This is a genomic window from Acidobacteriota bacterium (assembly GCA_016208495.1).
GTDB lineage: Bacteria > Acidobacteriota > Blastocatellia > Chloracidobacteriales > Chloracidobacteriaceae > JACQXX01.
The window spans coordinates 1-115,343 of record JACQXX010000019.1 but is presented as its reverse complement, the minus strand read 5'-3'; the positions used below and the strand labels follow the sequence as shown (position 1 = coordinate 115,343).

The window sequence follows — 115,343 nt, the reverse complement described above, 5'->3', positions numbered from 1 at the left end:
GGCAAAGTCGTCGAAGCCGGGAACGGAAATAGTTTCGTCAAACGTCACGTCAGCCAGGGCGATTATCAGCAAACGACCGGCAAACACAGCCAGAAACAGATTCCAACCGGCAAGCTGTTTGGGTTGCGCAAGTTCGATTTGATTCATACTGTGAAAGGAATTGGGTTTGTCACCGGCAAGCGGAGTACTGGATATTTTGCTCTGGGGGCGATTGACGGGACTCGGCTGACCGACAGTGTCAACATCAAAACCAATTGTGTGCGGTTGACGGCGAGAACCACAACCTTAATTCAAAGCAGGAGCGGCGTTTCCTCCCGACCCAGCAAGGACCGGGTCTCCACGCCGAAAATAGGATGAACCTGAGAGAGAAATACGAACCTGTCATTGGGCTTGAAATCCATGCCCAGTTGAAGACCAATTCAAAGATTTTTTGCGGCTGTGCCACCCACTTCGACGCACTGCCAAATGCCAATACCTGCCCGGTTTGCCTTGGTCTGCCTGGAGCCCTCCCGGTCCTCAATCACGAAGTGGTTGAAAAAGCAGCCCGCGCCGCCCGGGCCCTCAACTTACAGATTACCCAGACATCCATTTTCGCCCGGAAGAATTACTTCTACCCGGACTTACCCAAGGGCTACCAGATCTCACAGTATGATCGCCCGTTTTCAATCAGCGGATTTGTCGAAATCCCAACTACTGAGCGCGATCATCATGGTCGCCCGATTGAATGGCGATTAAAACGGTTTCGGATTCAACGCCTCCATCTCGAAGAAGATGCCGGCAAAAGTCTGCACGAAGGAATGCCTGATTCCGCGCACACCTCCTATGTCAATCTCAATCGAAGCGGTATGCCGCTGGCTGAAATTGTCAGTGAGGCTGATTTTCGAAGTAGTTGGGAAGCCTATGATTACGTGCAGTATCTGCGCCGTAGCCTGCTCTATGTTGATGCCTGTGATGGCAATATGGAGGAAGGAAGTTTGCGCTGTGATGCCAACGTGTCAGTTCGGCTACGGGGAACTGAAGCATTTGGGACACGGACGGAAATCAAGAACCTGAATTCATTCCGATTTATTCAACGGGCGATTGATTATGAAATTGATCGCCAGATGGAGCTTTTAGAAAGTGGCGGGCGCGTGGCACAGGAAACACGGCTCTGGAACGAAAAAGAAGGCCGGACTTACACCATGCGCAGCAAGGAAGAAGCCCACGACTACCGATATTTCCCCGAACCTGATTTGCCACCGCTCCGTCTGCATCCAGAGTGGATTGCCGAAGTTGACAACCGGATGCCTGAATTACCAGAAGCCCGGCGGCGTCGGTTCATCAGTGAATACGCTCTGTCGTTTGACGACAGCATGTTGTTAACCAGCGCCCGTGAAATCGCTGATTTTTATGAAGCCACCGCCAAAGCATCTGGAAATACCCGGGCCGCGGCCAACTGGATCACCAGTGAGTTGCTGGCGCGGATGAAAGCTGACGATTTGCAGAACTCCCCGATTTCACCTGCGGCTTTGGGCGAGATGATCAAGCTGATTGATGACGGCACCATCAGTGGCAAAATGGCGAAAGAAATTTTTGACCAGATGTTTAAGACTGGAAAATCAGCCGCCGCCCTGGTCAAAGAAATGGGAGGGGGACAGATTTCAGATGCCTCGCAACTGGAAACCATCATTGCCGACGCCATTGCGGCAAACCCCAAACAGGCAGCCGATTACCGGGCCGGGAAACAGGCATTGCTGGCCTTCTTTGTTGGTCAAGTGATGAAGGTCACCAAAGGAAAGGCCAATCCGCAACTGGTCAATGATATTTTGAAAGCCAAACTGGCTGAATAATTTGAATCATGAATGATGCAAAGAGTGTCTATTGCAATAACAGAGACACGTCTTTCTCATAATTCATAATTCATTCGGTATTTTTCGTCAAAAGCCACTTGAGACAGGCTTTCTTCTGTCTCAGGTGGCTTTGTGCTTTTCAGAGAGGTTGTTCTGTCAAATCAATTGACAGTAGCTTGATAAACTTTACGGTTAATTCAAAATATTGAAAAAAAAAGAGTTAAATCGCGTGACAAAAAATGTGACTTTGTTTATGTGTAGTAAGTATACATTTTATTTTTCCTGGATGAACCTTCAGGCCGGGTTGGAAATTAAAATAATTGGCGGGTAACTAGATTTTATTTCAATATGTTACGTGATTTTGTGTTGTGGTAAGAAGGAGATTTGGAGTTCTGGCGCGATAATTGCTTAAGGGATTACGTCAGTTTCTTACCTTTCTAATCATTACAACAACTCACAACGCAATCTCTGAGAGAGGGAATTCATCCAATGAAGCGCTACCTTGCCCTATTAAGTCTGGTCCTGTTTGCGGCCAGCGTCCTGTATACCAGCATTGGACGCATGCAATCAGGAAGCACGTTTCAGTCGCCCGCGAACAGCCGTCCAGTGGTGACACAACTTGAAGAAGAACAGCCAATGATATTGCCTGATGGCTATGTCAGCGCCAGCGACCGTCACAAAGTGATGGTTTCCGCTGATGATGCGGCCCTGTATACCGAATTGACCGCCTCAGGTGGCGTTCTGACTGAAGAAAATTACGGAAGTTTCCGTGTCCTGACCGTCAACTCCAAAACTTTGGAAAGCGTTCAAGGCCGGGCTGAAGTTCGCGATGACATGAACGTGATCACGCTGAACGGATACCAGTTAGATACAACCAATCCGGAAGCCACATTGGCCAGTTTGCCTCTTGAGTTTGTCCGCACCAAAGATGCTGAAACAAAAGCTGTTCAAAGCGACAAAGGCAGCCGCACCAAGCTCTTCATCGTCCAGTTCTCAGGTCCGATCCAGGACAACTGGTACAAAAAACTGGTGAAGACCGGTGTTCGGGTTGTGAGCTATGTGGCTAGCAACGGATATGTTGTCGAGGCGACCAATGGGCAAATCGAGAAGCTGGATGCAATGCGTCAGGAAGCCAAAAATGGTGTGCAGTATGTTGGGTTCTATGAACCAGCCTTCCGCACCACTTCAGTGCTCCGCAATGCATACACCAAAGGAATGGCTGGTTCGGTTGATATCACTGTCCAGATTGTGAACAACCACCGCGCTGACGAAACAATTGCGAAGCTGACCGAAATATCCAGCCGCGTGATTCGCGAAGCCCATCCAGTGCTTGAATATCAAAACATCACGCTGACGGTCCCGGTTTCCCAGTTGGCTGAAATCAGCCAGATTGACAACGTGTTTGGCGTTGAACCTTACTACTCACCACGGTTGATGGATGAACGTCAAGGCCAGATTATGGCGGGTAATATTAGTGGTTCGACCGTTAACGGCCCAGGTTATCTGTCCTGGTTGCAGTCAAAAGGCTTTTCTGGAACCGGGCAGTTTGATTTTGTGGTTGACGTGACGGACGACGGGGTTGATCGTGGCTCCACAACGGATGTCAACCAGGAATACAAAGTGGGTGGTTCCTCCTCAGGCGCCAGCCGCCTCGTGTACAACAACAACTACACTGGTGACTCGTCAGCCGATGGTGGCGGCGGTCACGGAAATATCAATGCTTCGATTATTTTTGGCTATAACAGTTCAACCGGGTCGGCGTATGAAGATGCCGCTGGGCACAACTATGGCCTTGGCATTGCGCCGTGGGTGAAAGTTGGAAATTCGAAAGTCTTCAGCAACGGCAGCGCGGCAACCTTTACCCAGTCAGCCACGGTTCGGTTAAAGGCTGCGTACACAGGTGGTGCTCGCATCAGCAACAATAGCTGGGGCTACACCTCGGGGAACTCATACAACACTGACTCACAAGAACATGACCGGATTGTGCGTGATGCTGATTCTGCTGCAACGGGCAACCAGGAAATGACAGTTGTGTTTGCGGCTGGCAACGACGGATCAGGTTCAAACACGGTGCGTCCACCGGCAACCGCCAAAAACATCATTACGGTGGCGGCGTTTGAAAATGACCGCCAGACTGGAACTGATGGATGTGCCACCGATAACACCGGTGCCAATAGCGTCAATGATGTAATTGGTTTTTCAAGCCGTGGTCCATGCTCAGATGGACGTATTAAGCCCGATCTGGGTGCACCTGGAACACACATTCAAGGTGCGGCTTCACGGTCAACTGTTTATTCTGGCAATGGTGTGTGCAACAAGTACTGGCCGACTGGTCAGACACTGTATGCCTGGTCATCTGGAACGTCCCACTCGGCTCCTGGTGTGGCTGGTGCAGCGGCACTGGTTCGCCAATACTTCATCAACCAGGGTTGGGGAATTCCAAGCCCAGCGATGGTCAAAGCGTACCTTGCCAACTCAACCCGCTATATGAACGGCGTTGGTGCCAACGACACCCTGCCGTCAAATAATCAAGGAATGGGCAGCGTCAACCTGGGAACAGGCTTTGATGCTGAGCAGCGCGTGATGCTGGATCAAACCCGCGTGTTGAGCACCACGGGTGAAACCTATTCAACTTCTGGAAACATTGTGAGTGGTTCGAAACCTTTCCGAGTGACCCTGGCCTGGACGGATGCGGCTGGCCCAACGACTGGCAATGCCTGGGTCAACAACCTGGATCTCGAAGTGACGGTGGGCACTGTAACCTACAAAGGCAACGTGTTCTCAGGCGCAAATTCACTCTCAGGTGGCAACGCCGACATTCGCAACAATATGGAATCCGTTTTCCTGCCAGCCGGAACGACCGGGAGCTTTACGGTTCGTGTGGTGGGAACAAATATCGGTGGCGATGGAATCCCAGGCAACGGTGACACCACCGATCAGGATTTTGCCCTTGTGATCTACAATGCAACCACAGGTGGAAACCCAACTCCAGACTATAGTGTTTCAACATCCCCAACCAGTGGCACTGTCACGGCTGGTAGCTCAACCACCTCAACCGTAACCGTGAGCAGCATCAATGGCTTTACCGGTACTGTAAACCTGACGGCTTCGGGCCTGCCGAGCGGCGCCTCAGCTTCTTTCAGCCCAGCTTCAGTCGCTTCCGGTGCTGGCACGTCAACGATGACCATTAGCACAACGTCCGCGACCGTGGCTGGTGCGTATCCCGTGACGATCACCGGCACGAGTGGCTCAACCACCCGCACGGCGAGCTATACATTGAATGTGACCGCGAGTGGTGGCGGCGGCGGAAGCCAAACCGTTACTGGCAGCAATAACACCGCAATTGCCATCCCGGATAACAACACCACTGGCATCACCAGTGTCATCAATATCCCCAATAGCCTGACCATTCAGAGCGTTAGCACGTCAGTTAACATCACGCATACCTGGCGAGGTGATGTGCAAATCGAACTGATCAGCCCGGCTGGGACGACCACCACACTGAAAGCAACCAGTTCAAGTGACAGCGCGGATAATATCGTTGCCACCTATACCCCAACCGCCTTCAACGGGCAGAATTCAGCCGGAAACTGGACGCTTCGGGTGAAAGATCTGGCTTCAGCCGATACTGGAACCTTGAACAGTTGGAGCATCTCCATCACTGGAACGGCGGCGAGTGGCGGCGGCGGATCAACCGGCAACTTTACGATGTCGCTTTCCAGCTCATCTGGCACCTGGCGACGTGGCTACAGCTACACTCGCACGGTGTATGTTACCCGCTCAGGCGGTCACTCATCACCGGTGACGTTGTCATACAGCACCTCAAAAACCGGTTTGTTCTCCAGCGTGACGGCATCGGTCAACCCGATTCCTGCCACCGGAACCAGCAGCGTGATGACCTTTAGAGTGTCAAGCTCCGCACCAACCGGATCGGCAACCGTCACCATTATTGGAAAGGACGGAAATAACCTTCAGCGGAGCACAACGCTGAGCCTGTCAATTACAACCTAGTTTCTGATTGACCCTCACCTCGAAGCAAAGAGCGGGTACCCTGATACAGGTTACCCGCTCTCTTTTTTTATACCAGTCAGTCGCCAGTCGTCGAATGTTGGGACTTTGAAGTATCTGTCAAGTGGATTTGATTCTATTTGAGCCAGTTATAGATTTTCAGAATAAGAAACCACGGAATACACGGAAAATAAAACCAAATTTCTCAATAGTTTCTGAGATTTCCCAAAATAGAAACTCAGGAAATATTTATCTGAAAAGCTATAAGAACAATTCTTTTCAAGAACTCCATGGATTCAACGATCTGGGTTTTATCTACTGACTACTGACTTATCAACCACTGACTACTACTGACTCATTTCTTATGAAACCGAATTTGACCCCGATGGGTCATCAAGTAGATTCGAGCGCTTCCTTGCCGATGAATGCCCGAGAGCTGTTTATTGCCTGGAGCAAAGTTTGTGACTACGAATCCGCCGAGATCAATGTCGGCAGTAAACGCTGTCCCATCAAGTTGAAACGGGGCGGCGGCTGGTACCGTCAAATCAATGAGATTATTAAATGATTGGAATGAATAATTGCCTTTGGGCAGAATTTCCCCATCAAAGAAAATTCGTCCGCTCGTCGAACAGGCGTTGACCTGAGCACACCGCAGATTTTTCAGCGTGATATCGCCATCTGTCGTTTCTGCACTGACCGAGCCAATGGCATCTTGAATTGATATGGCACCATCCAGGCATTTAATTTCCAGGTTACAGGTTGGAGGAACAACCACTTCAAATTTCACCAGACCTGCCCGGTCATCCGCCACTGAAATCTGGACAAAGTTATCAAGTTGCCTGTCAGCAATTTTTACCTGCCCAGTTTGGCTTTCAGCTTTCACTTTGATCTCATCCCTGGCTGCGGTTGTAATGGTAATTGGCCCTTTCATGCCACGCAGGGAAAGACGTGCGGATTGAGGGTCAACCCGATAGGATCGGATCATTAGACCTGACGCCGATCCTTGAATCGGAACGTGCAAGCCAAAGCTAAAAAGGACGATGCACACGCAAAAAAACCACCCCAAAAGGAGTAACCTTGGTTTGAATGAAGTGCGAACCGGTTGACACCCTGCGTGTTTCACAAGCTCTCCACCTTCCCCTCAGTTCAAATTGCCGCAAATTCTTGAAGCAGTCGCAGTTTTTCGCGATACGCCGCAATCAGCATTTCTTCAGCTCCAAAATCATGGGGGTTTGATCGCAATGCCACTTCGCATTCCAAAAGCGATTGGTCAATCAACGCCATGTTTCGTTCAAATACTCGTCTCAATTCTGGGTCCCAATCCATCTTTCGGGTTTCAAGGGCTTTACTCAGTCGGGTGATTGATTCGGTTAACACGACTCGCTCAGCCTGATAATTCCGAGAATGTGAGACCAGGTGATTTGTTGGAACGAAGACGGGACTTGAGGTGCCTGGTGATGCTGGATTCGCAAACACCGGGCGTGGTTCTCCTTGACTCAGAGACGTTGGGTTTTGAAGCGACCAGAACCCAAAAAGAACCAGCCCGCCAACGATCCCAACCACAGCGGAGAATTGTGGAATGGTCAGCTTGATTTCAACATAGCGCTCAAACAGAAGTTCTTTGATTCGTAAGAAGAACCACTGGTTTGGCGACTTTGAGATGGCATCGGAACCCGGTTGAGGGACGCGGTGAGCGCGGATGGTTGGTCCGCTGACTTGAGGGAGCAATAATTCACTGGCGGCCAGGAGTTGACATAATTCAGTATGTACCGCGGCGCATCCAGAGCAAACAGCGAGGTGGGCTTCGACCTCTTTTCTGAGGTGAGGCTCAATCGCATGATCCAAATAGTCGGAGAGCAGGTTCTCACATTCTTGACATTGCATAGACGATGAGAAACTCCAGGCATGAAGAAATTCAAATGACAAGAGTTGAAAGCAGAATATAGCCAAAGGCTGGGTAACGTGAATTGAATAAACAGGTGGTTTTCCGAAGATATTGACAGAAGTGAAGCCGGCGTTGCGATGCCCTTGGTTCCAGAACCGTTGCTCTTTGGAGGGTGACAGGCTTCGGTCACCAGCCACGGAGAATGATAACAAGAATTGTCAGTTATGACGACCAGGAGTTTACATTTCCTGTCATTATCGCAGTGAATCTCTGTATTTTTCATCGAGCTTCCAGTTCTGAGCATATGTGAAATCAACAGATTAGAGGCTTTTTGAGGCGAAGGATTTCAGAGTGGAATGCAACTTGCCTGTCAGAAACAAAATTTTTCAATTCCCTTTTTGTAACCTCCCCTTCACATAATAAACAACTCTGATTTCGTCACATTTGCTATCAGATAGCAGAGAGGCTCGATGGATATGCGTTTTGCAAATGAATCTTTCAGACACCGAAACATCCTGCGACCGATTCGCCCTGCCCGATCAAAGTGCTCACATGGCTTTTCCTTAATTGAGTTATTAATCGTGGTTGCCATTATTGGAATCATTGCCGCGATTGCTGTTCCAAACCTGCAAGCTTCACGCCGGGCGGCGAACCAGGCTTCAGCCGTTTCAACCCTTCGTGCTTACCACACCGCCCAAATGGCATTTCGAAATGGAAATGGATTTCTCGTTGATTTTGTTGAATTGAAAAACCTGACGGCTGGTGCCATTGATGAAGTTTTGGGAAGTCAACCGAACAATGTTCCCAAATCAGGATATTATTTTACGATTGGTCCCGGGATCTTACCTGCCGGGTTGGATCCAGCCCTGGCTGATTCTTTTACGAGTGGCGGGGTAACCGTCTATCGTGGATTTTATATCCAGGCTGATCCTATTCAGTCGAGTGGACTATCGGCAACTGGCCGCAATGGGTATTACATTGATTTATCGGGGGTCATTCGGGTTGAGGTTGGTGGAACTGGCGCTCAATCAACCTCACCCCCACTGGGTGAGCAAAGTGGTTCCTAATCACCCCCATTGAGATTCGTAACGTTTGTGAAAAACCTGGTCGCCTGACCAGGTTTTTTTATGGATGCTTACCAGAGGTACTGCACCAGATTCACCAGCGTTTGGACCGCTCCAATCATGAATCCTACCACCGTTCCAAACTGCATAATCCCTCGGATTTCACGCCCGGCTGATTCGTACATGATCTGTTCAAAAATTTCGTTTGAGAACGTATCAAATCGCCGTTTAATAATTCCTTTAAAATCAAGCCGGCTGGTTAATTGCCCAACTAAATCCTGAACGACCCGTTTTTGGAGTGGATATTCACCTTGAAACACCGCCTCAGGGAGTTGGGCAATGGTTTGCCGCAGAATGGTTCGAATCGTAATGCTATCTGAAAGCCGGGATGTGACATCCTGGATCACAAAATGGATGGTTCGGAACATCAGATCTTCGCTCAATAGGAACCGACTCGCATATCTTACTGCTGGACTATATTCACGCTCGATTTGGCGCTCCAGGAACAAGCGAGCTTCCTGAGCCAGTTGGTGCTGAGCTTCAGCCGAGGTTTTTAACCGGTTCAGTACGCCCATTAATTGAGTGCTGATGACCTGGATCAATGCCTCTGGTTGCGAGCGTTCCGAATAGCGATGACGGGCTAAAACCTCGACTTCTTCTTCAAGCCGTAAAGCATTTAATTCCTGACTAATCACTTCAGCGGTGAGAAGTCGTTCCGCAACGATTCCAGCCAGGGTATCCACAAACCGGTCACGTTCACTCGGCAGCAATCCTGGGGTGAAAGGCAATTTTTTCCCAAAGAGATAGATTGGATGCCGGGGACGAAACAGCATTTTCACGGCCAGCCAGGCAGCCGCATAGCCGTGCAGGGTTGCAATCACCAATGGGCTTAAATCAAGCGCAAGGCGGGTGAGATTCATTGGAATGAAGAATTGAGGATGAAGAATGAAAAAGTGGTTAGCGGTTAGTGGTTAGTGGTTAGAAATCAATACTTTCGAAGAAGAACCAGGAACCAGGTACTAACCACCAACCACTAAGGGGGCGTAAAAAAACAACTTCCCCTTTTCATTTGGGGCACCAGCATTTGGATTGAGCATCCCGGAGGGCTGCCGTTCGGATAGCCGGTCGGTTGGCCGCTTTGGGCCTACCACCGGTCACCAGGGCCACCCTTTGTCGTTCTGCGCTTCGCCCGCGCCCCTGCGGGGGCGCGGGCGAAGCGCAGAGAATGAGGGAGAGATTGATCCTTTTCCGGTGGTAGCTCGCAAAGCCGAGCAACCGACCGGCTATCCGAACGGCAACTCTTCGAGGTGCAAAACCCAAAGCCGAAACGTGAATGGATACTCGTGCTTCCAGGAACTTATTTTTTAACGATCACTAACCACTTTTTTCATTCTTCATTCTTCATTCTAGGCTGTCGTTAAAACTTTGCGCAGAAACCGGCCTGTGTGGGAGTGTGGTAACTGGGCAATCTCTTCAGGTGTGCCGCACCCAACGACGGTTCCTCCAGCATGGCCGCCCTCCGGCCCCAGATCAATGACCCAATCGGCAACTTTGATCACATCCAGGTTGTGCTCGATGATTACCAGCGAAGCCCCCAGATCAAGTAAGCGCCGAAATGCAAACAGCAGCTTATTGATATCATCAAAATGAAGCCCAGTGGTGGGTTCATCAAAGATGTAGAGCATGCGGTTTGTTCCAGTTCGTGACAGAAAAGTGGCCAGCTTGATGCGTTGGGCTTCACCCCCGGAAAGAGTGGTTGCCGATTGTCCCAGCCGTAAATATCCAAGGCCGACTTCATCCAGAACCTTCAGGCGATCACTGATTTTTTTGACATTTGAGAAAAAACTAATTGCTTCGCGGACCGTCAGGTTGAGCACATCGTGAATGCTTTTCCCACGGTACTTGACGGCCAGTACTTCAGGGCGAAAGCGCTGGCCATGACAATCGTCACAGATCAATTCCACGTCCGCCAAAAATTGCATTTCAACCGTGACGGTTCCGTCTCCCTGACAGGTTTCACACCGACCGCCGGGCAGATTGAACGAAAAATGACTGGCCGTCCAGCCCGCGCCCTGGGCTTCGCGCGTGGCGGCAAACAGTTCCCGAATCCCATCATAGACCTTGAGATAGGTCGCCGGGTTTGAGCGTGGGGTTCGACCAATTGGGGATTGATCAACACAAATAACTTCATCAATGAATTGCCTACCCTCAAGTTCAAACGTCGGGATACGTTTTCCATTTTCAGTTTCCCGCTGCAGTCCCCGGTAGAGCACGTCATGAACCAGCGTTGACTTCCCGGAGCCAGAAACACCCGTGACACACACCATCAATCCCAAAGGAATTTCAACCGTGAGGTTCTTCAGGTTATGTTCATTGGCACCGGAAACCGTTAATTTGCGAGTTCCAGGTGTCCGTCGAGTTTGTGGCTTCTTGATGCTGTTTTCTTTCCGCAGGTATTTGGCGGTCAACGATGTTGGGTGTTTTAACAATTCTGGTAATGAACCCTGAAAGATGACTTCGCCACCAAACTCACCCGCTCCAGGTCCAATGTCAATCAAATAATCCGCCGCCAGCATCATGTCAGGATCATGCTCGACGACCAGAACGGTATTCCCAATATCACGCAACCGCTGCAGGACCTGGATCAGCCGCTGACCGTCACGTGAGTGCAGGCCAATGCTTGGCTCATCCAGCACATAAAGCGCTCCAACCAGTGAGGATCCCAAATGGGTCGCCAGTTGAATCCGTTGGGCTTCACCACCAGAAAGGGAAGAGGTGAGCCGGTCAAGCGTCAGGTATTCTAACCCGACGTCTTTCAAAAATCGCAGCCGATGGCGAATTTCGATCAAAACTCGGTCTGCAATTGCCAGTTCTTCTGTTGTCAGGGATAAATTTTCAAAAAAATCGGCTGCCTCTTCAATCGTCATCGCCAGGGTGTCAACAATCGGTTTTCCACCAATTCGAACCGCTCGGGCTTCAGGGCGAAGCCTTCCCCCATGGCAATCCGGGCAACAGGTGTAGCTGCGATACTTGGCCAGGAACACCCGGATGTGCATTTTGTATTTTTGTTGCTCCAGTGAATCAAAAAAGCCGCGAATGCCGCCCCAGCCGTTGGTGCCCTCAAACAAAAGCGTTCGATGTTCCGGGCTGAGCTGATGAAACGCCACTGTCATCGGGATTTTATGGCGCTGGCACACGGTCCGGAGTTCACGCTGGGCAAATTCAAACTGTGATTTAGTCCAGGGTTCAATTGCCCCCTCTTCAAGTGTCAACTTCGGGTTTGGGACCACCAGATCCAGATTCAGGCCGACAATATCGCCAAATCCCTGACAGGTTGGGCAGGCGCCATACGGGTTGTTGAAACTAAACAACCGCGGCTCACGCATCGGGTAGCCAATGTGGCAGGTCTTACACTCGAAATCTTCGCTAAATCGAAACTGCTGTGTGTTTGAACCAACTGTCTGGATCTCAACTTTACCATTTCCTTCGCGATAGGCGGTTTCCAGGGAATCAACCAGTCGTTCGCGCGTATCGGGTCGCACCACCAGGCGGTCAACCAGAACTGAAGTTTCGTGAAAATCAGAAAACGGGAACACATCAGGGGTTGTCAGTTCAAAGATCTCTCCACGGCGGTACAATCGGGTGAACCCACGCTGCATCAGGCTCATGAGATACCCTTTGACCCGGCGCAACTCAGCCTCACCATCTTCAGGGGTGATTGACGCCTCGCGTGAGCGCACCGGTTTGCCTCTTCGTCTCAGACCTCCATCGGGCGTGAGCGATTCATCTATCATCGAGTCGTCGAGGTCATCAAAACTCCCGTCATCTTCACTTCCCACATTTACTTCCGGCATAAAATTCATACCTGAAGCCGCTGGAAACAAAACATAGAACCGGGTGCCTTCAGGCAGTTCAAGCACCGCATCGGCAATTGATTGGGGTGTATCACGTTTGACTTCAATTCCACATTGATAACAAAACGTGCGCCCCACACGGGCATAGAGCAACCGCAGGTAGTCATGAATTTCAGTTTGGGTGGCGACGGTTGACCGTGGGTTGCGAGCCGAATTTTTCTGACGCACGGCAATTGCCGGGCAAATCCCAGTGATTTCATCAACATCCGGTTTATCAATCCGCTCGAGAAACTGTCGCGCATAGGCTGAGAGTGATTCGACATACCGGCGCTGTCCTTCGGCATAAACCGTGTCAAACGCCAGCGAAGATTTCCCGGATCCACTGACCCCGGTAACCACCGTGAGCTGGTTGAACGGAATGGTAACGCTGATATTTTTGAGGTTGTGGACTCTGGCCCGGCGAATGAGGATCGCTTCATCTTCGGCCTGGGCTGATAGTTGTGGAGAGGTCAACGGAGCTGTAGTGGACATTGTATCTTTGTCGTGAATAGCAAAATAGCGAAATAGCGAAATAGCGAAATAGCGAGTAGCGAGTAGTCAGGCTACCTGCTGATGCAGGTGAATTTTTCGAAAACCCGGAACCCTGAGAAGATGGCAAGGTGACAAGATGACAGGGTGACAAGGTAATTCTTTTCATTTCTCATCCTTTATCCCTCATCCTTTCAAAAACCTGGAACCCACTATTCTTCATCGGGATCTGGCCGGTCGGGTCGGTCTTTGGCCAGTTCAATCATGGTTTGAGAAAATTTTTGAATCTCAGGCTGAATCTTTTCCAACATACGCCGTGCCGCAAGGTAGTCAGCCCACGGATGCGTTTCAGCCAGCTTTTTCACCTGCGCTTCGCCAAGGGCGGTTGCCATCAGGGCAATCAGATCACTGGTGGCGTGAACGTATGTCAGGAGATGGTTGATAATGTGATAAGCGTCTTCAGCCGTTGCCCATTCAATGTCTGGCTGTGTGTTGATTGGTGCAGGCATTTCCGAATGCTCAGGGTGCGACATAAAAATCCCCAATGAAAAGAAAAGTGAATGACACGAGATCTCGGGCTGAAGACAGCGGGCTCAGGGCAATCCAGGGATGAGGGATGAGGGATGAGGGATGAGGGATGAAAGAAAACTAATTCTTCAGCCCGAAGTCTTCAGCCCTCAGCCCCAAGCCCTGGTTTTCTCAGCCCGCTGTCTTCAGCCTCAGGCTTTCAGTTCCGCGCTGACTTCCGTGCCGTCATCGTTTTTGATGGTGAGCGTTCCGCCAGCCTGAATGACCGATGAGCGAACATACCCAAGCGCCAAAATAGCACCGCCAAGCCGCGGCGAGCGAATGGCACTGGTGAGCGTACCGACTTCTTTTTCGCCTTTCACAATTCGGCTGCCACGCTGCGGCAAGTCCGCGCCTTCAACGACAAGCTGAGTCAACCTCCGGGCGACCTGGTCGTGTCCGCGCCAGTGGATTTTGGCAACGGTTTCCTGGCCGACATAACATCCCTTATGGTAGCTGACCGCCGAACCCAGGTTGGCTTCGAGGGCAATCACGTTTTCATCCACATCAACGCCATAGCGGGGAAGGCCGGCTTCAACGCGCACCAGTTCCATGGCTTCCCATCCAACTGGACGCAGGTGAAATGCGGTGCCCTGATTGGTGAGCCAGTTCCAGGTTTGAGCCAGTGCTTCGCGACGAATATAGAGATCATATCCGTCAACTGTTCCACGTGCCCGCCGGACCACAAGTGCTTCGGTTTCACCAGGTTGGAGCTTCTTCAGCGGCAATACCGGAATATCTTCCGTGCCGCCGCCAACTTTATCAACTTGATGGGTTATGGGCCATTCACCTGGGTTGCTCCCGGTGATAGCCGCCAGCATGGCGCTGGCTAGCGGGCCCTGCAGGGAAAGCAACCCATAGTTTTTGGCGAGATCCTCGACTTTAAAGTCACCAGCGAAAGTAAAGCGAAATAAGGATTTATAGATTTTTTCAGCCAGAGCGGCGTCCAAATCAATCCAGAAGGTTTCATCCACACCGAAAATATGACACGCGGCAATCACTTTTCCCTGGGCTGTAAGAAAGAGCGCGGGCACCCCAAAGCCGTGCTGCAACGGCTTGATGTAATTGCTGACCAGTCCATTTAGAAACTGAACGCGCTCTTTGCCACTGACCTGGATTCGCCCGTGGGCGCTTAAATCAATCAACCCAACCCCAGTCTGCAAAGTATGGTATTCGGCTTGAACATCACCGTAGTGGGCCGGCACCGATTTGGACGCATATTCAGTCATTGTTGCCTGGAGTGTTTGGTGGATCGTCTCCAGTGAATTCACCACGGCAGTTGTTTCAGAAACGGACATCATAATCCTTTCCGGCGTTCGATCAGCTTTAGACCGGCATTTCAGAACGTGATCTGTTCTTTTCGGTGGACGCTTGCAAAAGGCAAAGAAGTGGGGATTGAACCGCAGCTTGTCGGGTGTGTCAAGACTTTCGCCCAAGTCATTTCCTTACAGTCGGTTAGATTTGATGCCCGGAGCGGGTGATGACTGAAAATGCCGAATAGGCAACTGGCTCATTACGCTGGGCCGCGAGAAAGAATCCAAAAAGTCGAGAGACCCGGCTGGACAAATCTCCAATCCAAAAGTGTGAACATTGACAGGGTCGAGTTGAACTTGGTACGGTCAGGCACACATCTCGATTTTCTTCAATCGGTTGCAATCAAACCACGGGCGGAGGCGGCATTCATCTATGGCTATCAATTCCCAACGGACGTCTGTCTGGCAATTTTCCCAGGCATTGATGTTAACAGCTTGTTTGGTCGGCGCGAGTGGCTGGCTGGTGGTCAACCCCATTTCCATTCAGGCCCAAACCAGTCAGGAATCCCTGCTGGCGAATTTGAAAAATCCAGATCCAGTCGTTCGCCGAAAGGCAGCCAAGGAATTGGGCGAAAAGCGATTTCGCGAAGTCAGTGGAGCGCTGGCTCAGGCGGCGCAAACCGACACGGATCCTGAGGTGCGGGCCAATGCACTTGAATCGCTTGGACGTCTTAAAGACGAAGCGGTGATTCCAGCCATTCTTGATACTTTAAAAGATCTTTCCCCACAGGTGCGTCGGGCTGCGGTGCGGGCCCTCATTTCCTATTACATCGAAAGCGACATCGGATTTGTTTTTGCGGAGCGCAAGGGATTGAATGTCCTCAACCCCTTTCTGGATACCGACGGCCCAACCATTGTTGAGCCCTATGTCCAGGTTGACCCCCGGATGACCGAAGCCCTGGCCCAGATGATGCGTGATGATGCCGAAGTCAGCCTGCGTCGGGCTGCGGTGCGAGCACTTGGTGTTCTCCGGGCTGATTCGCAGGCGCTGGCGTTGATTGGTGCGCTTGATTCGGACCCAAATCTGCGAATTGACATCTTTCGGGTGTTTATCAAATTGGGGCGCACCGAATATGGCGAATATGCCATCCCCTACTTTTCCAACGATGATCGGGAAGTTCGAGCACAGGCAATTGCAACGGCAGGGTTGTTGCGGACCCACAAAGCCGTTGAGCCGCTCAACACGGTATATCGGTTGGGTGAAGATAAGCGGGGTTTCAAAGCCAACATTAACGATTTTTTCAAGCAAGTTCCTGAACGTCAACGAATTACGCTCGAAGCTTTATCCCAAATCGGTGACCCGGCCAGTAAAGATGTTTTTGAAGGAAACCTGCGTCGTGATGAAGACCGCCGCCGATGGGCCAATGAAGGACTGGCGCGGATGGGTGACACCAGCTTTGTGGAGACCATTTCGCGCAATCGTCTCAAAGAGGGCAGTAATAGCGTCAAGCTCGCCCAGGCATTTGCTCTCTACCGACTCGGACGGCCAGAGTATCTGGATGCCATTATCAAGGAACTTGAAGCCATGACGCTCGGTGATCAGGCGACCGGATATCTGTATGAAGTCCTCAGTCCGGCTGATTTACACGGCCCAGTCCGGGTTGCGACCACTGGCGCCACCGTGAAAATTCTCAAAGTCCTCGGTGTCATCGGCACCGGCGAAAGCGTCCCGGTCATTGAACCCCTGTTGCGTGATAATAATGCCCGGGTTGTGAATGCCGCTAACCTGGCGATCCAGCGCATCAAGCTCCGCGAGCAATATCAGCAAGGCCAGTTACCGGTCAAACCACCGCTCCCACAACCTCAATCTCCATCCCGTCCACGGCGTACCAACCCCAAAGATGGCGGCCAGTCATAAGAGCGAGTAGCGAGTAGCGAGTAGCGAGTCGTCAGACACAGTGAATGATCAGCCCAGTATTGGTTCAATGCTGTCTTCCCCGTTGAGCTGTTCCTCATCACTGATTGAAGAACTCTGATTGGCTCAAATGAGAAGAAATTGGTCTCGCTACTCGCTACTCACGACTCGCTTTGTCTGACTATAGCTTTTCAGATAAATATTTCTTGAGTTTCTATTTGAGGAAATTTCAGAAACGATTGAAAAATTTGGATTTATTTTCTGTGTGTTCCGTGTGTTCCGTGGTTTCTTTATCTGAAATTCTATATTCGCTACTCGCTACTCGCTACTCACGACTCGCTTTTGTGCCGTCTTTCGCTCCTTCACTCCCTCCTTATGAGTTCTCCATCCCCAGATCTGTCTTCATCATCTGATTCAGCTTCAAAAACAACCTCGCGATCACACAGTCCTTCGGCCTCAGCTTTTCTGGTGGCGGCTGGAATTCTACTCAGTCGCATCTCCGGATTTGCCCGCGAATGGTTTTTCGCCCGCTATTTTGGCAATTCCGATGTGGCTGGGATTTTTCGTGCCGCGCAATCCATTCCCAACTTTTTGCAGAATTTACTTGGGGAAGGTGTGCTTTCAGCCTCCTTCATCCCGGTCTACTCCCGGTTGTTGGCTGAAGGGAACGAAGTGGATGCCCGCAAAGTCGCAGGTGCCGTGGCCTCACTGCTTGGAGTGATGGTGTCATTTCTGGTGCTCATCGGGATTGTGCTGGCGCCAGTTTTGACGAAATTGATTGTTCCCGGCTTTACCGGCGCGCACTATGACCTGGCCGTTCAACTGGTCCGGATTGTTTTTCCTGGAACAGGCATTTTGGTAATGTCGGCCTGGTGTTTGGGAGTGCTCAACAGTCACCGACAGTTTTTCCTGTCATACAGTGTTCAGGTGGTGATGAATGCCACGGTGATTGTGACGCTGGTGGTGTTTCGCCATCAACCGGGTGAAATGCTGGTGGTCTATACCACCTGGGGCGCAACTATTGGCAGTTTCCTGATTTTTCTGGTGCAACTTCCAAAAGTACTGGGGTTGCTCAAGCGGTTCGAGCCATCCTTTGATGTGCGGTTCGCGCCGGTTTGGAAGGTGATTCAGAATTTTTTGCCGGTTGTGGCTGGGCGAGGTGTGGTTCAGATCAGCGCCTATGTGGACCGGATTCTGGCGAGTTTCATTTCACCCACGGCGCTGGCCGTTCTGGCCAATGCCCAGATTGTCTACATGTTGCCGGTGAGTTTGTTTGGCATGTCGTTTTCAGCCGCTGAACTCCCTGAAATGTCGAGCACGCTCGGCACCAGCGATGAAATTGCCGAGCAAATCCGTCAGCGGCTGATTGCAACGCTACGCCACGTGGCGTTTTACGTCATTCCGTCAGCCGTGGCCTTTTGGGTTCTGGGTGATGTGGTCGTGGGTGCCTTGTTTCAGAATGGGCGCTTTCAACGCGGCGATACCGTGCTTGTCTGGTGTACGCTGGCCGGGCTGACGATTGGGTTGCTGGCGGCGACGATGGGGCGATTGTATTCCTCAACATTTTACGCCCTCCACGAAACCAAAATTCCGTTGAAATGCTCGATTGCCCGGGTGGCGATAACGGCAGTCCTTGGCTATCTCCTGGCGTTGCAAGTCCCTCAATTCCTTGGGCTCAAACCGTTTTGGGGAATCGTCGGATTGACGGTCTCGTCCGGAGTGGCGAGTTGGGTTGAGTATCTGTTGTTGCGCTGGATTCTCAGGCGACGGATTGGCGGCTTTCACTTACCATGGCGGTTTGGGCTGACCCTCTGGGCTATTGCTGGCGGTGCCGCTGGGGTGGGAATCGCACTCAAATCGGTGTTGATGTGGCTTCCACCGTTTGTGCTTGCCGGAGTGGTCTTGGGGATTTACGGGGTGGCGTATTTGGGAGGAACTATCTGGCTGGGAATACCTGAAGCTGACTTTCTGCGGACCAAATTGCTGGGACGGTTCAAACGGTTTTTGAGGTAGTGAAGTAGCGAGACAAAGCGAGTCGTGAGTAGCGAGTCGTGAGTAGCGAGTCGTCAGACAAAGCGAATAGTCAACCCAGTATTGGTTTAAATGCTGTCTTCCCCGGTGAGCTGTTCCTCATCACTGATTGAAGAACTCTGATTGGCTCAAATGAGAAGAAATTGGTCTGACTACTCGCTACTCGCTACTCACTACTCGCTACTCGCTTTTGTCCATTACTGAACCTTAATGTTCACGGTGGCGGTGCGGGTACGCACGCCATCGGTTCCAGAAATGGTGATGACGGCAGCTCCCGTTGGCGCGTTGGCTGCTGTCCGGAAGGTGGCTGAGCTTGAAGTCTTGGTTGCTGTTACCGGGTTCGGGCTAAAGGTCACGTTGGTAAACAGACCAGTTTTATTGGCGGTTTGTGACAGGGTAATTGCAGCATTATGCCCACCCGTCCGAGTTACTTTGACTGTAACCCGGTAGGCCGCATTGCGCCGCCAGGTGCCGCTCTTGGGAGTTGTCGTCAAGCTGAAATCACCCGTTGGCACTGAACCAACCGTCAGGGTGTAGGTGGCGGTATGTGTCAACACGCCATCCGTCCCAGTGATTGTGAGCGTGAAGATTCCGGTTGGCGTTGATGCCGTGGTGTTAATTGTCAGCGTTGAGCTGCCGGAAGTGGTGATTGAGGTTGGCACAAAGTTCGCCGTGGTATTGGCCGGCAACCCTGAAACCGACAGATTGACTGTGCCTGTGTACCCGTTGGTCGGGGCAACGGTTACAGTTGTCGTGGCTGAGCCTCCCTGGGTCACGGAACCTGAGGAAGTCGGGTTGGTGCTGATGGTGAAATCTGGGGTTGGAGCGGCGGTGGTGCCGTTATAGACGACCAGCGCATAATCCTGATCGGTCGTATCGCCATTGTTCCGCACACCGTCGCCGGCAATGTTGGTGGCTTTGACCGTGACGCTAAAGGCTCCGGAAACACCAGCCGGCAGGAACACTGATTCCATGTTGTTTTTGGTGTCAGCCGTGCCACCTGTAATTGAGTTGCGGCCTGAGAACACATTGCCTTTATAGGTTTGTCCACCGACGGTCACTTCCAGATCAAGGTTATTGACCCAGGCATTTCCAGTCGTGGAACCAGCCGCATCAGTCCAGACCAGAGTCACCCGGAATGGTTTGCTATTATCCACCACGGTTCCACTGACGGTCCGGGTTTGTCCAGTGGCACCAAACACTTCGGTCTGATCCACTCTCACCCGTGACACACCATCAAAGCAAGTTGCCAGATGCGCACTGCCCATTCCCTGGCTGTTGGATGGCAGGGTATCGTTGGCACCCGTTCCCGTCATGTAGCGGGTGGCATTGGCCATATAGGCTTTGACCATCGCTGGGCTTGGAATCGTCCAGCTCTGATTGATGAAGTACTGCCGAATCAACGCCGCCACGCCGCAGATGGCCGGCGCCGAGTGCGATGTACCTGATGACCAGGCATAGAGCGTCTGACCGGTTGGCCAGTATTTGTTGCACACACTGGCGCCGTCATAATTGGTTGACCGTGAAGCGGCACCCTGAATGTGCGTTCCAGGTCCACCGAGGTCCGGTTTGACACGCCCATCCGAAGTCGGTCCGCGGCCTGAAAAACCAATCACATCATTGACGTTGTTGGCGCCACTGTTGTCCGTCCCGCAGCCGTCGGTTCCGGTTTGCCGGTCATTTTCAAAGGCGGCGACGCAGATAATATTTTTGGCTGTTCCGGGAGGTGACACGGTGAAGGAGCTGGAACCGCTGTTTCCGGCGGCAAACACAATCGTCAGTTCCTGATTGCCAGTTGCCTGATTGTCAGCATCACGGACGAGTACATCGTGTTCCTGTGAATCCGCGTTGTAATCGTTGGCAAAGCGATACCCCCAGCTATTGTTGCTGATGCGGGCGCCGCCATTATAGGCCGCTCGCAGTCGTATGGTGGCTTCCTGGGTAAACTGAGCGCCAGAGCCATTGCTAAAAACCTTGGTGTTTCCAACTTTCACCCACGGGCAAATGCCCAGACCGTAATTGTGCCCGCCAGCATCTTCAACTGTGCTTCCGGTTGAATTGTTGTATCCAAAAATGATCGAGGCATTGATGCTGCCGTGCCCGCCACCACTATCCGCTTGTGAATCACCCGTATAGTTGTTGTTAAACACCAGGCGGCTGGCGCCGGCGGATTGGCCATTGACCTTAAATTCGTTGTTTACATCGGTGTTGCTGCCCCGGTCAACTCCGTCATCGGTGACATCAACTGTAAAGTCAAACTGCCCGGTGCCACTAAAGCCGCGAGCCTGCAGCCACGCCAGATAGCCGGGGGCGCCGACCGCATTCCCACTGATATTTCCAGCCAGAATCTGACCTTGCCGTTCATCCATCAGCACCGGTGCGGTGTAATAGGCCACGGCAAACACGCTGTCCATCCGGCTGATATCGGCAATCCGGTCGGTCGGAACCGTGAGCGTGATGTTGCGATATTCCAGAACTTTGTTTTCCTGGCGCAGCACTTGAGTCGAAATTTGCCGCAGGGCAGTGAGTGTTTCCGTTGCTCGTGGGCCATCCACCACCTGAATCGTGACATCGGTCAGCGCGCTGGCATTGCGCTGATACATATCGCGCAGGGTGGGCGACACTCGGAACGCCGGCTCATAAAAGCCGATGTACTGGACTGTTTCGCTGTGGTTGGCTTTCCATTTTTCCAGGGCCTGGACTTGACTGGCACTGGCGTCAACAACGTAGGCATTGTTGCCGGTATAAGCCACGATATGGACGCCGGTCTTTGCCAGTTTGGTATACCACTCATCCTGAATCGGGCCAGTAAACTGGACCAGATAGAGACCAGCTTCAGCACCGGTTTGAACCCCTTTGGTCAGATCAGCCTGCCGGCTAAAGGCTGGCGGCAGGGTGGCGAGTGTGGCTTCCGGGTTCGTGGTATCCAGATGAAAGCCGTTGAGGGAGATGACGTTCATGTCATCACGAATTTCAGCCCGACCTTTGAGGCTGTTCACGGTATCGGTTCCAACCGTGACGACGCGAAAACTCTCATAGTCCAGGACCTGCTTGACGCTGCCCGAGGCCATGAGTTCATCAAACAAAGCGGAATCTTCAGCCGAGATCATGACCTTATGCTGGTCGCTCAGGCTGACATAATCACTTGAAAGAAGTTGCGGTTGGACGGCTTCCAGTTGTGAAACCGCAGTTTGGGATGCTGGCGGGGCTTGATAGACCGCGCCCGACTGCATTTTCCCGGTGCCCACGGCCACGACGGTCATGGCAAACAGCACCAGGCTGAGAAGTGTAAGAAAACGCTTCATTCGGCAAACTCTCCCTTAAAATTGCTTTTCCTGTGAGGTGAAAAGGAAACAAAAATCAATACAACAAGAATTGGTCGGCTGCGCCAAGGCAGATATGTTTTGGCGCCCCACACTTAAAAGTAGACGGGCCGGAGCCGTACTTTCTTCCCCTGGAAGTCCAGTTGGAAGAAGAAAAATATGAAGCAATCAAGCAAAACCCTATGCTCCATTCAAGAAATGAATCTCAGATACCTGGGAATTATCAGGGGGAGCGTGTTCCTTCAGATGGAGGCTCTCTTGAACTGATATCTGATTGAGGATGTGTGATTGGGTTATTGGCTACGACTGCCAGACCGGCAGACAGGAAATAAAAATGGGAGGGAAGCTTACCACGGATTGAAAGTGGGTCAAGGCAGGCAGGCGTTGGAAACATCTAAGTAAGTGATAACTTACTTAGAGTGAAGAACTTAAAAATTCAAAAAAATGAAAGAAATTGCTGGAAAAACGTTGGTTAGAGCAAAATCTGGGTGTCAGTCAGGGAAATGGGGTCCGGACAACCACAGAAACTGCTCCTTCAGCCAGCAACACATCCTTTCCTGATATAAGGAATCACTTCCTCATATCGGGAACTGGCAATCAATGAAAGTCGGTTGCATTTTGATTTAGTTCAATGATGAGTTGTATCTGTAAAAACTGTATTCAAATGCTTTATATGAATTGAGGTGAAAACTCCGTAATGTTTGATTGAGGGTTATGGACGCAAGCAGGATTGTGGTCCCCCTTTTGCACAGAGGTACATCTGGAACCATCACACATCATATTCTCAAGTTAAAAACGGAGACTTCCTGCAATGAGCATCCTGAGCCGAGTTACGACCGTTGTAACGGTTACTCTGATCTTTCTGGAAATCGGTGTCTGTCAGGCAGTTCCTCGATTTTCCCCATCTCAACATTCGTCAACGACCAGTTCACGGGACGTTGATAGAATTCTTGACAAACATATTGCCGCCATTGGTGGCCATACGGCCTGGAATTCGATTCAATCAGTTGAGCGATACAGCGAAATCGAGGTCTTTGGAAATATCCAGAAGGTCTATCGCCTCGAAGACCGAAAAAATCATCGCCGATTTGCCCGGATCGAAGGGGCGCAAGGTACACAAGAAACTGGGTTTGACGGAAAACGATCCTGGCGGCGGGCACCATTTTTCAAAGGGTATTTGGAAAACTCCGATCCTCAAGCCGTGGCTGACCGTCAGCCTCAGCCTGAACTGTATGAATATCGGGAAAAGAACCTGAGCTTTACCCGGCAACCAGATGAAACCCTCGATGGGGTGAAATGCCTCGTCCTGACCACCAGCGAAAAAGACCCTTTGGGACACGACATTCCCATCAAATATTATTTTGATGCTGCTACCTACCTGCTGAAACAAATCGTCAGTGGTGATGCCATAAAAAATACCGAACAATTTGATGATTACCGGACAGTTGATGGTCGGGTTCTGGCGTTTTCGACCAAATCCATCAATCCTCATGTGACGATCAAGACCAAAATCACCCAGGTCAAATTTAATGTTCCGGTTGACTCAAAACTGTTTGAATTGGGTGAAGTTTCCTCAACGGGTCCTTCATCAGCCACCGCACCGGCTGTGGCACCGAAAGCCGCGCTTCCCTCGATTGCTCCAGATGCAAAGACCTTGCCTGAACATGTACGGCTTGAGACGTTTGAACTGGTGTGGAAGACCATCAACGAATCCTATTGGGATGCCACGTTTGGCGGGGTGGATTGGAAAGGCATTCACGATCAGTATTTGCCGAAAGTGACGGCTACGGAAGGGAACAAAGAGTTCCACACCCTGCTCAACCAAATGGTCGGTGAACTCAAGCGCTCTCATTTAAGCGTCGTTGAACCGGGGCAGGTTCAGGGCCTTCAAACCCGGTCAACCCAGCCAGCCGTGGGAAATATTGGGCTTGATGTGCGCTGGATGAACAATCAACTCGTGGTCAAAGAAGTCAAACCAGATTCGCCTGCTGCCAAACAGGGCATCCGTCCTGGATATGTGGTGTCAAAAATCGAAAACAAAACTCCAGACACGTTCCTCAAAGAGTTTAAAGCCGAGCGCGGCGGATTTGCCCTCCGCGAAGAAGTCGAGCGAGTTCGAGCCGCCAACAAATTCCTGCAAGGTGGAGTCGGTACCAAAGTGAAAATCGAACTTTTGGATGAACACGATCAGCCGCGTACCTTCGAGGTTGAACGTCAGGCCCAGCCTGCAGGAATGGCTCTCAACTTTGAACACCGCAAGCTGACGCCGCAGATTGGATATATTCGGTTTAACCTGTTCTTTGGGGACTTGCTTGAGCAGTTTCAAAAAGCGTTGGTTGAATTCCAATCAACTTCCGGCTTGATCATTGACTTGCGTGGGAATCGGGGGGGCGCCGCGCAACTGACCAATGCGCTGGCAAGTGTGCTGAGCGCCACCGACGGCACCTTGGGTACGATGACCTTTCGGTATCAATCGCAACCGGCTGCGTTTCAAGGCACGGGAAAAGCTGCCTATCAGGGGAAAGTCGTGATTCTGGTGGATGAATTAACTGGGAGTGCGGCTGAGGTTTTTTCCGCCGGTATGCAGGATATGGGGCGGGCAACCGTGTTTGGCCAAACAACGGCGGGAGCGGTACTTCCAGCGTTGAATCAACTTCTGCCGACGGGCGGTTCGCTGATGTATGTCATTTCAAATTACACGACGCCGAAAGGAATTGTGCTTGAAGGTCGCGGAACGGTTCCACAGGTCAAAGCCGAACTGACCCGTCAGTCATTGCTGGCCGGTCAGGATAATGTGCTCCAGATGGCGATTGATTCATTTTGAAAAAACCAGGGCTGAGGGCCTGGTTTTCTCACTGTTCCTGCCACAACACCGACCGGCCAATATGGCCTCGCAAAAAAGGATTGCTGCGGCGTTCTTCGGCAATGGTCGTGGGCAATCCATGGCCGGGGTAGACTTTGACCTTGTCTCCGAGAGGGAGGATCCGTTGATGGATGGTATCAAGCAGCGTCTGGGTATCTCCGCCGGGCAGGTCCGTTCGACCAATTGAGCCTTGAAACAGACAATCGCCCACCCAGGCATCGGTGGCGTTATAGAGCATGACATGGCCGGGCGAATGACCCGGTACGTGGCGCACCTGGAGTGCCTCGTCGCCAAATTTCAAGACATCGCCATCCTTTAAATAAATATCAATCGGTGGTGGTGTTGGAATCTGAAACCCGAAGAGCAATCCCCATTCGGGCATATTCTGGTAAATTGGCTCGTCATCTGGGTGGAGATAAAACGGAGCGCCGGTTTCTTGCTTCAGCCGACCGACGCTCCAGACATGATCAAGGTGGGCGTGAGTGCCTACCAGATGGGTCACGTTGAGTTGATGGGTGCGAATCATCTGCAGGATTGGTTCGGGATGTTGTCCCGGATCAATCAGCAATGTTTCGCGGGTGCGTTCGCACATCAGAAAAAAGGTGTGCGCCTGAAACGCACCGGTGGTGACGTGAAAAACTTTCATAAACCAATGAAGAATTGAGAATTGAGAATTGAGAATGAAGAATGGATTAAGGGACCCGGAAGAAAATAAAATCCCACTGAAATCGGGTTCAGGGTTCGGGGTTCAGGGTTTCGAATTTATGTCCTTTTCGTCCTTTTCGTCCTTTATGTCTTTTAAACCCTAAACCCTGAACCCTGAACCCTGGTGGTATGATATTTTCCCCCGACTCCCTAAAGTCTCAAAATAGCAACATTTGACTCCAATCCGTTGACCACCACGATAATCTGGTTATCGCCTGATTGCAGCTTCAATTTCGCTGGTTTGCCTTTGACCCGAAGTTGCTGGTCCGTGATGGTCTTGAGGAATTTGGTCGCCAGGACATTGCCATTTACCCGCACGGTGGGGCTTGGCGTCAACCCGACGCCGCTGATGGTCATAAACTTGCCGTCATAGGTCACCGAATTGATCACGGGTCCGGCTGAAGTGACGGTGACTGTAAAAGTAACGGCGCTATTAAGGGCCGGGGTGCCAGCGTCAGTGGCCGTCAAAACGATGCTGTAGGTTTGTTTCGGCGTGTTGATTGGCGGCATGATCTGGATTGTCCCTGTGCCGTTCAAGTTGTCAAACACCTGTACAAACGCTGGTCCAGTCAGGCTAAACCGAATGGTATCACCATTTGGGTCAGTCGCTGAAATCGCGACGCTCAGAGCTTTTCCTTCAACCACAGATTGGTTGGCGACCGGAGTGATGACCGGTGGCTGATTGACTGGCGGTGGCCCGCTTAATTGGGTCAGTGCATACACCACGCCTGCATCAGTTTTTGGCGCCGCGATTTGTCCATCCGAAAACGGACATCCAATGATGAGGTCCCCTTTGCGATCTCCTGAAATATCCCCAATGACCACGGTACTGCCAGTTCGGTTACTCGCTGAGGTTTCAATCGGAGACCCAATTTGATCCTGTGAGCGGGCACCATACACGATCACGCTCGAATTTGACGGTGTTGCCAGATCACGTGGTCCAGCCAGACTTGCATTCCCGAGCACCACATACACATTTCCAGCATCAATCCGGCTGTTGTTTGGCCCGTCGCCACCGTTGGCAACCATCAAAATGTCGCTGATGGTATCGCCATTGATATCACCAACTGCCGTTCCAAATGGAAATCCAAGCCGGTCACCAATGGCGGCGCCAAAAAACGTGGCTTCTGGTCCCTGGCCCTGGATTAACAGATCCCGAATTTGGCCCGGAGCAAATCGTCCGCCAAGCAACATGTAGACTTCCCCAGCCCCACTTCGCTGATTACTGAGGCTAAAGGCACCGGGTGCGCTGGCAATGACATCCGCCAGACTGTCACCTGTAACATCGCCCACCGAGATACTGCTTCCCATCAGATCATTGGTATCAATTCCAAAGCCGACAAATGGGTTTTGCAATTCGCCGTTAAAGAGTACCACCACGGCGCCGCTGTTGAGCCGGGCCCCATTGGCGCCGTCAAAGCGTGGCGCACCGGCAATGATGTCACCCCGGCGGTCTCCGTTGACATCACCGAAGCCAACTGAAAAGCCAAACAACGTATCCGCCGTTTGGAATCCAAACGCGTCGTCCTGGTTTTGGGCAAACTGGGTTAAATCATAGCTGGCCGGGAAGCTGGCGCTTGGGCGGCCATAAATGATGAAAATCGCGCCGCCGAGTGGCGCTCCGTTTACGGTTGAAAACGGTGAGCCGATGATCAGATCAGTGCGTCCGTCGCTGTCAAAATCACCTGCGGTGAGTGCATTCCCTACCCGGTCGCCAGCCGAAATTCCAATAAACTGAACATTCGGCGGTGTTTGAGCATTTGCCAGGTCTCGTGTTTGTGGATTAATTGGGCCAAACAAGACCAGGACTTTTCCACAATCAGATCTCGTGCCGCCAAAGTCGGCATTCGCGGCCTGCATAATCAAATCCGGGCGATTGTCGGCATTGATATCGGCAATTAACAGATTGCTCCCGAGGTTGTCGCCGGTTTGCTGGCCAAAGATGGTGACCGGCGCCTGGCGTTGGGCTAAATCAACCTGGTCGTTGGCTGCAAATGGTGCCAAAAAGACCCGGACCACGCCACAGGCCAGCCGTCCGGTTGGGTCTCCGGCAGGGCCACGTTCACGTGGACTTCCCACCACGACGTCGTTGAGTCCATCGCCATTGAGGTCTCCGACCGCCACACTATTGCCGGTTGCATTATTGGCTGCTGCCCCATAGATACCGAGTTCTGGGATTTTCACGCCCAGATCAATCGTCGTTGGATTTTGGGCATAGAGTGAAGGTGTGAAAAAAATACTGGTGCAAAGCACTGTCAGGGCAAGAAAAAGCCGCTGACGCAATACGCGTGTGAACTTCAGGTGTCCAGGCATACAGTGGAATCCTCCTCAATGATACAAATTATGAATTATGAAAAGCTATCTTGTTGAAGAACAAAGTCTTACCACTCATAATTCATAATTTTATTGCAGTCGTGCGGAGCGCACGTGAGAAAAGTGTGAGAGAACCTGTGGTGCAAGTGATTTTCTGCTTTTTATGTGTGCGGAAGCAATCAAAAACCAACCAGGCCAGCGAATTCAAGTGCAAAGTTTCGAAAACGGGCTTCTGTCTGACGTATGCGCTAAAAATCAGTCTTTTGGCTCATTGTGACTTGGAGAAGACAGGTTCAGGGCGGAAGAAAATAGGCCAGGGCTGAAGAAGCCGGCTGAAGAATACAGAGTACATCCTATCAGCTCGCCTCGTGGTAGCAAGAAAATCTAATTGAATGAGAGATACTGCACCATATTGTGGGATCTTCTGCCCAGGTTGCTTTTCTTACAGAGTAGTAATAAATTAGAAAAAAATATTGGTTTCACCTGTATTATGAATGATTTGAGGTGAATATATTATGCCGCAAGCTTGCTATCGAGAACTCACATCCTACAAATATCAGTTAGTTAAAGACTATGAGATACAAACTGACATTACTCCACCACGGGATTTGATATTTGATTTTGTTGGTTTAACAAGCCAGGGAAGATTGGGGATCAAAAAAAACTATGCCTGGGATGGACCGAGCGGCCCCACGATTGACACCAGGAACTTTATGCGTGGATCGCTGGTTCACGATGCACTGTACCAGCTTATGCGACTTGGAGCACTGGATTATAAAGTATACCGCCAGCGGGCGGATGAACTGCTACGGGATATCTGCCGCGAAGACGGCATGTCGTCATTTCGATCCTGGTATGTGTATCAGGGAGTGCGGTTGTTTGGTGAGCGAAATGCTCACCCAGTCCCAGAACCTGAGGTGAAGATCATTTGCGTTCCCTAGCCAGCATCAAGCAAAACAGCTCTGATTTGATGAGTCTGATACCATTTCGGGCTGAGGGTATTGGGCTAAGGGCTGAGGGAAATACATTCATATCAGCAACTTAGCTTTTCAAAAATGCGATATGTTCATTCCAAATTGGTATGAGTTTCAGTCAAGGAGGAAAACTATGAAATGGTTGGTTTTGCTTGGCCTTTTGGGTGGTTGGTTTTGGTCAGGGTGCCATTGCGCCCTGGCCAGCCCCTTCATGGGTTGGCCACAATCGGTTGAACCTTCTGAAGAACTCAATCAGGAAGCTCAGGCATTTGCTCAACGGGAATTTGAAACCTGCTGGGCAAAAAATGGAGAAAGCTGGTTCACAAAAGAAAAAGAAGGCGGGAAGTACTGGCAAGTCAATGAAATGGTGCTGAAGACAGGCTCTCAGCCAATATCCAAAATTGATCAGTTGAACGGGATTTCCTGGAGAGGGTTTGTTGATTGTTCCTCACAAGCTCAACGGGTTTATTTTCCCGATAAAGGCTGGTCCGAGTGGATTCCCGGAGGTTTTAGTTCTTACCAGCTTGTAAAGAAGCAGGGGCGATGGAAAATAATGTCATCTGCTGGTTCAGTTTTTTCAAGACTCAAACACAACACCGGCTCAATCGAAAAAGATATCGTCAAACCAGGTTTGAGTGAAATACTCCAGGTTCTGAAAGAACCACAATTGAGCGAAGAAGAATCCACCACATTGCTTGCCGTTCTGATGTTTGGCGGCAGTACAGCGCCTGACACGCGACCTCAAATTATCTCTCAATCAAAGCCACGGTACACCGAAGCCGCCCGGCAAAATAAAATTGCTGGAAAAGTGGTGTTATCGGTTGAATTTCGCGCTGATGGAACGATTGGTGAAGTCCAGGTTGTCAAATCACTCGGCTATGGCCTGGATGAATGTGCGGTTGAGGCCGCACGGCATATCCGATTTCGGCCAGCCCAAAAAGGCGGTCGTCCATTCACTTTTCGTTCACGGGTGGAGTATTCCTTTCATTTGACCTGAAGCCATACATTAAAGGGGTGGATACCGCCTTCAAAGCGGTCCCACCCCTCAGTGTTTCTGGTCGTTGCTTTTCTTCTGGTTCTCTTTTTTCCTGGGTCTTCCATGAACTCTCAAATTCTTCATTTGAAAGCTCACTCTGTCAGGTTAATACCCTCCGGATTCTTTCGGGTTGGGGCCATACTGGTTCGAGCCTGGTTTGCCAGCCTGAAACATGAAAAACAGGAGAATCAGCGCGCCGATGCAAGGGACAAAGGCGATGAGGATCCACAAGCCACCGCGATCAGTGTCATGGAGCCGGCGCACCGTTACGGCGATACCTGGGACCAAGACGGCCAGTGAATAGACGCTACTGATCAAACCTATCCCCGTTTCAGTCGCCGTGCCTGCAACTCCGTCAACAACCCCAAGTACAATGCTGATGACGACGTTAAACACCAGGAACATCCAGTATTCCATCCGCCGTGCCCTTCCGCTAAACACGGCATATTTTTTTAACGCTGCAAGATACCAGTTCATGTCATTCTCCTTCACTTGTTGCCCCGATTGAGTGCGATAGGCGACCGCTGGGGTGTTGCCGAACGCCTAAGGGCTAATTTGCGTAGCCACACGGATATTCAGACACGCTTTGCGTGAAAAATGTCGGTTGACCTGAGAGAGTGAAGGTAGTTCCAGTTTCGATCTGATTTTGTTTTTTTGAGGAGCTTTTTTGGAAGGGCTGCCATGTGAATGGCTATTGAGTGATCTTTGAGTTGGATATATACGCTTCTTGAGAATTGTTGGCAAGTTGTTTGTTTTTTCCGGGTTGAGAAAAAGGTTCAAAAGACATTATTGGGATTAACCATTTGCCAAAAGTGGAACTTCCTTGCCGTGGCAACCTATCCGCTCAGGCGGGTGGTACTGACTTGATGCCATCCTTATGTCATAAAAAGTAATTAGGAATGGACACAAAATAACCTGGTCAACTGAAACAAACTCTAAAAAAAATCAAAAACTCACCACAGAGGACACAGAGGAACACAGAGGGTTCGGTTGATTGATTTTCCTCTGTGTCCTCTGTGGTGAAAAAATGATGAAGTTATTTAATTTTCATTCCTTAGTTGATGTCGTTTTTTGTGGCGTTTTCCTGGTCTTCTTCTGTGTCCGGCGATGGTTGGGGAGGCCCTAATGTCACCACATTGCTGAAGGTTTCAATGGCGGTATCCTCAACAAAAACTGGGCCTGATTCCATCACCTTGGTTCGGTTTGAAAAAGCAATGGCTGTGGTTGAGCGGTCCGATTCGATCATCGTGGGGGCGTCATTTTCTTTTGTGGATGGAGCGTTTCCAATAACCGTTTTTCCATCAGTCTCCAGGCGATTGCGTTCCAATCGAGTTACCGAAAGTGCTTCAACGGTTGTGCCCACTGCCGCAGCCAGTTCGCAGGCAAATTCCTGAGCTGTTGGGCGTGTTTCGGGGTTCTTTTCAAGTGCCCGAAGCACGGCCCGGTCCACGGCCTCTGGAATGGATGGATTGATACTGCGCAACGGATCGGGGTTTTTGGTCATATGTTGCAAAATAACCCCGACAAATCCCGAATCCGAATGAAATGGTGGTTTTCCAACCAGCATCTGGTAGGCCATCACGCCGACACTATACACATCCGCCCGTCCATCATAGCTTTTATGGTTCAGGCGTTCTGGAGACATATAGTCCGGCGTCCCAATCAAATTATGCGTGCCGGTCAGGTTTGGCACTTCGATTTCTTCGGTGTCGCCGACAAGCTTGGCAATTCCGAAATCAACCACTTTGACGATTTCGCCATCATCGCCCTGATGGAGAAACACATTGTCCGGCTTGATGTCGCGATGGACAATCCCCAGCGAATGGGCTTTGGTCAAAACATTACAGACTGGAACCACGATTTCAGCACACCGAAGCGGCGACAGCACCCGGTGAGTGGCCAGCACCTGGTGCAGAGATTTACCCTGCAGGAGTTCCATCACCAGATAGGCGATACCGCCTTTGGAAACGCCGGAATCGAGCACTGCCACGGCATTGGGATGGTTGACCCGACAGGTCGAAACCGCCTCTAGTTTGAATCGTTCCAGGCTCTCAGCGGTGGCATTGGCCCCAGCCGGGCGAAAGACCTTGACGGCCACGGGGCGTTTCATCGCCAGATGGGTGCCTTGATAGACGGCGCCAAAACCTCCGGCACCGATTTTTTTGTCGAGGCGGTATTTCTGATCCAGTTCGGTTCCAGGCAGGACATCGGCCAGGGCACTGAAAATTTGTTCGGCTTGCTGGTACGATTTGATCAATTCTTCTTTGGACTGGGCCAGTTCTTCATTTTTTTGCGCCAGTTCGGCCACTTTGTGATCAAGTTGGTCATTCTTTTCCGAAAGTTCCTGAGTGCGGGCGGCTACTTTCTCTTCGAGTTGCAGGTTTTGCCGCTGTAACGTTTTGATTCGCCAGCGCACGCTGCCATACCCAAGCCCAAGCAGCAGAAAGACATAGAGTCCATACGCCCACCACGCCCGCCATGGGGCCGGTTTGATCATAAATGAAAGTTCACGTGGCCCGGTCACATTCCCGTCTGCATCCCGGCCCCACACTCGAAATACATACTGGCCTTCGCCGAGTGCCGGATACTCTTTTTTGGTGTCTGGCGACCATTCCGAAGGTGCGGCATCAATGCCGACCAGTTGCGTCTGGTATCTGGTTTCCGATGGTTTGAAAAAACTCACCAGCCGGTATTCAAAAACGAGGTTGTTTTGGTGATAGGTCAGGCTGACGCCATCAAGCGACTGGTCGCCAAGCCCCAACACTGGCTGAACGGAGAGTGCCCCCAGATTCCCAAATAGCTGCCCATTGAGCCAGGTCTGGCTGATCAGCAGTGGTTTGGGTGTCTGGTCCTTCAGTTTACTGGCCGGGTCAAACCTGGTGATGCCTTTGATGGTTCCAACCCAGATTCGGCCCAGGTGATCCACCATCCCCGCAATGCTATTGCAGGAATTGATCGGTAGGCCGTCTTCGGTGGTAAAGGTCAAAATCGAATGTTCCAGCCCGTTTCCAGAACTGGATTGGCGTTCGGTCAGTTGCGCCACCCCATTGTTGGTCAAAAGGTAGATTCTGTGGGCCGGGTCTTCGAGGATTTCATACACTGTGTTGTCCGGCATGGCCGGGGTTGAGGTGTCGTTGAGGATCAGCCAGGGCGTGTCAGGCTGGGTGAGATCCAATCGGACGACCCCGGCATATGAGGTTCCAACCCACAAAACCTGATGACCTGCAGCAGAAACCGTCTGGTGAAGGCTCATCACAAACCCATTCGGAAGCTTTGAATTCGCCGGGGTAAAGCTGGTCCAGGTGTAGGCTTTTTCCTTTTCAAGTTGAGGGTTGCCGGTTTCTTCCAGTCGGATGAGTCCGCTTCCATAGGTTCCAATCCAGAGCACCGGCGGTGTTGATCCATGGCTGGTTTGGGTGATTGTCATCGGGGAAGTTGGTAGAAATTGGATGGTTTCGGTACGGAAAATCAGCCATTTTCCTTGCTCGTACCGCGCCAATCCGTAATCACAGGCTGCCCAAAGCACAGACTGACCTGAAGCCGTTTTCACTTCGATCAGATCATTGACTGCGCCAGGGATGCCGACCGTTTTCGAATCAAAAATCGTCCAGGAAAAATCCCCTGCCTTGGGACCGCCGGGAGCCGCCCGGAGCGGTTCTTCAAGTAACACGACCTCTCCGTTTTTGGTGCCTATCCACAGGGCAGGCCGCCCGGAAGGTGACGTTGTTTCCACCAGAGCGGTGATTGAAATGCTCGGCAAGGGTGAGTTTTTCGGATCAAAGTTGATCATCTGCCCGGCTTCATAGCGCACCAGGCCGTTTTCGTCAGTTCCCACCCATAAAACCGGGTTTCCGGCTGCCGATCTGGTTTCAAGCAGGCTGTCAATCAAGTTATTTGGCAGCCCTGGATAGTCGGTGTCAAACGTCGTCCACCAGTCTTCGCGATAACAGGCAATACCGCCGCCTCGGGTGGCAATCCAGAGCATGGGGTTTCCAGTTGGTGATGGTGTTTGAAGAACCTGATTGACGCCGTCAATCGGCAATTTCGAATTGTGAACCGTGTAGACATCCCAGATAAATCGGTCAATCCCGGTGGCGCCTGGCTTTTCGGTCAACCGAACCAATCCAAGATCAGTACCAAGCCACACGACTCGTTTCCCAGTGGCTGACCTCGTCTCGGTCACCGACAGGACATCCATACCCGGAAGCAGCATATTTTGAGTTGTAAATACCAGCCAGCGGGTGTCGGTTGGCTCACGGCTGGGCATCATGTGTGCTGGCGATTGAGCTGAAACCGGTTCGATCAGAACCAGTTCAGAATATGTGATAATCCAGAAATTCCACTGTCCATCGGGGGTGATCGTTTCAAGCACTCCGGTGATCCAATCTCCTGGAAGTTTCGAATTTTGAGTCGTGAAATTGGTCCAGCCTGACCTGGTGTCTGATGGAGATGGTGCTGGCTCTATGTCATGAAACTGCTCAACTCGCGAAAGCCCGGTTTCGGTTCCAACCCATAACACGGTCGGTTTGCCGGGCAGTGTGCTTTCATATACACACTGGATGTTATTACCTGCCAGCCCTGAATTTTGAGTTGTGAAAACAGTCCATTGATTGTCCAGAAAACGTGCCAGTCCTTGATCTGTCCCTATCCAGAGGCAGGGTTTTCCATCCGGGGTCAGGCTTTCATATAAGCAACTGACAACCTGGCTCGGAATTCCTGAATTGTTTGGGGTATAGGTGGTCCAAACCCCATTGTGAAGCCGACTCAACCCGTCATCTGACCTGCCAAACCAGAGGCTTCCGTCCCGAGCGGCAAAGATAGTGTAGATTTCGTTTGAAATTGTCCGGTTGGGCATATTGACTGGCGTCCACGTTTGGCCGTCATAAAAGGCCGCTCCGTCGTCAGTTCCAGCCCAGAGATAGCCGTGCTGATCAAAAGTCAGGCAACTGATATAACCTGACCGGAGACCGTCTTCATTGCCGAAAACTTTCAGAAACAACCGACCTTCTGGCCAGCCCGGCGGATTGACCGAGGACCGCATCGGCAACGCTTTTGACTCAGTTGGCGTGGTCACCTGGTTGGAAAGCTGACTGGCCTGGACCTGACTGAACTCAATTCGGTGTCCAATGCTCCATCCAATGCTCATCACAATCAGCCCTGCGACACACCTGCGGCACCACAACCTGAAGCGTTTCATATCACCCTTTAAGTCTCTGAATTGTAAACTATTGATAAATCGAATGTTATGAGGTACGAGAGAATTGACTCAATGAAAACTGCGTGAAGCGGCGTGAAGCTTAGCCGAAAGCGGGGCACCATTAAAACTGTTCCTGGCGTCGAGTGAATTCTCAGGTGCGGTCAGCGGTGTATTCTGTGAATAGGTGTGTCGTTATGTTGACACTTTATCCGTTATCTTGTACAAGGGTTGCTATCGAGACCTGGAATCCCCCTTGTTCAATTCAGGTAATCCTCATCAGTCTCAGATTTTTCCATTTTCTCAAAGACGTGCTCATACCAGTTTGTAGTCAGTAGTCAGTAGTTCACTAAGTTTATTTGATTGAACTATTTGACTGTTTTCTAATACGAGGACTTCATCGCAAATTGGTATCAGACACGAAAAACGTGAGCTTTGGACTGAAATTTCTTCAGAGGATCAGGCAGCCGGATTTCCCATCTCGTCAGGTTGCCGGGCTCGTCAAACATCTCCGCCAAAGGACATGGTATTTATGAAACTCCTCGGTGAACTGATCCTGTTTATGACAATTGTTACATTCCCGCTGGCTGTGCTGGGCCAGGCGGATGCTGCCACCGCGACCATTCGGGGAACTGTGACCGATGAAAGCGGAGCGCCACTGCCGAATGCTTCGATTACCGCCAAAAATAGCGAACGCGGTTTCTCACGTTCGGCACTGACTGGTGAGGCGGGTGAGTATCAGCTTCCGTTCCTGCAACCTGGCACCTATGACCTGGTGATTGAAGCCGAAGGGTTTGGCGGCAAAGCGATTAAAAACATTGAGTTAACCGTCGGGCAAATTACAGTTCAGAACCTGCAGTTGCAGATTGCCACCATGGCCGGTGAAGTAATTGAAATTACCGCCGATGTTCCAGTCATTGATGTGGCGCGTACCCAACAGGCCAATACTATCCAGGGGCGTCAGATTCAGAATCTGCCAAATTTGAGCCGCGAATTCACGTCCTATGTCTACACCTTGCCCGGCGTCTCAGATTCAAATGCACCCCGTGCCCAGTTTGTCGGGTTTGACGTGAGTTTTACCTCATCGGGCTTTTCCATCGGCGGTGGAAACGGGCGTAACAACCTGGTCACGATTGATGGCGGCGAAAACGAATTTGGAACCGGGCAGCTTCGCATCAGAAATCTGAGCCCGGAAGCCGTCCAGGAATTCCAGGTCAATCGGAATGGTTTTGCCGCCGAATTCGGGTTTACCTCGGGTTCAGCGGTGAATGTAGTCACCAAAAGCGGCGCCAACGATTTTCACGGCAGTCTGTATGCCTTCTTCCGGTCGCAAAAAACGGCAGCCCGCAATTATTTTGACTACAACCCACAGAAAGCCTTTGATCAGAAGCTGTATCCCGGCTTGACCCTGAGCGGTCCGATTGCCCGCAACAAACTCTTTTTCTTTACTTCGTTTGAAGCTTTGAAATCCGACACATCGCGATTCCGGCGCTATACCAACGACAGCACCTTCAACCTGACGGCTGGTCAACAGGCATATCTGGGGCGGTTGGAAGCAGCAACCGATCCAGCGATTCGTGCGCTTGGGCAGCGACTTCAAACCGCGTTGAGCACCACGAGTTACCCAAACACGCTCAAGCTGTTACAGGAAAACGAAGGTGCTTTTCCCGCACCGGTTCGCAGCTATAACTGGACGACACGGGTGGATTATCAGGTAAGCGCCAGCGACACCATCACGGCGCGGTTTTCGCTCTCACGCGAAGACCAGGACCAGTTGACACCCAACAACGATCAGGCGCCGAGCGCTGATACGACGGTTCAATTCCGCGATTACACGACGCTGGTTTCCTGGCTACACATCTTCAATTCCAATCTGGTCAATCAGGTACGCGGGCAGATTGTGCCCAATTTTTCGGCCCGGACGCTGGCGAAGTCTCTACAAAGCACCGGGTTGTTGATTGTTGGGGTTGGTTCGTTTGGGCGACCAACGACGGTTGAAACCATTGCCGACCGGTATCAAATCGAAGACATCCTGACCTGGACGGTTAACTCGCATACCTTCAAGTTTGGAGCTTCATACCGGCCAGCCAGTTATCAGGTCGTCAATGGTCAGTTTTTCCCAGGGCAATGGACGTTTGCTTCCGGGGTGATTGGGGTCAATCAGGCACTTTCGGCGGCTGATCAAGCGGCGCTGGCGGCGTTTAATACAGCGAATGGCCTGCCCGCTGGTGGTCCGACGGACGCAAACTTGAATTCGATCCAGTCTTTTAATCTGGGGCGACCGGCGCAGTATGCGCAAGGGTTCAACAATCCGAACTGGAACGCCTGGGCACACGGTCTTGGCGCCTTTGCCCAGGATTCGTGGAAAGTAACCCCGACATTTACCATTGATGCCGGGGTCCGGTATGACTTTGATCATCAACCAGGACCCATTGGTGGAAACAGCTTTGTTTCACCGCGCCTCGGATTTGCCTGGGATGTGTTTGGGAATCAGAAAACGGTGTTGCGCGGCGGCGGCGGCATGTTTGTGGCGCCGATTCCGTTTCAGATTCCGCTCCGAACGACGATCCAGAATGATACCGGGCAGTATGTCAATATCGTGATTCGGGCACTCAGCGATGGTGCCCAGTCGCCGGTGAATTTGTGGCAATACGGTGCCGGGTTAGGTGTGTTGCCGTCCACGGCTTTAAGCGAAGCCCAGGTCAATGCGTTTGGCATTTCCACCGGGCCGAAATCACAGGGACGGCGCATCAACGAACCGAGTCCAGGCTATCGGAACGGCTATTCGCTCCAGGCCAGTTTGGGCATTTCACAGCAACTGGCTTCAAATCTGGCATTGGATGTCGCCTATCAAATGTACCGGGGTGTGCATTTACAGGTGTCACAGAATGTCAACTATCGGGAAACAGACGTCTTTGATCCGATTTACGGCCCGCGACTGGCCCGGATTGATCCGACGATTGCCCAGTTAAATCTGTATAGTTCAATTGGAAACTCGATTTATCACGGGTTGACCGCGTCGCTCACCAAACGCTTGAGCCACAATGTGCAGTTTGAAGCGAATTACACCTACAGCAAAACCATTGACGACGTGATTGATTTCAACGCCACGTTTGCCGCGTTTCTGCCAACGCGACTGTATCTGGAGCGGAGCGTGTCATCCTTTGACGTTCGGCATAATTTTGTGGTCAGTGGCGTGTTTCAGAGTCCATTCAAATCCGGTCCGGGAAAAGGCTGGCTGGGTCATCTGTTTGGAGATATGACCTTGAGTCCGATTGTAAATCTTCGCAGTGGCATTCCATTTACCACACGGGCTGGCCGCGACGTCAACGGAGACACCACCGGCAACTATGACCGTCCATTTTATGCCGGGCGAAACACGGGGCAGGGGGCTGGCTTTGCCAATGTGAACCTCCGAATCAGCAAATTGATTGCCGTCAATCGAGAGGCCGGAATTCAGGCGGAAGTAATCGTCGAAGCGACCAACGTGTTGAATCACACCAATTTCCTGTCGGTCAACGACGTGATCGGCGGTGACCCAAAGCTGGTGCGCGGGCCGTTCAACCTGCGCGGAAGGAAAGACCGCTCTCCAACGGAAGCGCTTGGCTTTAACAGCGCCGGCGACCCGCGTCAGATTCAGTTTGGGTTGAAAGTCTCGTTTTAGAGAGCTAACAAGACAAATGGACAAAAAGGACGAAAAGGACGAAAAGCCGGGAAGGGCGCGGTTGCCGTGAATCGCGCCTTTTTCGAAAAGCCCAAACCCCAAAAAATCACTTTTCCTCAAAATCCAGCACCGTCAACGGCGCGCCGTGGTTGTCTTTACTCAAAACCTTCTCGGTTTTGGTCACCAGAAACGACCGGATGCCTGTTTCGCCATATTTTTCGGGGGTTGCCGTGATTTCATAGCCGTTTCCGTCAGAGGTTAACCGGCTGGTGAACCGGTAGCCTTCAACCGGACCTTTGGTCAACTCTGGAGCCAGCCAGCCAAGAGCAGTCAGTTCGTCAAGGGTGGCATAGCGGCCATTGCCTTTGGTGGCGGCATAGGCTTTCTGGAGATTGGCCATCATTTCCAGAATACCGGTCACGTAACCTTCGGTTGCCTGTATCCGTGGTGCTTGTTTTTGCTGGCGTTCGATAGCGTCAAACACTTCGCCCGCTTCAATCAATCGCCCGTTTTCAAGGTACAGAATACCAAGCACTGGTTTCACGCCCTGTTCAAACTGCTGCCAGTTTTCTTTGACATAATCGGGAACGTCCGGATTGGCATCACCCTGCCGGAGCAACCCGGTCAGATTCTCAAATGCCTGCAGGGCTTTGTGTTTCTCGCCGATTTCCCGATACACATAGCCGGAAACAAACTGTGCCGCCAAATCAGAGGTGATTGATTCGGCTGGTTTCAGCAGGTTAGCTTGTTGGAGCACCTGCTGAAAGGCCGCAAATTCGGTGCGAACCTTCTCAATCGTGGCCAGTGCTTCGGAATGCTGGCCCAGATCATGTTGGACCAGTCCAAGCCCAAGTTGTATGCCCAGTTCCAGCAGTTTGAGTTCCAAATTGGCTGGCGACATCGAATCGGAGGCCGTCTGCCCGGCACTGGTTTTCCACTGGTTGATTCGATTGAGTGCTGCCTGGAAACTGTCGCGAGCTTCGGGAAAAGCTCTGACACTCCGTTGAATTATGCCTTTGTACATCAACATCCCAGGCCCAAATGACCGGCCTTCAAACGCAGTCACCGCTGCCGCTCGATCACAGGTTGCCAGCGCCTGTGGCATCTGATTTTGGGCAAGGTGAAGATTAACCAGTCCAACCAGAAAATCTTGTACCGTCAGCGAAACGGGTTGGGTTGCCAGTAAAAGATCAACCGCCTGGCCAAGGACCACCGTGGCTTTGTCAAGATGTTTTTGTTGTCGGTGGAGTCGTGCCATCTGGTTCAGCACACGCGCCTGTTGTTCCGGCTGGTTCAAGGTTTTACGGAGCGCCGCCGCCGATTCCAAAAGACTGATGGCTTTGGTTTGATCACCAGCTTCTGCCGCATCATCGGCCAGGCGATTGAGCAGATCAGCTTCATGTCCCGCATCTTTTTGGGCATGGGCCAGTTCGACCATGCGACTGAGCGTCGCCGTGGCCTGTGCGGTGTCATTGAGGTAATAGCGGTGGAGATTCTGTATCTCATCAAGCACCTTTATCTGCCGGATATAGTCTTTGAGGTCAGCCCAGAGGTGGAGTGCCTGTTGACTGGATTCAAGTGCCTTCGGGTAGTCCCGAATTGGCGAATTCCGTTGGATTTTGGCAAGCCACTGGAGCGTCAGGGCCTGCTGTGGTCGCTGGTTGAGGAGTTTCCACAGGGCAAGCGCGGATTCCAGATGGCGAATGGCTTTGGCTGGGTCAAGTTCCTGACAGGCGTATCCCAAAATGTAGTGGGCGGTTGCTTCGCCTTCTGGATCTTTCAATTCCTGGAATCCTTTGACGGCGGCTTCAAATTTCTCGGCGGCGCCGTTGCGGTCATGGCGATAGAGCCTCATGCCGCCTTCAGCCAGCCAGGTTTCAGCCTGGAGCCGCTGTTGATCAGCAGGTGTCGGTTTCTTTTTGACTTCAACCGTGATCTGGTATTCACCAGCAGCTTTGTTTTGAGAATCAATTGCCGTCACTGTAATCTGACAATTTCCAGTTGCGGATGTCATCACCGAATAGCATTCTTTCCCAAAAGCATCGGCGGCATCCACCTGAACCATTTCTGCTGTCCCAGGCGGCAGGACCGAGAACTTGAGATCAACGCTGTGTTGCTGAACCACAACCCGCAGCAACTCCCCAGCTTTGACCGCCACGGTGAAACGGTGTTGTTCAGTGCCGTTCAGAGTGCGAGTCACGGGGGTTGAGGGCTTGAGGGCTTGAGGTTTCGGCAGCGTCGCACTGGCCTGAACCGGTTTTTCTGATTGGGGTTCCGCTGTTTGGGCCACCACGTGGAAATGACCCCCCAGGAGAAACCCTGCGAGCAACATCACACAGAACAACCGACGAGTGAGTTTCATAACGCCTCAAAAAATCTTTGGAGTGCTGTGACTTGTCACAGCTTTGGTTTTTACTTGGGTTGTGGATACAGTCAGGGGAGATCATGCTGTTGAGAACAAAGGAATTCTAGGCTCGAACCAGGGGGCTGGCAATCCAATTCTTTGAAAGAGAAACACAAATTTTAAGCGAATTGACGGTGGATTTTCTTCCGCACCTGCAAGAAGATGTGCTGTATACATTTGTGAATCATCAGAAAGGATGGATCGGCTGAAACGCTTATGTCACAAGATCTTACACGTATCAAACACAACTGGTCAGACCAATGGGAGCAGATCTATCAATTTATTCGCACCTGGACTGGTCTCAATTTCAGACCTCAGCGGGATATGAAGCGGCTCCAAAAACTTGAGGCGGAACTTGGAATCACCCTTCCACCCTCGGCTCGCGAATGGTGCTTTTTTGGCTGGTCAGCCTCAGAACTCGATGAATATTTTTCTTTCCGGGATGGTCCACTCTTTGTGCAATCAATCCCAGAACATAACGCCATTGCATTGCTAACCCAGGCTGAAGGTGATGTGTGGTGGGCGATTGAAACTCAGGATTTAGACAAGGATGATCCGCCAATCGTGGTGTATTTCCTGAATTATGAAGGCGACGAAGAATGGTTTGAAAAACGGGGAATGCAGTCGCCAACCGTTTCAGCCTTTGCCTTTGATTACTTTCTGGCGTACATGGACAGCCCTGGCGGTGGATTTGCGGTCGGTACCGACTCTTTTCCGTATGACCGCACAGCACTGGCAGCCGACTTCGGAGAACCCACACAATTTGGTGACACTGAATACTTTCTCCGCGATGAAATCCTCGTGTTTACGTCAAACAACCCAATTTCCTGGCATCACGAGGTTGTCAAAGTGGAATTTCAGCGACGTATTCCAGTTCAACAGCTACCGCCGTCAATTCAAGCTCTGTCCAAAGCTGCTTATGTGAAAAGTGGTGCCTTTATTGATTGGGGTAAGTTCTGAGAAATTACCTCATCACTCAAAAATCGAGTTCGTTGTGAGTCCGCAACACGGGTGGCTCAACTCATATGTACAATTTTGCTTTCTTCTTTGAAGTCATGGATAAAGAGCCGGAATTGATTGAGATATGGCTTTTTTATGCGGCCCTGGCAGTCATTGGTTTTGGGTTGACCCGGTTTCGTTACTGGTTGCTGGCCATTGTTTTTCCAATCAATTTGCTTTTGGGATTGGGCTGGTTAACCGAGCTTCACGATCAACATCTTGGCCCGGCTATTCTTCGGGAAGCCGGGTACGCTTATGTTATCCAGTCTTATATTGCCATCGTGCTTGCTGTGGTGCTTCCCAGCATCGGAGCTTTTTTGAGTTGGAGAAACGCAGCCAAAGGGTACAGGGCTTGAGGAATATTTCAATGCTGGCAGGCGCTATGAATCGGAGTGTCAGCTAGACATTGGCCGAACAATTGGCTACAAGTGATTTCCGTGAGTCCCACCGTCACTGGAGGTATCTGTATGTCTGCTTCTTTCAGGTCAGTGCGTCTCACTGTGCTCGGCTTTCTGGCGGCGATGGTGCCGGCGCTTCTGATTTCTTTTCCTTCACCCACAAGTCTGGCTGGAATCAATCGCCGGGTGCAATTGCCCGGAGATTTCGCCATGTCAATCACACCCAATACACCGCGAACCATTACACCCGGAACGACTTCGCAATATGAAGTCCGCATCGAAGGTGTGTATGGCTTTACCCAGAGCGTCAACTTCAGCGCCAAAATCACACCCGCCACCAGCAACATTTCATTGAATTTTTCGGCTTCGGCAGTGACTCCGGGAAATGGCACCCGGTTGACGGTGACCACCACGGGGAACACGCCGCTCGATGAGTACACACTCAGCGTCACGGGTACGTCAGGAAGTCTGGTTCATTCAGTAGACGTCAAATTCACTGTTGAACAAACCATTGCCCCTGATTTTGCTTTGAACTTCAATCCAGGTGAACGGGCACTGCTCCCCGGTGGGACGGCCAGTTTTTTGGTTCAGGCCAACCCGCAAGCCGGATTTGCCCAACCGGTAAATCTCACCGCAGTCATCACTCCGGCTGATCCCACGATTGGAGTTGCATTGTCTTCAAATCTTGTGAATGCAGGTGATGTGGCGATGTTGACCTTGACCACGACATCAGAAACTCCAGTAGCTGAGTATGCAATCACTTTGACTGGAACTTCCGGACCGCTTGTTCACACTGCCACCGGTACACTCACCGTCACAAACCAGCCTGACACGTCAGCGCCGGTCGTGACCGATGTTGCTTTTTCCAAAAAGAAGGTCAATCGCAAAACTGACCCGCGAGTGGCGATTGTCTGGTATTCGATTGATGATCAGAAGCTGGCCAATCACACGATTGTGTATGCCACTGACGGCGTCAATTTCAACACGACGGTTGTGACTGGACTTTCAGGAGGTACACAGTCTTTTCTCTGGGAAGTCTCCAACGCTTTGCCGAAAACCAAACTCGGCGTGGTGAAAATCATTGCGAGCGATGCCTTCGGCAATGCCGGGGAAGCGGCCTCTGTCGCAAAGCTCAAAATAAAGTAAAACAGGGTTCCGGGTTTTGGAAAAGGGCGCGGCTCAAAGCAGCCATGCCCTTACTTTTGGTCACTCTGTCATTCTCATCACTGGATCTTGGATGGATTCCGGAAGCTACCAATGGCAGTGCCGAGTCCATTCGGGACCCCGACCAGCTTCCATTGTCCAGTTGGGACAAATCGGCCCTGGATGCGATTGTTCATTGTATCACTCACAACCAGCAGGAGATTTCCGGCAAAGGGGCCGGTCAGGAAGAATTTGATCGTGACGCCTTCGGGCCGGTTGACCTGGCCGAGTTGAGACCCGGTCAAAGCCAGTGCCGTGCTGGTGTTGGGGTTGGCATTGGTCCAACGCAACATGCGTGAATTTCCAGTATCGGCAATATAGAGTGTGCCGTTCGGATCAAGTGCGATGCCTTGCGGCTTCATGACCTGATTGAGGGCTGTGCCTTTGGTGGCGATGGAGGTTCCACTTGTTGACCACATGACTGTATGGGCATTGGTGATACGCAAGATCTGGTTGTAGCCTTCATCCGTGACAAAGAGCCGGAATGCTGAATCAATGGCCAGTCCGTGAGGCAGCCCAATACGACCGCTCCCCCTTCCATTCGCTACAATCACCACCGCGTTTCCTGGAACACCATTGTTAAAGCGGAGCACGCGACCATTCCCTGTGTCGGACACATAGAGGTTGCCATTGATATCCAGAGCCAGCCCTTGCGGGAATCTGACCTGACCCAATCCAAAGCCGCTCGCGGCAAAGGTAGCCCAGGTTGTGCCACTGTCGGTTGACCACTGGATGCGACTGTTCCCGAAATCAGCGACATAAATCCGGCCAGCATCATCAAAAGCAACTGCTTCTGGACGGTTGAACTGACCATTTCCGGAGCCGACCGTTCCTGTTCCAATCACAGACCAGGTGTTACCGTCAAAGCGCTGGACGCGGTTATTGATCGTGTCGGCAACCATTAAGATTTGTAATTTTGGACAAGAGTTCACCGTGACAGTGGCATTTCCACTCCCGATAAGAAGGCACCCATCGGCATCAGTCCCCGATTGAACCGTATAGGTTATGGTTGTGAGTGGCGACACCGTGAACGTCAGCGGGCTGTTGCCAGTTTTGGTCCCACCTCCATGGTCGAGCGTCACTGTGTACGGGGGGACTCCCTCGGAAATTGTTACCTTAACCGTTGCCGACTGCCCGATACAAATTGTTCCGCCTCCGGTGACAGTACCCGTAATCGGAGTGGCACCAAATAAAAATACATCCTCAGTCAGATTCAAATCCCCAGCTATCAAATCTGAAGCCATTGATTGAAACGCCACAAACTTTCCATCGGCACTGAGGGAGGGCATCCTGGAGATAGCGTTGCCAGTTGTCGTGGTCGCACCAGCAGCCCGGCTCACCAGTTGCATTGTTTCCGTGACCCGGTCAAAGAGAAACACATCATGATTTTCATTGGTGTCCGTTTGGCCGGTCACCAGATTGGTCGAAATGCTGCGAAATGCAATCCACCGCCCGTTAGCACTGATCTCAGGCTCTTCAGAGAAGCTGGTACCCGTGGTGGCAGTCGTACCGGCAGCCCGACTCACCAGTTGCATCGTTCCTCCAACCCGGTCAAAGACAAACACGTCATCACAGAAATTTGTGTCTGTTTGGCCGATTACGAGGTCGGTCGAAAAGCTACGAACTGCAATCCACTGCCCATCAGCACTGATCTCAGGATTGAAAGAATAGCCATTGCTCGTGGTGAGGCTGGTACCCGCCGCCCGGCTTACCACCTGGATCGTTTCCCCAACCCGATCAAAGGCGAACACATCATTACTTCCATTCGTGTCTATCTGGCCGGTCACCAGGTTGGTTGCTTCGCTCATAAAGGCAATCCACTGCCCGTCGGCACTGATCGCAGGTTCTTGAGAGAAACCGTTGCTCGTGGTGGTGGCGGTGCCGGCAGCCCGGCTTACCAGTTGCACCGTCTGCCCGATCCGGTCAAAAACAAACACATCATTACTTCCATTCGTGTCTATCTGGCCGGTCACCAGGTTGGTTGCTTCACTTCCAAAGGCAATCCACTGCCCGTCGGCACTGATCTCAGGATTGAAAGAGTAACTATTACCTGTGGTGGTGGTGGTGCCGGTAGCCCGGCTCACCAGTTGCACCGTCTGCCCGATCCGGTCAAAAACAAACACATCAAGATTCCCATTCATGTCCGTTTGGCCCGTCACCAGGTTGGTTGCTTCACTTCCAAAGGCAATCCACTGCCCGTCGGCACTAATCACATGGGTCGAAGTGCCCTTATTGCCTGTGGTAGTGGTGGTGCCGGCAACCCGGCTTACTAATTGCATCGTCTCCGTAACCCGGTCAAAGAGAAACACATCGTTGCCAAAAGTCCCATTCGTGTCTGTTTGACCCAACACCAGGTTGGTCGCCACGCTTTCAAATGCAATCCACCGCCCATCGCCGCTGATCATTGGACTAAAAGAAAAGCCATTACCCGTGGTGATACCGGCAGCCCGGCTCACCAATTGCACCGCCTGTGTGACCCGGTCAAAAACAAACACATCATCGGTTTCATTGGCATCTATCTGGCCCGCCGCCAGATTGGTCGCCGTGCTGGTAAACACCACATACCGACCATCATCACTGACGGTGTTGTGTACCTCGATTGAACTCCCTCCATTTCCCGTTTCCAATTGCCCTGCCGCCAGTGACACGCCTTGAACTGTGTACTGGACATTGGGAGCGGCGGTCAAACGAGATTGCTTTTCCTCCTGGCGGCCCTGGATACCACCAGTCCAGTCGGGCTGCCGTCCCACTTCCGAAGAAGGCTTGTCAGCCGCACTTAATTGTTTGGATATGATAGCCTGTGTGTTACTTTCAACAACTGGCGGTTGCTTCAAAAAATTGACTCCAACTACCAGACTCAACACACTCAGCCACACCATGTAGCGAGGTGCTCGCAAATAAAAGTTTTTCATTACAGTTTCTCCCTTCTGATTGAAACGACAGGGGGCACGCTGTAAAGCTCATAACCTGTATTTGGACAACTCACCAGATAAGTCGGCTCAGGAATATGGCTGATCGTTGCATACTCAAAGGCAATTTTTATGCCAGATACACCTGCCCTTCATTCGACTTAACTGACCAAAGTGAAAGGGCTGGCGCTCAACAGATTTTGTGGTGGCAGTTGAACCACATTTGTAATCTATTGATTCAGGTGTAGCTGGTGCTTTGGAAAAAGCACCCGTTTATTTTTTGCAATGGGCATAACCCTTTTATTTTCAAGAAGAGAGTTCCAGAACCACCAAAATCATCAGTGCCGGAAACATGCCTGACTCACGAGAAATTCCTAAAATAACGGAGTTCAACTTCGTCAACCGTAGCGAAGTTTGATTGATCAATTGCGGCTCAAGTTCCCTCTGTTTTTCCAGGACGGCTTTGCTCGGTCTCCTGGTGAGTGAATTTTCGCTATTTCTCTATCTACTCTGCATTTCTCAGACTCAAGATAGTGGGGAATCACCCATTCATTGCTTGCTCCACTTAGATGATGTTCTCAAGGGAATTGGGCATCAGGAAGATTCACGAGTGACAATGACTGATGCGGAAGTGTTGACCGTGCGTTTGCCGCCGCCCGAATGTATGGAGGCAACCTGGAACGAGCGCGGTTGATGCTGAAGGAACTGAGGTTGATCCCGAAGATGCTGAGCCGATCTCGGCTGTGTCGAAGGCTGCACGAGTTGGCGGGATGGCTGGAGGAAGTATTTCATCAACTGGGGTGGGTATTGAAACAAGCCAATTCGAGGATGGAATATCTGATGGACTCATTTCCGGTGGCAATCTGCGACAATATCCGAATCAAACGGTGTCGACTGGTGAGGGACGAAGCCTTTCGAAGCTACAATGCGTCGAAGCGGCGATATTTTTATGGGGTGTGGGTGCAGGTGTTGACGACGGTTGATGGGATTCCAGTCGAAGTCGCGTTTCTGCCTGGTGGACCGCATGATGTCCATGGGCTGGATTTGCTGCCCCTGGATTTGCCACCTGGGAGCGAGGTCTGGCGTGACAGTGCCTATACCGACTATACGGTTGAGGATATCCTGGCCGAACACGAACAAGTCAGGCTGGATCCGATCCTCTCGGAGAGCCGCGCCGGGGTCCCTCCGTTCCTCATCTCCGTTTGCCGATTGGGGCAGGAGTTCACTCCCCGCCGAGGTACTTTCTCAATGCTTCCAGCGCCTCTTGCAAACGACTTCCCTGTCAAGATCAAAGTGACCGGCTTTTACTCCCGCTTTGGCATTTTGATAGTCAGTCGCCACACCAGGGACGATGCTTTCACTTCAACACCAGGAGGGATGGAATTTCACCACCACGAAGATGACGTTATACCATTTTGGAATGGAACCCTCGCATTAGAAAATAGTCAAGTAATTCAATCAAATAGACTTAATGAACTACTGACTACTGACTACTGACTACTGACTACAAACTGGTATCATTCTGTCAGGGTTCCAGATTTTCGAATATCGGTCCTTTTCCCAACCCTGAGCCCAAAATCCTCCAACCCCAATGATATAAACACTTATGGTCTTCCAGAAAATATTTCGAGCCATGGTTGCCTTCTGCATCGTGTTGAGCCTGTTTGTCTGGCATATCGAAGCCGGTGTCTTCGCGGCGGTGCACACTCAAGACGAGCCAACCCAGGTAAAAACGCAAATCACCCGCCTCACTGCTGAGGTTGACGAATTGTTGAAGGTCGGACGCCTGAACGATGCCTTACCGAAAGCCGAAGAAGCGGTCTTGTTGGCGGAAAAACACCTTGGTCCGGAACATCCCGACACCGCCGCCGCCCTTGATGGACTGGGCAGAGTACATCTCGGAAAAGGGAGTTTTGCCGCTGCTGAACCCCTGCTGGTGCGAGCACTTGCCATCCGGGAAAAAACACCGGGGCCGGAGCATCCAGATACTGGGTTTTCATTGCTTCATCTTGGCTGGGTATATCAGGAAAAAGGAGATCTGGCCCGCGCCGAGCCGCTCTTTACCCGTGCTCTGGCCGTCATGGAAAAAACACACGGCCTGGACCACAAGGATGTCGCCACCGTCCTCAATAATTTGGCCTGGGTCTCATACCTGAAGGCCGATTTGGTCCGCTCTGAGACGCTGAACCTGCGGGCGCTGGCCATTCGTGAGAAAATGTCAGGACCTGAGCACGAGGATACCGCCCAATCACTCAACGCTTTGGGGTTGGTGTCCCAGGCTCGCGGAGAGTATGCGCGAGCCGAACCATTTTTTGTGCGTGCCCTCAATATTCGGGAAAAAGCGCTTGGCCCAGAGAACCCCAATACGTCGCAATCATTGAGCAATCTGGCATTGCTGTATCACGTGCAGGGCGAGTATGTGCGTGCGGAACCGCTTTATATGCGGTCACTGGCCAGCTACGAAAAGATTCTTGGGCCGGAACATCCCGAAACGGCCAGGGCACTCCAAAATCTGGCTGGATTGTATAAAGACAAAGGTGATTTTACCCGTGCCGAACCGCTGTTTGTCCGGGCGCTGGCGATTCGGGAAAAGACCCTTGGACCGGAGCATCCAGTGACGGCGATTACGATCAACAATCTGGCATTGCTCTATCATGCCCAGAAGGAATTGGATAAAGCCGAGTCGCTATATTTGCGGGCGATTGCCATCCGAGAAAAAACATTTGGGCCGGAACATCCATTAACCGCGCTCATTTTCACCAATTTGGGAGGGCTCTATAGCAGCCGGAAAGAGTTTGCTCGGGCGGAACCGATTTTGTTGAAAGCCCGTGCCATTTTGGAAAAAACGGTTGGCCCCAACCACCCAGAGACAGCAACTGTATTAAGTAACCTGGGGTGGCTGTACAAAAACACCAGGGACTTTCCGAAAGCAGAAGCCACCCTCCAACAAGCAATTGGAATTATGGAAAAAACGTTGGGGACTGCGCATCCTTCGGTGGTCTTTCTCCTCAACATGCTCTCAGGTCTGTATGAATCCGAGGGTGATTTCGCCAAAGCCGTCACCTTTCAAACCAGAGCTAACGCACTGCGCGAACGCGATTTGATGCTGAATCTCGCGTCGGGCTCTGAGCAACAAAAGTTGCTCTACTTAAACAAAACCACGGCTGAAATGTATCGGTGTGTATCGCTTCATTTAAACAGTGCTCCCAGGGATGCAGCGGCAAGTCGCCTGGCATTGGAGGTCATTCTGCGCCGCAAGGGGCGTGTGCTGGACGCGATGACGAGTACGATTGCCTTGCTCCGAAAACGCGGCGATGCATCAACCCAACAATTGCTGGATGAATATTCAACCGTCAATGCACACTTGGCGACTTTGATCTTGAGAGGGGCCGGGCGCCGAAAACCGGAAGAATATCAGGCTCAAATTCAGGAACTTGAAACCCGCAAGGACCAACTGGAACGTGACATTAGTGCCCGCAGCGTTGAATTCAAAATTCAAACCACACCGACCACATTGGAATCTGTGCAAAAGGCAATTCCCCAAGACGCAGCTTTGATCGAATTTATCGCCTATCAGCCCTTCGACGCGAAAACCTATCTCCATAATGACGGTTTTCGGTTCGCAGTGTATGTGCTCAAGGCAGACGGCGAACTTGCCTGGGTTGACCTGGGGGAGGCTGAACCGATTGGGCAAGTCGTGACCGAATTTCGCAACGTTGTACGTGATCCGAAAAGCTCCAGCGCTAACCTCAAATCCAAAGCCCGTGTGCTCGACCAGCTTGTGATGGCGCCGGTTCGGAAGCTACTTGGAAAAACTCGTCGGTTGTTGATTTCAGCCGACGGGGATTTGAACCTGATTCCATTTGACGCTTTGGTTGATGAACAGGGGAAATACCTGGTCGAAACCTATGAAATTTCTTACCTGACAAGTGGACGCGACCTCTTGCGATTGCGCAATGGTTTATCGAACAAAACCAGCCCGCTGGTCCTGGCAAATCCGGATTACGCCACGGGTGTTGGTCCGACGGTCTTTGGCCAAACCGTCAAGCCTTTGTTGCCATTGCCTGGGACATCACGGGAAGCGGTTGCCATTCAAGCTGAATTTCCACAAGCCATCGTCAAAGTAAAAGACAAAGCCGCCAAACAAACGCTCAAGACGGCGAATCGTCCATTATTTCTGCACATTGCCACCCACGGGTATTTCCTGGCTAATGTGGAAACACCAATCATTGTGGAAGGTCGCCTGGGAGAACTTCCCAGACCAGTTGATCCCGAAGAGCTGAAAAAAGCCAATCCACTCTTGCGGTCCATGCTCTTTTTCGCCGGTGCCAACGCCGGAAAAGGCAGTGACGATGGCACCCTGACCGCGCTTGAAGCCGGGGGACTTGACCTGTGGGGCACCAAGCTGGTTGTGTTGTCAGCCTGTGACACCGGTGTTGGGGACGTGAAGACCGGTGACGGAGTGTATGGCCTGCGACGGGCGTTTGTGCTCGCCGGTGCCGAAAGCCAGATGATGAGCTTGTGGCCGGTGTCAGATGCGGGAACGCAGGATTTGATGACCGATTATTACAAACGGCTCAAGTTGGGCCAGGGAAGAAGCGCTGCCTTGCGTGAGGTCCGATTGGACCTGCTCAAAAATCCGAAGCGGCAACACCCGTTTTACTGGGCCAGTTTCATTTTGTCGGGTGAGTGGATCAGCCTGACAGGCAAGTGATCGGATTCTGGGACATACATTCATTGACTCAACTTTGGGCTGAGCGTGAAATCGTGCAAACAATCGCTTGAACGCTGAATCTCCGTCCTTTTGTAACGAAGGTGGATGTGCTAACGTCGTGTTGTTGTATTTCCACAGCAACCAGTTTTCATTCAACACCAACAATTCAGGACATTGTTTCGGAGGGGTTTATGCCAGCGATCCGCTTGATTGTCGAAGGTGAGCACGCCGTTGACGCATCGCGAAATCTTCAAGAAATTCAAGAACTTACGGCTACGGTTGAACCAATCGTCGAAGAACATAAGGAAATTGCTCTGGCCACCATTGTGTCAATTGTCGCGATGACCGCCGGCGCTGTCACCGTTGCAGACAAACTTATCATCTGGTATCGCGACTGGAAAAAAGGCAAAGACGAAAAACGAATCGAAAAAGTCATCATCGAAGGCCCCGACGGAACGCGGGTGTTGATGGAAAATGCCAAACCCGAAGACGTCGCCGCCATCCTGGCCGCTGTGCCCAATCAGTTGCCGGAATGAATGTCTTCACATGGGAGCGCGGGCGTCTCGCCCGCAACGGGTTGGGAATGTAGTTCAGGCGGGCAAGATGCCCGCGCTCCCATCTTGAACTGAACCCTGGCTCTGTGAGGTGTTTGATGTCGTCAGAAACCGTCCTCCATATCAAACTGATTGAACTGGGCAATGGATTGGCTGAATTGCGCTACTATTTCGACAACCCGAATGACTACACGTCGCGCAAACTCGAAGTCAAAGCCATCGAACCGCTCATCACGGCGGCGGAAACGGATTACTACACGGTACTTCCCAAAGATCTGGTGCAGAACGGTCAGAAGCTCTTCAACTGGCTTGACCAGGCCGACCGATTTCTGGCGACGGCTATTGGTGACACTCCGGTGGATCGGTTGCTGGTGCTGGCGATTTCGACCACCGGAAAACTCGGTCATCTGCCGTGGGAGACGCTCCACGATGGAAAGAGCTTTCTGGTCGAGAGCCGAAGCCCGCGCATTGTGCCGGTTCGCTGGACTGACAAAACCGCAACGGGCTATGCGCCAGCCAATCGGCCCTTGCGGGTCTTGTTTATGGCGACGTCTCCGCAGGACAGCACGTCACCACTTGATTTCGAACGCGAAGAAGCCCTCATCCTCGATGCCACCAGCAAAAAGCCGTTGACCCTGACGGTTGAAGAAAGCGGCAACCTGAAGGAACTCCACGAAACAATCACCAATTATGATGAACTGGATGTCTTTCACCTGACTGGACATGCCACACACACCGACGACGGTCCACAATTCCTGATGGAATCTGACATCGGCACAAAAGAACTGGCAACCGGTGAGGAAATTGCCAAAGCACTCCACCACAAACCCAAACTGGTTTTCCTTTCGGGGTGTAAGACCGGACAGGCGATGAAAGCGGGGGATGTGCCGTCAATGGCGGAAACCTTGCTCCAGCATGGGTTTACGGCGGTGCTCGGATGGGGGCGTTCGGTGCTTGAAACCGATGCCAGCCAGGCCGCAGCGGCGCTCTATCACGAGCTTTCCTCCGGAGAAAGCCCAACCCACGCACTGGCAGCCACTTATGAAAAGTTGATTGAAGAAAAAGCGCGTGACTGGCATTTGCTCCGGCTGTATGTGATTGGCGGTATCCCTCAACCGCTCGTGACGCCACTCAAAACCAAAGGCCGAAAACCAGCGGTGCCAGCATCCGTCACCCCCCGGTTTCTCGATGCTGACCACAAAATCAAAGTTCCCAAACGGGAAGACTTCGTTGGCCGACGGCGGGTGCTGCAACGCTGTTTGAAAGTGCTCCGGTATGAATCTGACCGGCTAGGCGTGGTGCTCCACGGGATGGGAGGTCTGGGCAAAAGCAGTCTCGCCGCCCGGATGTGTGACCGATTGCACGAAGAGTTCACCCTCGTGGCCTGGTTTGGGAGAATTGACGAGCCTTCGCTGGTCAACAAACTTGCTGAACATATTCAAAATAAAGAACTTCGTGACACACTGCTTGATCCGCATACCGAACTCAAATTCAAGCTCTGGCCGGTTTTTGAACAGGTTGAAAAGCCGTTCCTGCTGGTGCTGGATGACTTTGAGCAAAATTTTGAAACAAACGGTGGCGCGTTGAACTGGCGTGACGGATTGCCGGTGCTCTCGGTTGATGCCGTTGACGTCTTGAAAGCCCTCGCCTTTGCGATTTCCCAAACCAATGGTCGCCATCGCGTGATTGTCACCAGCCGCTATGAATTTGCGATTGAAGAAGCCTCCCAGTTTCACGTTGAACCCGCCCTCGATGGTTTGCGCGATGCCGACTGGCGGAAAAAGATTCGCCGTCTCGAAGCTGGAAAGACCATTCCAACTGACCTCAAAGACGCCCGCGAACATGCTATCCGTGTGGCTGATGGCAATCCACGGTTGCTCGAATGGCTCTTCAAATTGCTCACCACGCCGGGGCTTGACCTGATGACCATCCTGGCCGAGATGGACAAAAAAGAAGCTGCCTTCCGGGAAAGCATTCTGGCAGCGGAACTTCTCAAACAACAATCACCAGTGCTTCGGCAGGTACTGGCACGAACCCTGGTTTTTGACCACCCGGTGCCCAAAGCCGCGATTGAAGCCATCTGCGACGATATTTCCGGCGTTGACCATCACCTGGAGCGCGCCGCTACCCTGGGACTGATTGAAATCACAGTACTTCCTGGTGATGTGAGCCATTACCGAGTGCCACGCATTCTGCTGCCGCTCCTGAAATCAGAACAACCCGCCGACCAGAAAGCCCTCTGCCAGAAAGCCACATCAGTGCTGTATCAGTTTTGGTGGAAACCCGACGATGGAGTCATTGAACCACAAGTTCTGGAAATTCACCGGTTAGCCATCTTAGGCCAAGCAAAGGAAATTGCGATTGAATTAGGAGGCCGACTTTCCCGGCATTGGGTCAACACTAGCCGATTTCATGAAGCGACCAAGTTGTGTGAAATGACATTGGAAATCTCACCTAACGATTTTTTGATTCTCCAAAATCTAGCTCAGGCCAAACAAGCACTAGGTAATATCGAAGAAGCGCAGGCTTATTTCCAATCTGCATTATTTCATTGCCCAGTGGAAGAGATGATAGAAAGAGCAAACATTCTTCATAATTCAGCTAGTCTTTATCTAACTCAGGGAAAAAAAGACGAAGCGCTCGCCTTTCTTTACCAAGCATTAGCGATTGACGAACGTCTTGGTGATGTTAAAGGCAAAGCTGCTTCGCTTCATGCTCTTGCTATTATCCTTGCTTCCGAAGGCCGAGTTGGTGAAGCCGTTGCGCTGTTCAATCAGTCCTTAGAAATCAATGAACAAATTGGGAATATTCAAGGCAGAGCCGCTACACTTTACCACCTTGCTAATCTACTCTCCCAGCAGGGCCAAGTTGCAGAAGCACTTACTTTTTACCAGCAAGCGTTAGAACTCAATGGAAGCATTGGGCATATTCAAGGTGGAGCTGCTACTTTGCTCCAAATAGCGACTCTCCACGCCCAACAAGGAAAGATAGGCGATGCTTTCACTCTTTATCAGCAAGCAGTGAAGCACTTTGAGGATATTGGGCATATTCAAGGCCAAGCCTCTTCACGACACGCAATAGCCATTCTCTATACCAAGCAAGGCAAAATAGATGAAGCTTTTGCCATTTTCCAGGAATCATTAGAACTCTTTGAACGCATTGGATATGTACAGGGCAAAGCTGCCACACTACATGAGCTTGCCAGACTCTTCGCGCAACAAGGTCAGACAGAAAAAGCTATTGCTCTTTACAAAGAATCTTTAAGGCTTAAAGAAGATATTCAAGACATTAAAGGCAAAGCCCTCACCTTGCATGAATTGGCCAACATTTTCACCCAGCAAGGTTGGGTCACGGAGGCCCTCGACCTCTCCCACCAGTCGTTGGAACTCACCGAACGCATCGGCGACGTCCAGGGCAAGGCCATAACGATGGGGATGATGGCTCAACTCCTGGCACAAAAGGGAGAGTTCCGAACGGCTATTGCCTATTTGCAGGAATCACAAGTTATCCTGGAAAAGATCAAATCCCCAATTGCCGAGCAAGTGGGACGGACATTGATGCGGGTTATTTTTATGGCGATTGAAACCCTGCACGGTGAGGAAACCCTGCAGGAATTTATGGCGGCCCTGGAATCGGACGATCATGAAAAGGCACAGGCGATGGTTGATAGCATTTAGTACTACAGCGAGGTTTTGATTTTAACCTGCGAAGCAGGTGACAGACAATAGCCCCCGGTGAATTTGATCCAGGTGGTTGAAGTTGCTGAGCCTCAATAGACAAAACCGGAAAAATAACTTAAATAGCTGGATTTTGATGAGCAAGCGATGCTCCGTTCTGTCACGTTGGCGACCTATCCTGTTTGCACAAAATCTAGGCTGCGCAGGCTGAGAGGAACAACCGACCGATCCCCCGGTTGCACCGGGGGCTACTTTCTCCCACTTGCTTCGCAGGCTGAAACCTGAATTCTGAGCCCATCACGGAAAAATTTACAGAAGGGGAAAATTTGAACCATCTGCTTGTGTTTTATGTCGCCCCTGCAGGGCTTTGGCCTTGATCTGACCGGGACCGGGGGCTGACGCACCCCGGCTATTCAATGCCGTCCCTGCAGGACTCCGATCCTTATCCTGGCGCTTATGGGCACTGGACCCTGGGGTATAAAGCCACCCCAGGCTACCTTATCGCTACCTCTTCGAGGTGCCGTCTCACCGAATTTTGGACGGTGCCCGGAATTGCCCAACCCCGCTACCGATGCCATTTGGTGCGCCGATCAATGCCCAGGGGCCGCTCGCCAGCAACCGACCTTGAATGCGGTTGTTGAGGGTGTCGCCAACCACCAGCGACGACTGTCCAGCGAAGGGGCCTGCGGCAAACTGGCAGATGGTAACACCTTCAGCCCGATTCACCTGGCCGAGTTGACTGCCAACCAATGCCAAAGAGGTTGAATTATTTGGATTGGAATTGGTCCAGCGCAGAATGCGGGAATTTCCCGTGTCGGCAACATACATATTGCCGGTGTTATCAACTGCAATTCCCTGAGGATTCTGGACTTTGTTGAGCGCTGACCCGGCGGTGGCGACGATGGTGCCGGACGTGCCGGTGAGCACCGTGTTGGCGTTGTTAATCCTGAGAATCCGGCTATTGGTTTCATCCGTCACAAAAAGCTCAAAGGCACTGTTGATGGCGAGCCCGCGTGGACCACTCACCTGACCGCTCGCGGCACCATTGGTGGCAATGATGACGCCAGCGCCAGGAAGACCACCCGTAAAGCGCATCACCCGTCCGTTTCCGGTATCTGAGACATAGAGATTGCCGTCCCGATCAAGTGCTACTCCTTGCGGTGACCGAACCTGATTTGGCGCTGAACCGACGGTGGCGAAATTACTCCAGTTTGCTCCGCCGTCGGTTGACCACTGGATGCGGTTGTTATTGGTATCGGCGACATAGATCACGAGCCCGGATGGATTGGCGGTCACCGCTTCCGGCGCCCGGAATTGACCGTTCCCTGAGCCAACCACACCGGTACCGACGAGTGACCACGTCGTTCCGTCAAAGCGTTGAATGCGGTTATTGGTTGTGTCGGCAACATACAGCACGGCAAATTCAACTGTTTCGCCAACCACAAGGGTGGCGGTGGCCGTGCCTCCTGAGCCGCTTTCCATTGCGGAAATCGGGTTGGTGGTGTTGACCTTGGTGCCGGTTGTCGCTCCAAGGACCGTCACGCTAAAGGTACAGCTTCCGTTCGCAGCAAGGTTGCCACTCCCATAAGTAATAGTGCCCGTTCCGGATGTCGCGGTCACTGTTCCTCCGCATCCATTGACGAGGCCATTTGGATTGGCGATCAGGACACCGCCCGGCAGTGGATCGGTAAAGGAAATTCCAGACAATCCACTGTTGCTGTTTGGGTTGGTGATCGTGAAGGTCAAAACTGACGTCTGACCAACCAGAATCGTGTCTGGCGTAAATGACTTGGTCAGTGTTGGCGGCGCAAGTGTGACGGTGCGGCAGGCTGAAAACTCTGAAGTGTCTTGGCTGGTTTGATCAGTCGCCGTGGCGGTGATGGTTTCCCCGAGTGTTGTCGCCATGGCCAGAGTGACGTTGATGGTGGCGTTGCCGCTGCCATTGGTCGTCATCACCATTGAACTGAGCAACACCTGGCCTTCGCCATTGCCTGAGCTATCACATGTCGGATTGGTAAAAAATTCAATCCGGAACGTCCGACCCGCCGTGCTGTTGAGTGTTCCCTGAATCTGGGTTGTGGTGCCGGTAAAGTAGGCGGCTGACAGAACCGGGAAGTTTTGCAGGTTGTTGCCGCCGCTGTCTCCGTCACCTGTGTCGTTGGCCTGGACGACGCCATCGTCACCAAGATCAATTCCAAGCAGCGTGTTGGCAAAAATCACATTGCTCAAAACTTGATTGCCGGTGCCGCTGGAGATGCTGACACCATTGCGTCCATTGGCTGTAATCAGATTGGCTTCACCGGCGCCGGTTCCGCCGATCAGGTTATTACTGGCGGCGCCAATTCCAACACCATTGTTCCCATTGCTTCGGGCGGTTGTCCCATCACTGGCCACGCCGATGAAATTCCCCTGGATTTGATTTGCGGTCGCGGTGTTGAAGATTTCAACGCCGTTGTGTTGATGGCCGGAAATCACGTTCCGGTCTGCGACCGTGGTGCCGCCAACCTGATTGCTGCTTGAACCATTGGCCAGAAACACCCCCCGTGGCCCGCCATTGGGGGCAAAGGTGCTGCCGTTTGCCTGGAGTCCAATGATATTCCCGGCAATCGTGTTGCTGTTTGAACCAGTGATATAGATGTTGGCATTGAGCGCCGTAATGGTGCCTCCCTGGCGGTGGTTACAGGAAATCACATTCCCACGAACCTCAGTGCTGCTACTGCCAGTCAGGAGTTCGATTCCAGCCAGAAGATTGCCTAAATCTCCAGTGCCGTTGACGGTGGTGCCGATGGAGTTGCCCACAATCTGGTTTCCGGTCGCTGCTCCCAAAATTGCCACACCGTCGCCGGTGTTTGCTGAAAGGATATTGCGTTCACCCGCTGTTGTGCCCCCAACCCTGTTGTTTGAACAACCATTGATGCGCACACCGGAAAAGGAATTCCCCAGCGCTGACGTACCGGTGACGTTTGTTCCAATGAAATTGCCGATGACCAGATTATTCGCCGCTGGTGCGGTGTTGATTGAAACGCCATCCTGGGTGTTTCCAGAAATGATGTTTCGTGCGCTCACCGTCGTGCCGCCGACGGTATTGCCAGAACTTCCAATGATTTCGACGCCATTGAGCAAATTGCCCAAATCAGCCGTGCCGTTGATATCTGTCCCTATGAAATTGCCGATGACTTGATTTCCAGTTGCCGCCGCACCCAAAATCGCAACGCCATCACCCGCATTGCCTGACAGAAGGTTGCCGGTGCCAGCCGTGGTGCCGCCGACCGTGTTGTTTGAGCAGCCGTTGATGCGCACTCCGGAAAATGAATTTCCTAATGCCGTGGTGCCGTTGACGTCCGTGCCAATGAAATTGCCGATGACCAGATTATTGGTGGCGGGGACAGTGTTCATTGAGACGCCATCCTGGGTATTGCCCGAAATGATATTGCGTGCACCCGCCGTTGTGCCTCCGATGGTATTCCCCGAGCTGCTGATGATTTCAACCCCAATCAGGGAATTCCCCAAATCAGCCGTGCCGTTGATATCCGTTCCAATGAAATTGCCGCTGACGATATGGCCGGTTGTATCAGTGGCAGTAATTCTGACGCCGTCCTGACCGTTGCCGGAGATGACGTTGCGTTCATTGGCCGTGGTGCCGCCAACCGTGGCGGTGTCGGCGCTATTGGTGATCAAAACACCATTCACTCCGTTTCCAACCGCAGCGGCGCCGGTGGCATTCAATCCAATAATATTGCCACGAATGGCGCTGGTGTCAGCCGTGTCGCCAGTGATTTCAATCCCATCGCTGTTATTACCGGAAATAACATTGCCAGGAGCGGTGCCCGGTGTCGTTGTCATGCCGCCAATTTGGGCGCCCGGTGTGTTGTCAACATTGATCCCATCCTGGGTATTGCCCACATCAAGCGTCCCCGTGATGTCCGTTCCGATGAAATTTCCCTGGATGGTGCTTCCGGTACTGGCCGTGCTGGTGAGCAACATGCCGCTGGTATCGTTGCCAGAGAGAATGTTGCGGTCGTTGGCAGTCGTTCCACCAATCAGCGTGTTGTCAGCACTACCGGAAATCTGAACGCCATTGAATGAATTGCCAAGATCAGCCGTACCATTGGCGCTCAGGCCGATGATGTTGCCGTTGATGGTGCATCCGTCCGCCGCATCGTTGGAAATCGAGACCCCATCGCTGTCATTGCCGGAAATGACATTGCCGGGTGCCGTTCCCGGCGTCGTGGTGCTTCCACCAATCTGACAGGCCGGGTTGCTGGTGGTGATGCCGTCCTGACCGTTGCCGAGGTCAGCCGTTCCATTGATATCTGTTCCAATATAGTTGCCCTGAATCATCGTGCCGGTCGAAGCCGTGCTGCTGGCATCAATGCCGTTGGCTGTGTTTCCAGAAATGATGTTGCGGTCGTTGGCCGTGCTGCCGCCAATCACGGTATTGTCGGAACTGGTGCCGACCAGGATTCCATTGGCTCCGTTGCCCAGGTTGGAAGTTCCCGCCGCCGTTAACCCAATGATGTTGCCTCGGAAGGTCGTTCCGTCAGCGGCATCGTTAACGATTTCAACGCCATCGCTATTGTTGCCTGAAATGACGTTGCCGGGGGCGGTTCCAGGTGTCGTGGTGCTCCCACCGATGGTGGTTCCTGGGGCACTGGTGTTGACAATGCCGTCATCGGTATTTCCCAAATCAACGGCGCCGGTCAGGTCAGTTCCAATGAAATTGCCCTGAATGACGGTTCCAGTAATCGCATTGTCGTTGACGTCAATTCCGTCGTCGTCATTGCCGGAAATCACATTGCGGACCGTGGCGGTCATTCCACCAATCGCGGTGGTGTCGGCGCTGTTGGCAATGCGGATTCCATCCTGGGTATTGCCAAGATCTGCTGTTCCCGCCGCAGTCAGGCCGACGATATTGCCTTGAATCGTGGTGCCGTCAGCCGGGTCATTTCTCACGTCAATTCCTTGACCGTTATTTCCGGAAATCACATTGCCCGGCGCCGTTCCTGGGGTCGTCGTCGTGCCACCAATGGCTGTTCCAGGGGCATTCGTAATCGAAACGCCGTTCACGGTATTGCCGAGATCCACCGCGCCAGTGAGGTCGGTGCCGATGAAATTTCCCTGAATCATTGTTCCTGCAATCACTGGCGTTGCCGCATCGGTAATTTCCACGCCGTCTTCATCATTGCCGGAAATCACGTTGCGGTCAGTTGCGGCGGTGCCTCCGATAGCAGTGTTGTCAGCACTGGTCGCGACCCGGACGCCATTGAGTGTGTTGCCCAAATCGGCATTGCCAGCGGCATTCAGACCAATGATGTTGCCACGAATCGTCACGCCATCGGCAGTGTCATTGAGAATTTCAACTCCCTGGTCATTGTTGCCGGAAATGACATTTCCTGGAGCGGTTCCCGGCGTCGCCGTACTTCCGCCAATAGCGGTTCCCGGCGTTGTATTATTAAAAATTCCCCGGCCTGTATTCCCCAGGTCACTGGCGCCGGTGAGGTCAGTACCGATGAAATTTCCCTGGATGAGCGTTCCGCTGATGTCCAGGTTGTTGACTTCAATGCCGTCTCCGTCATTGCCGGAAATGATGTTGCGGTCGCTGGCGGTACTGCCGCCGATGGTCACATTGTCTACACTATTGGCCAGCCCGATGCCATCAACGGTGTTGCCGAGATCAGCCGCTCCGGCAGCATTCAGGCCGACGATGTTGCCGCGAATCGTCGCTCCATCCGCCGTATCACTTGAGACATTGATCCCATCAACTGAATTTCCACTGACCAGGTTTCGCTCACCGACGGTCGTGCCGCCGATCACGCATGATGCGCTGGTGTTGCTGATGGAAATGCCAATCCGATTGGCCGAAGCCACGTTTCCGGTTGAATCTGTCCCAATCAGGTTATATTGAATGGTGATGTTGGTTGGGCCGGCAGCACGAATACCGATCCCGCTCGGGCTGGCGGCATTAAACCGGTTGACAATCAACCCTTTGACCACGCTGTTGTTGCTGTTGGCGCCAGTGAAATTGAGTCCATTAACGGCACCTGCGCTGGTGCCGTTGAGTTCAATCAACAAGGTTGGTGGCCAGGTGCCTGTGCTCGCACCAGGTTGGGTGGTGCCGTCAATCGTGACCGGGCGGGTAATGTTCGGCAATGTTGCCGCCAGGGTGATGGTTTGGACGCCGGCGCCCGCAATGTTGAACGAGATCATATCTGCCGCTACGGTGGCATTGGCATCCACAATTGCCTGTCGAAGCGTCCCGGTTCCGGCACCCGCCGCCGGGTTGACGCCGCCGTTATCGCCGGTATTGGTCACCACAAACGTCGCCAGCGGTTCAGTGACAAGTTTGGAGAGCGGCTGTTCGGTGTCGCTCAAAATTACCAGATCATCCAGGCCATCACCGTTCAAGCGCATCGGAAGTGCCGCAACTGGTGGCGTAAAAGCTGAAAATTCAACCAGTTCCGAATCCAATCCAGAATATGTGGAATCCACTTTTCCAACGGCTGTCAGCAATCGAAGCTGGCTTCCGGCACCAACCACCATCAGGTCATCCGTCGGAAGACTCGATGTTTTGGTGACCACAAGTCTGGCCTGAGGGATGATCTGTCCAAGCTGATGTGATTGCCATTGTTCCAGTGGGATTTGTGCTGGCAGGGCCACTGGACGGCGGGTTTCCGATGAAGATTCGTCCGATTCCGACAGTTCGCGCCGTCGTTGGTCAACATCATCGAGTACCAGAACTTCTCCACTTTGGGTTGAGAGGGCAATGTCATCGTGGGTGGTGCTGGTAAAACGGCCAGTCGCCACACTGACAACCGGTTCAGAAAAAACTCGTCGGGCTTTGAGTGCGGCGTCAAACGACGGTTCATTCAGAACCGAAAGGCGATCCCGGCCTTGGATGACTTGCAACTCGGTGCCAGCCGCCACGACCAGATCTGACCAGGAATCATCATTGACACGTCCCAGTGCCAGACTTGTTGCCGGGAAGGGAAGTGCAATGGTTTTCGGTGTGCCAAACAATCCGCGAGCGGTTGATTCAAAGACAAGTGCCAGGGCCTGGTCCTGGCGAGTGATTCCAACCACGATATCCTGTGCCCCATCCGGCTGGTTGATTTCGCCGCTCGCAAAGGCCGTAATCAGTCCATTTACCTCAATCATGAGTGGCGCTTCAAATCCACCCTGACCATTGCCCGCGAGCCAGAACAGCGCCGTTCCGCCCTGGGCCGCCGTTACGAGATCGAGCCGACCATCAACGTTAAAATCTCCCGTTCCAACGAAGTGGGCTGGCTGTGGGATCAAAACTTCCGTCCTTGCCGATAGGAATGGCTCATCTGAAAACGTTCCAGCCTGTTTGTGAGCCTGTGCCGCTGGTGATGTCGGGTAGCGTGCATCCATATTTCCAGGATGCAGGCGCACGATTCCTTGAAAGCCATCGGTGTATGTACTGATGAGATCTGGCCATCCATCCCCGGTAAAATCTCCAGCCGTCAGTGCGAGCGGTGCCAGTCGAGCCGTCGAAGTATTTTCAGCCGTCAGCGTCAATTCGCCACTCAGCGGGCGGCCATCCGTCACATTGACATAGGGGTTCCCATGCCCAGCCGCAAAGAGCGAAATAGGGGAGGCTTCAGAATATTTTGGAGCTTGAGAAAATGAAGCGGCGGCAGGTTTATTGACCGGGAACCCGTGCCATCCGAGCAGCAAACAGCAACTCAGACTGAGAACAAATCCAATGGCAGGCTGAAACAAATGTCGGGAAGCAGGACGGCTCTGGCTTTGAGGGGAGGGCATACGATTTGGCTCCAGGGCAAACCTGGCCAGTCTTCCGGGGGAGAAGAACCTGACCAGTATCGGTTGAGGAGGAAGACATGAAGCAACCAGGGGCCGGCGCGGCAAACCCTACCCTGATTGAGTTCAGCGTCAAGTAACTGCGATGTTGTGGAACCTGGATAAAGGAAAAAGAGAGTTGAGTTTTTTGAGTGGAGCGGCGTCATCATATGCCGATTACCCGCAAATTTGAAGACAGGAAATCTCTTTGGAGTGGGCCGACTTGTCGGCGCTTTCATATTTGGCAACTTATCGCCAGTCCAGCCAGATTTGTCCTTGATTTTGACTTGATCAACAGTAATTGTTTGAAAGATTTGTTTGAGAAACCATCGCGATTGCCAAAAACACAACTTCACCACAGGAGCCGAACCCATGCGACAAGTTCAACAAGACACCTATTTTGTGCCCGTGATTCAAAACACGCCGCCGCTGCCTTCGATTGACTGGAGTTTGATTGGTCAGCAAGCTCCGGTTTTACTCGACACGCCCGCCGGAGCGCTCCCCCAGGCCGACGTGATTCTCATAACCTGGTCGCCAACCGAATGGGCGGCCCTGGAGCAGGTTTTCTGCAACAGCAACAGCACGATGCCTTATTCAGAACAAAACACCGCCTACTGGAGCGGCTGGCAGATATACAACTGGGGTATGCCGCCCTATTCAGGGTCAGATCCCTGGCTTTATTGGGGATATTACCGGCTGGTTCAAATCCAGGGGCGGAATGTCCTGCTGTTTAAATCAAACACGCATTATCCCTGGCCGGGGCCGACCTATCTGGAGCAAATGGTTACCAATCTGATTGCAGCGGTGAAGCCATCCCTGGTGCTCTCAACCGGAACGGCTGGCGGAGCCCAGGTGTACGATCACACCGGAACAGTGCGGGTAGTTCAGGCCGCGACACTTCACCTTCCGGATGTTCCGCAGCCAGATTGGCCGACCTATCGCAATGACTGGCTTGCCAACTGGTCAGTTCTGGAAGCCCCAAATTTTGACTATTTGCTGTTTCCGGTGCCGACGACTGAATCGGACCTGGAATCAATTACTCAGCAGTTTAATCAGTATTACAGCACGGACTATACGCTGAGTGATTTCGACCCTGACAATCTTGATATGGGGGACCCGATTCCGTTGATTTACAACATGACACCCGAGGGGACTTCGTTGTTGACGACGGCTACTTTTATTGTTGGAAACACGGAAGGGAACTTTGCTGATTTTGCCTGTATTGAGATGGATGACGCCATTGTGGGGCTGGCCTGTTGCACCCAGGGCATGGCCTTTGGGTTTGTGCGAACCCTTTCGGACCCGGTGTCAAATGCCGCGCTGCCCGTTGATGTACAGAGCAACTGGGGAAGCGCTTTGTACAATGCCTATGGGTTTTACGTCAGTTTCAACAGTGCATTGACCGCGTGGGCGATTATCAGTGGGCAGTTGGGGTGAGCGAGCTTCCGGGTTCCGCGCTTCCGGGTTTTCGAAAAAACAAAAAGGACAAAAATTCGAAACCCTGGAACCCGGAACCCTAATTCTCAAAATCCATCGTGCTGGATGAGGTCCAGAGATTCCAGTACAGTCCATTTTGGGCCAGCAATTCGGCGTGGCAGGGCTTCCTGGTTGCAAAAAACCTTTGTTTGGAATCAACGAGAGCGAAATGGGTTGATTCATTCAAGGAACTGATGTTGTAAGTACCGTGTCATAAGTTTCCTGAGATATTGGATTTGGGAAGTGCTTGATTTTTTTCCGTGTTTTCCGTGGTTAAAATGTCTGGAAATTTTCGGTAAGGTACTTAATTGACTTCCAATCATGCACAAATGTGTTTCAGCCTTCTGAGGTTTTATCCTGGTACAATGGGGATACTTATGAAAAAGCAACTAATGCTCAAACAATTTACATTAATGATCCTACTGCTTATAAGTACCTTGTCATAAGTTTCCTGAGATATTGGATTGGGTAAGTGTTTGATTCTTTTCGTGTCGTTCGTGTGTTTCGTGGTTAAAATGTCTGGAAATTTTCGGTAAGGTACTTAGGATTTTATACCTGGAGCAGTTCCATAAGTAAGAAAACTTATGCCAGCCAGTTAACCCAATCTGCCGTCACCCCGCAACAGCCTCCGCTTCCAGGGCTGCTCTCTGCGTCAGATCAGCAAATTACTGAAATTAAAGCCTTTTTAGCGCACCAATCCTCGTTGTTAAATGCAGGCAAAGTAGGCGAGCACTATTTATCATATTTTACCAGCCGATTTTTGCGGTCAAATTTATTGGCCTTAGGAATTAAGCCAGAAACAGATCCAAAAGAGCTTGAAAAACTGCTTACTGCTAAATTGGGCAAGATTGATCAAAGAAAAGAAACTGCCCTTCAACATATGAAAGACTTAGCCAATGGTACTTTTTGGACAACTCCAGATCGCACCGAAGTCCTTTGCATCACTGAGCAGGGGGGACGAGACTGGTTCAGAAACGATGAGGGAAATTGGCGGACGGCAGAGGAATCAGGATTACTCTTTTATTTTAGTCGCCAGGCTTACAAATCTAAAAATTATCAAGAGGCAATCGCTTATATTCACGAGGCCACAAAACGCGGCGAAGATGATGCCATCATGAACTATGATCTGGCCTGCGACTATGAACTTCTGAACCAAAGGTCCAAAGCTCTGGCCGCACTTTCAAAAGCTCTGGATAAAGGGTACTCAAGCTGGCCGCACGCACGCTTCGATCCAGATTTAACCCGATTACGACAATCAAAGGAATGGTCAAAACTGGAGAAGCGGTTGAAAAAGAACTGGGACGAGATGCTGAAAAAGAATGCTCATCTCTATGATCCTGAATTGTTTACAATGTACAAAGAAGACCAGGCTGAACGGATCCCGGAAGAAATAAATTGGAAGGTGGTATCCAGGCACGATGAGCAACGACGCGCCAAAGTCAAGCAATTCATCAAAGCAGGTCGTCTGAAAACAGGACACGATTATTATCATGCCGCCATGATTTTCCAACATAGCTTGAAATCCGAAGATTATTTGATGGCTCATCAGTTCTGCAAAAAAGCACTTGAACTGGATCCAAACGTCGAGCAGGCCAAATGGCTTTCAGCCGCGACCTGGGATCGCTATTTATGGTCGGTTGGGAAGCCTCAAATTTACGGTACCCAGTCAAAAATGGAAAACAATCAGTGGACGGTTGAACCCTTTGACCAAAAGGCTGTAACTGACCAGGAACGAGCCCAACTGAATGTTCCTTCAATCCAGGAAACATTGGAAAATCTCAAACGGCAAAACGAACAGTTAAAACGTGGGAAGTAAAGGGGACTGTTTTGTCATTACAGTGACTCGTTTCTTATCCCTCTCCGGTATTATTGAGTTTCAATCGCAGTGACAAACAAATCCTGTTCGCCATTGAGGTTTGATTGGATAGCATTCGTCAACGGAAAATTGGAGGATCGGGTCTGGCCGAAAAACACCACTCGCCCAGTTGCGGAAAGTAATGGAAAGCCGTTGAGTTCAAGCGATGTTCCACCTACACAGGTTGAAAAGGAAACTGTGCCCTGGGCACCAAGCCGCGTGATAAAAAAGTCGAGGTCAGAGGTTGATTGAGGTTGTTTGCTGCCTCCGTTGACCAGTGGGAAATCAGTCGAATTGGTCTCACCAAAAAGGTACGCATTTCCTGACTGATCAACGGTTAATCCATTTCCTGCCAAAAGTTTATCTGTTCCATTCCCACCAATGTATGTCGAGTAAACAACCGTGCCGCTCGGCGAAATACGCAACACAAAGAGGTCGGCTTGTGTGCTCCGAAATGGGTTCACCAGTGGAATATCACTTGAAGTTGTTTCTCCGGTCACGACAAACGAACCGTCCGGGGCTTCAACGGCATTGGTAATCAGATCCAGGCTGCTTCCGCCAAGGTAGGTCGAAAAGACAAGTTCACCTTGCGGGTTCAATTTTGTTACTTCCACATCAGCCGCGCCGCCATGTTCGGGCTGGAAGGCATTGGCCACCGGATAATTTCCCGACCAGGTTGTACCGATGACATACAAATTCTGACCGGAATCAATAAACCCACGCCCGAGTTCTTCACGGGCACGTCCGCCCAGATAGGTACAAAAGATCATCTCTCCCGTTGGTGAAAGTCGAGCCGCAAAGTGGTCTCCACCGCCAGTGCTGACTGGCTGGGCAGCGTTGCGTGTGCCAAAGTCAGTGGAAAGCGTGTAGCCATTCACGTAGATAAACCCTGCTGCATCAATGCTTAATCCGTTGGTGTAGGTCGCCGGTAATCCAATGTGTTCGTTGCTGCTGCCACCCAGAAGCGTCGAAAAAACCACACCGCCGATGACATTCAACTTCGTCAGAAAAATATCTTCTGCCCCGCTATAAGCGGTTTGAAACGCATTGACGGTTGGATAATCAACCGCGTTGGTAATCCCGAAAACCACTACATTGTCTGATTGATCAAGGGCAATACCGTGGACCAGATCGGGAGCACCGCCGCCAAGGTAGGTTGAATAAATCGCTTTTCCACGCGCATCGAGCTTCGTTACAAAGACATCAGTTGTGCCCCGGCGTTTTGGCTGGAAGGCTTTTTTGGTCGGAAATGAACTGGAATCGGTTGTGCCAGCCAGGACGACATTTCCCGAACGATCAACTTTCATGGCCACGAGGGCTTCGGTGTTGTTTCCCGTTCCGCCAAGCGGCGTCGAAAACACCAACTTCCCGGCTTGATCAAGCTTGGTCACAAACACATCAATCTCTCCGTCACGGTTTGGATCATCCGTTTTTTTCTGGAAGGCGCGCTTTTGTGGGAAGTTGGCCGAAAGCGTTGTGCCGGCAATAAACAGATTGCCGGCAAAGTCGAGTTCAAAGGCTTTGAATTCTTCGTTGGAGCGGCCTCCGAGATAGGTCAAAAACACGAGCCCTCCGAACGGGTCTAGCTTGGCGACAAACAAATCACGGCGTCCGCCATTTTCTGGCTGGAAGGCTTTGGCCGTGGGCAGGTTTTTCGCCGTGGTTGATCCAACCAAATGGAGCGAGCCTCCGGCATCAACTCTGGCGTCGTGGATCGTCAGGAGTTCGCGTCCGGCAATGTAGGTCGAATAAACAAGTCTTCCGGTTTGATCAAATTTCGTCACCGTTGCCCCCGGCACGGTCGGGAGTGTCAGCGTGGATTGAAATGCATTCAGGGTTGGAAAATCAGTCGAACTGGTTGACCCAATGACATAGCTGTTTCCTCCCGCATCAGCCAGCGTCGTCACAATAGATTCGCTGCTGTTTCCACCAAGATAGGTTGAAAACGTCGTTTGGGCGACATTCGGAGATTGTTTCAGGAGCGGTTTTCCACTTGCGATCCACCTGCCAAATCCAGGCTGAAAGACACACATTCCAATTGCTGCAATAAGGGTAACCCATTGTGAAAATTGGTGTTTATTATTCATCATAAAAATGCGCTCCTTATAATCTGGTTGTAATAAAGTGTTTGATAAAGATCTGAGTTCGTGTGCAGCCGCCAGGAGTGAAAAGTACCTGACGGAGGAGAATGATTCTATCGTGTGGATGGTTGGTTCGCCTGAGGCATTACACCACGCCCAGAGGTGAAGGAACAAGAGGATGGAGGATGGAGGATGGAGGATAGGGGATAGGGGGTTGAGGCCCGGAGGGTCGTTGTGCAATAGCCGTGGTGCGAAGCCCACGGGTTCGACCAGGTTTGGATTCAAGCCTGATTTAACAAACCGGAAGGCTGGCCGGTATGAGCGCCAGGATAAGAAAACCCGTGTCCTTTCCGTTGGCATTGAATAATGCTCTTGTCGGGATTGGGTCTCGTCCTGGCCGTGACCGTGGGCTTTGCACCACCGCTATTACACGACGACCCTTCGGGCCTAAAATCCTTATCCTGGCGCTTATGAGGCAGGCCGGTTGGGCCTGCCTTCGGAGGTAGGTTTTCACCCGATAGAAACAACGCTAACGCAATCTGCCGGGGGCTCTGAACTGACCCAACGCACTGCCGCTGTTTCCCCAGACTGTCCAGGCAGCGCCGGCCAGGAGTCGTGACTGGACTCGATTATTCATCGTGTCTCCGATGCTCAACGCGTGGCCAATCATTGGGCCAATGAGAAATCGGGTCACTGCGACGCCTTCTGGTCCACGGACCTGACCCGGACTGGCGCCAATCTGGCACCAAACCGTTGGAGTAGCGGGATTTCCATTGGCATATTGCACCACCCGGTTATTGGCCGTGTCCGCCACGTACACGTGCCCGTTATTATCAACCGTGATGCCTTCGGGGGACCGGACCTGACTTGGGCCCGTGCCCATCGTGACCAGCGTCGTGCCGGTATTGGCAGCCGTTACCACATCGGCACCCGAAATTTTCAAGATTCGCTGGTTGAGCTGGTCAACCACATACAGGTTAAAGTTTAAATCAATGGCCAGTCCGCGTGGGCTGCGAACCTGCCCGGATCCACTCCCCGTCGTGGCCAGAACCACGGCGTTTCCAGGATTTCCGCCATTAAACCTCAGCACTCGTCCATTTCCGGTATCGGAAACATAGAGATTCCCGGTTTGATCCATGGCGACACCTTGCGGCGCCCGAACCTGATTCAGGCTGCTTCCGGTCATGGCAAAATTGGACCATCCAGTTCCTGTCACAAACCACTGAATTCGGTTGTTTCCGGTATCGGCGACATAAATCACTTGCTCAAGGAAGTCAGTTGTCACGGCTTCAGGCGAATGAAACTGGCCATTGCCTGACCCAACTGTTCCGGTACCCAACGTTGACCAGGTCACGCCGTCAAACCGCTGGACGCGGTTGTTCATGGTATCGGGAACGTACAGGTTTCTGAGTTCGACTGAAATGACATTGAGCAGGAATGTCGCTTGAGAAGAATCGCCGCAATTATCAGTTGCCGTGATGGTTACAAGGTAGACGCCTGGAAGTCCGGCATTGGTAATTGTGACCACACCCGTGGTTTGATCAACCATCAAGACCCCGGTGAACGCATACGGCGTCGGTGCTACTGGCGTGGCGGTAATGGTGACGAGCGCGGTCTGGCCATTATCGCTGGGGGCGGCATCTGGTGTGACCACAACATTGCCCTCCCAGATGACGGTTGTGTTGAGATAATTCCCAAGCGTTGGCGGCACATTGGCGGTGACGTTCACTGTCAACGTCGCCGTCGCCGTCTGGGCACAGCCGTCTTGAACTTCAAGCGTGACCAGGTTGTCACCCAGGGTTGCCGTACAGGCAGCCAGGATTTCGGCCTGGACCACGCCCGTCCCTGGATTGATGGCAACATTCGTGATTTGGATTCCCATCGGTTGCGTCACTGTAAAGGTAAGCGATGCAATCGGCGTTTCAATATCACCAATCGTGGCAATGGTCACCGGTACCGTCGCGAGCGTGCCTTGTTGCCGACTGATGGGGGCGGCAGCCGTAATCGTCGGCGGTGACTTGCGAACGGTCACCACCAGCGTGGCATCAGCCGTTCCACTGCAGGAATCCGTCACGCGCAAGGTAATGTTTTTGGCTCCCGCCGTCGCGGTGCAATCCGCTGCCACATCGGCAGAAATCGTGCCGTTTGTGTTCTGAATGTCAGTAAGGGTCACTCCGGCTGGCAGCATTCCAACCGTGGTGACGGTGAGTGTGCTGGCGGCATCTTCCAGGTCGCTCACCGTGGCAATTTGCACATCCAGGACTGATTCACCGGCGTCAACCGTGACTGGCGTCGCGGTGATCGTTGGAGGCTGGTTGAGTGAGAATTTCGCGGAAATGTCAAAGAAGATATTCCCAACGGCTTCAACTTTGATTCGTGCCTGACTTGAAGTTACCCCCGCTGGAATAGTTACCGCTTCGCTACCGTCGTTGGCGGTACTTGCGGCCAGCACGGTTGGAAAGGTCACGCCGCCATCAGTTGACAGCGTAATTTTCACATTGCTACACGAAACCGGCGCGTTGCTGGTGTTGGCCACGTTCCAGGTAACGGTCTGCGCCAGGGTGTTTGACCAGCAAACATCGGTGGCTGGGGCCGTGACCACAAATGGCCCGGCGCCGGCGCTGGAGGTGACCGTCATTGAATCCCAGTTCACCCCGCCGCCGCCGGACTGGTTATCGCGCACCGTACAGCGGAAGGTCATCGTGCGCGAGGTCGTGGGCAAGACTTCGCCAATCAGCGATTTGGCATAGCGCCCAGGCCGGGTTTCTTTGGTCGGATCATTCAAAATGACTGAAAGTTCAGGGAATGTCCGGGATGGACTGACGGCTGGCTGCCACGAGCGGAAAATTGCATTGTCGCCCAGATCCGGGTTTGGAACGCTCCCCGAGGTAATCGCCGTTCCCTGGTCCATTTCTTCCCAGCAATAGGTAATTGGGTTGCTATCCGGGTCGCTCCCGCTGGCAGCGGTCAACGTGAATGGAGTACTGACCGGAATCGTGAAATTGGCGCCGGCATCCACCGCTGGCCGGTTGTTGGCGGTGACGGTTTGGGCGCCGCACGTGCTGGTGCCGGTCGTGATGTTGTCATTGATTCGCTCAATGCTGGTTGAATGGAAATAATCATCGCTGGCGCCGGTCAAAACTTCACCGTTCGGGCCTTCACCCTGACCGACCAGTTGCAGGTCCTGATTCCCGCAAATTCCGGCATAGGCCATGATGGTGGTCCCGCTGCCGGGTTCAACTGTATTTGGCAACGGACCAGTGGTGTCACGTGTTCCAGCCGCACATCCACCAGGGCCGCCTGAGTTAAAGGTATGACGACCACCAAACTGGTGACCTATTTCGTGAGCGACATAGTCAATATCATAGGCGTCGCCGGTCGGTGAACCTTGCCCGGTCGCACCGTTGGCTTTGCGTCCAGCAACACAGACCTGACCGATATCACCTGCGCCGCCCGCGCCGGTTGAAAAGAAATGACCGATATCGTAATTCGCGTCGCCCCAGTTGGTGTTGATGTAAGCAGTATTTTCAACCCAGGCTGTACCGGCATTGGTGTTGGCGCCATCGGTAAATGGGTCAGCCGTCGTCGTGCCTACAAAGACATAGGCATTCACCAGGCTCAGGCGAACGGCTAAATCTCGTTCATAGAGACCCGTGACCCGATTCACGGTGGTGACGACCGCCGCCTGGGCCGTGGCCAGAACACCACCTCCGGCAGCATTGCCATATTCGGCATTGGCGCACACCACGAGGCGATAGGTTCGCAGCCGGATTGGGTTTTCAGAGGGAAGTGCCTGCGGCGTCACACTCAATTTGTAATTACCTTGATCCAGATTGCTGAGTTCCGGCGACGTCATCTGGCATTCAAAGGCGTCTTTCTCCGCATTCAGGTAGTTGCGTTTGAAATAGCTCAAATAAAGATTGGTCCCGCCGCGTTTGGCCGGGTCAATAAACACGGTCTCGTCGGCAGAAAGGATCATGGCGCGCAGACCGACCGGCGACACGTCAAACCGAACGGTTGCCGTCGGGTCGTCAATTCCCTGACCGGCATAGGTGCGAATGTGTGTCCAGGCAGCGGCCAGTTCTGGCCCCATGACTGGCGATTCGACAATCGCAAACCGCTGAGAAGAGCCATCCGGCATTGGAAACGTCAGGATGACCCGGTTGGTGAGGGATTCAGGGCTGAATTCCAGCGGGGCTCGATTCAAAATTCCAGCCAGCGCGCCTTCATTGAGCGCAACCGAGCGATATTCCAATGGTTTGATCCAGTTCGGTTCCTGTAGCTGGACTGCACGGGTGATTGCCACATCAACGTCTTGCCAGAGAGCGTCTTCAGACTGTGGCAGGTCTTGTTTGGTTGGTGAAGGAAAAGTGGTTACGAACGCTTTGACCGGGACATTCAGGTTCGTCAATGTGGCTGCCTCAGAGGAGGGAACATATCTATTCCCAGAGGTTTGCCAGACTGAACTCCCCAGCAGAAGCAGTCCGCCAAGCAAAAAGATGAATACACTTTGTTTTCTCATCTTTTCCTCCCTTTGTCATAAGAAGTACAAACTGGTTGCAGGCATCAGTTCAGGCCCAGGGGAGGAAATCGGGCGTCAGATGCGACGGTGAATTTTTTGCGGAAAAAAACAAATAAACCGGATTTGAGGAGGTTTTCTACACTGGAGAAGAGGAAGGGCTTGCGGAAGGTGAATCAGTTCTCAGGTAACTCAGTGCAAGTCGTATGCCACACCAAAAGAGAACAGTTAGCGTCTGGAAGGCCATCATTTCAAGGCCGGAAGAGTGAATTTCCACACCGGGTTGGAAAATTCTCGCACATAATCGTGTTAGAAAAAGTCAGTTTGCGATCTTTTGGAGTGCGCCGACTTGTCGGCGCTTTCATTCCTGGCGACTTGTCGCCATATTGGATTTATAAGCACTTCATTCTCTATTTACTGAGAGGTTGAATTTGGCAAGTATCTGATTTTTTTCGTGTTTTTCGTGTTTTTCGTGGTTAAGAATGTCCTGGAATTTCCGGTAAGGTGCTTATGGAAAGACTTACTTTTTGGGTTGGATTTCAAAAATCTGCCGTGAACGATAGAAGCACACATCAAATTCCAGAAAAAAATTGACCTGACCTAAAATGACTGGCACATCCTCGGCCTGCGTCCAGGCAAATGCCAGCCGTACAGGTGCAAACTGAGCAACCTTTGCAAATATAATGAGGGGAAGCGCTGCATATTGGGCCAGGTTTCCACCCAATTGGATGGTGGCTAATTTTGGCTCCCAAATTGCCCCAAGTTGCTGCCCTACTTTAAAAGGAAGAACATTGACCGTCGCACCTGTATCAAGCAACCCTACTGTTGACACCGATTGAGATTGAAAGTCCAACTCAAGTGGAAGAAGTGGAAGCAATCCCGCAGTACCAAAATTTGGATTACCCTGGGAAAAGAGATATTGCGTCACACTACTCATTGGTCCTCACGTCGGCTTGAAGTGCATCAAGCAATGTTTGAGCCGCCTGAAATGAATCAAAAGGCGACCAAATCGGATAGTTCAAATCCGAACCTGATTGGAACGCCTCTTCTTTGGCAAGTTCTGAAATCAGGAATTGCATTGCCCGAAATTTATCAACTCGATCCAGTTCGGTTAAAGCTGGTAACAGGTCTTTGAGTTGGGTTGCCATCATGCGTGCTCCTGTCATTGGACTGATTCAGTTTAGGGTTCAGGGTTTAGGGAAATACAATGTTTTCAGCGAAATAGCTGATTTACACAGATTATTATACCACGCCCGGCGATTTGGAGTGCGGTGGCGTGACGCCGCTTTTCAGGCATTGAACCCACGAAACACACGAAAGAAAACCTTCTTTCTTCTGTGTTTTGCGGCCTCACGGCTCTGGATTCATCACCAGGTTAAATATCGTCTGGATCGTTTCACCATCACCCGATTCCAGGGCCGCGATAAATTCCCGCACTTTCTCTTCACCGTGCAGGGTTTCAATCGCTTCCAAACAATCCGCATCAATGTCCGGCCTACTTGCTCGGCATCTGGGGATTTGATCTGTCTCAGAATGGCCTGTGATTCCTGCAAATAAACAATAGCCGTTTGAAATTCCCCTTTTTGTGCCAGGAGTTGAGCCATCATCGCCATCGTAATGGCCTTGCCCTGGACGTCGTCGATGCGTTCTTTGAGTTTCAACGACTGGTGGTAGAGGGCGAGGGCCTCCTCGACCCGACCTTGCTGGGCGAAGAGGCCAGCCATCTGGTGCAGCGTGGCGGCCTGACCCAAGACGTCCTTGATACGTTCTTGGAGTTCCAATGACTGGTGGTAGAGGTCAAGGGCCTCGGCGACCCGACCTTGCTGGGCGAAGAGGCCGGCCATCTGGTGCAGGGTGGCGGCTTTGCCCAAAACATTGCCGCTGCGTTCGTTGAATTCCAATGACTGATGGTTGAAGGCGAGGGCCTCTTCGATCCGACCTTGAGTTCGTTCCAGGTTAGCTGAATTGTGGAGAATGGCAGATTTTTCTTTGAATTCTTCCGCCGGACAATTTCTCAACGCAGTTTGGTAGTGGGTGAGGGCTTCTTCGACATTGCCCAGTGTTGCCTCGGCCCGAGCAAGACTGTGGAGAATCGGAAACGCATCTGGAACAAGGTTGAGGGTGGTTTCACATAAGCTGACGGCTTCTTGAAACCGGCTGGCGTTGACCCAATTCCGGGAAAGACTGATAGCTAACTTAACCGCAATTTCCTTTTCCTGACCTGCAATGGCCAGCCGGTGAATTTCCAGGGCTTGTGGCTCTGTCACTCCTTTGTCGGATTTCCACCAAAACTGATACAGTGCTGCTGTGGCTTTCTGGCAGAGGTCTTTCTGGTCGGCGGGTTGTTCCGGTTTCAGCAGCGGCAACAAAATACGTGGCACGCGGTAGAAAGGCTCATCACCCGGAAATAGCGTGATTTCAATCAATCCCAGAGCGGCGGCGCGCTCCAGGTGCTGGTCAACGGTGGAAAGATCATCACAGATGGCGGTAATCGCTGCTGATGGAACGGGATGGTCAAAAACCACGGCTCGTGCCAGAACCTGCCGAAGCACTGGTGATTGTTGTTTGAGAAGTTCCGCTGCCAGAATACTTTCCCGGAACTCAGCTTCTTTTTTATCCATCTCGGCCAGGATGGCTGTCAGGTCAGGCCCCGGCGTAGTCAGCAATTTGAAGAGCCATTCGAGCAGGCGCGGATTGCCATCAGCCACACAGATGGCGTGGTCGCGAGCGCCTTTGAGCGCATCCGGAATGGTTTTTCCAGCTTCCAGACGGCGAATCTTTTTCCGCCAGTCGGCATCGCGCAGGCCATCCAGAGCTGGTTCAACGTGAAACTGGGAGGCTTCTTCAATCGCAAATTCATAGCGACTGGTGACAATCACACGGTGACGTCCGTTGGTTTTGTCAATCGCAAAGGCAAGGGCTTTCAAGATATCAACCGCATCAACCGAGAGCACCGGCAACCCGTCACGCCAGTTCAAGGTTCCATTGGTCATTTCAAAATTCTGCTCAAAATCATCCAGCACCAGCAAAAACGGTTTTTCGATTTGTTCAAAAACCGGCCACAGCTTGAACTTCAGTTCGGTTCCTTGATCAAGCAGTGTATCGCGAAGCCCTTTATTTTGAATGTGTTCAGAGAGTTTGTTGACCAGGGAGCGTTGGTCAATTTTTCCAAACCAGGCCACGAGGGTGAACTCTTCGTGCAATCGGTCGCACATCCGGGCGGCGAGACTGCTTTTGCCCAAACCGTTCGTTCCGTGAAGCACCACACCCCGCTTATCGGTTTCATACTTGAGCACTTTCAAACAGCGTTGCAGCACGCGCCGTCGGCCAACGAAGTCTTCGCGCTTTGGAACTTTGATTTTGTGGTCGGCATCCAGAAACCGGGTGGCGACGGACGCTGGCACGGCTGCTTTTCGGCCTTTGGTTTTGAGCGGCGTCACGAGTGGCTGGGGAATGCCACCAACCACATACAGCCGGAGCAAATGCCAGTCACGCGCTTTTTCTTCAATCAGCTTTTTGTAAGTGGCTGACACAGCGTGGGTTGGACTTTCTCCGGCGGAGAGTTCGTGATAGAGCGCGGCGGCGGCCTGGCTGGCATCGGTTTCAAGTACCGAACGCCCCCAGCCGAGCACCGCCGTAAACCCGTGATTGAGCAGAGTTTCGGCCATTGACGGCACGTCTCCGGCTTTCATCGCCTGTCCCGTCTTGCAGCCAGAAAGAAAGACCAGTTTGGGTTTGTGGTGGAGTGCCTGGGCAATCTTCGCGCCGGTTGCAAGTTCGGTCGTGCCAATGTCTGATTCCATCAGGAATTGTGGACCGTCTTTGGTGTGCGTTGCGTGTCCAGTGAGGTGAAAGACGTCCAACTCGTCAGCGGGAAAAGCCGTCATTGTTTCGTGAAGTTCACCAAGGTTGCCGCTTTCTTCAACCGTCAGAATCAACGGCTTTTTGCTGGTGGCGTCGAGGATGAGGGCTTCTTCGCGTTCGAAATCAAGCGGCGACGTGCTGTCCTGCGGCGAAGTTGCCATAAACAAGACCCGCAAGGGCCGATTGGCTGGCGCATAGCCCGTTGCGGTTTTGTCAGTCCAGCGAACCGGCACAATGCGCGGGCTTTGGCTTTCGACCAGAAAGCTCTTGCCATCGTGGAGCGTCTCCCACGGCAGATGACCGAGTTTTCCCGTGGTCGAAATCGCCAGCACCAGCAACTGGTTCACCGGTGTTTTGGCAATCGCTCTGGCCAAAAATCGGTCAGCTTCGTCAAGCCAGTTGAAGAGCTTCTGACCCGTCTGCTCCAAATCGGCGGGGCGCACGGTGTAGTAATCCGTTTCCGCCGTCGTGATGAGCGGTTCAAGTGCAGCCAGTTTGAGCTGACGGGACTGGTAAGCGTTTGGATTGTTGAAAAAATACCGCAGTTCAGCCAATCCATTGCCCAGTTCAATCAGTTTGATATGAAGGAAGATTTCTGACGACATAGGGCACCTCAATGCCAATCAGGGGTTTGGGGACATTGGTGTCACGTAGATTTAGGCCCGGAGGGTCGTTGTGCAATAGCCGTGGTGCGAAGCCCACGGGCTGAATACGACGCCTCCTGCGGGGCTTGAACTTCGATAAATTCAACCGTGACCGTGGGCTAGCGCACCACGGCTATTGAACGACGCCCGTGCCGGGCTAAAATCCTTCATCCTGATGCCTCTGTTTTTTGCCAGTCACTCCGGCAACTGGTTGGGCACAGCGGCCAGGATGGCGGCGACGTCTTCGGGTTTGGCGTTTTCCATCAACACCCGCGTTCCGTCGGGGCCTTCGATGATGACTTTTTCGATTCGTTTTTCGTCTTTGCCTTTTTTCCAGTCGCGATACCAGACGATGAGGTTGTTGGCAACGGTGACGGTTCCTCCAGTAATCGCGACAATTGAGGCAACTGCGGCCAGGGTGAGTTCTTTGTCTTCTTCGACAATGGGTTCGACCGTAGCCGTAAGTCCTTCAATTTCCTGGAGATTGCGCGAAGCTTCGACGGCATGTTCACCTTCAACGATCAAGCGGATAACGGGCATAAAACTCTCCGAAACGATGTTCTGAAATGTTGGTGATGAATGAAACCTGGTTACTGTGGAATGACAACAGCACAAAGTTAGCACACCAACCTTCATTACAAAAGGACGGAGGTTCAGAGTTCAAGGTTTTGCTTGCAACATTTCACCAGAACCGAAATGTTTGTATGTTCTTAATACTACAACGAGCTTTCGGTTTTAACCTGCGAAGCGGGTGGCAGGCTCGTAGCCCAGGGTGGAGTCTTCGAAACCCTGGGTTGACGGTCATCCCCAATTTCTCCCGCCCCGTCGGCAACCGCCTACGGCGGTTGCCGACGGGGCGGGAGGGAGAGCGGGCTGTTGGTCCCAGGGTTTGCACCCTGGGCGAGCGTGCCTACGCGGGAGTTCCTGGGCTCAAAACCCGGCTTTTTATTAAAACCTCGTTGTCGTATTAAGCCCCGAATCCTTCACAGGTAGGTTCTTTTGATTGCCTTCCAGTGGGACGAGACATTGTGTGAGTTTGATTGAGCATTCCGAACGGCAACGCTCCGCGGTGCAAAACCAAAAATCTGCGCCTGGAAGCAGAACTCCGAACTGCCTTATTTCAGCTTCAATACAATTGAATCTCCCTGGCCGACGTTACCGGCAACGTCGCGGGCAATGACCCGGATGCGGGAAGTCTTCGATTTTGGCACCGAAGTCGGCACCGTGAGGTTGATAGACTGGGTTGAGCCACTGAGACCAGTTGCCAGCGTAAACGGGAAGGTCGCTCCGGCGTCGAGTGAGAGTTGAATGTCGTGACTGGCGAGACCTGAACCCGTGTCCTGTGACACCCACGCTGTCAGGAAGCTGGTGCCTCGGAAAATTTTCTTGCCGGTGGGTGCTGTCACTGTGACCGTAGGCGGCGTGGTATCAACCGGTTGCGCAATGGTGAAAATTCCTGACGTCCCACTGCCCTGGTTCCCGGCTGCGTCGCGAGCCGTGACCCGGACCAGTGCCGAAGTGGTCGTCAGGGTTGACGGCACGCTGAAATCAAATGACGTGACTGCTCCGCTCAAGCCGGTGGCCACTGTAATGCCAAAACTTGAACCGCCATTGGTCGAAAGGTCAATGCCCTGGCTGGTGACGCCGATGTTGTCGGTTGAAACCCAGCCAATCGTCAAAATGGTGCTGGCTGTGATGGTGTCTCCGGTGCGTGGGAAGACGACGTTGACTGTCGGCGGTGTCGTGTCGCCTCCGGTTTGTGAGACGGTGTGGGTTTGTCCGGCGACAAAAATTGTTCCAGTTCGGTTATTTCCAGTTGAATTGGCCTGAACTGTGTAATTGACCGTTCCATTCCCAGTTCCGCCGGTGTTTGAAAGTACAATCCAGGAGTCGTTGGTTTGGGCGGTCCAGTTACAGTTTGTCCCAGCCGTCACCGTGATTGAGACCGACCCTGACCCGCCAGCCTGCGCAAACTGCCGGCTTGACGGTGAAATTGAGAAGGCGCATCCAGCCGCCCCGCTTTGAGTCACGGTGTGGGTCTGATTGGCAATTGTAATGGTGCCCGTTCGCGAGCTGGCAGACGTGTTTGTTTGAACCGTGTAGTTGACCGCTCCGCTGCCTGTGCCGCCCGTGTTTGAAAGTACAATCCACGAATCATTGCTCTGAGCCGTCCAGGTACAGTTCGTGCCTGCCGTGACCGTCACCGAAACCTGCCCGCTGCCGCCGCTGGCTGAAAATTCACGGCTGGCAGGTGACAGGCTGTAAGTACAGGTGCCGCCCGAAGTTTGCCTTGAAAAGCTGAAGGAGTACGACCCTGTCTGAGTGGAACCCACCGAAGCCGCATAAATCTGGTAATTTCCAGCCGTATTCAGGGTAAATGTAATCTGGGAATCAACGCTTGGACCGGAATCATCGTCACCGGCCACAATTGTGTTCGAATCGGCAGTCACCATTGTGAGCACCAGCGCACAATCAAGCGTGGCCGAACCCATTGTAATTGTCACTCGGTCGCCCGAGGCGCCGCTGAACGAATACACGTTGCTCAAGCGGTTCGTGCCAAGTGGTTCGCCGGAATCCGGCAAGGTGTAGCTGCCAAAATTGACCGCACACGACGAGGAATTGATGGTTCCCGTGGTCGAAAAACTATTGCCGGAAATCGCCGTCGGCGTGCATCCGCCGCTGGCTGGTTGTTTGGAAAAGCTGAACGTGAATGAACCCGTTTGAGTTGAACCGACTGACGTCGCATAAATTCGATAGGTTCCAGTCGTGGTCAGCGTGAATGTAATTTGAGCATCCGTACCTGGGCCGGAATCGTCGTCTCCGGCCACAATTGTGTTGGATTCGCCCTGAACAATTGTGAGCACCAGCGCGCAATCCAACGCTGACGAGTCCATGCCAATCGTGACTTTCTCGCCGCTGGCGCCGCTCAATGAATACAACACACTGAGCCGGTTAGTCCCGAGCGTTTCACCGGAATCGGGCAGTGCATAACTGCCAAAATTCACGACACAGGATGACGATGTGATTGAACCTGTGGTTGAAAAACTGTTGCCTGAAATTGCTGTCGGAGTGCAATCGCCTCCAGCCGCCTGTTTTGAAAAAGTGATCGAATATGAGCCGGTCTGGGTTGTACCGACCGATGTGGCATAAATGCGATATGTGCCGGAAGTATTGAGTGTAAAAGAGATTTGTGAATCAGTCCCTGGACCGGAATCATCGTCTCCGGCCACAATTGTGTTGGATTCGCCCTGAACAATCGTGAGCACCAGCGCACAATCCAGCGCGGATGAACCCATACCAATCGTGACTTTTTCACCGCTTGACCCGCTAAATGAATACAGGTTGCTTAACCGGTTGGTCCCAAGTGCTTCGCCGGTATCAGGTAACGTATAGGTGCCAAAATTTACAGTACAGGAAGAATTTGTAATTGATGCAGTTGTGGAAAAAGTATTGCCTGAAATCGCTGTCGGCGTGCAATCACCCCCACTGCTGGACCCTTCGAGAAACTGGCGAATTTGAGAAAACGTCGTGCTAAAGCGTCCGTCCACGGTTCGATTGCGGCGGTCACAGTTATCTTCCGGATTCGGGCCACATGAGCCAAACAACTGACCAACGACCTGTTCTGAACTGTTCAAAACTGGCGAACCCGAACTCCCGCCAGCCGTGGCCGCAACAAGGTCTTCAGAATAGAGAAACGCGCTCGGTGGGAGCGATTGACAGGTGCTGGTTGGGCTAACGGTGCGGTGTTCGGAATAGTGCTGCACGTCGCCGCCAGGGTTGTGCACCCGGAAAAGCTGGACGCCTGAGCCAAGGGTGCCGGCATTCCAGCCCAGAAAAATTCGGTTGGCGGGAACGCTTTGCAGGCGGATAAAAGTAAAATCGCTGCCGGCACTGGTTGCGAGCAGCGTTCCGCCAAAACTCTTTTGTAATGAATTGGATGACGGCGGTGTCCCGTTGCAGGTCGAAGTTTTGTAATCCCACCAGACTTCAAGTGACGAGACTTCGCTTTGAGTTGAAAGACAGTGATTGGCGGTCAGAAAGTAGGGAATAAATCCGCTTGTGTCCTGGTCATTGAGCAACCCACCCGTACACACAAAGCCGCTCCCGCCGCTGATAAATTGCATTCTGCCGACACCCCGGCTGGCATTGTTGATCAACTGGGTTGGTTGCACACAGGTGACGTCCTGGAGACAGGAATCGTCCAGTGGTTGAAAGACCCCACGTTGCTGTTCGAGTGATATTGGAACGCCTTTTCGATTGAGCCGAAACGTTTCCAGCGCTTTGCTGAGTTGAAACGAAAAGGTTTCCGAACTGCTGAACGCTGCTTTGGGAATATGAATTTCAATCCAGACGGTTGAACCTTCAATCGTGGGGCACCACAGGTCGCCATCGGGTGTTACCAGATCAATGCCGACCGGGCCTTGTGGTTCGCCAGTTTCGGCGTAGGTCCAGATCGTGGTGCCTTTGGGCAGCCGGACGTTCGACAGGCAGGGCCGAATCTGAAAGGCGCCGGCAATCTGAAATTTCAGCGTGGTCACCAGTTCATCCGACTGAACCTTGCGGAGCATGGTTCCTGATTCATCCGCCGCTGTTTTGGCTTTGAGCGCCGTCCGGTCAATTTCCACCGACACAATCTCTGGAATCAGGCGCACAAACCCGTTCTGGAGCGGTTGATTGCCCTTTTGGTTCCACTCGCTCAGGGTATCAATCTGCCCTTTGTCAGCCGTGAGCGCGTCGGGCAGGTTCACAATGGCTGTGAGTTCCTGCTTTCGTCCAACCAGCAGCACTCTGGCACGCTGTGCTTCGCGTTGCCGGGCGACTCGCTGGAGTTCCTCCGGGTCAGATTGCATGGCTGGTGGGCAAGATGGTGCGGCTTCCTGGGAGGTGACAACCGGTTCTGGGTTTGAAGATGCCTGAAGGCCCGGTGTGAGCCACAGGGCGACCACAACCAGACCAACAAACAGCCAGCGGAAGGTTTGTTTCAGTGAATGGGGAGTGTGTTTCATACAAATCCTTTGTGCGGCGTGTGGAGTGCAGCGGCGTGAGGCTGCCTGAGAGGTTGGTGGATGGATGTCGAATATGTCTTGCAGGTTTCAACAGTTTAAAGCCTCAAGCCGCTTTTTACCAAAGCGGTGTCAAGCCACCGCACTCCAAAATCGGACAAATTTCGGAAGTGTGTGCTATGCTTGCGCGTTTCAATCGAGAACTCCCAGCCGCCACCTCATTTTTTCCCTCGTTCCACGATTCACGAATGCACATTTTGATCGTCAAACTCAGCAGTATTGGAGATGTTGTTCACGCCATGCCGGCAGCCGCAGCGTTGCGGGCCAGTTTTCCCGAGGCGCGCCTGACCTGGGTCGTCGAGCGCATTGCGGCGCCGCTTCTGATTGGTTCACCAATGCTGGACGAAGTGATTGTGCTTGATACCCGTGGCTGGCGGAAACGGCTTTCAGATGGCAACACCTGGGCTTCAATCCGAAAGCAAATCAGGGAGTTGCGTCAGTTTCCGGTTGATGTGGCACTTGATTTTCAAGGGCTGTTTAAATCGGCAGGGGTTGGTATTCTGGCCGGCGCCACACAACGCATCGGGTTTTCATCAAATGCGCTCCGCGAACCAGCCTGCCGTTTCGGGTATACGCGCCAGATCGAAGTGGACAATGCCCACCACGTGATTGAAAACAATCTGGTACTGGCCACCGCCATTGGCGCGGACATGCCTGTGCGCTACGAATTTCCATTTCCAGCATTAGACCAGGAGACTGCGACTATTCGCACTCAGTTGGAACGTCACGATATTGATCAGTTTGTGATTTTGAATCCTGGCGGCGGATGGGTGACCAAACTCTGGCCAGCGGCTGAATATGGCCGGCTGGCGAATGAAATCTGGAAGCGGTTTCGGGTGAAAAGTATTGTGACCTGCGGCCCCGGCGAAGAAAAAATGGCGGAAACGATTACTGCCGCCTCCCGGCACGCGGTGTATTTTCCAACCACATTGCGGGAATTTGTCGCGTTGGTGCACCAGGCCGAACTCTTTGTCGGAAGCGACACGGGGCCGTTGCATCTGGCTGCTGCCTGTCGAACACCAATTGTCGGCATTTATGGACCAACCGCCCCAGAGCGCAACGGACCCTTTAACCTCAATGACCGCACGATTGGCCTCGACATCCCCTGTCGGCTCAACTGCCACCGGCGGACCTGTAACAATCACATTTGTATGAACATCCCGCTCGAATCGGTCCTGCAAGCGGTTGAAAATCGGATTGATACGAGCAAGTTTTTGTTCTCGCCAGTGCCTTCGGGGCAGGGACGGTGATTTCGGGTTCCGGGTTCCGGGTTCCGGGTTCCGGGTTCCGGGTTCCGGGTTCTTCGAAGGGATGAGGGATGAGGGATGAGGGATGAAAGAAACAGCCTTTTTATCCTGTCATTTTGTTACCTGTCACCCCATATGCGCCAGGATAAGGATTTTAGCCCAGCACGGGCGTCGTGTAATAGCCGTGGTGCGCAGCCCACGGAAACAAAACCAATCATTGATTCGAAACCCCTGACCCCTGACCCCCTGACCCCCGACCCCTGACCCCTACTCCTCACTTTTCCCCAATAATCCACAAATGCCAGCCGATGCGGTGAGCTAGCGGGAGTTCGATAAAGCGTGGCAATAACGGCCCAATCAACGGAAGCCAGCGTTTGTTGAGAAAATGGACCTCGGTTTTGACCTGCGAAAACATTGAAAAAATCCGACGCACTTCCGCCCGACTGTATACCCGGGCCAGCGGATTGCCGACGCCGTCGGTGTTCTGGTTTAAGAATTCCTCGGTTGAGAAAAACCGCTTTGGATCCTGTTTCATCCGGTGTTGCAGCTCTTTTAACCGGTCAAGGTCTTCGCCAGTGAGCAGGTTTGCCAGTTTTGGTCCCCAGGAAAATCGAAACAGTTGTGCGCCTAACCGCCGGAAAAACAAAATGTTGCCATAATAATTATATGAATTGCGGTGATAGAGCATCACCATGGCCGTTCCGCCGGGGCGCAGGACGCGATGGACTTCGTGGATGGCCTGTTCGGTATCCGGTGTGTGGTGCAGCACGCCGTGGGAATAGACCAGATCAAAGGTGTTGTCGGCAAACGGGAGGCGTTCGGCATCGGCAACCTGGGTGCGGCCTGGAACGCCATACATCCGCAGACGTCGTTCGGTGGTTTGAGCGGCGGTTTCGGTGAGATCTACGCCAAGGTAATCAGCACCGGCACGAGCAAACTGGAGCGCATCCGTTCCCAGCCCGCATCCGATTTCAAGGACTTTTTTGTCCTTCCAGCGCGGGAAATCAACGACTTCCTTGATGTGGCCTTCGGTCGCGTAGCGGTGGGCTTCAATCGCGTCAAAAAATTCGCGGGTGCCAAATTCGACATTGGCAAATTTGAGTCCGCACGGGTTGTGATTCCAGAAGTCACGAACCTGGGCTTTAAGCTGTTCGGCTTCCATTGGTGAAAGAGCAGGCATAATCATCAAACGAAACGGCTCCTCGTGTTGTAAAGAAAGACATGTTCGGCTTCGTCGCGATCCTCTGAGATAGCTCGAATCAGGTCTTCTGGTGAGATTTCTAAAGAAACAAAATCCCAAAAATCAGGCGGCAATGATTCGACTGGCATTCGTAGTATCCCTGCTGCAACCAGCTCTGCTTCTTCACATTCTAGTTCTTCCGTACTCATGAGGTTTTCTTTCTCTGTTTTTTCTTCAGTTTGAGCCAGGATTGAAACTTTTTGATAGCAGCCGTTTGGCCATTCTTCTGACACTCGGAAATCAGTGGTTGAATCTCACTGCGTGTGATTTCCGTGAAGGTTGCGCTTTGTTCAGTTGGCACATATCCAGCCTCAGAAAGAACATACATCGTGAAGCCTTTTCGTTCATCATAGCGCCAGATCTCTGGAATGCGGAACGCTTCATAAATGGCAAACTTGGCCAGTGAACCGCTGCTGATATCAATTTCAATGATGAGATCAGGCGCCGGGTCAATCGTAAAATCCAACGCTTTTTTCCGACGAATGAGCGGTTCATTGGCTAGATAAAACGAGCCGTCTGGTTCCGCCGAAATTGCTACATCCTCTCGTTCCAGCCTCATTGCGCCACAGGCTTCAATCGGTTGCTTGAAGCTTTCCGCCAGTAAAATGACAATTCGAGTGAGAAACTGGGCAAGTTGTTCGTGCAACCGTGATGGGCTCATAATTTCCAAGTTGCCTTGAAGAAAGGCCAGATGTGTTGCCCGATTGTCTCCCAAATCAGCACTCAACTGCTTATAGGTAGCCCAGGTCACATTGGATAGAACCACCAGGTGCTCGGTTTGAAGTGGAGTTTGAGTTGGTGTAGACATAGTCGGGTTCCGGGTTCCGGGTTTCAACATATTGTCACTTTGTCATCAGGTCAGAATTCAATCCATAAATTTCCGACACCACAACTCAAAGGTCAAGAGTTGGTAGATTTTCAGCGCGTTATCTTCGCGCCCGGCGCGGTGTTGCTGGATCAGTCGCTGGACTTCCGCCGGGTCAAAATACCCGCGTTTTTTCAGCGTTTCCGCCGAAAGCAGGTCATCCACCATTTCACGCAAATCACGCAGCAACCACGCTCGAACCGGAGCACTGAACCCGGCTTTCTTGCGGTACAAAATCTGTTTCGGGAGCAAATCTTCGAGGCAGCGCTTGAGGATGAACTTTCGCGTTGTGCCGTGGAGTTTGTACTCCGCCGGCACACGGGCGCTGAGTTCGACGAGTTTGTGATCCAGAAACGGGACACGGACTTCGACCGACGCCGCCATACTGGTTTTGTCGGAATAGGTCAAATTGAGGCAGGGAAGAAACGTCTTTAAATCCAGGTAAATCATCTGGTTGACCGGGTGCTGATCTTTGACCCGTTCCAGGTAGGTGCGGTGCATCCGATAGGCATCAAATGTGCTGGCTGTCGCGCGCAATTCCGGCGAATAAAGCGCCTGTTTCTCAGTATCGGTGAAATAGGTGCCGTACCCAAGATAGCGTTCTTGAAACGGAAGCGCGGCAGATTTGGCGAGTTTTTTGACATTGCGCGAAAGCTTGCTGAGTTTGCCAGCACCAGCGCCGGGCAACATTGCCACCAGCGGCTGGCTGATGGCTTGCGGGACGAGGTTGTACATTTTGGCCAGTCGGACGGCGGCCAGATGGCGTGGATAACCGGCAAAAATTTCATCGGCGCCCATCCCTGACAGCAGCACGGTGAGTGTTTCACGCGCCGCGCGGCAAATCAGATAACTGGTCAAAATCGCTGGATCCGCCACCGGTTCGTCCATGTGCCAGACCATTTTCGGCAGCAAATCAATCACATCCGGACGAATGATGCTTTCGTGATAGTCGGTCTCAAAGAGCTTCCCAACCTGTCGGGCATAGGCCGTATCGTCCTCATTCACGTCATACGCCAGATCTTCAGGCGTGCTGCCGACGGTGTAGGTCTGCACTTTGCGCCGTGGTGTTTGCGTCTCAAACATCCGGGTCATCAGGCCCACAATGCTTGACGAATCTACCCCACCACTCAAAAACGTGCCCAGCGGGACATCGCTCACCAGGTTGCGCTCAACCGAGAGGGTCAGTTCTTCGCGGACGGTTGCTTCCCAGGATTTCAAACTCAGCGAATTGTCTTCAGCAAAAGTGAGGTCCCAGTAGGGTCGAATCGTCAGTTTTCCGCGATGCCACAAGAGAAAATGTCCTGGCGGAAGTTTGAAGATATCGCGAAACGTGGTTTTTGGGTCTGGCACCCAGAGAAAGGTCAAATAATCGTTGAAGGCTTCGAGGTCAAGTTCGGCTTTGACGCCTGGAACTTGCAGCAGTGATTTGATTTCCGAACCGAAGGCAAAGCCTCCGTGGTGCGTCGTGTAGTAAAACGGCTTGATGCCCAGCCGGTCCCGAGCCGCAAACAGCGTGTCGGTTGTTTCGTCCCAGATGACATAGGCAAACATGCCATTGAGTCGTTGCAGGTGGTCAACGCCCCATTCGTCATAGGCCGCCAGAATGACTTCGGTGTCGCTTTCAGACTTGAAGTGATGGCCGAGTGCTTCGAGGTCCCGCCGGATTTCACGAAAGTTGTAGACTTCGCCGTTATAGATCATCCACCGACGGCGGGTGGCATTTGGCATGGGGTTATGCCCGGCGGGTGACGTATCGAGAATCGCCAGTCGCTGGTGACCCAGCACCACTGTTTCGCCAGTTCCGGTCGGTTTGACGTACGTTCCACGGTCATCCGGTCCACGATGCTTGATGGCATCCAGCATCCGGATCAAATCCGCTTCGGTTACTTTTCCAATGGCGCCGGTAATTCCACACATAAGACGTTTGAGGGTTCGGGGTTCGGGGTTCAGGGTTTAAAAGACATAGAGGGTTCAGGGTTCAGGGTTCAGGGTTCAGGGTTCAGGGTTCAGGGTTCAGGGTTCAGGGTTTTCGAATTTTGATCTTTATTTACAGGCCGTAAACGACCTGCCTCAATTCAGCCACCGCTACGCGGCGAAAACCAGGATACAATGACAGGGTGAAAAGGTGGTTTCGTTCATCCCTCATCCCTCATCCTTCATCCCTTCGAAGAACCCTGAACCCTGAACCCTAAGTTTTCTAGTCAATTCTGAAGATCCGATTGGCACTGCCGTTGATCTCGACTGTGAGCAATGTCTGGCTTCCGGGAACCAGGGCCACCCGTCCCGGTGCGCCAGGAAGTTGAACCTGATTGAGCGTTTGACCCTGGTTGATATTAAAAAACAGAAGAGATTGCAGCCCATAGGACGCAATGGCTCCATTTTCATTGTCCGCAAAAATCACTGGCAAGTTACTGACGATGAAGTAATTGTCTTTTGGTGGCTTGATGCGCTGGCTTTTGCGAAGCCCCTGTGTCTGGTCGCGCTCAAGAACCAGGATTTTTCCGTCATCCAGATTGGCGGTGATAAACGCCGGCTTGCCGTTTTTCTGAAACGGATTGAGGACGACACCAGTGATCCCTTTGAGCTGGTTGACAATCTGTTCTTTGGCCACATCAATCACCAGCAGTTCGCCGGAAAATGAAGCCCCCAGATAGAGTTGTTTCCCGTCGGTACTAAACAGCGGACGGTTATCGAGCGCCAGTTGGGTTTCTTTGTCAACCCGAGTGGTTGACACTGGTTGCATTTCGCGTGGGTCGTTGACATTGAGCACGCTGATGGTTGAGTCCTCACCAAGCGAACCAGCCGTCACGGCCAGTAACTGATTGCCTTCCGGAGTTTGAACAAATCCAAGTTGAGCCGGGAAGGGACCAACTTCGAGTGAACTCAAAACCGCACCGCCATCGGTTTCAAATGCCAGGACCCTGGTTTCAACATCGGTGACAAACCCGGTTTTGCCATCGGGGCTGAAAACCACGTTGGAGTAATCAAGCAAAAAGGGATTTGAGGTGTTGATGCTCACACTTCCGGTTGTTTCCCAGTCACCAGTCTGGTTCAAGCGAAATAAGTTGACGCTTGAACCTCCGCGAGTGGCTACCGCGAGTCGGCGTTCGGCTGCATTTTCATAGATTGACAGGGTTTCTGGGGTATCATCAGTTGTCAGCCGGGCAGTGACAGTGTTGGTTTCAAGCGAGATTTCAAGCACTTCATCCGTTAGCGGTGAAGCTATATAGGCTTTGGTTCCGTCAGTGGTGACCACCGGGACTTGTTTGATGGTAAATGCCACGCCGGTTGGCGTCTCAAATTTTCCAACTGATTCAAAGCCATTTGGGAGAGAGCGCGTCAGGTCTACGCGTCGTTCGCTCGTGGTCATGACGGCACAAACCGGATTTTCTGAGGTGGTTCCAACCGCGAAAGCAAATGGAATTCCTTCGGAAACCTTTGAGGTACCAAGATGTTCCCCGGTTTCGATGTCAAAAGCTTCGATCCGCTGTTCAAACGGGACGAGGGCATACCCACGGGTGCCATCGGGGCTAAAGCGTGGCGCGCCATACAAAAGCTGCTCAGCCGTAAATTCAACCTGTGAGACCTGTTTCGGTGCCAGGGGTTCAGTCAGATCGAGCACCGTGATGAGGGCCTCGGAATCGTGCTGAACCAGCATCCGGTTGCCGCGTCGCTCTAGCCGGGCTGGAAGAATCGGCAAGGTCGTACGCGACAAAATTTCAGCCGTGGTGGTGCTAAACGCGAGCAACTGTCCACGGGCAATCGCAATATAGCCGAAATCTTCAGTATCACTGAGCAAGACCGTGCTGCTCAGTGACAAGGCGCCGCGATCTGGAAACCGGTACACGGCCTGCTGCCGCAGGGCGCGAGGGTTGGTGGCATCCACCAGAAACAGATTGTGTGGGCCGTCAGGTGTACTGGTAATCGCGAGCAGGCGCTTGCCGTCTTTTTCGCGGAGCGCCAGTTGCACGGGGAAATCTCCCAACGCCAGATTCCCAAGTTCCTCACCGGTCTGGGTGTTAAAGGCAAAGAGCGTCCCGCGCCCTTTTTTGTCAACCACTGTGCCAAATACCACCTGTCCGTCACGGCTGAGCGACAAGGTTTCCTGGGTAAAATAGGCGGATCGTTTTTCAGGAAAGACGCAGGTTGAAACCAGGCGTGGCACACGCGGATTGCTCACATCCACAATTGAAATCGTCGGTTGCGGCTGCGAAAGAAAGGCGTTGTTAAATACCGCCGCCAGCGTTCCCTGAACAATGACCTGGGTTGGACCATCGCCAACGGTGACTTCGCCAAGCTGTTCACCCGTGGCCAGGTCAAACGTAAACACCGAGTCAGTTTCATATGATCCGACCAGCCCAAAGGTCCCATCATCACTCACAATCAGGTTGTTGTTGACACCAGGGAAGAACGCCCGTGGAAACGCCAGTGTGTTGATTTGGGAGGCTTGATTGGAAGCTGGGAATATCGCATCCGAGCCATCAGTTGCTTGAGGATGAGCTTGAACCGCAGTAACTTCCAGTTGTGGAACTGCCTGATTGATTCCAGTCGCGAGGCTTACACTGACGATAAAGATGAAAAAAAATCGGTAAAACTTCATAAAAAATCCATGATTATTGGCGCGATTGGGCGGTGCCCAGTGACGCCCCTACTCTTCCAATACCTTGATAATGACGACGGTCAAATCGTCGTCAAGGACCGACTGCTGGGCATATTTGCGAACGGCTTCATAAATTTGGTGAACTATTTCGCGGGCTGGCAGGTGGCGCAACTCTTTGACGATGTTGATCAAGCCCTGGGGGCCAAGCTCGACACCATCGCGAGCGGCTTCGGTGACACCGTCCGTGTAGAGAATCACGATTTCTCCTGGCTTCAGTCGGCGGTTGCATTCACGGTAGTCAATGTCTTCAAACATGCCCAGAACCGTGTTTCCGCACGAGAGTTCCAGGTGTGTGTTGTCGGCCCGCAGCAAAATCATCGGGTTGTGACCGGCGTCGGCGTAAGTAAACCGATGCGAAAACGGATCAAGCACCCCGTAAATCGCCGTGACATATTGGGCCCCGGTCACGCTTTCCCAGAGCAGATAGTTCACCTTTCGAAAGATACTCCGAATGGCGTAATCATTGCGGACCTGGGCGCGGAGCGAAGCCCGAAAACTGGCCATAATCAGGGCGGCTGGAATCCCTTTTCCCGAAACGTCGGCAATACAGATCCCCAGTTGTTGATTGGGAAATGAGATAAAGTCAAATGAGTCGCCACTGACTTCTTCGGTTGGGAAATTGGCGCCAGAAATATCGAACCCAGGAATCACTGGATCCCGATCTGGCAGCAAGCTCAATTGAACCTGGCGGGCAATCCCAAGCTCGCTTTCAAGTCGTTTCTTTTCAAGACGTTCCTGGTGCAGAAAGGCTTTTTCAATTGAAATGGCAGCCGTTCCGGCAAAAAACATCAGCATATCCAGGTCGCGTTCGGTGTAGGTGGTTTCCGAGTGGCTTTCCAGGTTAAAAGCACCGATGACTTTGCCGTTTGAAATGATCGGGGCCACGATTTCAGAGCGTGTCTGAGGATCGGCTTCGATATAGCGGCTGTCTTTGCGAACATCTGGGATAATCACGCCCCGGCTGTTTTTGATGACCCAGCCGACTAGCCCTTCGCCAAATTTCAGCCGCAGCATGTTGGTTCGCGAGACGTCATAGGCTCGATGAACCAGCGCCTGCATTCGCTTTTCATTGGATTTGCTTTCGACAATGTAGATTGCGGCGGCGTCATAACGGACAAACGAGCGCACGGCATCAATAATCAGGTTCAGAATTTCGTCAATATCGAGCGATGTGCTGATTTTGTGAGTAATTTCCTGAATAAGCTGGAATTTGATCTCCGTCGAAAGCGTGTCAACGGCTGGAAAATCAATAAATGCAGGCGATGGATCGGCAGAGTACATAGAAAATGAAAAGGGGCACGGTGTAATTCAGGGTTCGGGGTTCAGGGTTCAGGGTTCGGGGTTGAGGGTTCAGGGTTCAGGTCATAGGTGCCAGGATAAGGATTTGAGACCCGAAGGGTCGTCATGTAATAGCTGTAGCGAAGCCCACGGTCTCGGTCAGATCGAGGTTCAAGCCCTGCAACGGCGTCGTAAAAAAATGATAAAACGGTTCATTTTTCCCTTCTCCTGGCGCTTATGGTGCTCAGGGTGTGAAAACAGGGTTTAGAGGAACGGACACAACGGACACAAAAACTTCAATTCGAAAACCCTGAACCCTGAACCCTGAACCCTGAACCCTGAACCCTGAACCCTGAACCCTGAACCCTGAACCCTGAACCCTGAACCCTGAACCCTGAACCCTGAACCCTGAACCCTAAGTTGTTCCCATCCGCAGGTTGCGGAGCTGGTTGCCATAGGTCAGTTCAAACACAAAGATGCGACCCCGATGGTCGCAAATCGTCAGTGTATCATCATTTGTCAACCGGAGCGAAACCTCTCTCGTCGCATTCAGTAGAAGCTCAAGTCGCGTCTGGGTGTGGGTCCAGTCGAGCACATAGACCCGAACTTCGCTTTCATTTCGCACCGGAATGACCATCCAGCTTGTGGTCAGAACCGGCTGGTTTGGCGAGAGTGCCGTGGCAGTGGTCAGTTCCTGTTTGCTCAAGAATGATTTTTGCCAGCAACGGGTTACCTGGACAAGATGCGTGTCGGTTTGGAGGGCGGCATTCAGGGAAAATCCACCTGGATTCAACGCCACCGTGCGTTCAAGCACCGAATCCGGGGTAAAGGTAATGGCTTCGCGGCTTTGCAGCCGAAACTGGGGCAACGCATATGTCCAGATTTCGACCTGTTTGTGCTGGCCATTGACGACAAATAACGAACACTGGCTGGTCGAACGAGAGATCGTCAACGTTCGGCCAATTTCGGGAATGCGCCACAATGCCTCAAAGCGTTTCCCAAGCGTGTCAATCACCAGAATGTCATCCCGTGAATTGACAACCCAGGCTTGTCCATCAAAATCGCGGGCAAAATCAGAAAGTTCGGCTTCGCACCAGTCTGAAGCACTCCGGGTGGTGAGATCAAGTTTGGTCAGTTTCCAGACTTCGCCGCGTCGAATCAATCCAATCGCCCGATTGCCCTGATCTGAGAGCACCAGTGCCGTGGCTGGTTTGTCAAAGTGGGTCAGTGTTTTCCCTTGACTTGAAAGCAACCGAATGCCTGATTCCCCAAGCGCCACCAGGCACTTTCCATCCGGCAGGTAGGCCGCATCATACACCGGCATCAGGCCGGCATCGGTGGCGTCCGCCGTAAAAATCCGAGGTTTGGTGATGGTTTGCAATTTTGGGAGATGCGGACTGGTCACGGTTGGCACATCCGTGCGTAGCGCCGCATCGCCGGCAAAGGTCAGCAGATTGGTGAGTTCATTGGTGGTGGCCTGAACGTGTCCCTGACTCATATCGCGAATCGTTGCCCGAACTGCGGCTCGGGCGAGCATTTGTGGCACCGGGCCTTTGGGGGCATCTGCCACCAGTGTTCGCCGAAATGCCGCCCGCATTGGGGCTTTTTCAGGGTCTTCATCAGCCAGCAGGTCGAGGACAGGCCCGCTCATTGCTTCATGATCGGTTGGGAAGAGCGTCAGTTTATAGGCCAGCATTTGACCTGCCACCACGCCACCTCCGGCAATGGCCCGTTCGACCCAGTCAGCCGCAATATGGCGGGCTTCGGAAACTGGCCAGATCGTGTTGACCGCTGCCGGATATTCACCCGCTTCGGCCTGGGTCGTGGCCCAGAGCAGTCGCAACGTGTTTGCCTGCTGTGGATCAGTTTTTTCAAGTCGAACAATGGCATCGGCAAAGGCACCGGTTCGCCGGGCAAGTGTGACCGCTCGCCGCCGATTTCCAGCCAGAAACCACTGGCGCACCACGAGTCCGGCAGCGAGTTGCCGGGCTTCGGCCATTTCCGCTGCCAGTTTGAGTCTGCCGTGGCGTTCCAGAAAGGCAACGGCTTCTTCGTTTTCCTGCAGGAGTTCGGCCAGGACAAAGGCGGCTTCCTCGATTTTTCCCTGAGCGTTCAGCCGATCAAACGCCGCCCGATACAACTGGCGAAGCTGGGCAAAGAGTTCTTCGCCCATGCCAATCGAAGAACCTGCCCGCTGTTGATACGGGGAAATACTCAACCGGCTGCGCGGGAATGGGACGCTGAGTGCTGGAACGGATTTTCCTTCGCCGGGCAGGCTGCTGAGCGGAATCGCGTGGCGGAGGGCTTCGTGCAAGTCTCCACGTTCAAACATATCCATCATTTTGCTCAGATATCGGGCCTGTTGCTGGCCAATCAGGTGGGCCAGCCGACTAAAGAGCAGAAAGCGGGCGGTCAGTCGGCGCGCCCAGTTGGACATATTTTCAAACATTGATTGTGGCGACGGTGGCAACACCCGGAGCTGATCATCAGGCGGTTCCGGTTGCCGGCTTCCAAACAGTTGCCCGATGGTATCAACCAGTTGCCGCCACCAGGGTCGAGGAGGCGACTGGACTGGTTCGACGGATGGTTTCCTCGCTGGAGGTGACGGGGTCGTGGTTGAGGTTTGCGTTTCTTCCTGGCTGCGCAGAAAAGCTGTCATCAGCTTGAGTTGTGATATCAGTCGTGCGAAAAACCCTGGCTGCCGGTTTTCTGACGAACGCTGTGACGTGGAAGGCGGTGCCGATTGCACCCTGACTGGTCGCGTCAGTGCCGCAATGACTTCAGCCATTTGTGGCGAGGCCAGCGGGACGCCATCCAGTTGCTGTCGAGGGTCAAAGACCAGTGCCGGAGCCGTTTCAACGATAGCCGGTGGCGGACTTCCAAGTGATGTCACTTCAACCACTTGAAAATTGCTCAGGTCAATCCAGGCTGAAAGGGTCTCTAATTTTTGTTCGGCCAGTGATTCGATATGAATCTGCCCACCCTGGGCCGTGACGAGCGAGTTGGGTTGTGGTTGGAGGGCTTTGAGTTCCTGGCTGGTGAGTGGAACGGTGCTCAGTGTTTTTCCCAGCGCAACCACTGGCAACCCATCTGCCAGACGGCAATCAATCAGATGAGAAGCTGAAAATTGCACCAGATAGCCACCCGCCACGCGAAACACACGTGCCCCGGCTTCCCAATGGCCAATGACCCGCCGCTGGGCTTCGGTGATACCACACAAATTGATTGGAATCAGGATCCCTGCCGCCTCGACCACGCCACGGTGAATCAGGTTTCGGGGATGAATGGAGTTCGTCATACCAGTTTTTAGTCAGCAGCTAATAATGCCTAAGGGTTGAAGTGGTTGTTGGTCCTCATCCTGAAGGGATGGAGCCAGGTTAGCCGGTGGTCAGCGTCGCTTTGGACGCGCCACCACCGGATGCGGGTCAGTTCCAGATTGCCCCACCCGACCCGCCGCCTACGGCGGCGGGTCGGGTGGGAAAAAGGTGGAGAATGACCAGATTCCCAGGGCTCGAAGACTCGCCCTGGGCTACGAGCCGTCACCTACTTCGTAGGTTAAGAACCAAAACGGCTTCAACCCTTCATTCGCAGTATTGACTACTGACTCACCTTGCTATTTTTCAATCCCGCGTAGCAACGTAAACACTGCCTCATTAAAAAATGAATAGAGTCCTACTTCGCCGGCCACGGTTGAATAGGCCATCATTGGGTGCGTGGTCGAAAGAGTGACCTGATCAATTGGATGGGCAAAGCGCGGCAGGCTGTGGCTCCAGTTTCTGCCGAGCAGGTGAATCGTTCGCCGGTCGTCATCAAGCACCACCAGCGCCGGGGTTTCACGGCTCAACCGGGCAATGGGACCGATGACCCCGATCACTGTCGTGCCGGTTGGCTGGCGGTAAATGTGCTCTCCCGTGCGGTTCATGACAACCCATTCCTGGCCGCCCCGGTGAACCGCAAAAAGCCCGACTTTCGAATCTCCATCCCCATAGCCAAATCCAAAAAACGCCTGTTCCCCTTCGCCTTCGACAATGTGCGTGAACTTTTGATCGGTTTCAACCGATACCACGCCCCAGCCTTTTTTCTGAAGCTGGCGAATATAAATGATTCTTGAGCCAAGTTGAGTAATTGCTTTGACATACGGCCCGTGCAGTGCGGCCTGTCCCTGACCGTTCTGGAGCGTCAGGGAAAAAAGTCGCCCGTCCCCGTCCAGCGTCAGGAGTTCAGCGTGCGGGCTGGTCAGGTAAAAAATCTGATGGAGCGGGCCGGTGAGTGCTGGTGTTTGAAACGGTTCAACCCAGTCCGGCACCGCAAAATCAGTGTCCAGAAAGCCGTCCCAGCCTGCACGTAGCGACTCTGAGCAAATTACTTTTCCCGTGCTGGTAATAACCCACATTGTTTTCTTGATGCGCCCAACCGCGGCAATCGTCAATTTGGATTTGCTGTGATAGAGCCGTGGTTTTCCCACCGGAGCGCGCGGTGAGTTGGGAATTGGATAGGCGATCAACTCGCCCTGTCTTGAGCGGGCAAAGAGTTTGGTGTGATTGAAACTAAAGACAAAATTTGACGCTGGAACATACTGACTTCCCAGGACAAGTTTGGATAGTGGCCGCGAGACCTGAAATGGGTCGCGCAGCAGGCGAACCGATGCCTGGTCATCAGGGAGTTCGAGTTCGATTTCCGGCGTGGTTCGGGTGCGAGTCGCAATCGTGACCAGAACCCGGTTGGGTGTGCTGACCAGATCGTTGACTTCGAGCCTGGAAACGTTCGCCAGTCGCGAAAATTGGCGACTGCGGGGGCCGCTGACGAGCCAGAAATCGTGAGGCGCGGATGAGATTCCAAGGGTTGAAAACCATGTTTCCAGGTCCTGTTCAGTCATTTCCCGTTGGCTCCGTGCCCGGAGCAGCGCCAGGACACTGGCTTCAGTGACGCCGGTCAGGAGCGGTGTTTCTGGAGACTGGACGATTCCCCATTGAAACGGCCTACGAGCCTGGGCGGCACGACGAGCCAAAACGATCAATGCCGCCAGATGAACCAGCCGTGGTTGCCCAAGTTGATTGGGGCCGGCATCAAACAAAACCACTGAAACCGTGGCGCTGGCGGGAGAGCGGCGGGCAAGGTTGAAGAATGAATGTTCACCAACGGCAGCCCGGCGGATAAATTCGTCCGGCACCTCATCAGCCAGCACCCATTCCGATAGCAGCAGCCGTTCATAACTTCCCCGGCGAGCGATGCCGTCAAAGCCATCCGGTTCACCGCTCAACCGATGGGTGTTGACGTGCAAGGGTCCGATCAGTTGATCCAACCGGCGCACCAGTTGACCAAGGCTCAATTGGAGTTCAGCCGGAAACAATTCGAGGTGTTCGGCCCAGGGTTGAAGGGCGGTTGTCAGGGTTCAGGGTTCAGGGTTCAGGGTTCAGGGTTCAGGGTTCAGGGTTCAGGGTTCAGGGTTCAGGGTTCAGGGTTTTCGAATTTGATTTTGTTATGGGTTTTGCCGCGTAGCGGTGGCTGAATTGAGGCAGGTCGTTTACGGCCTGCAACTCGGGTTTTAGGGTTGCAGGGTTTGGGGAAATACTCCCTCCAGCCATTTCAGGAGTGTCGTGCGCGCAACCCGGCGGGCGGTGCCAAGTGAGATGACGTTTCCGGTTTGCGGAAAAACCGCCAGCGGTGGTTGAAGTGCCGGAAACTGTGCCAGAAATGCCTGTTCCACCAGTGTGACCGGAAGTGAAGGCAACAGCACTGTCGGCAGCAGGAGCGCCGGGGCGAGCGGATCACGCCCCAAATACATCACGCCGTCCACCCAGGGCAGTGAGGCTTCCGGACCGAGCACCACCAGCCAGTCTGGCCCGGCAACGCCTTCGAGCAAATCAAGTGACTCATCATCACCTGCCAGGAGTCGTTCAGCCAGTCGCCAGGCGGTTTCACCAACGGCAGCAGTCCCAACCGGCGCAAGGGGGATGGTTCGTGGGTGCCAGATGAGCGGGACAGATGGGTGAGACATAATATAGGGTTCAGGGTTCAGGGTTCAGGGTTCAAGGTTCCGGGTTCCGGGTTCCGGGTTCCAGGTTCCAGGTTCCAGGTTCCAGGTTTTCGAATTTGATTTTGTTATGGGTTTCGCCGCGTAGCGGTGGCTGAATTGAGGCAGGTCGTTTACGGCCTGCAATTGGGGTTCCGGGTTTGAAAGGACGAAAAAGACAAAAAGGACAGAACGGACAAAAATTCGAAAACCCTGAACCCTGGTTTTGAAACCCTGAACCCTGAACCCTAAAAGGTTGCACCTTGCGCCAAACTCAGGAGCCATAGTCGGCCACTCCATTTTTGTTTTATACTCAGTGTGAGGAATGAATAATGAAATAGCTATTTAATTGAAGCACAAGTATTTAGCTAATTCATAATTCATAATTCATAATTCATACCTACTCTATCAGGAAGTCATCATTGTGAAACCAAATAATCCATCTGAATCAATTCCGGTGATTAACAAATTGCCTGATTTCAAACCGGCTCAAACCTCTTCGTACTCAGTGACCTACCGGGCGATTGAGCACGAAAGCATGCGGTTTTTGCCGGCTGCCGTCAAAGCCCGTGTCCGTAAACTGGAACAGACACTGGCTACAAAGCCCAAAGATACGGTTGAAGAACTCCAGCAACTGATGGCCAGTTACCCAAATGTGCCGGTATTTTGGAATTTCCTCTATGGGGCCTACAGCCAACTTGGGAAAAAAGGCAAGGCCGAAGAAATCGTGCTGGAGATGTACCGGAAATTCCCCGATTACCTGTATGCCCGGCTGGCTTATGGACATATCCTGCTTGAAAACAAAGAGCTTGAAAAGTTTGCCGAAGTCTTTGACAACAAATTTGATCTCCAGTTGTTGTACCCCAAACGCAAACTATTTCATATCTCGGAGTTTGTTTTGTTCAACGGTTTGATGGGGTTGTATTACACCGAGACGAATCAACTCGACATTGCCCGGTTGCTCTACAAAATGTTGAATTATGCCGCCCCCAACCATCCGATCACCAAAACACTGTACAGCCGGATTGCTTCGGCCCAGGTGGTGGGCGCGCTTTCGGAAGCTCTTGAAACCGCTGAGGAATTGATGCAGCGCGGCGAACAGCAGGCCAAACAGGCTGCCCGTGAGTCCGCCAAACAGACGCGCGCACAGGCCAACGCGGTGAAAGAAAAATCAATCAAGTCTGAAGCACCAGATCCAATGGAAGAACCGGCAAATGAAACAGGGAATTGATTACATCGGCGTCGGCGTCGGGGCCGTGATCGTCAATCACGATGGCCAGGTTTTTCTGGCGCGGCGCGGTCCACTCGCCAAAAACGAACGTGGTTGCTGGGAATTCCCCGGCGGCTCGGTCGAATTCGGTGAACGTCTCACTGATGCCCTGGTGCGCGAAATGCGCGAGGAGTTCGGCATCGAACTCGCCGTTGGGCCATTGCTCGATGTGGTGGACCATCTGTTGGCGGACGAAGGCCAACACTGGGTTTCGCCGACCTACATTTGCCAAATTGTTGCCGGCGAGCCACGCATCTGTGAGCCGGGTAAATGCAGCGAAATCGGCTGGTTTGCCCTGGATCAGTTTCCCTCAGAATCAGAACTCTCGCTCATCACTCGCGAAAATCTCCGGCACTATCGGATTTGGGTAAATCAAGTCCCTCTTCAACCGGCGTGAAGAGATCGTTTTTCAATGACCGCAGGGTCCATTGCGGTCAGGGGGTGTCTATGATGAATCGGCGTTCCTCTCTGCCATTCGCTTGTGAGCATCAAGTGATACTTCGACTGGTTGGGATCTTGTTTGTGATCTCTTTCGCAAGACTGCCGGTGGTGCTGGCCCAGTCATTCCCTGACCCGGTTCCTGAAGCCTTACAAGCCGGTTTCAGAGTTGAAAAACAGATGCGAGGTGGCGAAACCCACTCGTACCCGCTTGAACTCCCTGTCGGGCACTACCTGAAACTGGTCGTCGAACAAAAAGGGATTGATGTCGAAGTTATTCTGCTTGGTCCAGATGGTGCTGTGGTGCGCCAGATTGACAGCCCCAATGGCACGCAGGGGCCGGAACGTCTGTCCTGGGTGAGTGCGACGGCGGGTGTGTATCAACTCAAGATTGTTTCCCCGACCAAAGATACGCCGGCTGGAACCTATGAGCTGAAAATTCTTTCGCTTGGGCCGGCCTCCACGCTGGATGTGCAAACCCACGAGGTGGAAGCGCTTCTCCAAAAAGTCAGCACCGCCAATCAAGCCGGGAAGTACGACGAAGCTATCGCCCTGGCTACCAGGGCATTGACCCAAGCCGAAGCCGCATTTGGCCCGGAACATCTCCTGGTGGCCGAAGCCGTGAATTACCTGGGGGTGTTTGCGTATCGGAAAAATGAGTTTCCCAAAGCCGAAGCCTTGTACCAGCGAGCATTGACCATTCGGGAAAAGCTGACTGGGCCTGAATCAGAACAGGTGGCTGAAAGTTTATCGAATCTGGCGCTGGTCTCTTACAAAATCGGTGAGTACCCCAAATCAGAACCGCTGTATCAAAAATCACTGGCCATCAAGGAAAAACTGTTTGGGGCTGACCATCCACTGGTAGCGGTGTCGCTGCACAACTTCGGTATTTTGTACCGAGCCTGGGGCGATTACCCCAAAGCGGAAGCAATTTTATTGCGGGCGTTGGCAATGAAAGAGCGCTTTTTTGGAAAGGAGCACCGTGAAGCCGCACTCACGATGAACGAACTAGCCCTGGTCTATCAGCAAACGGCCAGCTATCGTCAGGCTGAGCTCTTGCAAAAACGGGTTCTTGAACTGAATGAAAAAGCACTGGGGCCAAATCATCCTTCGGTAGCGCTGGCACTCAACAATCTCGGATTGACCTATGCCCACCTCGGCGAATATACCCAGGCTGAAGTTTTGTACCGGCGGGCGCTCACCATTCGTGAAAAAGCATTTGGACCAGATCATCCAGGTGTGGCACTCATTTTGGGTAACCTGGGTGGGCTTGCCCATGACCGAACTGATTATGGCAAGGCTGAGGAACTCTTTCACCAGACTCTGGTGATTGAAGAAAAAGTCTATGGTGTTGACCATCCGTTTGTGCTGAATACCCTCAACAATCTGGCATCAGCGTCCCTGAATCAGAAAAAATATGATCAGGCTGAAGCGCTGTACCTGCGTATTCTGGCTGCCCGTGAAAAAGGATTAGGCCCTGACCATCCGGATGTGGCCTGGGTTCTGGCCAGTCTCGCTGTGGTGTATGATCAGCAAGGACTTTATGACAAAGCTGAGATGTTCCTTCGCCGTGCATTAAGTATTCGAGAAAAGGTCTTTGAGGCTGATCATCCTGATATTGCCCAAAGTTATTACCATCTTGGGCGTTTGTATAAAGACAAAGGTGATCTGAAGCAGGCGGAAAACTATTATCAACAGGCACTGGGAATGCAGGAGAAAAGCTTAGGGCCGACGCATCCACAACTCATGGATACACTTGAGGACCTTTCCAGAGTTTCCCAGGCAACAAACAATCTCAATCAGGTACTCAGCTACAAGATTCGAACCCATGAGATCATCGAACTTGACTGGCGACGGAACCTGCTCAGTGGTTCTGAGCGCCAGAAATTACTCTATGTAAACAAGACACTGGTCCATTTTGAGCGACTGATTGACCTGCAAGTACAATCACTACCACAGCACCTGCCAGCGCTCCGGGCCGCGATGCTGGCAGTGTTAAGACGCAAGGGACGGGTTCTGGATGCGATGACCTTGAGTAGAGAGCACCTCCGGGCCCGCGCCACTCCGGCTGACCAGCACTTATTGGATCAGTTGATTGCCGCCAAAACGCAATTGTCCAATTTGGCCTTAAAAGGGCCTGGAAAAGAGGGCAATGATGTTCATCGGGCGAAGCTCAAAGAACTTGCAGACCAGATTGACCAACTCGAAGCCCAGGTGAGCCTTCTGAGTTTTGAATTTCGCGCCCAGTTTGAACCAATTACTATCGAGGCTGTTCAGGCCGCACTTCCGAAAGAGGCGGTTCTGGTCGAGTTTCTCACCTACCGTCCAGCCAATCTCAAACTCAGAGAGTACGAGCCTGCACGCTATATTGCCTATATTCTGACACCGAAAGGCGATCCGAAATGGGTGGATCTCGGGGACGCTGCTGTCATTGATGAACTGGTGATGAAGTTTCGCAGCGCACTGAGTGACCGCAGCCAAAAAGGAATTGCCCGGTTTGTCCCGCTTTCGCAGAAGCTGTACCAGATGGTTTTCAATCCAGTCGTAAAGCTGGCCGGTCAGCCGCAACGGTTCTTTCTGTCACCAGACGGAATGTTAAATGTATTGCCCTTTGCCGCGCTGATGAACCATCGCCAAAAGTATGTGGTTGAGCAGTTTAAATTGACCTATCTAACGAGTGGTCGTGATTTGTTGCATCTCAAGATCAAAGTTCCATCTCAAACGCCGCCATTACTGGTGGTTGATCCGGATTATGCCCACGGTCCAGGGCCGCAATTGCTCGGAGTAACCTATCCGCCGCTGGTTCGTCTCCCAGGAACTGCCCGCGAAGGCAAACGGGTCCAGCAGTATTTTAAAAACACCCAGCTTAAATCAGGAACTGACGCGACTGAACAGGCACTCAAAGCGGTGGATCGTCCGTTGCTCCTGCATATTGCCACGCATGGTTCATTTTTGAGCGATGTGGCCCCACCGACCGTCGAACCTGAATCCCAACGAAATTTGACGCCGGTTGGGTCAGGTTTGGATATGGACCAGGTACGGAACACTCATTCGCTGTTGCGGTCTTACCTGTTTTTTGCCGGTGCCAACGCCCCCAGCACCAGTGACAATGACGGCACCTTGACCGCCCTGGAAGCCGCCAACCTCAATTTGTGGGGCACCAGACTGGTCGTACTCTCGGCCTGTGACACCGGCGTGGGCGATGTCAAAACCGGCGAAGGCGTGTATGGACTCCGGCGGGCGCTCGTCCTGGCCGGGAGCGAATCGCAAATGATGAGTCTGTGGCCAGTTTCCGATCAAGGGACGCAGGTTTTGATGACCGAATATTACCGCCGTCTGAAAGCCAGCGAGGGCCGTAGTGATGCGCTCCAAAACACGCAACTGTGGATGCTCAAAAATCCCCGCTGGAAACATCCGTTTTACTGGGCGTCATTTATCCAATCCGGCGAGTGGAAACCGCTGTCGGAATGAAGAATGAAGAATTGCGAATTGAGAATTGAGAATTGAGAACTTCACGACTGCTGCTTTACTGCGGTGGGTTGACTTCTGTTTTTTTGTCCTTTAAGTCCTTTGATCTGATTTCATCAGGCACAGACCCGCACCCTTCGTGAGCGTTAAAAAATAAGTTCCTGGGAGCGCGGTCACCCTTTTACGTTCAGGTTTTTGGTTTTGCACCGCGACGCGTTGCCGTTCGGATAGGGAGGTCGGTTGGCCGCTTTGGGCCTACCACCGGACTCCCAGGCCACCACCTCTTTTCTCCCCCCGCATTGCCCGCGCCCCGGCGGGGCGCGGGCAATGCGGGGGAAGGTTGGGTGAGCAAACCTTTTCCGGTGGTAGCTCACAAAGCTTCGCAACTGACCGGCTATCCGAACGGCAGCCTTTCAGGATGCTCAATCCGATGCTCAATTTATTTCGTCCCATTTTCCTTAGCTTGATGCATATGGGGCTCGAAGACTCGCCCTGGGCTACGAGCCGTCACCTACTTCGTAGGTTAAGAACCAAAGATGAGTACTACTACTCACAAAAAATGAGTATCTCCCCGGATTCCAAAATACATTCTCATTCGCCACAATGCCGGTGTATTGATTCCAGGCAAGTGATACCAGATTTATATCGTCACCCGCATTCGTTGATCGCTCAATGATTCGAGAAGATGAGTTTGGCAAATTATTGACATCTGGTTCCTGATTGAAAACTGGTATCAATCCGATTGGATCGAACTCGAAAATAAGCAGCATCAGACACGCTGGTCAGGCTACCTGATAACAGTGTAAATCTAACCATTTTGTAATGAAATAACCAAAAAATAAAGAGCTATCTTGTCTGATAGTAAGAGGTTAGCTTTTTATAAATCGTAATGAATGTCACTGGAGGAACTATGAAGAGCAACACTACATTGAAAGTATGGGGACGTCTTGGAATCGCCGTTGTGGTTATAAGTGGGTTGGTAACTGCCGGAACTATCGCACAGGCCACCGGCCCGGTGGCTCAGGACGCCGCCGCGCGATCAACCGAGTTTTCGTACTCGGGCGGCAAAGGGCCAGGGTATTGGGGTGAACTCGACCCAGCCTGGGAAGATTGCGAAGGGAATGCACGCCAATCCCCGATCAACATTGAGCAGTCTACGCCCGATGCGAACCTGGGGCCGCTGGCGCTCAATCTCCATGAAACCGAAATCAACTTGATCAATAACGGGCATACAATTGAGCAAGAGTATGAACCGGGAAGCACGCTTATGTTTGAGGGGGTGGTGTATGAACTGCTCCAATTTCATTTCCATACATTGTCCGAACATGCCATTGATGGAAAACGAGGTGAGATGGAACTCCATGCGGTTTTCAGGAATCAGGAAACCGGCAATCTCGCCGTCATCGGGCAGATCTATAAGCTGGGGAAAGAAAATGAGTTCCTGAAGGCATTTGAACAGATGTTGCCCCGGCATGAAGGTGAACACAACACCTCTGAGACAAAGATCAATGTGGAAGAAGCATTCAAGGATGGACCAGGGTATTTCACCTATCTTGGTTCGTTGACGACACCTCCCTGCTCACCGATTGTGAATTGGATTGTGCTCAAAAAGCGAGCGACGATGTCCGAAGCACAGCTCGAGATGTTTAACTCGATTCTGGGGAATAACTTCCGACCGGTTCAACCACTCAACGGTCGCACCGTGCGTGAGTCTCGATAATGCTGCGTGCGGCTCTGAATGACACCGGCAGTAGTGAGGATAATGAATTTTCAGCCCAAAATTCCTTATCCTCCTGCCGGTGGCTTTCTGTGAGCCAGGTATTCTGTTATTTTGTCAGTCTCTCATTTTGTCAAAGCCGATTGCTGCCGGATATGCGACCTGTGCTGCTGTTCATGATTTGGTTTGGAACGCGGAAATTGGGGTGGCCAGTTTTTCCGGGACTGGTCTTTTTGATATTTTTTTTGCCGCTCCCCATTTGTGCTCAATACCATTTTGATTTGTGGACAACCAACGAAGGTCTGCCTCAAAACGGCGTGCGGTCAATTGCACAAACTCCAGATGGATATGTGTGGGTTACAACGTTTGATGGGCTCGTCCGCTTTGACGGTGTTCGGTTTACCATCTTCAACGTGAGCAATTCCAAGGGCATCCAGAGCAATCTGTTTTGCAATTTGTACGTGGATCCACAAGGCACGCTGTGGGCGGCAACCGCCGACCAGGGGCTGACGACCTATCGCGAGCACCAATTTACCTCCTATACCCAGGCCAATGGTCTCCCTGAAGGGCTGAGAGGTATTCACGTTTTCGAATTCAAGTCCAATTCGCGTGGTGACGTCCTTATTTTGACTGCCAAAGGATGGTACCAACTGTGTGACCGGAAATTCATTTTTGTGGAGGAAGCGGACCAGAATAAACAGCGGAAAACCTACGTGAGTGCGTCCGGAACCCAGTGGACCATTACCGAGCATGCGGTTTACGCCTTGAAGGATGGGCATCAGACGACATATCCACTCGACATCAACTTTCCCGATTTACACCTGACGACCAGGCTCCCAAATTTGCAGGATCAAAACAATGTCTATGAAGACCGCCACGGAAATTTGTGGCTGGGCGACCTGTCGGGATTGTACTGTTTACGGGAAGGGAAGATTACCTTTTATGGTGACGACGATGGTATTCCACCCAACATTTCAATCCATTCATTTTGGGAGGTACCCGATGGCAGTCTCTGGTTTGCCACTGGTGATATTGATTATCCAGGGATTGGGCTGGTGCAGTTTAAGAACAACCGGTTTACCGTCTGGGGGAAAGCGGCGGGACTTTCCGATAATCGGGTGTTATCAGTTTTTCAAGATAGGGAAGGCAACACCTGGCTGGCTACCAATCGCGGGTTGAATCGGTTGCGACACCAGCCGATCAAGACTTACTCGACCGAAAGCGGGCTCGTACACCCTGAAACCTATCCGATCTTACAAACCCGCAATGGGGACATCTGGGTTGGCTCAATTGGTGGATTGACTCAGATTCGAGGCACCAAATTTACGAATTATTCGCTTGGGACACCAAATTTTGACTTTGCCGTTACCGCGTTGTGGGAAGACGCTGACGGATTTTTGTGGGTCGGCACCTTGAACCGCCTGTTTCGGTGGGTGAACGGAAAGCCGAAACCCGTGGTGACCTTCCCTGCTTTGTTAATAACACCGACAGTGGTGCGTTCGGACCGCTCAGGGAATGTTTGGGTTGGTACCGATGGTTCCAATGGCGGATTATTTCAATTTCGGGGTGAAACTCTGGTTGCTCGCTACACCACCAGCGACGGCCTTCCCAGCAATGATATCAGGGTTATCCATAAAGATCGCGCCGGCACCTTGTGGATCGGGACCTATGGTGGATTGGTCCATCTGGTTAATGGAAAGTTTGTGGTATATACCGAAACCAGCGGGTTGGCTGGGAACCGCGTGCGTTCGATTCACGAAGACGATGAGGGAACGCTCTGGATTGGAACCTACGATAAAGGGTTAAGCCGGTTGCGGGACGGACGGTTTTTTACGTATCGAACTGAACATGGACTGTTTGACACAGGCGTGTTTTGTATTCTTGAAGACCATCGAGGGTGGTTCTGGATCAGTTGTAACCGGGGGATTTATCGGGTCAGTCAACACCAACTCAACGATTTTGCCGCTGGCCGCCTGACCAAAGTGCATTGCGTTGCCTATAACCGGCAGGATGGAATGCGCAGTATCGAATGTAATGGCGGGCGACAGCCTGCCGGGATCAAAACCAATGATGGCAAATTATGGTTTCCGACCCAGGATGGCGTGGCGGTGGTTGATCCCGAGGCTGTCGTTGATAACCCGCTGCCACCGCCAGTGCGGGTTGAGTCCGTTATGCTGGAGCGGGAAGCGGTTGATTTCCAAAACGGAATCACCATTGTGCCAGGGCAGGACGATCTGGAAATCAGCTACACCGGGCTCAGTTTTATTAAGTCCGAACAGGTCAAGTTTAAGTACCGGCTGGAAGGTAAAGACGAAGACTGGGTGGATGCCGGTATCCGGCGCACGGCCTATTACACCTACATCCCCCCAGGAACCTATACGTTTCGGGTGATTGCCGCCAACAGCGACGGCACCTGGAATCTGGAAGGCGACCGGATCCAAATCCGAGTTCTGGCGCCGTTCTGGCAACGGGGGTGGTTTTGGCTCATGTGCAGCTTGAGTGTTACCGGAGTTGCCTTTCTCCTCTTCAGAGCCCGCGTCGTGGAATTAAAAAAGCGGCAGGCGGCCCAGATTGCCTTCTCTCGACAGTTGATCGAATCGCAGGAAACCGAGCGCAAGCGGATTGCCGCTGAAATGCACGACAGCCTGGGCCAGCATTTACTCGTGATCAAAAACTGGGCGGTGCTTGGCCTGGCCCTTTCTCCACCTGATGCCCCGAACCGGGGCCAACTGGATGAAATTTCAGAGACCGCCACCACGGCCATCAACGAAGTTCGCCAGATTGTGTATGACCTGCGTCCATATCAACTCGACAAAATCGGATTAACCAAAACCCTCCGCTTTATGGTTGAACAGATCGCGGATTCCTCTGGAATTGACATCACCAGTGAGCTGGACGACCTGGACGGCTGGTTTACCTCAGATCAGGAAATCATTTTCTACCGCATCGTGCAGGAATGCCTCAACAATATCGTGAAGCATTCGGATGCCGAGTCGGCCAACCTGTTGATTCAACACCAGCGCGATGGATTGATGTTTTTCATTCGCGACAATGGACGTGGGTTTGAATCTGGTTCCCTGACCGACCGACCGACCGGGTTTGGGTTGACCGGGTTGGCTGAGCGCGTGCAAATGCTCAATGGTGAACTGACTCTGCACTCGGCGCCGGGACAGGGAACCGCCGTTACCATTCGATTTCGAGAGTAATCCCATTCAGGGTTCAGGGTTCAGAGAAATACAATTGTTTCAATAGTTTAGCCTCCTGGTAAATAGAGGGTGTGATTCCAAAATGGTGTAAAACCAAAGGGACAAAAAGGACGAAAAGGACAAAAGGAAAACCAACCAGATCTTGTAAAGTATAGTTGTCTTGAACCACACCTGTTTCGAAACCCCTGACCCCTGACCCCCATAAGCGCCAAGATAAGGATCGGAGTCCCGCAGGGACGGCATTCAATAGCCGGGGTGCGCAGCCCCCGGTTCCGGTCAGGTCGAGACCCAAGCCCTGCAAGGGCGACATAAAAAGCAAGCGGATCGTTCAAATTTTCCTTATCTTGGCGCTTATGCCCCTGACCCCTGACCCCTAACCCCTAACCCCTAACTCCTAACCCCTTCAATGGTATCAACTTATGCCGCCAGAAATTCGCGTTATCATTGCCGACGATCATCCAGTTTTTCGCCGTGGCCTGCAGATGGTGATTGCTTCTGACCCGATGCTCAACGTGGTCGGAGAAGCCTCAGGCGGTGACGAAGCCGTCTCCATCATCCAGACCCTCCATCCCGACGTGGCCGTGCTTGATATTGATATGCCTGACAAAAATGGCTTTGATGTGGTTCGCAGTGTGCAAATACTGCCGTCCGTTCCAAAGATCGTTTTTCTGACAATGCACCAGGATGAAGCGCTCTTCAACGGCGCCTTTGACCTCGGGGTGCAGGGGTATCTGCTCAAAGACAGTGCTGTGACCGATATTATCAAGAGCATCAAGGCGGTGGCTGCCGGAGAGCATTTCATCAGCCCTTCGTTATCAACCTTCCTGGTCAATCGAAGCCGACGTGGTGTTTCACTGCTGGAGCGTAAACCAACGATTGAAGACCTCACTATGGCTGAGCGGCGCGTCCTGCGACTGATCGCTGAAGACAAAACCTCGAAGGAAATTGCCGATATGCTGTGTATCAGCCTGCGGACCGTTGAGAATCACCGCGCCCATATTTGCCAGAAACTCAATCTTCATGGCACCAACGCCCTCCTCAAGTTTACCCTCGCCCACAAACAAGAGTTATGCTCAGGCTAGGTTCTGTTGACATTTCTTCGCCGCGTAGCGGTGGTTGAATTGAGACCGGTGCTTCAGCGCCGGGAAAGGTCAATTTTTGGATCCATCGCCGCCACCTGATTGCCATTTTCGTTTCCCGGCCTTGAAAGGCCGGTCTAAACTCACCCCCTCCGCTATGCGGCTCAATACACGACCCAAAATGTCAACAGAACCTAATACCAGTTTGTAGTCAGTAGTCAGTAGTCAGTAGTTCACTAAGTTTATTTGATTGAACTATTTGACTATTTTCTAATACGAGGACTTCACTACAAATTGGTATAATATCCTTTTCGGGTTCAGGCTTCGGGCTGAAAACCTTGTCACCTGTCCCCTGTCACTTTGTCACCCTATCACTCCCAAAATAAGTAGCGCTACTCACGAAAAATGAGTAGTGCCCCGGATTCCGGATTTCCTTTCCAGGTCTCACAATGCTTTTCGATTGCTTCCAGGAAAGCACAGAGGGCCGGCGATCTCGTCATGGTTTGCTTTCCTGGTTCGCCAAATTGTTGAAACCTTTGAACCTCCTCGGACCCGGATCCTGAAATGAAACCACTTACTTTGCTGCTGGTATTGAGCACGATTCTGTTGATTGGTATCCCTACTAATCAAACCCAGGCTGGAGCTGAATTCCCGCTTGTCTTTCAAATGCAGGTGGTCATCTTTCAAGACGGAAGCAAACAATTCAGTCTCAACCCTGACCCATTGGAGGGCGATATCCGGGGTAAAGACGATTACCTGCGATGGGAAGATACCGCTTTTCACGGCAAACAGGCGACAGTCATTACTTTTCATATTGTGGCCTGGAGAAAAGATCAGGTCATGGAATTGAAGGAACGGAGGGGTATTGAACTCAACGCCTTTCCTTTGTTTGAAGGATCCACACCGAAAAGAGACCGGCAACGAGAGTATCCGTGTGCTTATAAGATTCAAGTCATCACTTTCAAGCAGAGAAATCCACGGATAGTTATCAATCCTAACCCGATTGAAAGAGCCGATTTAAATGATAAAGCACTGGTGAAGTGCGAAGAGAATCAATTTGATTCTCCAACTGGGGAAAGGTGTACGGTGTGTACCCTCTATTTCCTGGAATGGGATCCGGTCACTGTGAGGCAGGTTGCAAAACTGTCGGAAAAGTAATCCCAGTTCGGGTTCAGGGGATTTGAAGGGATAAATGATGAAAAATCCCTTTGTCCGTTCTGTTTTTCTCGCCTTTTCCAATCCCAACTCCCACATCGCAGTATACCAGTTTGTAGTCAGTAGTTCACTAAGTTTATTTGATTGAACTATTTGACCATTTCCTGATACGAGCATTTCATTGCAAGTTGGTATTATACCATTTTGGAATGAATACGTCGTATTATGGGACAGCTAAGCCATTGAAAAAATTGGATTTCCCTGATCCCTGACCCCGATACCCCATAAGCGCCAGGATAAGGAAAATTTGAACGATCCGCTTGTTTTTTATGTCGCCCTTGCAGGGCTTGGGTCTCGACCTGACCGGAACCGGGGGCTCGTGCACCCCGGCTACCCGATGCCGTCCCTGCGGGACTCCGATCCTTATCTTGGCGCGTATGCCCCGATACCCTGACCCCAAATTGGTATAACTTTATCTTTTTGAAAATCCCTGGTTTCCTGTTCTATGAATCCTCTGATATGGTGCTGGTCTCTCATTTTGTTCAAGCCGATCACTGCTGGATATGCGACAAATGCTGTTGCTGATAACCTGGTTCGGACGGTGGAGCCCAGTCCGTTCGATGATTCTAAAGCTGGTTTTGGTGATTGTCCTCTCACCTTCAATCGCTGTGGCCCAGTATCATTTTGACTCGTGGACCACCGACAACGGGTTGCCTCAAAACGGGTTGCGGACGATTGTCCAAACCCCGGACGGGTATTTGTGGTTCACAACCTTTGACGGGCTCGTTCGCTTTGACGGGGTTCGATTTACGATCTTTAACCGGAGCAATTCCAAGGGAATCCACAGCAATCGCTTTACCAATTTGTATGTGGACAAAGAAGGCACTCTGTGGGCGGCAACCGAAGATCAGTCGCTGACAATCTATCGCCAGGGCCAGTTTACTTCTTACACCCAGGCCGATGGTCTTCCGAAAGGACTCGGCGGTACGCATATCTTCGAATTCAAACCCGGCCCACACGGTGAAGTTTTGATCTTGTCCGCCACCGGCTGGTATCAACTGCGCGGCCAGGAGTTCATCTTTGTGGAGGCGGCAGATCCGAATAAACAGCACAAAATCTACTTTGGACCTTCCGGAACCCAATGGACGGTTACCGAACATGCCGTGTACGCCTCAAAAGACGGGCACCTGACGACCTATTCCCTGGAGATTAACCTTCCTGGCCTTAACCCGACGGCCCAACTTCCCAACATACAGGATTACGACAATGTATATGAAGATCAGCACGGGAATTTATGGCTGGGCGACCTGTCAGGTTTGTACTGCCTGCGCGATGGCGCCGTGAGTTTCCATGGCGAGGATGATGGTATTCCCTCTCGCACGCTTTTTCATTCGTTTTGGGAAGAACCCGACGGCAGCCTCTGGTTTGCCACCGGCAACAGCGATTTTTCAGGGGTTGGGCTCATGCGGTATAAAAATAATCATTTTACCGCCTGGGGGATGGAGGTCGGACTTTCCAGTGATCGAATTTTGTCAGTGTTTAAGGATCGAGAAGGTACCATTTGGCTGACCACCAATCGGGGCTTAAATCGGTTGCGACATCAGGTCGTCAAGCCTTTCCCTCCTGAGGGTGGGGGCAGGTACCGTGAAGTCTATCCGATTTTCCAAACCCGCACCGGTGATATCTACATTGGCTCAAATCGCGGGTTGGCCCAGATTCGAGGCACAAAATTCACGGATTTTCCGATTGAAGTGGGTGAATATGAAAGTCCAATCACTGCTTTGTGGGAAGACGACAGCCAATCGTTGTGGGTTGGGGCGATTGACCATTTGTTTCATTGGGTCAACGGCCAGTTCAGATTGGTGACCGATCTCCCACCTTTTTGTACCCCGGCAGCCATCTATTCCGACCATTCTGGAAAAATCTGGGTTGGCACCAATAAAGGATTATTACAATTCCAGGGAGAGCGGTTAATTGCCCAGTACACGACGAAAGATGGGCTTCCCAGCAATGATATCAAGGTCATTCACAAAGACCGTGCCGGTACATTGTGGATTGGAACGTATGGCGGATTGGCGCGCCTGACGAATGGAAAATTTGAGTCATATACTGAAACCAACGGGCTCGTCAGCAATCGCGTGCGCGCTCTGTATGAAGACAGCGATGGTACGCTCTGGATTGGAACCTATGACAGCGGCTTGAGTCGCTTGCGGCACGGGCAATTTTTTAATTACCGGGTTGAGCATGGACTGTGTGACTCCGGTGTGTTTTGTATTCTCGAAGACCATCGAGGGTGGTTTTGGATCAGTTGCAACCGGGGGATTTACCGCCTCAGTCGCCAGCAACTTAACGACTTTGCCGAAGGTCGTGTGACAGGAATTGATTGCGTTGCCTATAACCGGCAGGATGGAATGCGCAATACCGAGTGCAATGGTGGGACACAGCCTGCTGGGACCAAGACAAATGATGGCAAATTATGGTTTCCGACCCAGGATGGCGTGGCCGTCGTTGATCCAGAATCCGTTGTCAGTAACCCGTTGCCGCCGCCGGTGCTGATTGAATCGGTTGTTCTGGAACGGGAAACTGTGGCTTTTCAAAACGGAATCACCATTGTGCCAGGGCAGGATGACCTGGAAATCAGCTACACCGGGCTCAGTTTTATCAAGTCTGAACAGGTCAAGTTCAAATACAGGCTGGAAGGGAAGGACGAAGATTGGGTGGACGCCGGCACCCGACGCACAGCCTATTACACCTACATCCCACCGGGGACCTATACCTTTCGGGTGATTGCCGCCAACAGTGACGGCACCTGGAATCTGGAAGGCGACCGGATCCAAATCCGGGTTCTGGCACCGTTCTGGCGAAAAGGATGGTTTTGGTTGCTGTGTGGTCTGAGTGTCACCGGAATGGCTTTGCTGTTCTTCAGGGCCCGGGTTGTCAAATTAAAAAAGCAGCAGGAGGCCCAGATTGCGTTCTCTCGACAGTTGATCGAATCTCAAGAAGCCGAGCGCAAGCGGATTGCGGCTGAAATGCACGACAGTCTGGGACAACATTTGCTGGTGATCAAGAACTGGGCAGTTTTGGGACTGGCGCTTTCACCGACCGATGTCCCCAATCGGGATCAACTCAACGAGATTTCAGGAGCCGCCACCACCGCCATCAATGAAGTTCGTCAGATTGTCTATGACCTGCGCCCTCATCAGCTCGATAAAATTGGTTTAACCAAAACACTCAAGTTTTTGATCAAGCAGATTGCGCAGTCCTCTGGAATTTACATAACTAGCGAACTGGACGACGTGAACGGCTGGTTCCCCACCGGTCAGGAAATCATCTTCTATCGGATTGTACAGGAGTGCCTCAATAACATAGTCAAACATTCTCGTGCGAGTTCAGCCACCGTGTTGATCAAATTTGAGAGTGATGACTTGTGCCTTGCCATCACTGATGACGGATGCGGGTTTGAAGTCGGCTCCAGAGTCAATCGTTCTTCTGGATTTGGGTTGACTGGTCTGGTTGAGCGAGTGCAAATGCTTGGTGGTGAACTGACTTTGCATTCAGTTCCAAGTCAGGGGACAAGCGTGACCATTCGATTTCGTCGGGAATCTCTGAAGAGGGGGGCTGGTGCTTGAAACTCTATCCCCTTTGATCTTCTCCCACGCATCATTCATAATCAGCACCTACTCATTCATTCCTCGCTCTGTCAGGACAAAAGTTATGTCGCCAGAAATTCGCATTGTCATTGCTGATGACCATCCCGTTTTTCGTCGCGGGCTTCACATGGTAATTTCTTCTGACCCAACACTCAAAGTTGTTGGAGAAGCCTCTGGCGGGACGGAAGCTGTTTCCATCATCCGCACGACTCAACCTGATGTGGCGGTGCTTGACATTGATATGCCGGACAAAAACGGTTTTGACGTGGTCTGCGAAGTTCAAACCTTGCCTTCTGTACCCAAGATTATTTTTCTGACCATGCACTCTGACGAAGCGCTCTTCAATGGGGCCCTTGATCTGGGTATCCATGGGTATTTGCTTAAAGACAGTGCTGTGACCGATATCATCAATAGTATCAAAGTGGTCGCCAGTGGACAGATCTTCATTAGTTCTGCGTTGTCTCCGTTCCTGGTCAACCGGAGCCGTCCTGCGGACTCGCCCCAGGAGCACAAACCAACGATTCAAGATCTGACACCCACTGAGCGACGGGTGCTGCGGCTGATTGCCGAAGACAAAACCTCAAAGGAAATTGCCGATTTGTTGTTTATTAGTCCTCGTACCGTTGACAATCATCGGGCTCACATTTGCCAGAAGCTCAACCTTCATGGTCCCAATCCCCTTCTGAAATTTGTCCTCACCCACAAACACGAGCTTTGTTCCAGCTAAGAGACTGTAAAAATACAACTTCCCGTTTTTATCGAAAGTCACCCGGAGAGATCCAATTTCAGAACAGGCAACCACGAAATACACGAAAAACACGAAAAAGAAATCCAAAGACTTCAATGGGGTCTGAGCTTTTGTCAGGGAAA

The 115,343-nt window shown here is 52.2% G+C and carries 61 protein-coding genes (1 of these 61 running past the window's edge); 31 read left to right on the top strand and 30 right to left on the bottom strand.

The window, feature by feature from the left end:
• The 3 genes from HY774_03550 to HY774_03540 all read left to right on the top strand — a co-directional run.
• Window positions 1-357, top strand: partial view of an HNH endonuclease gene (locus HY774_03550; GenBank protein ID MBI4747533.1) — the 3' portion only. The gene continues 915 nt to the left of window position 1, outside the view; only the last 357 of its 1,272 coding nucleotides appear in the window; its start codon lies beyond the left edge, outside the window; the stop codon is at window positions 355-357.
• Window positions 354-1,829, top strand: coding sequence for an Asp-tRNA(Asn)/Glu-tRNA(Gln) amidotransferase subunit GatB (gene gatB, locus HY774_03545; protein MBI4747532.1), 1,476 nt, complete (start codon window positions 354-356; stop codon window positions 1,827-1,829). Before HY774_03550 ends, gatB begins: the two co-directional genes overlap by 4 nt.
• Before the next feature lie 489 nt (window positions 1,830-2,318).
• Window positions 2,319-5,840 (top strand): S8 family serine peptidase, encoded by a 3,522-nt coding sequence (locus HY774_03540; GenBank protein MBI4747531.1) that lies wholly within the window; start codon window positions 2,319-2,321, stop codon window positions 5,838-5,840.
• Window positions 5,841-6,192: 352 nt separating this feature from the next.
• Here HY774_03540 and HY774_03535 read toward each other — a convergent pair whose 3' ends face one another.
• Together HY774_03535 and HY774_03530 are read right to left on the bottom strand one after the other, a co-directional pair.
• Window positions 6,193-6,885, bottom strand: a complete 693-nt coding sequence (locus HY774_03535) for a DUF4097 family beta strand repeat protein (protein MBI4747530.1) — start codon at window positions 6,883-6,885, stop codon at window positions 6,193-6,195.
• Window positions 6,886-6,983: 98 nt separating this feature from the next.
• On the bottom strand, window positions 6,984-7,721 hold the full coding sequence (locus HY774_03530; GenBank protein MBI4747529.1) for a zf-HC2 domain-containing protein: 738 nt from the start codon (window positions 7,719-7,721) through the stop codon (window positions 6,984-6,986).
• 477 nt (window positions 7,722-8,198) lie between these two features.
• On the opposite strand from HY774_03530, the gene HY774_03525 reads away from it, so the two are divergent.
• Entirely contained in the window at window positions 8,199-8,789 is a 591-nt protein-coding gene (locus HY774_03525) for a prepilin-type N-terminal cleavage/methylation domain-containing protein (protein MBI4747528.1), read from the top strand.
• Window positions 8,790-8,857: 68 nt separating this feature from the next.
• Here the strand turns inward: HY774_03525 and HY774_03520 are convergent, their stop codons facing one another.
• From HY774_03520 to HY774_03505, 4 genes are all read right to left on the bottom strand, one after another.
• Complete coding sequence (locus HY774_03520) at window positions 8,858-9,706, bottom strand: DUF445 family protein (GenBank protein ID MBI4747527.1); 849 nt, start codon at window positions 9,704-9,706, stop codon at window positions 8,858-8,860.
• A 486-nt stretch (window positions 9,707-10,192) separates the two neighbouring features.
• Window positions 10,193-13,171 (bottom strand): excinuclease ABC subunit UvrA, encoded by a 2,979-nt coding sequence (gene uvrA / locus HY774_03515; protein ID MBI4747526.1) that lies wholly within the window; start codon window positions 13,169-13,171, stop codon window positions 10,193-10,195.
• Window positions 13,172-13,380: 209 nt separating this feature from the next.
• The gene (locus HY774_03510; protein MBI4747525.1) at window positions 13,381-13,677 is read right to left on the bottom strand and encodes a hypothetical protein; all 297 of its coding nucleotides are present in this window, start codon (window positions 13,675-13,677) and stop codon (window positions 13,381-13,383) included.
• A 210-nt stretch (window positions 13,678-13,887) separates the two neighbouring features.
• The gene (locus HY774_03505; GenBank protein ID MBI4747524.1) at window positions 13,888-15,036 is read right to left on the bottom strand and encodes an aminomethyl transferase family protein; all 1,149 of its coding nucleotides are present in this window, start codon (window positions 15,034-15,036) and stop codon (window positions 13,888-13,890) included.
• Window positions 15,037-15,421: 385 nt separating this feature from the next.
• Here HY774_03505 and HY774_03500 point away from each other — a divergent pair, with 385 nt between their 5' ends.
• The gene (locus tag HY774_03500; GenBank protein ID MBI4747523.1) at window positions 15,422-16,906 is read left to right on the top strand and encodes a HEAT repeat domain-containing protein; all 1,485 of its coding nucleotides are present in this window, start codon (window positions 15,422-15,424) and stop codon (window positions 16,904-16,906) included.
• Between the two features lie 465 nt (window positions 16,907-17,371).
• Window positions 17,372-18,916, top strand: a complete 1,545-nt coding sequence (murJ, locus tag HY774_03495) for a murein biosynthesis integral membrane protein MurJ (GenBank protein MBI4747522.1) — start codon at window positions 17,372-17,374, stop codon at window positions 18,914-18,916.
• A gap of 215 nt (window positions 18,917-19,131) precedes the next feature.
• Here the strand turns inward: murJ and HY774_03490 are convergent, their stop codons facing one another.
• Window positions 19,132-22,239, bottom strand: coding sequence for a S8 family serine peptidase (locus HY774_03490; GenBank protein ID MBI4747521.1), 3,108 nt, complete (start codon window positions 22,237-22,239; stop codon window positions 19,132-19,134).
• A gap of 829 nt (window positions 22,240-23,068) precedes the next feature.
• On the opposite strand from HY774_03490, the gene HY774_03485 reads away from it, so the two are divergent.
• Window positions 23,069-25,081, top strand: a complete 2,013-nt coding sequence (locus tag HY774_03485) for a hypothetical protein (GenBank protein MBI4747520.1) — start codon at window positions 23,069-23,071, stop codon at window positions 25,079-25,081.
• 28 nt (window positions 25,082-25,109) lie between these two features.
• Here HY774_03485 and HY774_03480 read toward each other — a convergent pair whose 3' ends face one another.
• The gene (locus tag HY774_03480; GenBank protein ID MBI4747519.1) at window positions 25,110-25,766 is read right to left on the bottom strand and encodes an MBL fold metallo-hydrolase; all 657 of its coding nucleotides are present in this window, start codon (window positions 25,764-25,766) and stop codon (window positions 25,110-25,112) included.
• 209 nt (window positions 25,767-25,975) lie between these two features.
• Window positions 25,976-28,138: an FG-GAP repeat protein gene (locus HY774_03475; protein MBI4747518.1), complete on the bottom strand. Its 2,163-nt coding sequence runs from the start codon at window positions 28,136-28,138 to the stop codon at window positions 25,976-25,978.
• Between the two features lie 515 nt (window positions 28,139-28,653).
• Between HY774_03475 and HY774_03470 the strand changes: the two genes are divergently transcribed.
• Together HY774_03470 and HY774_03465 are read left to right on the top strand one after the other, a co-directional pair.
• Entirely contained in the window at window positions 28,654-29,079 is a 426-nt protein-coding gene (locus tag HY774_03470) for a DUF1353 domain-containing protein (protein MBI4747517.1), read from the top strand.
• Window positions 29,080-29,245: 166 nt separating this feature from the next.
• The gene (locus tag HY774_03465; protein ID MBI4747516.1) at window positions 29,246-30,109 is read left to right on the top strand and encodes an energy transducer TonB; all 864 of its coding nucleotides are present in this window, start codon (window positions 29,246-29,248) and stop codon (window positions 30,107-30,109) included.
• Window positions 30,110-30,253: 144 nt separating this feature from the next.
• Here HY774_03465 and HY774_03460 read toward each other — a convergent pair whose 3' ends face one another.
• Window positions 30,254-30,625 (bottom strand): DUF805 domain-containing protein, encoded by a 372-nt coding sequence (locus HY774_03460; protein ID MBI4747515.1) that lies wholly within the window; start codon window positions 30,623-30,625, stop codon window positions 30,254-30,256.
• 577 nt (window positions 30,626-31,202) lie between these two features.
• Entirely contained in the window at window positions 31,203-35,294 is a 4,092-nt protein-coding gene (locus tag HY774_03455) for a protein kinase (GenBank protein ID MBI4747514.1), read from the bottom strand.
• A gap of 580 nt (window positions 35,295-35,874) precedes the next feature.
• Between HY774_03455 and HY774_03450 the strand changes: the two genes are divergently transcribed.
• Window positions 35,875-39,006 (top strand): TonB-dependent receptor, encoded by a 3,132-nt coding sequence (locus tag HY774_03450; protein ID MBI4747513.1) that lies wholly within the window; start codon window positions 35,875-35,877, stop codon window positions 39,004-39,006.
• A 106-nt stretch (window positions 39,007-39,112) separates the two neighbouring features.
• Here HY774_03450 and HY774_03445 read toward each other — a convergent pair whose 3' ends face one another.
• The gene (locus HY774_03445) at window positions 39,113-41,368 is read right to left on the bottom strand and encodes a DUF2950 family protein (protein ID MBI4747512.1); all 2,256 of its coding nucleotides are present in this window, start codon (window positions 41,366-41,368) and stop codon (window positions 39,113-39,115) included.
• A 258-nt stretch (window positions 41,369-41,626) separates the two neighbouring features.
• Here HY774_03445 and HY774_03440 point away from each other — a divergent pair, with 258 nt between their 5' ends.
• The 3 genes from HY774_03440 to HY774_03430 all read left to right on the top strand — a co-directional run bounded on the left by HY774_03440 (window position 41,627) and on the right by HY774_03430 (window position 43,953).
• Window positions 41,627-42,370 (top strand): hypothetical protein, encoded by a 744-nt coding sequence (locus HY774_03440; protein ID MBI4747511.1) that lies wholly within the window; start codon window positions 41,627-41,629, stop codon window positions 42,368-42,370.
• Window positions 42,371-42,435: 65 nt separating this feature from the next.
• Entirely contained in the window at window positions 42,436-42,765 is a 330-nt protein-coding gene (locus HY774_03435; GenBank protein MBI4747510.1) for a hypothetical protein, read from the top strand.
• Window positions 42,766-42,876: 111 nt separating this feature from the next.
• On the top strand, window positions 42,877-43,953 hold the full coding sequence (locus tag HY774_03430) for a hypothetical protein (protein ID MBI4747509.1): 1,077 nt from the start codon (window positions 42,877-42,879) through the stop codon (window positions 43,951-43,953).
• 77 nt (window positions 43,954-44,030) lie between these two features.
• Here HY774_03430 and HY774_03425 read toward each other — a convergent pair whose 3' ends face one another.
• Entirely contained in the window at window positions 44,031-46,922 is a 2,892-nt protein-coding gene (locus HY774_03425; protein ID MBI4747508.1) for a PD40 domain-containing protein, read from the bottom strand.
• Window positions 46,923-47,475: 553 nt separating this feature from the next.
• Between HY774_03425 and HY774_03420 the strand changes: the two genes are divergently transcribed.
• From HY774_03420 to HY774_03400, 5 genes are all read left to right on the top strand, one after another.
• Window positions 47,476-47,613 (top strand): hypothetical protein, encoded by a 138-nt coding sequence (locus HY774_03420; GenBank protein MBI4747507.1) that lies wholly within the window; start codon window positions 47,476-47,478, stop codon window positions 47,611-47,613.
• Window positions 47,614-47,642: 29 nt separating this feature from the next.
• Entirely contained in the window at window positions 47,643-48,416 is a 774-nt protein-coding gene (locus HY774_03415) for a transposase (GenBank protein ID MBI4747506.1), read from the top strand.
• Window positions 48,417-48,525: 109 nt separating this feature from the next.
• On the top strand, window positions 48,526-51,633 hold the full coding sequence (locus HY774_03410; protein ID MBI4747505.1) for a CHAT domain-containing protein: 3,108 nt from the start codon (window positions 48,526-48,528) through the stop codon (window positions 51,631-51,633).
• A gap of 191 nt (window positions 51,634-51,824) precedes the next feature.
• The gene (locus HY774_03405; GenBank protein ID MBI4747504.1) at window positions 51,825-52,169 is read left to right on the top strand and encodes a hypothetical protein; all 345 of its coding nucleotides are present in this window, start codon (window positions 51,825-51,827) and stop codon (window positions 52,167-52,169) included.
• A 116-nt stretch (window positions 52,170-52,285) separates the two neighbouring features.
• Window positions 52,286-55,864 carry a tetratricopeptide repeat protein gene (locus tag HY774_03400; GenBank protein MBI4747503.1) on the top strand — a complete coding sequence of 1,193 codons (3,579 nt, stop codon included), beginning with the start codon at window positions 52,286-52,288 and terminating at the stop codon, window positions 55,862-55,864.
• A gap of 525 nt (window positions 55,865-56,389) precedes the next feature.
• On the opposite strand, the gene HY774_03395 is transcribed toward HY774_03400, so the two are convergent.
• Window positions 56,390-63,649, bottom strand: a complete 7,260-nt coding sequence (locus tag HY774_03395) for a DUF11 domain-containing protein (protein MBI4747502.1) — start codon at window positions 63,647-63,649, stop codon at window positions 56,390-56,392.
• Between the two features lie 408 nt (window positions 63,650-64,057).
• Between HY774_03395 and HY774_03390 the strand changes: the two genes are divergently transcribed.
• The gene (locus tag HY774_03390; GenBank protein ID MBI4747501.1) at window positions 64,058-65,122 is read left to right on the top strand and encodes a hypothetical protein; all 1,065 of its coding nucleotides are present in this window, start codon (window positions 64,058-64,060) and stop codon (window positions 65,120-65,122) included.
• 919 nt (window positions 65,123-66,041) lie between these two features.
• Complete coding sequence (locus HY774_03385; GenBank protein MBI4747500.1) at window positions 66,042-66,977, top strand: hypothetical protein; 936 nt, start codon at window positions 66,042-66,044, stop codon at window positions 66,975-66,977.
• 50 nt (window positions 66,978-67,027) lie between these two features.
• Here HY774_03385 and HY774_03380 read toward each other — a convergent pair whose 3' ends face one another.
• From HY774_03380 to HY774_03355, 6 genes are all read right to left on the bottom strand, one after another.
• The gene (locus HY774_03380) at window positions 67,028-69,106 is read right to left on the bottom strand and encodes an SBBP repeat-containing protein (GenBank protein MBI4747499.1); all 2,079 of its coding nucleotides are present in this window, start codon (window positions 69,104-69,106) and stop codon (window positions 67,028-67,030) included.
• A 520-nt stretch (window positions 69,107-69,626) separates the two neighbouring features.
• Window positions 69,627-73,619, bottom strand: coding sequence for a hypothetical protein (locus tag HY774_03375; GenBank protein ID MBI4747498.1), 3,993 nt, complete (start codon window positions 73,617-73,619; stop codon window positions 69,627-69,629).
• Window positions 73,620-74,136: 517 nt separating this feature from the next.
• The gene (locus tag HY774_03370) at window positions 74,137-74,553 is read right to left on the bottom strand and encodes a hypothetical protein (GenBank protein MBI4747497.1); all 417 of its coding nucleotides are present in this window, start codon (window positions 74,551-74,553) and stop codon (window positions 74,137-74,139) included.
• Complete coding sequence (locus HY774_03365) at window positions 74,546-74,767, bottom strand: hypothetical protein (GenBank protein ID MBI4747496.1); 222 nt, start codon at window positions 74,765-74,767, stop codon at window positions 74,546-74,548. The genes HY774_03370 and HY774_03365 overlap by 8 nt, the downstream gene beginning before the upstream one ends.
• Window positions 74,768-74,983: 216 nt before the next feature.
• The gene (locus HY774_03360; GenBank protein ID MBI4747495.1) at window positions 74,984-78,085 is read right to left on the bottom strand and encodes a tetratricopeptide repeat protein; all 3,102 of its coding nucleotides are present in this window, start codon (window positions 78,083-78,085) and stop codon (window positions 74,984-74,986) included.
• Between the two features lie 234 nt (window positions 78,086-78,319).
• Window positions 78,320-78,664 (bottom strand): hypothetical protein, encoded by a 345-nt coding sequence (locus HY774_03355; protein ID MBI4747494.1) that lies wholly within the window; start codon window positions 78,662-78,664, stop codon window positions 78,320-78,322.
• A gap of 164 nt (window positions 78,665-78,828) precedes the next feature.
• Between HY774_03355 and HY774_03350 the strand changes: the two genes are divergently transcribed.
• Complete coding sequence (locus HY774_03350; GenBank protein ID MBI4747493.1) at window positions 78,829-79,095, top strand: hypothetical protein; 267 nt, start codon at window positions 78,829-78,831, stop codon at window positions 79,093-79,095.
• Between the two features lie 144 nt (window positions 79,096-79,239).
• Here HY774_03350 and HY774_03345 read toward each other — a convergent pair whose 3' ends face one another.
• Window positions 79,240-83,130 carry a pre-peptidase C-terminal domain-containing protein gene (locus HY774_03345; protein MBI4747492.1) on the bottom strand — a complete coding sequence of 1,297 codons (3,891 nt, stop codon included), beginning with the start codon at window positions 83,128-83,130 and terminating at the stop codon, window positions 79,240-79,242.
• A gap of 176 nt (window positions 83,131-83,306) precedes the next feature.
• On the opposite strand from HY774_03345, the gene waaC reads away from it, so the two are divergent.
• A complete protein-coding gene (gene waaC, locus HY774_03340; protein MBI4747491.1) occupies window positions 83,307-84,437 on the top strand; it encodes a lipopolysaccharide heptosyltransferase I in 1,131 nt (376 codons plus the stop codon).
• Window positions 84,438-84,708: 271 nt separating this feature from the next.
• Here the strand turns inward: waaC and HY774_03335 are convergent, their stop codons facing one another.
• The 9 genes from HY774_03335 to HY774_03295 form a co-directional block, all read right to left on the bottom strand.
• A complete protein-coding gene (locus HY774_03335; GenBank protein MBI4747490.1) occupies window positions 84,709-85,620 on the bottom strand; it encodes a class I SAM-dependent methyltransferase in 912 nt (303 codons plus the stop codon).
• Complete coding sequence (locus HY774_03330; GenBank protein MBI4747489.1) at window positions 85,620-85,823, bottom strand: hypothetical protein; 204 nt, start codon at window positions 85,821-85,823, stop codon at window positions 85,620-85,622. The genes HY774_03335 and HY774_03330 overlap by 1 nt, the downstream gene beginning before the upstream one ends.
• Window positions 85,820-86,482, bottom strand: a complete 663-nt coding sequence (locus HY774_03325; GenBank protein ID MBI4747488.1) for a Uma2 family endonuclease — start codon at window positions 86,480-86,482, stop codon at window positions 85,820-85,822. The genes HY774_03330 and HY774_03325 overlap by 4 nt, the downstream gene beginning before the upstream one ends.
• A 57-nt stretch (window positions 86,483-86,539) precedes the next feature.
• Window positions 86,540-88,456, bottom strand: a complete 1,917-nt coding sequence (gene asnB, locus HY774_03320) for an asparagine synthase (glutamine-hydrolyzing) (GenBank protein MBI4747487.1) — start codon at window positions 88,454-88,456, stop codon at window positions 86,540-86,542.
• Window positions 88,457-88,736: 280 nt separating this feature from the next.
• Window positions 88,737-91,139 (bottom strand): hypothetical protein, encoded by a 2,403-nt coding sequence (locus HY774_03315; GenBank protein ID MBI4747486.1) that lies wholly within the window; start codon window positions 91,137-91,139, stop codon window positions 88,737-88,739.
• 48 nt (window positions 91,140-91,187) lie between these two features.
• On the bottom strand, window positions 91,188-92,480 hold the full coding sequence (locus HY774_03310) for a SpoIIE family protein phosphatase (protein ID MBI4747485.1): 1,293 nt from the start codon (window positions 92,478-92,480) through the stop codon (window positions 91,188-91,190).
• A 412-nt stretch (window positions 92,481-92,892) separates the two neighbouring features.
• Entirely contained in the window at window positions 92,893-95,775 is a 2,883-nt protein-coding gene (locus HY774_03305) for a hypothetical protein (GenBank protein ID MBI4747484.1), read from the bottom strand.
• Window positions 95,776-96,090: 315 nt separating this feature from the next.
• Window positions 96,091-97,806: a hypothetical protein gene (locus HY774_03300; GenBank protein MBI4747483.1), complete on the bottom strand. Its 1,716-nt coding sequence runs from the start codon at window positions 97,804-97,806 to the stop codon at window positions 96,091-96,093.
• A gap of 216 nt (window positions 97,807-98,022) precedes the next feature.
• Complete coding sequence (locus HY774_03295; GenBank protein ID MBI4747482.1) at window positions 98,023-98,475, bottom strand: hypothetical protein; 453 nt, start codon at window positions 98,473-98,475, stop codon at window positions 98,023-98,025.
• A gap of 439 nt (window positions 98,476-98,914) precedes the next feature.
• On the opposite strand from HY774_03295, the gene HY774_03290 reads away from it, so the two are divergent.
• From HY774_03290 to HY774_03250, 9 genes are all read left to right on the top strand, one after another.
• Window positions 98,915-99,721: a hypothetical protein gene (locus HY774_03290; GenBank protein ID MBI4747481.1), complete on the top strand. Its 807-nt coding sequence runs from the start codon at window positions 98,915-98,917 to the stop codon at window positions 99,719-99,721.
• Window positions 99,705-100,157 carry an NUDIX domain-containing protein gene (locus HY774_03285; protein MBI4747480.1) on the top strand — a complete coding sequence of 151 codons (453 nt, stop codon included), beginning with the start codon at window positions 99,705-99,707 and terminating at the stop codon, window positions 100,155-100,157. Before HY774_03290 ends, HY774_03285 begins: the two co-directional genes overlap by 17 nt.
• A 125-nt stretch (window positions 100,158-100,282) precedes the next feature.
• Window positions 100,283-103,669, top strand: a complete 3,387-nt coding sequence (locus HY774_03280) for a CHAT domain-containing protein (protein ID MBI4747479.1) — start codon at window positions 100,283-100,285, stop codon at window positions 103,667-103,669.
• 907 nt (window positions 103,670-104,576) lie between these two features.
• The gene (locus HY774_03275) at window positions 104,577-105,386 is read left to right on the top strand and encodes a carbonic anhydrase family protein (protein ID MBI4747478.1); all 810 of its coding nucleotides are present in this window, start codon (window positions 104,577-104,579) and stop codon (window positions 105,384-105,386) included.
• A 242-nt stretch (window positions 105,387-105,628) separates the two neighbouring features.
• Entirely contained in the window at window positions 105,629-108,589 is a 2,961-nt protein-coding gene (locus HY774_03270; protein MBI4747477.1) for a hypothetical protein, read from the top strand.
• Between the two features lie 419 nt (window positions 108,590-109,008).
• Window positions 109,009-109,671 (top strand): response regulator transcription factor, encoded by a 663-nt coding sequence (locus tag HY774_03265; protein MBI4747476.1) that lies wholly within the window; start codon window positions 109,009-109,011, stop codon window positions 109,669-109,671.
• Between the two features lie 561 nt (window positions 109,672-110,232).
• Window positions 110,233-110,826, top strand: coding sequence for a hypothetical protein (locus tag HY774_03260; protein ID MBI4747475.1), 594 nt, complete (start codon window positions 110,233-110,235; stop codon window positions 110,824-110,826).
• 569 nt (window positions 110,827-111,395) lie between these two features.
• A complete protein-coding gene (locus HY774_03255; GenBank protein MBI4747474.1) occupies window positions 111,396-114,452 on the top strand; it encodes a hypothetical protein in 3,057 nt (1,018 codons plus the stop codon).
• An 85-nt stretch (window positions 114,453-114,537) separates the two neighbouring features.
• Window positions 114,538-115,200 carry a response regulator transcription factor gene (locus tag HY774_03250; protein ID MBI4747473.1) on the top strand — a complete coding sequence of 221 codons (663 nt, stop codon included), beginning with the start codon at window positions 114,538-114,540 and terminating at the stop codon, window positions 115,198-115,200.
• Window positions 115,201-115,343: the final 143 nt, after the last annotated feature.

What these genes read in the sequence shown, in the direction of transcription:
- gatB (MBI4747532.1), top strand. Translation starts at nt 354, where the DNA reads ATGAACCTGAGAGAGAAATACGAACCTGTCATTGGGCTTGAAATCCAT.
- HY774_03540 (MBI4747531.1), top strand. Translation starts at nt 2,319, where the DNA reads ATGAAGCGCTACCTTGCCCTATTAAGTCTGGTCCTGTTTGCGGCCAGC.
- HY774_03530 (MBI4747529.1), bottom strand. Translation starts at nt 7,721, where the DNA reads ATGCAATGTCAAGAATGTGAGAACCTGCTCTCCGACTATTTGGATCAT.
- HY774_03525 (MBI4747528.1), top strand. Translation starts at nt 8,199, where the DNA reads ATGCGTTTTGCAAATGAATCTTTCAGACACCGAAACATCCTGCGACCG.
- HY774_03520 (MBI4747527.1), bottom strand. Translation starts at nt 9,706, where the DNA reads ATGAATCTCACCCGCCTTGCGCTTGATTTAAGCCCATTGGTGATTGCA.
- uvrA (MBI4747526.1), bottom strand. Translation starts at nt 13,171, where the DNA reads ATGTCCACTACAGCTCCGTTGACCTCTCCACAACTATCAGCCCAGGCC.
- HY774_03510 (MBI4747525.1), bottom strand. Translation starts at nt 13,677, where the DNA reads ATGCCTGCACCAATCAACACACAGCCAGACATTGAATGGGCAACGGCT.
- HY774_03505 (MBI4747524.1), bottom strand. Translation starts at nt 15,036, where the DNA reads ATGATGTCCGTTTCTGAAACAACTGCCGTGGTGAATTCACTGGAGACG.
- HY774_03500 (MBI4747523.1), top strand. Translation starts at nt 15,422, where the DNA reads ATGGCTATCAATTCCCAACGGACGTCTGTCTGGCAATTTTCCCAGGCA.
- HY774_03490 (MBI4747521.1), bottom strand. Translation starts at nt 22,239, where the DNA reads ATGAAGCGTTTTCTTACACTTCTCAGCCTGGTGCTGTTTGCCATGACC.
- HY774_03485 (MBI4747520.1), top strand. Translation starts at nt 23,069, where the DNA reads ATGAGCATCCTGAGCCGAGTTACGACCGTTGTAACGGTTACTCTGATC.
- HY774_03480 (MBI4747519.1), bottom strand. Translation starts at nt 25,766, where the DNA reads ATGAAAGTTTTTCACGTCACCACCGGTGCGTTTCAGGCGCACACCTTT.
- HY774_03475 (MBI4747518.1), bottom strand. Translation starts at nt 28,138, where the DNA reads ATGCCTGGACACCTGAAGTTCACACGCGTATTGCGTCAGCGGCTTTTT.
- HY774_03470 (MBI4747517.1), top strand. Translation starts at nt 28,654, where the DNA reads ATGCCGCAAGCTTGCTATCGAGAACTCACATCCTACAAATATCAGTTA.
- HY774_03465 (MBI4747516.1), top strand. Translation starts at nt 29,246, where the DNA reads ATGAAATGGTTGGTTTTGCTTGGCCTTTTGGGTGGTTGGTTTTGGTCA.
- HY774_03460 (MBI4747515.1), bottom strand. Translation starts at nt 30,625, where the DNA reads ATGAACTGGTATCTTGCAGCGTTAAAAAAATATGCCGTGTTTAGCGGA.
- HY774_03455 (MBI4747514.1), bottom strand. Translation starts at nt 35,294, where the DNA reads ATGAGCATTGGATGGAGCATTGGACACCGAATTGAGTTCAGTCAGGTC.
- HY774_03450 (MBI4747513.1), top strand. Translation starts at nt 35,875, where the DNA reads ATGAAACTCCTCGGTGAACTGATCCTGTTTATGACAATTGTTACATTC.
- HY774_03445 (MBI4747512.1), bottom strand. Translation starts at nt 41,368, where the DNA reads ATGAAACTCACTCGTCGGTTGTTCTGTGTGATGTTGCTCGCAGGGTTT.
- HY774_03440 (MBI4747511.1), top strand. Translation starts at nt 41,627, where the DNA reads ATGTCACAAGATCTTACACGTATCAAACACAACTGGTCAGACCAATGG.
- HY774_03435 (MBI4747510.1), top strand. Translation starts at nt 42,436, where the DNA reads ATGTACAATTTTGCTTTCTTCTTTGAAGTCATGGATAAAGAGCCGGAA.
- HY774_03430 (MBI4747509.1), top strand. Translation starts at nt 42,877, where the DNA reads ATGTCTGCTTCTTTCAGGTCAGTGCGTCTCACTGTGCTCGGCTTTCTG.
- HY774_03425 (MBI4747508.1), bottom strand. Translation starts at nt 46,922, where the DNA reads ATGAAAAACTTTTATTTGCGAGCACCTCGCTACATGGTGTGGCTGAGT.
- HY774_03415 (MBI4747506.1), top strand. Translation starts at nt 47,643, where the DNA reads ATGCTGAGCCGATCTCGGCTGTGTCGAAGGCTGCACGAGTTGGCGGGA.
- HY774_03410 (MBI4747505.1), top strand. Translation starts at nt 48,526, where the DNA reads ATGGTCTTCCAGAAAATATTTCGAGCCATGGTTGCCTTCTGCATCGTG.
- HY774_03405 (MBI4747504.1), top strand. Translation starts at nt 51,825, where the DNA reads ATGCCAGCGATCCGCTTGATTGTCGAAGGTGAGCACGCCGTTGACGCA.
- HY774_03400 (MBI4747503.1), top strand. Translation starts at nt 52,286, where the DNA reads ATGTCGTCAGAAACCGTCCTCCATATCAAACTGATTGAACTGGGCAAT.
- HY774_03395 (MBI4747502.1), bottom strand. Translation starts at nt 63,649, where the DNA reads ATGCCCTCCCCTCAAAGCCAGAGCCGTCCTGCTTCCCGACATTTGTTT.
- HY774_03390 (MBI4747501.1), top strand. Translation starts at nt 64,058, where the DNA reads ATGCGACAAGTTCAACAAGACACCTATTTTGTGCCCGTGATTCAAAAC.
- HY774_03385 (MBI4747500.1), top strand. Translation starts at nt 66,042, where the DNA reads ATGAAAGACTTAGCCAATGGTACTTTTTGGACAACTCCAGATCGCACC.
- HY774_03380 (MBI4747499.1), bottom strand. Translation starts at nt 69,106, where the DNA reads ATGATGAATAATAAACACCAATTTTCACAATGGGTTACCCTTATTGCA.
- HY774_03375 (MBI4747498.1), bottom strand. Translation starts at nt 73,619, where the DNA reads ATGAGAAAACAAAGTGTATTCATCTTTTTGCTTGGCGGACTGCTTCTG.
- HY774_03370 (MBI4747497.1), bottom strand. Translation starts at nt 74,553, where the DNA reads ATGAGTAGTGTGACGCAATATCTCTTTTCCCAGGGTAATCCAAATTTT.
- HY774_03365 (MBI4747496.1), bottom strand. Translation starts at nt 74,767, where the DNA reads ATGATGGCAACCCAACTCAAAGACCTGTTACCAGCTTTAACCGAACTG.
- HY774_03360 (MBI4747495.1), bottom strand. Translation starts at nt 78,085, where the DNA reads ATGTCGTCAGAAATCTTCCTTCATATCAAACTGATTGAACTGGGCAAT.
- HY774_03355 (MBI4747494.1), bottom strand. Translation starts at nt 78,664, where the DNA reads ATGCCCGTTATCCGCTTGATCGTTGAAGGTGAACATGCCGTCGAAGCT.
- HY774_03350 (MBI4747493.1), top strand. Translation starts at nt 78,829, where the DNA reads ATGTTCTTAATACTACAACGAGCTTTCGGTTTTAACCTGCGAAGCGGG.
- HY774_03345 (MBI4747492.1), bottom strand. Translation starts at nt 83,130, where the DNA reads ATGAAACACACTCCCCATTCACTGAAACAAACCTTCCGCTGGCTGTTT.
- waaC (MBI4747491.1), top strand. Translation starts at nt 83,307, where the DNA reads ATGCTTGCGCGTTTCAATCGAGAACTCCCAGCCGCCACCTCATTTTTT.
- HY774_03335 (MBI4747490.1), bottom strand. Translation starts at nt 85,620, where the DNA reads ATGATTATGCCTGCTCTTTCACCAATGGAAGCCGAACAGCTTAAAGCC.
- HY774_03330 (MBI4747489.1), bottom strand. Translation starts at nt 85,823, where the DNA reads ATGAGTACGGAAGAACTAGAATGTGAAGAAGCAGAGCTGGTTGCAGCA.
- HY774_03325 (MBI4747488.1), bottom strand. Translation starts at nt 86,482, where the DNA reads ATGTCTACACCAACTCAAACTCCACTTCAAACCGAGCACCTGGTGGTT.
- asnB (MBI4747487.1), bottom strand. Translation starts at nt 88,456, where the DNA reads ATGTGTGGAATTACCGGCGCCATTGGAAAAGTAACCGAAGCGGATTTG.
- HY774_03315 (MBI4747486.1), bottom strand. Translation starts at nt 91,139, where the DNA reads ATGAAGTTTTACCGATTTTTTTTCATCTTTATCGTCAGTGTAAGCCTC.
- HY774_03310 (MBI4747485.1), bottom strand. Translation starts at nt 92,480, where the DNA reads ATGTACTCTGCCGATCCATCGCCTGCATTTATTGATTTTCCAGCCGTT.
- HY774_03305 (MBI4747484.1), bottom strand. Translation starts at nt 95,775, where the DNA reads ATGACGAACTCCATTCATCCCCGAAACCTGATTCACCGTGGCGTGGTC.
- HY774_03295 (MBI4747482.1), bottom strand. Translation starts at nt 98,475, where the DNA reads ATGTCTCACCCATCTGTCCCGCTCATCTGGCACCCACGAACCATCCCC.
- HY774_03285 (MBI4747480.1), top strand. Translation starts at nt 99,705, where the DNA reads ATGAAACAGGGAATTGATTACATCGGCGTCGGCGTCGGGGCCGTGATC.
- HY774_03275 (MBI4747478.1), top strand. Translation starts at nt 104,577, where the DNA reads ATGAAGAGCAACACTACATTGAAAGTATGGGGACGTCTTGGAATCGCC.
- HY774_03265 (MBI4747476.1), top strand. Translation starts at nt 109,009, where the DNA reads ATGCCGCCAGAAATTCGCGTTATCATTGCCGACGATCATCCAGTTTTT.
- HY774_03260 (MBI4747475.1), top strand. Translation starts at nt 110,233, where the DNA reads ATGAAACCACTTACTTTGCTGCTGGTATTGAGCACGATTCTGTTGATT.
- HY774_03255 (MBI4747474.1), top strand. Translation starts at nt 111,396, where the DNA reads ATGCTGTTGCTGATAACCTGGTTCGGACGGTGGAGCCCAGTCCGTTCG.
- HY774_03250 (MBI4747473.1), top strand. Translation starts at nt 114,538, where the DNA reads ATGTCGCCAGAAATTCGCATTGTCATTGCTGATGACCATCCCGTTTTT.